The following is a 111,126-nucleotide window of genomic DNA, read 5'->3' on the forward strand; positions in this document are numbered from 1 at the left end:
GACAGATTCTGCACCGGTCGGGTGGGTCGGGAGCCTCGGGGGAGGAGAGCCCGGCCCCCCATCTCAGGAGGGGGAACGGGGCCGCCGATCTGGGGAACGGCGGCCCCCCATCCTCCGCATGTGAACGACCGGAGTGCGCAGAGCTGCGCGTCGCGCGCTGCCCGCTCGGCTAGAGGACGAGCCGTGGGCCCGTCCACACGCGCGTGACGCGCAGTTCCGCATCCAGCAGCACCGCATCGCCGAGCATGCCGACGCGCAGACCGCCGAGTGCGGCGTCGCGCGCGATCGCCCGCGCCGGCGTCTCCGTCAGCGCTCGAACCGCCTCCGGGAGCATCACCCCGGCCTGGATCGCCCGCTGCAGCGCCACGTCCTGCGTGAGCGTGGAGCCGGCGATCGATCCGGTGTCATCGGCCCGTGCCACGCCGTTCTCGACGGTGACGCTCACCGCACCGAGGTCGTAATGGCCGTCGGCGCTGCCCGCCGCCGCCATCGCGTCGGTGATCAGTGCCACGCGGCCGGGAGCGGAGTCGAAGACGAGCTTGATGACGTGCGGGTCGAGATGCACGTTGTCGGCGATGGCCTCCAGCACCACGCGGTGATCGGCCGCGGCAGCGAGCACCGGTCCGGGAGCGCGGTGATGGATGCCGGGCATGGCGTTGAAGGCATGCGTGAGGATCGACGCCCCTGCCTCGAAGGCGGCGACGGCCATGGTCGCATCCGCGTCGGTGTGGCCCACGGCCGCGGCGGAGCCCGCCGCCACGATCTGCCTGATCGCGTCGAGGCCGCCGGGAAGCTCCGGCGCGATCGTGATCTGGCGCACCGTGCCGCGCCCGGCGTCCAGCAGACCGGCGACGTCGTCGGCCGTCGGATGCCGCAGCAGGGACGGCTCGTGGGCGCCGTGGTGACCGGGATCGAGGAAGGGGCCCTCGAGATGCGAGCCGAGGATGTCGGCATCCGTCTCGGTCAGATCCGCGATGATCGCGACGCTGCGGGCGAGCGAGTCCAGCGATGCGGTGACGAGCGAGATCACGGCGCGAGTGGTGCCGTGCGCGCGGTGCAGATCGCGCCCGGTGCGGATCGCCGCCACGCCGTCGTCGAAGGCGGCTCCCGCCCCACCGTGCCCGTGGATGTCGATGAAGCCGGGGGTGAGCACGGCGCCGGTGCCGGCGACAGCCGCGGCATCGACGACCTCATCGGCGGGCGTCCATTCGGCGCCCGTCCCGCGGGCGGTGACCACGCCGTTCTCGACGCGGATCCAGCCGTTCTCGACGACCTCACCGCGGTCGACGATGCGGGCGGAGTGGATGACCAGCGAACCGGTCGCGGAGGAGTGGGTGCTCAACGGGCGCTCCAGGGGATCTCGTCTGCGGGGTGGAAGTCGACCCCTTCAGCCTTCCACAGCGGCGCGAGAGACCCGAGTCGCACGCGGAAGGACTCCCAGACGCGCTCCGGAGCCTCCCGCGGCGACCAGGCCACCTCGGCCTGGGCCGCGGCCCGCGGGAACACCAGTTGCTCGACGTCGTCGAGGGTGCGGGTGGTCTCCGACCACAGCGGGGCCTCGACGCCGAGGATGGCGGTGTCCGGCACGTCGAGGATCGTGGTCGGCTCCCATTCATAGGCACTGCGGACGTCGATGATCGCGGCCCAGGTGAGACCGAGGGGGAAGTCCTCCGTGTACTTCATGTCCAGATAGGTGACGTTCGCCGCCGACATGATCAGGGCGCCCCCACGCTCGACGAAGTGGGCCGCCTCCTCGGCGTGGGTGCCCTCCGGCGTGGTCATGCCCCAGTACTGCCCGACGGTCCCTTCGGCGATGTCCGCGGCCGAACCCATCTCGTGCCAGGCGACCGGAGTCTTGCCCGCTTCGACGACGATCGCCGTCGCGCGCTCGGCGAACAGATCGAAGTCGGCCTGAGGAGTGCCGAGGGATTCGTCACCGCCGATGTGGATGTAGGGCCCGGGGGTCATCTCGGCGAGTTCACGCACGACGTCTCGCACGAAGTCGTAGGTGCGCTCCTCGTGGATACGGACGCTGGAGTGCCCGACGCCCCACCCCAGGTAGATCTCCCCGGCGACGGGCAGCGGCTGGCCCAGTCGTCTCGAATCCGCGATGAGGTTGTCGTTCATCACGGGCGCCTCGACGAGCTCGGGGTACGCCACGCCGATCGCGTGGGTGTGCCCGGGCAGGTCGATCTCCGGGATCACGATCATGTGCCGCGCCGCGGCGTAGTCGACGATCTTCCGGTAGTCGTCCTTCGTGTAGAACCCGCCGGGGTCGCCGTTCGCGGACGTCGAGGCGGACAGCTCCGTGAGCCGCGGCCAGGAGTCGATGTGCACGCGCCATCCCTGGTCGTCGCTGAGGTGCAGGTGCAGGTGGTTGAACTTGAGCGCGCTCGTGCTGTCGATGAACTTCTTCACGTCGTCGACGCCGAAGAAGTGCCGCGCGACGTCGAGCATCACACCGCGTCGGGGGAAGCGCGGGGAGTCCGCGACATCGGCGCGGAGCAGTCCCCAGCCGAAGTCGTCCTGCCGAAGCAGCTGCAGCAGCGTCTGCACGCCGTAGAAGAGCCCGGCCTCATCGGCGCCGACGGCGATCGCGCGATCGCCGATCTCGAGCGTGTAGCCCTCCGGCGCGGACGAGTTCGGATCGACGAACAGCTCGATCTCGGCCGGAGCCGTCTCGACGGAGGCGAGACGGATGCCGGTGCGGCGCTCGACCGCCTCGATCAGCTGGGCGGCAGCGGGGGAGGAGCCGAGCACCCGCGTCGTCGCGGTGATCGGCATCCGTCCTTCTCGTGCAGTGGCGGACACGGGCGCGGGCACGAGCGGAAGAGGATGAGGAAGGACCATGAACAAAACCTACCCGTCGACGCCCCTCAGCGGAACGGCGGAATCGAATCGATTCTGCGGTCCGGGGTCGAGACGTCCGCGTTCTCGGCTTGCGGCATCCGCTATGCTCGTAAGCGTCGCGACTGGCGTCTGGGTGGACTACCACCGGGGAGCGACTGACCACGGAATTCGACCGCGCGCCTGGGCCGATTGGAACACCCCTTTCGAATCCGTCGTCAAAGGAGCAAGTCACCATGACCGACCGTTACTTCAATGCCCCGCTCGCCGAGGTCGACCCCGAGATCGCCGAGGTGCTCGACCGTGAGCTGAAGCGTCAGCAGACGTTCCTCGAGATGATCGCGTCGGAGAACTTCGTCCCCGTCTCCGTGCTGCAGTCGCAGGGGTCCGTTCTCACGAACAAGTACGCCGAGGGCTACCCCGGACGTCGCTACTACGGCGGCTGCGAAGAGGTCGACGTCGCGGAGTCCCTGGCGATCGAGCGGGCCAAGAGCCTGTTCGGCGCCGAGTTCGCGAACGTGCAGCCGCATTCCGGCGCCTCGGCGAACGCCGCCGTCCTGCATGCCATCGCCCGCCCCGGCGACACGCTGCTCGGTCTGTCGCTCGACCAGGGTGGTCACCTCACCCACGGCATGAAGATCAACTTCTCGGGCCGTCTCTACGACATCGTCGCCTACGGGGTCGACCCCGAGACCTCGACCATCGACATGGCAGAGGTCCGTCGCCTCGCGATCGAGCACAAGCCGAAGGTCATCATCGCCGGCTGGTCGGCCTACCCGCGCACGATGGACTTCGCGGCCTTCCGCGAGATCGCCGACGAGGTCGGAGCGCTGCTCTGGGTCGACATGGCGCACTTCGCCGGTCTGGTCGCCGCGGGCCTGCACCCGAACCCGGTTCCTCACGCGCACGTCGTCTCCTCGACCGTGCACAAGACGATCGGCGGCCCGCGCTCGGGCTTCATCCTCACGAACGACGCGGAGCTCGCGAAGAAGATCAACACCGCGGTGTTCCCCGGGCAGCAGGGTGGCCCCCTCATGCACGTGATCGCCGCGAAGGCGACCGCGTTCAAGCTCGCCGGCACCCCCGAGTTCAAGGAGCGCCAGGAGCGCGTGCTGCGCGGCGCGAAGCTCATCGCGGAGCGCCTGTCGCAGCAGGACGTGAAGGATGCCGGAATCGCAGTGCGCTCGGGCGGCACCGACGTGCACCTGGTGCTGGTCGACCTGCGCGACGCCGAGATCGACGGCAAGCAGGCCGAAGACCTCCTGCACGACATCCACATCACGGTGAACCGCAACGCGGTCCCGAACGACCCGCGTCCGCCGATGGTGACCTCGGGACTGCGCATCGGCACGCCCGCGCTCGCCACCCGCGGCTTCGGCGAAGCCGAGTTCACCGAGGTCGCCGACATCATCGCGCTCGCGCTGCTGCCGGGCGCTGACGTCGAGGCCCTGCGTGCCCGCGTCGACGCGCTGGCCGCCGCGTTCCCGCTCTACGCGGACCTGCAGCAGTGACCGCGAAGATCCTCGATGGGAAGGCGGCCTCGGCCGCGATCCGCGCCGAGCTGACGGAGCGCGTCGCCGCGCTCAAGGCGAAGGGGGTCACCCCGGGCATCGCCACGGTGCTCGTGGGCTCCGATCCGGCGTCGCAGCTGTATGTGGGCATGAAGCACCGGCAGTCGGAGGGGATCGGGATGAACTCGATCCAGCGTGAACTGCCGGCCGATGCCACCCAGGCCGAGGTCGAAGCGCTGATCGACGAGCTCAACGCCGACCCCGCGTGCCACGGGTACATCGTGCAGCTGCCGCTGCCGAAGCACATCGACACCGACGCGATCCTGGAGCGGATCGACCCGGCGAAGGATGCGGACGGCCTGCACCCGACCAACCTCGGCCGGCTCGTGCTCAACGTCAACGGCCCGATCCACACCCCGCTGCCGTGCACTCCGCGCGGTGTCATCGAGCTGCTGCTGCGCAACGACTACGACCTCAAGGGGAAGCATGTCGTCGTGGTCGGCCGCGGGGTGACGATCGGCCGCTCGATCGGGCTGCTGCTCACGCGACGCGACCTGAACGCCACGGTCACGCTCACGCACACCGGAACCGTCGACATGCCGCGCTACCTGCGGGAGGCCGATGTGATCGTCGCCGCGGCCGGGGTGAAGCATCTGATCCGCGCCGAAGACGTCAAGCCCGGTGCCGCCGTGCTCGATGTCGGTGTCACGCGCGAGACCGACGCCGAGACGGGCAAGAGCCTGGTGTTCGGCGATGTCGCTCCGGACGTCGCCGACGTGGCGGGGTACATCTCCCCGAACCCCGGCGGTGTCGGCCCGATGACGGTCGCGTTGCTCATGACGAACGTGGTGGAGGCCGCCGAGCGGTCGCTCTGACGACGACCGGCACTCCGCACAGGAAAGGCGCCCACCCGCAACGGGACGGGCGCCTTTCTCGTTCGGCGCGCCCGGATCAGCCCAGTTCGTCGAGCATCCGCCGCTGTTCCGGTGTCAGCCCGTCGCTGAGTTCGTCGCGTGCGGCCCTGGTCTCCGGCGGCTCCGGCGGGGCGGCTGCGGAGGAGGGGGTCTTCGCGCCGCCTCTCCTCACCCGCGCCTGCACGGAGTCGTAGATCTCGCCCGCCTTGGCGCGCATCCTGTCGTCGATCTGGTCGTAGATCATCCAGCCGAACAGCAGGGCGAGCGGTGGCAGCACGAAGCCCCAGAAGCCGGAGGCGCGAACCCCGCTCAACCACACCGTGAGCACCCAGATGATGAGCTCGACGAGGTAGACGAGCACGTACTGGACGATCTTCTCACCGGTCTTCGTGCGCTCGGCCGCCGACTTCGCCGCGGACCTGCGGATGGCTCCGGCGAGCAGCGGCTTCACGAACAGGGCGGCGAGAGTCAGGATGACGGACGCCCACAGAGCGTTCAGCCCGACGGAGACGCCCGGCAGCAGGAGGCCGATCAGGAGCAGCACCGCGACGTTGAACACGTAGAGTGCGGCGAACCGGACGATTCCGTTCTTCATGCGACCAGAATCCCACAGGAGCGTCGCGGAGCACACCCTCCGTCCCCGGGCGGTCCGAAACGTCCGCCGCCCCGGTCGTACACTGATTCGGCGGTGCGCTGCGCCCGCCTCCGTCGCCCACCCGGGAGCCCGCCATGACGATCGACCTCGATCCCCTCCTGGACTCGATCGACATTCTGACCACGGCCGACGGTGCGCACTGGCCGGCGCACGCGCACGACGATCACGAGCTGCTGTCGGCGATCAGCCGTTCCGTCACGGTCGTCACCCCCGAGGCCGTGTACATCGCCCCGCGGGGGACGAGCGTCTGGATCCCGGCCGGGGTGGTGCACGAGGTGACCGCGGCTCCGGGGAACACCATGCGGTGCACGTGGTTCGAGCCGGATGCAGGAGCGCGGCTCACCGGCCGCGTCGTCGTGACCTCGGTGCCGCCGCTGCTCGATCATGTGCTCGCCGAGCTCGGCCGCTACACCGACCCCGCCCGCCGCGCACGCGCGGAGGCGTTCGCCCTCGACCTACTCGCCGATTCGCGCGAGACGGAGGTCGGACTCCCCACGCCGGGGAGCGGATGGCTGCGCGAGGTGACGGACGCGCTCATCGCCGACCCGGCGGATCGGAGGACCGTCGATGTCTGGGCGGCGCAGTCGGCCGTCAGCGTGCGCACGTTCAGCCGACAGTTCGCCGCGGAGACCGGGATGACGTTCTCGCACTGGCGCGCGGAGCTGCGCCTTCAGCTCGCGATGTCGATGCTCGCGAACGGGACCGAGGTGGGGCGCACGGCGAGGGCGGTCGGGTTCGAATCCCTTGCGGCCTTCTCGGCCGCTTTCCGGCGGCGCAGCGGGGTCTCACCGCGCGTGTTCGCCCGCACGCATGGTTCGATGACCGATTCGCGCGCATAGTCGACCGATCGACGCAACTCTCCATATCGAATCGGGCAGGAGAGGGCGACATAATTAGGTAACCCTTGCCTTAATTGGAGAACCCGTGCGCCCATCACCGCGCCTGCGAGTCGCGCTCGCAGCAACCATCATCGTCCCCCTCCTCGCCGCGACCGCGTGCGCCTCACCCGTCGGAGAGTCCTCCGCCGATGGAGGCTCCGACGGCGGCACCACTGTCGTCGACACCGTCTACGGCGAAGTGACCGTGCCCGCGGAACCCGAGCGCGTGGCCGCTGTCTCGTACGACACGCCCTGGCAGGTGATGTCGCTCGACATCCCGGTCGTCGCCACGATCGACTACAGCCAGTGGATCGATGGATACACCGAGGAACAGCAGGCGTACATCGCCGATGCCCAGAAGGTCGGCACCTACGGCGAGATCAACTTCGAGGCGCTCGCCGGCGCCGCCCCCGACATCATCGTGGGCGACGCCTACGAGGTCGATGAGGCGACGTTCACGCGACTCAGCGAGATCGCGCCCACCGTCATCATCGGCGGCGACGAGCGCGGCGACTGGCAGTCGCTCACCGAGGACCTGTCGACGGCGCTGAGCGCCCACGACACCTGGGAGGAGTCGAAGGCCTCCTACGAGGCCCGTCGCGACGAGGTGAAGGAGCAGTACGCCGACGTCATCGCCGCGAACACCTGGGCGAACTTCTCTCTCGGCGACGAGGCGGGGCAGTTCTCGATCCAGCTGCCCACCGGCTCGACCGGCAACCTGATCGTCAACGAGATGGGCCTCACGTACGGTGCGGGCATCCCGCTGGAGGACGAGGGCGGCTTCGGATACGCCTCGTTCTCGCTGGAGCAGATCGGCACGATCCTCGACGGCGTCACGGTCGGCCTCACGTTCGAGAACCCTGACGGCAGCATGATGCCCGCGATCAAGGACGTCATCGACAGCAGCCTGTTCCAGCAGCTGGACATCGCGAAGTCGGGACAGGTCTACGGCCTGGTGACGAGCGTGACCGACTACCGCAGCGCGCAAGGGTGGATCGACGAGCTCACCGCCAAGGTTCTCGAGCCGCTGTCGCAGTGACCGGGATCGCCACGGACGGACGGCGGCGCACCCGTCGTCCGTCCGACGCGATCGTCCTGCCGATCGTGCTGCTGCTGCTCGTCGCCGCGGTCGGTATCAGCATCGCGGTCGGACCGCACACCCTGTCGTTCGACGAGCTCGTCGCCGCGCTCACCGCACCGACGGGAACCGAGGCGGACCTCATCGTCAGGGACGTCCGGCTGCCGCGCACGTTCATCGGGATCGCGGCCGGCAGCGCCCTCGCGGTCGCCGGGGTGATCATGCAGACCCTGACCCGCAACCCGCTCGCCGAGCCGGGGCTTCTCGGTGTCAACGCCGGCGCCTCGCTCGCGGTCGCGATCGCCATCGTCGTTCTGGGCGTGGGCGACTTCGGCTCCACGATGTGGTTCGCATTCGCCGGTGCAGCGCTCGCCAGCGCCGTCGTCGCGCTCATCGGCGGGGTCGGTCGCGGCGCCTCGATCGGACGTCTCGCGCTCACCGGCGTCGCAGTCGCCGCCGTGCTCTCCGCCGCCACCTCGGCGCTCAGCCTGATCGACCCCGCCTCGTATCAGGCGATGCGGCTGTGGGGGGCCGGTGCCCTCGGCGGACGCTCCCTCGAAGCCGCGACGCTCACTCTCGCGGTGGTCGCGTTCGGTCTGCTCGTCGTGGTCGTGATCGCCCCGGGAATCGGGCTGCTCGCACTGGGCGAGGACACCGCACGCGCCCTCGGTGGCCGGGTCGGGGCCGTGCGCCTGGGCGGATTCATCGCGATCGCCGTCCTCTGCGGAGCGGCGACGGCGGCCGCGGGACCGATCGCGTTCGTCGGGCTGCTCGTGCCGCACGCCCTGCGAGCGATCTTCGGGCCCGACACCCGTCGGCTCCTGATCTACAGCACCCTCGTCGGCCCCATCCTGCTGCTGGCCGCCGACGTGCTCGGCGGCCTCCTGATCGCCCCGCGTTCGATCCCCGTCGGCGTGATGACGGCGTTCCTCGGCGCGCCCGTGCTGGTCGCTCTCGTGCTCTCGCGGCGCGTGCAGGCCGACGGAGCGCCCTCATGAGCGCGGGGTCCGTCGTCGCCGCGCCGACCGCGACCCGACGCCGCCGCACGCTGATCTGGGTCTGCTCCGTGGGCATCCTGCTGGTGCTGGGGGGCGCGGGTCTCACGCTCGGGGAGGCAGCCGTCTCGGTGCCGGATGTGTTCACGGCGCTGCTCGGCGGAGGGGAGAGCGGCACACGGCTGGTCGTCGTCGGCTGGCGCCTGCCGCGAGTCGTGCTGGGAGCCGCGATCGGGGCGATGCTCGCCCTCTCCGGAGCCCTCTTCCAGGTGATCACTCGCAACCCGCTCGGGAGCCCTGACATCCTCGGATTCTCCGCCGGCGCCTACACGGGCGCCCTGATCGTCATCGTCGGAGGGACGGTGAGCACGGTCGCGCTCACCGTCGGCGCGATCGGCGGTGGCATCCTGTCCGCGGCACTCGTGTTCGCGCTCGTCGCCTGGCGCGGCGCGAGCGGAACCCGGCTCATCATCGTGGGCATCGCGCTCACCGCGATGCTGGGCGCCATGAACACGATGATCGAGCTCGCCGCCGACGACGTGGTCTCGCGCAGCGCCGCGATCTGGGGTGCCGGGTCGCTGAACGGCATCGACGGTCGATGGATCCCGGTGATCCTGGTGACCCTGGTGCTGGGAGCGCTCGCGATCACCGGGCTGCGGCCCGCACTCGCGCTCTACGAGCTGGGTGAGGATCGTGCGGCGTCACTCGGCGTCCGGCCGACGCGACTGCGACTGTCCGCGATGATCGTCGGTGTGGTGCTGCTCGCCGTCACGATCGCGGCAGCAGGACCGATCGCCTTCATCGCGCTCGCGGCCCCTCAGATCGCCAAGCGCCTGTGGCGCAGCGGTCCCATCCCGTTCGCGGCATCGGCGGTGACCGGCGCTGTCCTCCTCGTCTTCAGCGACCTGCTCGCCCTGCGGCTGTTCGCACCCACCATGCTCCCCACCGGACTCGTCACGATCGGGATCGGCGGACTGTACCTCGCCTGGATGCTCTCCGGCGCGAATCGAAGGAGGCGCTGATGCGCACCGACACCCCCGTCTACTCCGCCGAGGTGGCTGCCCGCACCGCGGTCACACCGAACATGCTGCGGATCACTCTCCGCGGTGCCCGCACGGACGACGGCGGACCGTTCGTGTCGAGCGGACGCCCGGACGAGTTCTTCGGTCTCTGGCTCTCGACGGTCGACGGGGAGGAGGCCAAGCGCTACTACTCGGTGCGAGCCTGGCGACCCGAGTCCGATGAGCTCGACATCGACTTCGTCGTCCACGCGCACGGACCGGCGACGCGCTGGGCTCGAGAGGCGCGCGAGGGGGATCGCGTGGCCTTCGATACCCCGCGCGGACACTTCCACCCTCCGGAGGGGACGGATCGCGTGCTTCTCGTCGGCGATGCCACGGCCCTCCCTGCGATCGGACGCATCCTCGAGGAGCGCACCGCGACGGATCCTCCTGTCTGCGTGATCGTGTCGGTCGACGACGCGCGAGACCGTCAGGATCTGCCGATCCGGAAAGATGACACGCTGCGCTGGGTCCGCAGCGACGAGATGCTCCCGCACGTCGTCGCCGAGACCGCGGTCGTCCCGGACGCGAGTTACCTCTGGTTCTCCGGCGAGGCGACGATCATGCGCGAGGTGCGCCGTCTCGTGCGCCACGCGCTCGGCTGGCCGACGTCGCGGTATATGACCATGGGGTACTGGCGGCGCGACGAGGAACGCTGGGTCGCCGAGTTCACCCGCCACCCGGAGCTCGAGGACCGGATCGCCGCGATCTGGGAGAACGGGGAAGACGACGAGATCCAGCGAGACCTGGTGGACGAGCTGCTGACGAGGAACGGACTGTGACAGAGGCGACATTCGAGATCCGCGGTCTCTCCGCCGGATACCCGCACGGGCGGCCGATCTCGGTCGACCTGGACCTGACGATCGAGCGGGGCTCCTTCGTCGCGATCATCGGGCCGAACGCCTGCGGGAAGTCGACCCTGCTGCGCACGATCGCCCGGTTGCTCCCGGCACTGGCCGGGTCGGTGCTCCTCGACGGCCGCGACATCCGCACGCGGGGCGCGAAGGAGCTGGCGCGGGAGCTCGGTCTGCTCAGCCAGTCAGCCGAGGCTCCGGACGGCATGCGGGTCGCCGACCTCATCGCGCGCGGCCGCTACCCGCACCGCCGTGCCTTCTCGGGCTGGAGCGAGACCGATGAGCAGGCGGTGCGCCGGGCCATGGAGCGCACCGCGGTGCAGGAGCTGGCGGATCGGCCGGTCGATGAGCTCTCCGGAGGGCAGCGTCAGCGTGTGTGGCTGGCCATGGCCCTCGCCCAGGAGACCGACGTGCTGCTGCTGGATGAGCCGACGACGTTCCTCGACATCACGCATCAGTTGGACATGCTCGACCTGTTCCGGGCGATCAACCGCGAGCAGCGGACGACCGTCGTCGCCGTGCTGCACGACCTCAACCAGGCTGCTCGGTACGCGGACCGCATCGTCGCCATGCGGGATGGCGAGATCCTCAGCGCAGCGGCTCCGGAGGAGGTGCTCACGCCCGAGGTGATGGCGCGCGTGTTCGACCTCGACTGCACGGTGATCTCCGACCCCGAGACGGCGACGCCGATGGTGGTGCCCCGGCGCCGCTGAGCACCCGGAGCGGTACGGCCTCGCTCAGAGCGCGCGGTACAGATCCCATGCGCGCTGACACGCTTCGGCCACCTCGCGCACGTGGGCCGGGTCTTCACGGATCCAGTCCGTTCCCGGTCGGTGCAGCTCGGCGACCGCGTCCGGCCCGAGCAGGTATTCGCGAAGGAACTCCGCCTGCACCGCATCGAGCTCGAGCGCGGCTTCCGCTGCCCGGTCGGCGAGCTCGCGGAATCGGGCTCCCGCCGCACGGATCTCCTGGCTGCCGAGGTACGGGGTGTTCAGCGCGACCGCGTCGGGCTGCTCGACGCGGAACCCCGCACGATGAGCATCGGCGAGGGCGCGAAGACGTTCCGGATCCATCGTCGGCGGATCGGCGGGGTCGCGCTCATCGCCACGGGTGTCGCCGCGATCGGACAGCGCCACGACGGCGGGGAGCCGATCCTCCGGCATGCGCGGCACGTCCACCGCACCCTCGCGCGTCGTCGTGGTGTTCATGGTGTCGTGGAACGACAGCCGCGTGAAACGTCCGCCGGTGCGGAGCTTCTCGGTCACGAAGCGCTCGGTCAGATCGTCTCTGGTGCGTTCGTAGACGCCGAGTCCGCGCTCTCCGACCTCGATGAAGGTGCGCACGAGACGTTCGAGCTCGGCCGCGTCCTGCGGAACCTCGAGGATCGGGAAGAACGAGAAGGTCACCGGGCGGATCGCATCCACGCCGGAGAGGTCGACCTTCTGCCAGGCTCCGGCGGCGCGCGTGCGCTCGATGGCTGTGGTCAGATCGGCGGCGATGTCGGCGGGGCGCGGCCGGTTGGGATCGCGGACCAGGCGCGGATGCGGGTTGATGACGGCGACGATCCGGCGGTCGTGCCGTGCCCACTCGCGCACGATCGCCTCGGTGGCGACGTCGGTGAAGTCGTACTGCAGCCGCCGGGTCAGCGCGGGGGAGAGGAACGGTAGGAGCTCTTCGGGGATGCGGGCGCCGGCATGAGGACAACTGACCAGCACGTCGGCCTCGGCGATCGCCTCGTCCAGCGTGCGCCGGTCGCTGTCGGCGAAGACCGTGATCTCCCGCGCGGTGAAGGTGTGCCCTGCGGGAATGAGGTCGAGGTCGCTCATGCGCTCATGGTAACCGCGCCCCTCGGTGGGATCACCCCTGGGCGTGCAGCGAGCTCTCGATGCCGCTGATGCGTGCCTGCTCGTCGAAGCGGAACGTCGCCGTGCCCGTCGCATCCGTGACGCTCGCGCCGGAGAATGCCTCGTCGGTCCAGGTCAGGGTCCATCCGGCGAGCCGGGCGAGGTCCCACACCGCGGTGCGCGCGTCGGGGAGCGAGGTGCCGGAGAGCACGCGGGGAAGGGCGATGACCGCGTCGGCCACCGTGAGCGGTGCGAGCGGCGCGTCGAGCATGAACACCGCGCGCGTGCCGTTGCCGACCGGGGCGGAGTAGTACGGGGAGCGTCCGGTCAGCTCGACGGCGACGCCGCCGACGGTGTGCGCGGCCTGCGCGATCCACTCGTCGTCGCTCGCGACGTCGGCCGGGAACGGCACTTCGGGCGCCGTCAGCTCGGCGATGCCGTGCTCGGTGCCGTAGGCGCGCAGCTGCGCCGCGACGCCCTGCGGGTCACCGCTGGGGTGCGCCCACGCCCAGAGCAGCGAACGGGGTCCGGGCGCGATCGTCGCGATCAGGTGCGCACGGGCGACGAGCTGCCGCGTCGGGTCGGCGTTCGCCGTGAAGGTGAGGGTGCCCGCCGCCATGTCCGCGTCCCAGCGGTGCTCGCCGAGCGCGTCGGCGGCGGCGGCGAGGGCATCCTGGCGGAGTGCGACGAAGAGGGCGGCACGGTCGGCGAGGGGCTGGAGCGCGGCGAAGGTCATGCCGACAGTCTCGCGGGGAATGCTATGAATCCGCTAGTTCAGACCATCGCCGAGACGACCGCTTCCGGGCGGCCCATGCGCCACACGCTCGGTACGAGCAGTGTGACCAGAGCGATGACCGCATAGACCACGCCCGAGGCGATCAGGACGGTCGCGGCATCCGCATGCGTGATGAGCCAGCCGTAGATCAGGGTGCCGATCGGCATCACGACGAAGCTGCCGAGCATGTCGTAGCTGGCGACCCGAGACAGCTTCTCACCGGGGATGTTCTCCATCATCGCGAGGTTCCATCCGGTGCTGAACACCTCGGCGCCCGCACCGGCGATGAATGCGGCCATGGCGAGCAGCACGACTGCGGGATGCACGCCCAGCACCGTCAACGGGATCGCGAACGCGGCCATGCCCAGCATGCCGTAGCGCAGCGGACGCCGGAGGGGGAACCACATCAGCAGCAGGGTCATCAGCAGGACGCCGGCGCCCTCGGCGCTCACCACCCACCCCCAGCCCGTGATCCCGAGCAGGTCGTCGTTCTTCGCGATGTAGGGGCCCACGACGCCCCAGGCGCCGACGTGGATGGCGTTCATGACCATGAAGGCCAGCACGATCGTCCACAGCCACGAGCGGCTCCAGAACTCCCGCCACCCGATGCGGAGGTCGTGGAACATCGTCGTGCCGCCCGCGTGCGCCGGCGGAGGGAGCTTCACGAGCGCCAGCACCGGGATCGCGACCACCCAGCCCGCCGCCTGCACGACCATCGCCCACGCCGGGCCGGAGGTCGCCACCAGGATGCCCGCGATGATCGGGCCTCCGATCGTCACGGCCGAGCGCACGAAGGAGAGCATCGCGTTCGCCTGCTGCAGGTGCTCCGGTGTGGTCAGCTGCGGGATGATGCCCTGCATCGCGGGCAGCACGAACGCGGTGGAGGCGCCGTTGACGATCGAGAGCAGGACGAGCAGCGGGATCGTGGCGCTGCCGGTGAACAGCAGCGCCGCGATCGTGCCGATCGACAGGATGTCGATGACGTAGCAGGCCTGGATGATCAGCGCCCGCGGCAGATGGTCGGCCACCACACCGCCGAACAGCACGAAGACGATGTTGCTGACGGTGAAGGCGGCGAGAACGACCGACAGCGACCGCGCGTCGTTGTCGATCTCCAGCACCGCGAAGGCGAGGGCGATCGACGACATGGAGCCGGCGATCATCGTGATCGCGCGGGCGAGGAAGAACCAGCGGAAGTTGCGGTCCTGCATCGCGGCGAGTCCGCGGATCACTTCACAGCCTCGCTTCTGCGCATCCGGCCATCCTGCCACGGGGCGGGGAACGCGGTTCGAACGGGTCAGTAGCTGGCGCGCGCGCTTCCGTCTGCGGAGATGAAGCGCGCTGCGAGGGCTTCGGATGCGCGGGCGAGCAGAGCGACATCCGCACCCACGGCCACGAAGTCGGCGCCGGCCGCGAGGTAGGCGTCGGCGGCTGCGGGGTCGAACGCGTTGACGCCCACGGCCTTGCCGGCGGCCTTGACCGCGGTGAACACCTTCTCGACCGCGGCGGTGACCTCGGGATGAGTCTGCTGACCGAGCAGACCCATCGAGGCGGACAGGTCGGACGGCCCGACGAACACCGCATCGACGCCGTCGACCGCGGCGATGTCGGCAGCAGCCTCGACGCCCGCGGCCGTCTCGATCTGCACCGTGAGAGAGGTGTGCTGAGCGGATTCCTGCAGGTACCGATCGACGCGGTTCCAGCGAGCGCTGCGGGCCAGGGCGCTGCCCACCCCACGCACGCCCTCCGGAGGGTAGCGGGTGGCGGCCACGGCGGCACGCGCCTCGTCGGCGGACGACACCATCGGCACGATCAGGTTCTGCGCGCCGAGATCGAGGATCTGCTTGATCGCGACGGCGTCGTTCGACGGCACGCGCACGAGCGGGGCGACCGGATACGCGGCGACGGCCTGGAGCTGCAGCAGCACCGAGTCGAGCGTGTTCGCCGAGTGCTCCATGTCGATCAGCAGCCAGTCGACTCCCGACCCGGCCGCGACCTCGGCGAGCAGCGGGCTGCCGGAGCACACCCACATTCCCACGAACGGTCGGTCGGATTCCGCGAGCTGCTCGCGGAACGAGGGGTCTAGACGAAGCGGCATGCAATTGTTCCCATCGGTCCGTAATCGCACAGCACTTCGTCGCCACGCGACACCCACATCGGGCGTGTGAACGATCCTGCCAGGATGATCTCCCCGGCCTCGAGACGCGCGCCGTGCTGGTGGAACTTGTTCGCGAGCCACGCGACGCCGGTCGCGGGGTGCCCGAGGACACCCGCGGCGACGCCGGTCTCCTCGATCTCGCCGTTGCGGGACAGGACGCCCGGCACCCAGCGCAGGTCGATCTCATCGGGGCGCTTGTGCACCGTCCCGAGCACCATCGCGCCGTATGCGGCGTTGTCGCTGATCGTGTCGACGATCGTCCGGCCCTCGAGCTCGATGTGCGAGTTGAGCACCTCGAGAGCGGGAACGGCATAGTCGATCGCAGCGAGGGCATCCTCGAGGGTGCAGTCGGGACCCTCCAGCGCACGCTTCAGCACGAAGGCCAGCTCGACCTCGATGCGCACGTTCGAGAAGTGGTCGACGGGGATCTCGGCGCCGGACTCGTAGACCGTGTCGTCGAACATCACGCCGTAGTCCGGCTCGGTGATGCCCGTCGCCTGCTGCATCGCCTTGGATGTCAGGCCGATCTTGCGCCCGACGAGCCGGCGACCCGCGGCGAGGTTCTGGTCGCGCCAGACCCCCTGGATCGCGTAGGAGTCCTCGACGGTCGCCTCCGGGTACCGGGCCGTGATGCGCGGGATCACGCTGTGGGTGCGGTCGGCTTCGGCGAGCTCCGCCGCGATCTGCGTGATGGTCTCGTCTGACAGCATCCGTGCCTCCTAGAGTTGGTGGCCGAGCTTGTACTCGCCCTGCTTGTACTCGGGCATGTCCTTGTCGTCCTCGGCGCGGGTGTACGAGAAGCCGTCGGCGCCGATGGTGACGGCCATCTCGCTGGAGTCGGTGCGGGCGACGACCGGCTGCGGGTTGCCGTCGAGGTCGAGCACGAGAGACGCGTCGGTGTACCAGGAGGGGACGACGGGGTTCCCCCACCAGTCGCGGCGCTGGTTGTCGTGCACGTCCCAGGTGACGACCGGGTTGTCGGGGTCGCCGGTGTAGTAGTCCTGCGTGTACACCTCGACGCGGTGGCCGTCGGGATCGCGCAGGTACAGGTAGAAGGCGTTGGAGACGCCGTGCCGACCGGGGCCCCGCTCGATCGAGTCGGAGCGGCGGAGCGCGCCGAGCTTGTCGCAGATCGCGAGGATGTTGTGCTTCTCGTGCGTGGCGAAGCACACGTGGTGCATGCGGGGCCCGTCGCCGCCGGTCATCGCCGTGTCGTGCACGGTGGGCTTGCGGCGCATCCAGGCTGCGTAGACGGTGCCCTCCTCGTCCTGGATGTCCTCCGTGACGCGGAAGCCGAGGTCCTGCATGAAACCCACGGCGCGCGGCACGTCGGGGGTGACCTGGTTGAAGTGGTCGAGACGCACCAGCTCGCCGGGGATGTGCAGGTCGTAGCGCCACGACATCCGCTCGACGTGCTCGGTGGCGTGGAAGTACTCGTAGGGGAAGCCGAGCGGATCGATCACGCGCACCGAGTCGCCGATGCCCTTCACGAAGCCCTCCGGGTTGCGGCGCACGTCGCAGCCGAGTTCGGTGTAGAACTCGACGGCGCGGTCGAGGTCCTCCGGGGTGCGGACCCGATAGGAGAAGGCGGCGACGGCGGCGATCGGGCCCTTGCGCAGCACCAGGTTGTGGTGGATGAACTCCTCCGTGGAGCGCAGGTAGATCGCCTCGTCGTCCTCCTCGGTCACGTACAGGCCGAGGACGTCGACGTAGAACTGGCGGGAGGCCGCCAGGTCGGTGACCACGAGCTCCATGTAGGCGCAGCGGAGGATGTCCGGAGGCGTGCTCTTCGGCGTCGTGACGGGGTTCTCGGAGCGGATCGGCGCCTCCTGGGAGACGTAGAAGCCGGAGGAGGTCAGGGTCATGTCTTCGCGGTGTGTCATGTCAGCGTCCTTGCGTGATCAGGCTCAGGGATTTCAGTTCTTGCCGAAGGTCGGGTTGTGGGCACCGCCGAGCGTGATGTGCACGCTCTGCTGGTCGGTGTAGAAGTCGATCGAGCGGTAGCCGCCCTCATGACCGAGGCCCGAGGCCTTCACGCCGCCGAACGGCGTGCGCAGGTCGCGCACGTTGTTGCTGTTCAGCCACACCATGCCGGCCTCGACCGACTGCGCGAAGTTGTGCGCGCGCTTCAGGTCGTTCGTCCAGATGTAGGCGGCGAGGCCGTACTTGGTGTTGTTCGCGAGCGACAGCGCCTCCTCGTCGGAGTCGAACGGCGTGATCGCGACGACCGGGCCGAAGATCTCCTCCTGGAAGATCCGGGCATCGGGGGAGACATCGGCGAACACGGTCGGGGCGACGAAGTTGCCCTCCTCGAAGCCTTCGGGGCGACCGCCACCGGCGACCAGGCGTCCCTCGGTCTTGCCGATCTCGACGTAGCTCATCACCTTGTCGTAGTGCTCCGGGTGCACGAGCGCGCCGACCTCGGTGGCCGGGTCGTGCGGGTAGCCGACCGTGACCCGCTTCGCCTGTGCGGCGTAGCGCTCCACGAACTCCTCGTAGATCGAACGCTCGACGAGGATGCGGGAGCCGGCGGTGCAGCGCTCGCCGTTGAGGGAGAAGACGCCGAAGATCGTGGCGTCGACCGCGGCCTCGAGGTCGGCGTCGGCGAAGACCACGGCGGGCGACTTGCCGCCGAGCTCCATCGACAGGCCCTTCAGGAAGGGCGCGGCGTTGCCGAAGATGATCTGCCCGGTGCGGCTCTCTCCGGTGAACGAGATGAGTGGCACGTCGGGGTGCTTCACGAGCGCGTCGCCGGCGTCTTCGCCGAGGCCGTTCACGAGGTTGAAGACGCCCGCCGGCAGGCCTGCCTCCTCGAAGATGCCGGCCCACAGCGAGGCGGAGAGCGGCGTGAACTCGGCCGGCTTCAGCACGACCGTGTTGCCGGTCGCGAGAGCGGGCCCGAGCTTCCACGACTCGAGCATGAACGGCGTGTTCCACGGGGTGATGAGGCCCGCGACGCCGATCGGCTTGCGGTTGACGTAGTTCATCTGGCGGCCGGGCACCTTGAAGGCGTCGTCGGACTGGGCCACGATCAGGTCGGCGAAGAAGCGGAAGTTCTCGGCGGCCCGACGCGCCTGACCCAGGGCCTGTGTGATCGGGAGGCCGGAGTCGTACGACTCGAGTTCGGCGAGGCGCGCGTCACGGGACTCGACGATGTCGGCGATCCTGTGCAGCACACGAGAGCGCTCGCGGGGGAGCATCCGCGGCCAGGGGCCCTCGTCGAAAGCGCGCTTGGCAGCGGCGACGGCGAGCTCGATGTCGGCCTTCTTGCCGGCGGCCGCGGTCGTGTACGTCTGGTTCGTCACCGGGTCGAGCACGTCGAACGTGTCGCCGTCGACCGAGTCGACGAACGCGCCGTCGATGTAGTGCTGGATGTGGTCGGGCAGGTCGGCGGGGATGCGCGAGTCGGTCATGAGAGGTCTCCGGTCGTCTGGGCGGTACGGGCGTGCAGCGCATCGAGGAACGCGTCCCTCGTGCGCCAGCGGTGGTTGCGGGCGGCGAGCTCGATCTCCAGCGGGTCGGCGCCGTCGCGGATGAGCTCGAGGATCTGGGTGTGCTCGTCGACCGAGTGATGCGCGCGGCCGGGGACGTACGCGAACGTGGTGTCGCGGATGCCCGAGAGCCGGGCCCACCCACGATGCACGAGGTCGAGCAGGTGCGGGTTCGGGCACGGGGCGAACAGCACCGAGTGGAACTGGCGGTTCAGCTCGGTGAAGGTGTGCGCGTCGAAGTGCTCCAGCAGGCGGGTCATGCGTTCGTTGACTTCTGCGGCCTCGGCCAGGGCGTCGGCGTCGAGGAGCGGCGCGGACAGCGCGGTGGCCGCGCCCTCGACGAGTCCGAGGGTCTGCATGGTGTGCGCGTACTCGCCCTCGTCGACGAGGGTGACCCTGGCGCCGACGTTGCGTTCGAACGTGACCAGGCCCTCAGCTTCGAGCCGGCGGATCGCTTCGCGGACGGGGACGACGCTCATGTCGAGCTCGTCGGCGATGGGGCCCAGGACCAGGCGGTAGCCGGGGCCGAAGGTGTGCGCCGAGATGCGCGAGCGGATCCAGGCATAGGCCTGCTCCGACTTGCTGGCGCTGGCGACCGTGGTCATCGCGCGCTCCGGTCGGTCGTCGCCGCCTCGTAGCGGGCGCGCCATTCGGCGTTCAGCGGGAACAGCCCGTCCACGGGGTGGCCGGCGGCGACCTGCTCGGCGATCCAGGCGTCTTCGATCTCCTGTGCGACGGCGTCGGCGGCGACCTCTGCCGCGAGAGCAGGCGGGATGACGATGACGCCGTCGCCGTCGCCCACGATGATGTCGCCGGGCTGCACGGTCGCGCCGCCGCAGGAGATCGTGACATCGACGTCCCACGGAACGTGCTTGCGGCCGAGGACCGACGGGTGCGCCCCCTGCGAGAAGACCGGCAGGCCGATCTCGGCGACGGCGTCGAAGTCGCGGACGCCGCCGTCGGTGACGACCCCGGCGGCGCCACGCGCCTTCGCCCGCAGCGCGAGGATGTCGCCGAGCGTGCCGGTGGTGGCATCGCCTCGAGCTTCGATCACGATGACCTCGCCCTCTTCCACGGCGTCGAACGCCCGCTTCTGGGCGTTGTACCCGCCGCCGTGGGCCTTGAACAGGTCTTCCCGGAACGGCACGAAGCGCAGCGTCTTGGCGGTGCCCACGATCTTGCGGCCGCGGATGTTGACGGAGACGCCGTCGACGAAGCAGGAGTGGTGCCCGCGCTTGCGGAGTTGGGCCGAGAGCCCGGCCGTCGGAGCTTCGAGCAGCTGGGCCCGCAGCTCCGGGGAGAGGCGTGAGGGGTCAGGAATCGCCGCGTCGGCAGGGGTTCGCGCGGCATTCGGCGACCCCTCACCGGTGGTGGGCGCGAGTCCGGCGGCCTCGGCCGAGCCCCAGGCCTCGGTGCGCTGCAGATCGTCGACGGCGGGGAGGGAACCGAGGTCGGCGTCGAAGGGAGCCTCGCCCTGGACGACGGTCGTGACCAGGCGGCCCGACGAGGGAGAGCCCGCGGCATCCGGAGCATCCACCTCGACCTCGACGACGTCACCGGGGACGATGACCGAGGAGCCTGCGGGCGTGCCGGTGAGGATGACGTCGCCGGGTTCGAGCGTGAAGTGCTGGGAGAGGTCGGCCACGAGCTGCGCGAGCGGGAAGATGAGTCCGGCCGTGGTGTCGTCCTGGCGGAGCTCGCCGTTGACCCAGGCGCGTACGCGGAGGGCGGTGGGGTCGACCGTGCGGGCATCGATGAGGTCGGGGCCGAGGGGGGTGTAGCCGTCGCCGCCCTTGGAGCGGACGTTCGAGCCCTTGTCGTTCGCGCGCAGGTCGTAGAGGCCGAGGTCGTTCGAGGCGGTGACCCAGCCGACGTGGGCCCAGGCCTCGTCGATCGGGACGCGGCGTGCGGCGGTGCCGATGACGAGCGCGATCTCGCCTTCGAACGCGAGCAGTTCGGTGCCGGCGGGGCGCTCGACCGTGCCGCCGGAGACTCCGACGGAACTGGCGGGCTTGAAGAAATACGAGGGGGCGGCGGGGCGCCTGCCGCGCTGGTCGGCCCGGGAGGCGTAGCTCAGGTGGATCGCGATGATCTTGCCGGGGCGGTGGATGGTATCCGTCACGGGGCGCCTCCTCGCGCTCGTCTGCGTTGTCGTGCAGGACGCCTTGTGCGTCGTATTCGAAATCATATATCATCGGTTCACCCCTCGGCAAGCACTCCGGATCCGCATCCGCTGCACGCCGTGACAATGCGGTCACAACCAAAGGAGACACCCCATGAGCGGGCAGTCACAGGATGGGTTCACGCCCACCGGAACCATCGCGACACCGGCCGATCGGCGCCGTGTCGTCTTCGCAACCGTCGTCGGCACCACCGTCGAGTGGTACGACTTCTTCATCTACGCCACGGCGGTCGGCCTGGTGTTCGGACAGCTGTTCTTCGAGCCGCTCGGCGCGGACAGCGCGCTCATCGCCTTCGCGACGGTCGGCGTGAGCTTCCTGTTCCGGCCGCTCGGCGCATTCCTCGCCGGCCACTACGGCGACAAGCTCGGCCGCAAGACCGTGCTCATGTGGACGCTGATCCTGATGGGCGCGGCGACCGCCCTCATCGGCCTGCTCCCGACGTACGAGACGATCGGCATCACGGCGCCGATCCTGCTGGTGCTGCTGCGTATCATCCAGGGCATCTCGGCCGGTGGCGAGTGGGGCGGCGCGGTGCTGATGGCCGTCGAGCACGCTCCCCGCAAGAAGCGCGGCATCTTCGGCGCCTCCCCGCAGATCGGCGTGCCCCTCGGCCTGCTGCTCGCTTCCGGCGTCATGGCGCTGATGACCGTCATCGCCCCGGGCGACCAGTTCGCGACCTGGGGCTGGCGTGTGCCGTTCCTGCTCAGCGTGGTGCTGATCCTCGTCGGCTACTACGTGCGACGCAAGGTCGAGGAGAGTCCGGTCTTCACCGAGCTCGCCGAGCGCAAGGAGAAGGCGCGGATGCCGATCGCGCAGCTCTTCCGCAGGCACCTGCTGCTCGTGATCATCGCCGCGTTCGTGTTCGCCGGCAACAACGCGGTCGGCTACATGACCACCGGCGGGTACATCCAGGGCTACGCCACGAACCCCGAGGGCCCCATCGGCCTCGAGCGCGGTCCGGTCCTCTGGGCCGTCGCCGGCTCGGCAGTCACCTGGCTGCTCACGACGCTCCTCGCCGGGTGGCTGTCCGACCGCATCGGTCGTCGGACGACGTATCTCATCGGCTGGGGGCTGCAGCTGGTCGGCGTGTTCACGCTGTTCCCCCTCGTCAACACCGGTGAGATCGGACTCCTGTTCGCCGGTCTCGCGATCCTCACGATCGGCCTCGGCTTCACGTACGGGCCGCAGGCGGCGCTGTACGCCGAGCTGTTCCCCGCCAGCATCCGGTTCTCGGGCGTCTCGATCTCGTACGCGATCGGTGCGATCGCGGGTGGCGCGTTCGCGCCCACCATCGCCACGGCGATCGTGAGCGCGACGGGGTCGACGCAGGCCGTCACCTGGTATCTCGCAGGCATGACCGTCCTGGGCCTGATCGCGACGCTGCTGCTGCGCGATCGCTCCGGGATCCCGCTCGGTCCGGATCACGAGGAGGAACAGTCCGTCAGCCCGATCTACGGACTCGCGAAGGCCTGATCCCTTCCGCGCTCCGACCCCGCTCCCGTCGCACTTCCTGTCGCCTGCGTCCGCACCGCGCGACAGGAAGTGCGACGGGAGCTCGCATGTGCAGGAGGTGGGGCGTCAGCCGTCCAGGGCCTCGCGGATGACGGATGCCGATCGCTGCAGTCGCGCGGCGATCTCGGCGTCGTCGAGGTCGGTCGCCACGTGGACCACGGCGATCGCCGACGGGCGCTGACCGCGGAGCACGAGCGGAACCGCCACCGACTGCACCGTCGGGATGACCTCGTCATGGCTCGTCGCATAGCCCCGGTCCTTCGTGAGCTCGACCGAGTCGCGCAGCTCCGGTGACGCGTCGTCGGGCCAGTCGCCCGGGGAGAGCTGGGCGAGAATCGCCTTGCCCGGGGCGCCGACGGTGACGGGATGCCGTGCGCCGGGGCGCTGGGCGACGCTCGCGACCGCGTGGCGGGGTTCGACGCTCGCCAGGGTGATGCACTCGGCGCCGTCGAGCACCGCCAGGAAGCAGGTCATCCCGAGCTCGTTCGCGATCGCGGTGAGTTCGGGGAGAGCCTCGGCCTGAAGGTCGTGGGCGACCCCGGCCGCGAGTGCGGCCATCCGGGCGCCGAGGCTCACGGCTCCGGCCGCATCCCGCGCGACGAGACCGTGGTCTTCGAGCGTACGCAGCAGTCGATAGGCGATCGATCGATGCACGCCGAGGCGGGTCGCGATCTCGTCGATCGTGAGAGGGCCGCGCGCATCTGCCAGCACCTCGAGGATGCGGATGCCTCGGCTGAGGGTCTGCGAGGCGGGGGAGGCGCCGGTGCTCTCGGGCATGCGGGTGCTCCCTTGCGATCGCGGGCAGGGCGGATTAGGCTGTGTTCAATAGTAGAACGCTGTGTTCGAATATAGAACAAGCTCGCGGGGGATGCAAGGCCCGACGCGCAGGACCCGACGAAGAAGTCCGGAAGGAATCGACGACGATGCAGTTCCACCACCACGGCTACGTCTCCGCTGACCCGCGCGTGCAGGACGCCGCCGGAATCGGAGCCGCCCGCCCCGACGATCTTCCCGACGAGATCGATGTGCTCATCGTCGGCTCCGGGCCCGCGGGCATGCTGCTCGCCGCCCAGATGGCGCAGTACCCCGGCATCGCCACCCGCATCATCGAGAAGCGCGACGGGCGCCTCCCGCTGGGTCAGGCCGACGGCATCCAGCCGCGCAGCGTCGAGACCTTCCAGGCGTTCGGATTCGCCGAGCGGATCATCGCCGAGGCCTACAACATCGGCTGGATGAACTTCTGGGGACCGAACCCCGACAAGCGAGACGAGATCATCCGCACCTCGCGCACCGCCGACTACGCCTATGACATCTGCGAGTTCCCGCACCTGATCGTGAACCAGGCGCGCGTCCTCGACTACTTCGCCGAGGCGGCGGCGAACGGACCCGGACGGATCGTCCCCGACTACGGGGTCGAGTTCACCGGCCTCACGGTCCACGAACAGGGGGAGTACCCCGTCGAGGTGGGCATCCGCTACGTCGCAGGCGAGCGTGCGGGAGAGGAGCGGACCGTCCGGGCGAAGTTCGTCGCGGGATGCGACGGCGCTCGCAGCGGCGTGCGACAGGCCATCGGTCGCACGCACGTCGGCGCCTCCGCCGCACACGCGTGGGGCGTGATGGACGTGCTCGTCAACACCGACTTCCCGGACTGGCGCACCAAGTGCGCGATCAACTCCGAGGCGGGCAACATCCTGCACATCCCGCGCGAGGGCGGCTACCTCTCGCGCATGTACATCGACCTCGGCGAGGTCGCGGACGACGATGATCACCGGGTGCGTCAGACGCCGATCGAAGAGATCATCCGCCGGGCGAACGAGATCCTGCATCCGTACACGCTCGACGTGCGCGAGGTCGCCTGGCACAGCGTGTACGAGGTCGGACACCGCGTCACCGACGGCTTCGACGACGTGATCGACGAGTCGGGGCGCACGCCGCGGGTGTTCCTCACCGGCGACGCCTGCCACACGCACAGCGCCAAGGCCGGGCAGGGTATGAACGTCTCGATGCAGGACGGTTTCAACCTCGGCTGGAAGCTGGGCTCCGTGCTCACGGGCCGTGCGCCCGAGGCGCTGCTCGCGACCTACGGCGCCGAGCGCCGACCCGTGGCGCAGCAGCTGATCGACTTCGACCGCGAGTGGTCGAGCCTGATGGCCCGCAAGCCGGAGGAGATCTCCGACCCCAACGATCTCGCGACCTACTACCTCGCCACCGCCGAGTTCCCGTCGGGATTCATGACGCAGTACACGTCGTCGATGATCACCGGGACCGACGCGCACCAGGCGCTCGCCGCGGGGTACCCGCTGGGGAAGAGGTTCAAGTCGGCCGAGGTCGTGCGCGTCGGCGACGGCAACGTCACCCACCTCGGACACCATGCGAAGGCGGACGGCCGCTGGCGCGTCTATGCCTTCGGCGACCGCACCGGGGAAGCGCTCGCGGCATGGGCCGCCGACGCCGAACCGCTGTTCGCGCGCTTCACCCCGGCGGATGCGGACGTCGACGCGGTCTTCGATGTGAAGGCCGTGTATCAGCAGCCGTTCGAGGAGGTGGAGGTCACGTCCGCCCCGGCGCTGTTCCAGCCGAAGACGGGCCCGCTCGGTCTCACCGACTGGGAGAAGGTGTACGCGGCCGGTCCCAGCAAGTGGACCGAGACCGACATCTTCGCGGCGCGCGAGCTGTCGCGTGACGGCGTGGTGGTCGTGGTGCGCCCCGACCAGTACGTGGCGGCGGTCCTGCCGCTGGATGCGGTGGGCGAGCTGTCCGAGTTCTTCGACGGGGCTCTGCTCCCGGCGCGCTGATACTCCTCGACATGACACGTGTCATGTCGAGATGATGACACCGCCCTCCGGCCCTGGTCGCGTCGCCCGGCCAGGCTGGAGGCATGAACAACACCTCTGTGGATGGGCCGGCGACGCGGGCCGCTGCGCGACCGGCATCCGAAGCCTCGAATGCCGCACCGGTGGTGCTCGAGCTGATCGGCGTCCGGCGCCACTTCGGCTCGGGCGACCGCCGCGTCCAGGCCGTCGACGGGGTGGACCTGTCGATCCGCCGCGGCGAGGTCGTCGCACTGCTCGGACCGAACGGCGCGGGCAAGACGACCACACTCGACATGCTGCTCGGACTCACCGAGCCCAGCAGCGGCAGCGTGCAGGTGCTCGGCGTCACGCCCGATCAGGCGACCTCGAGCGGGGCGATCGGCGCGGTGCTGCAGACCGGCGGCCTCCTGGGCGACCTGACCGTGGGTGAGACCGTGCGTCTCATCGCCTCGCTGTACGGAGCCGGGGCAGCCGCGCGGGTGCCGGAGGTCCTGGCCCGCGCCGACCTGGAGCACCTCGCCCGCCGCCGGGTGTCCAAGTGCTCGGGTGGAGAGCAGCAGCGGGTGAAGTTCGCCCTCGCCATGGTGTCCGACCCCGACATCCTCGTGCTCGACGAGCCGACGGCCGGCATGGACGTCACAGCACGGCGGCACTTCTGGGACGTGATGCGGGCGGACGCGGATGCCGGGCGCACGATCATCTTCGCGACCCACTACCTCGAGGAGGCCGAGCAGTTCGCCCGCCGGACCGTGGTGATGCATCGCGGGACGATCGTCGCGGACGCTCCGACCGCCCTGCTGCGGGCGAGCCTCGGGGAGCGCACCGTGTCGGCGACGGTCGGCACGACCTCTGCGGCACTCGTCACCACCCTGAACGCGACCGACGGCGTCACCGCGGTGCGGCTGGACGGGGATCGCCTCAGCCTGCGCGCGACCGATTCCGACGCGGCCGCCCGCATCCTGCTCGACAACGGCGCACACGATCTCGAGATCGCCGCCCCCACCCTCGAAACCGCCTTCACGGCGCTCACGGAGAACTGACATGCTCGTCTCACCCACCATGCTGCGGATCGAAGGCGTCCGCCAGCTGCGCAACCCGTACACGCTCGCGTTCACCCTCGCGATGCCGGTCGCGATGTACCTGCTGTTCGGCGCCGGGATGGGCTACGGCTCGCTGTCGGCAGGCAACGGCAATGTGTCGTTCTACGTGATGACGTCGATGGCCGCCTACGGCACGGCGGTCGCGATGAGCTCTCTGACGTCGCTCGCCGCGACCGAGGCGAAGCAGGGGTGGGGGCGTCAGCTCGCGATGACCCCGCTGACCACGGCCGGCTACGCACTGACCAAGCTGCTCACCTCTGTCGCCTTCGCGGCGCTGGCGCTGCTGGCGGTGTTCGCCGCGGGCATGATGACCGGAGCGCACGTCGACGACACCTGGCGCTGGGCGGCGACAGCCGGCATCATCCTCGGGATCGGACTGATCTACGGTCTCTTCGGTCTCGGCGTCGGACTGTTCTTCAGCTCCGACTCGGCGGCCGCTCTCGCCTCGATCTCGATGACCTTCTTCGCCTTCTTCGGCAACGTGTTCATGCCGCTCGACGGCGTCATGCTCGACATCGCCCGCTTCACGCCCCTCTACGGCTTCGTGGCTCTGAGCCGGTGGCCGCTGACCGAGGGGGTGCTCACCACGGGTCAGACCGACGAGCTGTGGATGCTGTTCCTCAACGTCGCCGTATGGCTCGCGCTGTTCGTGCTGCTGGTCACGATGGGCATGAAGCGCTCCCGGGCGCGGCAGTGACGGCATCCGGCGACAGTAGGTTGGACGGATGACGCAGTACTCGAAGCGAGAGGCACCGGAGGAAGCCGGCGCCTCTCGCGACGCCGCGCGGGCCGCTGCTCTCGGAGCGCCCCCGGCAGCCTGGTCGGCTCCCGGGGCGCGGGCCCCGCGCGGACCGGTGGGGAAGGACCCCTGGGCGCGATTCGGGTGGTTGATGGCCGTGATCTGGCTGGTCTTCCTCGTCTACCCGGTGATCGCGCTGCTGCGGTCCGAGGCGTCGCCGGCCTGGGTCATCGTGGGCTGGGTCGCCCTGGTCACCTTCGTCCTGCTCTACGTCACCGGCTTCATGCACGGCATGCGCGGCGGCGGGGGGTTGGGGCGGCCGCCGTCGATGCGGCAGTGGATCACGTTCGTGGCCCTCATCGCGTGCGTGCTGGTCTCGGTGCCGGCCGAGGGCGGGTCGGCGCTCAGCTTCCTGCCGTTCATCATGTCTTTCGCCTCCTACGGTCTCACACGCGTGTGGCACTGGATCACGACCGTCGCCGCTGTCGCCGTCACGGCGCTCTGCGTCTTCCTGCTCCCCGGTGGCCTCAACTACCTGTCGGTCCTGGCGATCGTGGGGCTGCTCGGCGTGGTCAACACGGTGTCGACGTGGCTCATCATCCGCTCGGCCGAGGCGGAGCAGCTCGGCCTCGAGCTGGCGACGAGCGAGGGACGCGAAGCGGTGGCCCGCGACGTGCACGACCTGATCGGCCACTCGCTGACGGTCGTCGGACTCAAGGCGCAACTGGTGCGGCGGCTCATGGACTCCGACCCGGAGCGGGCGAAGGCCGAGCTCGCCGACATCGAGCGGCTCACCGCGGAGGCGATCGCCGGCGTCCGTTCGACGGTCGCGGGAACGCGCGCGACGACGCTGGTCGAGCAGCTCGCATCGTCGCGGGACTCGCTTCGCGCGGCGGACATCGAGTTGACGGTCGAAGGCGAGCCGGGCGCGCTGTCCCCGGTGCAGGCGATCACCGCGAGCTGGATCCTGCGTGAGGCGACGACGAATGTGCTCCGGCACTCGCAGGCCCGCAGCGTCCGCGTCGCGTTGGCTCCGGGGCGGATGATCGTAGAGGACGACGGCGGAGGCGTCCGCGCGCCCGAGGGCAACGGCATCCGGGGGATGCGGGAGCGGGCGGCGGTGGCAGGGGCGGGTTTCGCGATCGGAACGGCGGATGCGGGCGACGCGGGCACCCGTGTGGAGCTGACCTGGTGAGCGCTTCCAGCGATGGTGCAGTGATCCGTCTGCTGATCGCCGACGACCAGGCGCTGGTTCGCGGGGCACTGGGCGCGCTGCTCGACCTGGAGCCCGATCTCGCCGTGGTCGGCATGGCGGCCGACGGAGCCGAGGCCGTGCGCCTCGCGGAAGACCTCCGTCCCGACGTCTGCCTGATGGACATCCAGATGCCCGGGATGGACGGCGTGGAGGCCACGCGTCGCATCCGCGAGGCGAGTCCGGCGACGCGGGTGCTGGTCGTGACGACCTTCGCGCGGCCGGGGTACCTGCGGTCGGCGCTGGACTCCGGAGCCAGCGGCTTCATCGTGAAGGACACACCCGCCGAGCAGCTGGCCGAAGCGGTGCGTCGAGTGCATTCCGGACTGCGGGTGCTGGATCCGGCACTCGCCGCCGAGGGGCTCTTCGATGGCGCGAACCCGCTGAGTGAGCGGGAGCGACAGGTGCTGCGCCTGGCGGCCGACGGGCGCTCGGCCGCGGCCATCGCGGCGGAGGTGTTCCTGTCCGCCGGAACCGTGCGGAACCATCTCTCCGCGGCGATCGGGAAGACGGGTGCGGCGAACCGGGCGCAGGCCGTGCGGATCGCACTCGACAAGGGCTGGATCTGACGCTCAGTCGTCTCCAGCGGATGGCGACAGTGCACGCTGTGCCGCGGCCTGCTTCTGCCGTGCGAGCCAGGTGTGGCCGGCGATCGCGGCCCGGACCTCGGCGGAGTAGTCCCTCCCTCCGTCCGGGTGACGAAGGAGGTTCCTCCGGTGGAAGGGAGACTCCTCCCGGTGAGGGCCGCTGCGGTCGATCCGCCGGGCGAGTTCGCTGAGGCTGTCGCGGCCGGCTTCGTGGTACTCCTGGCGCTCCGCTTGGTACAGGCGGATCAGGCACGAGTCGTCGGCCATCGAGGTGATCGTGTACCGGGAGTCGAGGTACAGGTCGCCGTGCTGTTCGACCAGGAACCACGAGCCCGGCTCATGATCGACGTAGCGCATCGCATCGCGCACCTCGGCGATGCGGGCGGCGTCGCCCCACTCCTCGACGGGAGGGATCGCTTCGAGGGGTCGTCGCAGGGCGGCATCGAGCGGGAGGTACCCGAATGTCGGAGGGGCGTCGCGATACAGGGTGAGGCAGGCGACCCGGCCGCACTCAGTGCATGTGACCTGGCTCTCGACCCGCTCCATCAGGGCGGAGGCGTGCAGCAGTCGGAGGTCGGCGAGGCGGACGGCTCCGCCGGGTGCTTTGAGCACTCCTGCGTCGACCCCAGCCACGAGAGCGGTGACCGTGCCGTCGACGTCGAAGGAGCCGTCGCCGGCGCGCACGATCAGATCGCGGCACACCGGGCAGTCCTCGTCCGCCGGACGGCACGTGTCCTTCGGATCGTCCGCGGTGACGGCCACACGCTGCAGGTCTCCGGCTCGACGGCCCCCATGCTTCACGAACTCCGGGCGCAGATAGGCGGCCTCGAGGACGAAGTAGCGGTCCCCGTCTGCGAACCTCCACGGGACGTCGAAGATGGCCTTGAAGTCGGCGAAGGTCGCATCGTCGTCGATACCCAGGATCCACTCCGCGGCGTCGAGGCCCCGCGGAGCGAACCGTGTCGGCGTGAGATGCAGGATCACGGCGACGACCGCGTCGTCGTGCATCACGATCTCTCCGCCCGACTCGAAGAGCAGGTGCTGCGAGAGCACGGCCGGTTCGCCGATGCGGCGCTCGGAGATCTCCACCGGTTCGGGGCCGAGCACATCGATCAGACGCACCACGGGCGTATCCTCTCGTGCCAGGCAGAGGGCGTCGAGGATCAGGGGCATCCGGTCATGCTCTCGACGTCGCGTCACCCGACCAGTATCCGTCACCGAGGAGGGCGGCTCCACCGACCTTCACCCGGTCACGATGCGCCGACCGCTCTGGTGCGACGTCGGTGGCCGCGCGTACCGTGGACGCCGATGGGCGACGGCGCCCGACAGGAGGAGTGCGTGATGGATTGGAAGATCGAACTCATCTTCGTCCCGGTCTCGGATGTCGACCGGTCGAAGGCCTTCTACGAGAAGATCGGCTTCCACGCCGACCACGACCAGACGCCCGTCGAGGGGCTGCGGTTCGTGCAGATGACTCCACCGGGCTCGGCCTGCTCGATCGCCTTCGGCACGGGCCTCGGGAACGACCTGGAGCCGGGGCAGCAGAACACGATCCAGGTCGTGGTGCCCGATGCGGATGAGGCGCTGGCGCATCTGCAGGGACTCGGCGTCGAAGCCCGCGGCGTGGAGGACATGGACTGGGGCCGGTTCGTGTCCTTCGACGACCCCGACGGCAACACCTGGACGCTGCAGGAGCTGCCCGACTACGGAGCTCGGGGCTAGACGACGGTGGTCGCCGACATCGACGCGGTGTCGGCGACCACCTCGACCTTGAAGCCTGCGGTGTTCTCGAGCCACCCCGCGTAGTGCTGTTCGCCGCCGGCGTGCGGGTAGCGCTCGGCGTAGAGCGGGTGCCAGCCGTGCGCCGGGGCCTCGGTCATGAGCGCATCCACGGCACGGGCGTCGCCACCGCGGAACGCCAGATGGTTGAGCCCGGCGCGACGACGGTCGTGGGCGGCATCCGACAGATTCGGAGAGGTCGTGAAGGTGAGGTAGGTCCCGCCCGCGGCCCAGGATTGCCCGCCACCCCATTCGCTGTCGAGCGTGAAGCCCAGACGATCGAGGATCCAGCGCCATTCCGTGCGCACGGCATCGAGGTCGGCGACCCACAGTTCGACGTGATGGAGACCCGGCATCCTCCGAGTCTGCCAGTCGAGTCAGGAGTTCACGCGGATGATCTCCTGCTGGTACGGCGCGATCACATCCCCGGAGATGCGCAGGTCGAGGAGCAGGAAGCGGCGGGTGGAGGCGTCCTCGGCGGTCCAGCTCTCGAGACGGGCGAGGTCGGCGAGCGAGCGAACGACCACGCCTTCGGCTCCGACGGCGGCGCCGAACGCGGCGAAGTCCACCTCGGGGATGCGCATCGGTCCCTCGGCCAGGCCCTTGAGGCCGTACAGGTTCACCTCCGCGCCGTACGCCGCGTCGTTCCAGACGACGGCCATGCCCCGGCCGCCGGCCGCGCGGACGGCGGATTCGAGGTCGGCGATCGCCATCAGCCCTCCGCCGTCGCCCGAGGTGAGCACCACGGTCGATTCGCGTCGCGCCAGAGCGGCCCCGACGACGCTCGGCCAGCCCTGGCCGATGGACTGGAACGCGGTGCCGATCATCATCATGCGATCGGGGGCGGCAACCGGCCAGTACATGTTCGCCCAGCCGATGAAGTGGCCCCCGTCGGACACGACGACGCGGTCCTCCGGAAGCAGCTCGGCGATGCGGCGAGCCGCGGAGCGCGGGTCGAGGCGGCCATCGGCGGCGAGGTCGTCACCGGCCTCGTACGCCCGGGCTGCTGCGACATCGACGATCTCCCGCCACGGGCTCGACGGCACGGAGTCACCGAGCCGGGACACGAGGGCCTCGGCGGCCAGACGGGCATCGGCGCGCACGAACCCGCCGACGTGGGCATGGGTGGCAGCGGGGGCGATGTCGATCTGGAAGACCCGTGTGCCGGGGGCGAACAGCTCGCCGAACCGCATCGTGAACTGGTTCAGTGAGGCGCCGAAGACGACGGCGACGTCAGCCGTGCGGATGAGCTCCATCGCGCCGTCGGCACCGAATCCGCCGGTGACGCCGAGGTCGTACTGCGACTCGGGGAACACGCCACGGCCGAGCGCCGACGACGCCGTCAGCGCTCCGGTCGCGGCGGCGAGTTCACCCAGCGCCGCGCTCGCACCGGACAGCCAGGCACCGCGGCCCGCGAGCAGGAACGGCCGCTCGGCGCCGGCCAAGGCGGCGGCGATCTCGTCGAGCATCCCGTCGGCGAACTCGCCGCGCGGTGCGAGCGGTGCCGGGATGCGCGGTGACGGGGCCTCCGGCACATCGCCCGCTTCGAGCGCCGCGACGTCGTAGGGGATCGCGAGCACGACCGGGACGCGGTAGGTCAGGGCGTGCTCGATCGCGATGACCGTGGTCGCCGCGGCATCCGCGCGGCCCACCGTATAGGTGCGGGCTCCGACGGCCGAGGCGAGCGCGATCTGGTCGACGTCCCACGGACGCGGTCCGGAGGTCGGCTCGTCGCCGACCACGAGCACGAGCGGCACATGAGCCTGCACGGCCTCCGCCAGCGCGGTGAGGGTGTTGGTGAACCCGGCGCCGTAGGTGGAGGTTCCGGCAGCGATGCGCCCGGACGCGCGGAAGTGGGCGTCGGCGGCGACGACGGCGCCCTGCTCGTGACGGACGGCGGTGAACACGGCATCCGTCTGCGTCTCGATGGCATCGAGGAAGTAGGCGTTGCCGTTGCCCATCACGCCGAAGACGGCATCGATGTGCTGGGCGAGCGTGAGAGCGACGTGCGCGGAGACGGTGGGCATGCGAGAGCCTTTCGAGACAGGGACGGAGGAACTGCGGTTTCCGTATGTGTCTCGCCTCCGCGTCTTCGCGAAGTGCTTCGTGCCTCTTTTTCAGGCACCGGTCGGGCCGGACCCGCCCAGTCTATCGGCGCAGCGCACAGGCGGGCGGGTGGATGCGGGAGAATGCACGAATGACTGATGCGGCTATCGAGCGCGAGACGCTCACCTGGGACGGCTTCGGCGCGGCGACGCGCGATCTGGCACGAAACATCCTCGACAGTGGATTCATGCCGGAGGTCGTCGTGGCGATCGCGCGTGGAGGGCTGCTTCCGGCGGGGGCGATCGCGTACGGTCTCGGAGCCAAGAACTGCGGGGCGATCAATGTCGAGTTCTACACCGGCATCGGTACGGTGCTCGATGCCCCCGAGGTGCTTCCTCCCGAACTCGACATGGCCTATCTCGACGGGCGCCGGGTGCTCCTCGTCGACGACGTCGCCGACTCCGGCCGCACACTCGCCCTCGCCGTCCAGCTGTTGAAGGACAAGGGCGCCGACGTGCGGTCGGTCACGATCTACACCAAGCCGTCGACCATCATCCAGCCCGACTTCGCCTGGAAGGACACCGACCTCTGGATCAACTTCCCGTGGTCGTACCGGGGAACCGTTCGCGAAGAGGACCAGGGGCTCGCGCCGTCCGCGTGAGCGCCCGCACGCGGTTCACGCGTGCAGCAGCGACCGCAGGGTCTGGATCGTGTCGGCTTCGGCGGCGGTCTTGTCCGGACGGTAGCCCTTCACGCGGGCGAAGCGCAGCGCGATGCCACCCGGGTAGCGCGGGGAGCGCTGCACACCGTCGATCGCGATCTCCACGACGATGTCCGGCCGCAGGAACACGGTGGATGCCGTGCGGCGCGTCTCGTGCTCGGGGAACTCGGCGGTCTGCCAGCGCAGCAGCTCGTCGGTGAGGCCCTTGAAGGTCTTGCCGACCATGACGAAGCCGCCGGGGTCGCCGAACTCGCCGTCGGGATCGCGCGCCCCGAGGTGCAGATTCGACAGCCAGCCGCGTCGGCGGCCGGAGCCCCACTCCGCGCCCAGGACCACCAGATCGAAGGTCAGCACGGGCTTGACCTTGATCCAGGACTTGCCTCGGCGTCCGGCCGTGTAGGGCGCGTCGACGGACTTGACCACGACGCCTTCGTGTCCTGCGGCGAGAGCTTCGCGCGACAGCTGCTCGGCGGCCTCGGCATCGTCGGTGACGATGCCGGGCATCCGCCACTCGCCGGCCACGCGCTCGAGTTCGGCCAGCCGGACGGTGAGCGGCTCGTCGAGCAGGTCGCGCCCGTCCACGTGCAGCACGTCGAAGAACCACGGGCGCAGCACGAGCTCGCGGGACACGTCGGCGCCGAACCTCGACATCGTCTCCTGGAACGGACGTGGTCCGCCGTCTTCGTCGAGCGACAGCGTCTCACCGTCGAGGATGACGTCGTGCACCGGCAGCGACCGCACGATCTCGACGATCTCCGGCACGCGGTGGGTGATGTCGGCGAGGCTCCGCGTGTAGACGCCGACCTCGTCGCCGTGACGATGCACCTGGATGCGGGCGCCGTCGAGCTTGTATTCGACGGATGCCCGACCGGTGATCTCCAGTGCGGCGGTCGCCGTCGCCGCGGTGGCTGCCAGCATCGGCAGGACCGGGCGCCCGACCTGCAGCCCGACCGCCTCCAGATCGCCCTCCGCTCCGGTGAGCGCGATGAGTGCGGTCTCGCCGAGGTCGCCCGACAGCATCGCCGCTCTGCGGACGACGGCCGGTGCGCGGTCGGCCGCGCGGGCGATCGCGTCGGTGAGCACCCCGGAAAGCGCGCCGGTGCGCAGCTCGCCGAGCATCGCCCTGGCGAGGAAGTCCCACTCGACGGCGGTGGCGCCTGACGCGAGCTCGCCGAGGATGCGGGTGCGTGCCGCCGCCGACCCGGAACCGGAGGTCGCGGCGAGGGCATCCAAGGAGCGGTCGACGTCGCCGACGGTCAGGGTGGGACCGTCGGCGTGTGCGATGTCGAGCGCCGCGATGCCGCGCCAACCCACGCCCAGCCGTCCTTGACGCGGCGAGGCGAGCAGGAGCCCCATGACGGCGGGGATCTCGGACACGTCGGCGCGCGCGAGCAGATCGGCGAGGGCCTCGATCTTGGCGAGGCGGGACGACGTCGCCCCGACGCGGTCGGCTGTGGTGACGAGCTCTTCGAGCTTCATCCCCGCATTCTCGCACCGGCCCCCGACACTCGGTCGGCGTCGCGTCTCAGCGCCCGCGGAACTCCGGCTTCCGCTTCTCCTGGAACGCGGCGAACCCCTCGCGGTAGTCATCGGTGTCGCACAGCGCGGCCTGTGCGGCGTTCTCGATGCCGACCGCATCCCAGAGCGCGAGCCTCTCGTCGCGGATCCTCGCGATCAGCTCCTTGCTCGCGAGGAACGCGGCCGTGGCACCGCGGGCGGCAGCAGCCGCGGCATCCGTCGTCGCCTGCACCACCTCGTCATCGGGGAACACGCGCGAGAACAGGCCGGACGCGACGGCCTCCGCACCGCTCATCAGGCGCCCCGTGTAGATCAGGTCGAGGGTCTTGTGGGCCCCGAGCCGGTCGAGGAAGAGGGCGTGGCCACCGGAGTCGAGCGTCGCGCCGAGCGCGGCGAACGGGGACCCGATCTTCGCGGACTCGGCGACGTACACGACATCGGTCGCGATCAAGAGGCCGAGTCCGACGCCGAGACAGGCGCCGTGCGCGACCGCGAACGTCGGCGCGGGGAAGCGTGCCATGCGCTGCAGCAGCGGGGTGACGAGGCCGCCGAGATAGCCGAGCACGTCGTCGTCTCTCGGGTCGACGCCGGAGATGTCGCGCCCGGCGCAGAACGCCCGTCCCTCGCCACGGAGCACGAGCGCCCGCACCCCTGCGTTCTCCGCCGCATCGTACGCGGCATCCAGCTCGTCCAGCGCCTGCTCGTCGAGGGCGTTCCGCTTCGCCGGTGCGTTCAGCACGATGGTGGCGACGTCGTCGGCGATGGTGAGGTCGATCATGGGGGCCTCCGGGTCAGACGTCGTAGTCGACGACCACACGGTCGCTGGTCGGGTGGGACTGGCAGGTGAGCACGAATCCGCGCTCGAGCTCGTCGGGCTCCAGTGCGTAGTTCTCGGTCATGGTCACGCTGCCCTCGATGACTCGCGCCCGGCAGGTGCCGCATACACCGCCCGCGCACGCGAACGGGGCGTCGGGCCGCACGCGCAACGCCGCATTGAGCACCGACTCGTGCGCGTCGACCGGGCTCTCCACGGTGGAGGAGACGCCGTCGAGCGTGACCTCGATGCGCACGGTCTTCTGGCCGGAGCGGACCTGCACGGGACGGGCGGCACGAGCGGGTTCGTCGCCGGTCGTGAACAGCTCGAAGCGGATGTGCGAGCGGTCGACGCCGACATCGGTCAGCACGTCGCGACACAGATCCACCAGGGCGAGCGGGCCGCACAGGAACCACTCGTCGACCGTCGCGGGCGGGATCAGCGTGCCGAGGATCGTCCGGAGCTTCTCCTCGTCGATCCGGCCCGACAGCACCGGCGCCGCCCGCTGCTCCCGCGAGAGCACGTGGTGCAGCACGAGCCGGGTCGGATACCGGTCCTTCAGATCGGCGAGATCTTCCAGGAACATCACGTCGAGCGTGGCGCGGTTCGTGTAGAGCAGCGTGAACCGCGAGGTGTCGGAGCGGGTCAGCACCGTGTGCGCGAGCGCCATCAGGGGCGTGATGCCGGAGCCTGCGGCGATCCCGACGACGTGACGGTGGTCGAGGTCGTCGAGGGCGGACGTGAACGTTCCCTGCGGGCTCATCACGTCGATCTCGAACCCGGGCTGGAGGCCGGTCTGCGCCCATGTCGAGAACAGTCCGCCCTCGTCGCGCTTCACGGCGACGCTCAGGCGGGTGTCACGGCCGTCGTCGCGGTGCTCCGGCGCGCGACAGAGCGAATACGAGCGTCGCACCTCGACGCCGTCGAGCGTGGTGCGCAGGGCGACGTACTGGCCGGGCAGGTGGTCGTACTCGTCGGCGAGGGCTGCGGGCACGGTGAACGTCACCTCGACCGCGTCGTCGGTGAGCGGACGCACGTCTTCGACCGTGAGGGTGTGGAAACGGGCGCGCTTTCGAGGAGCAGCGGTCTCGCGCGGAGCCGTCGATCGCGGGACGGATGCCGGGGCGGACGTGAAGAGCGACATGTCAGTGCACCTTGAAGTGGTCGAAGGGCTCGAGGCACGCGCGGCACTCGAACAGCGCCTTGCACGAGGTGGAGCCGAAGTGGGAGACCTCACGGGTGTCGAGGGAGCCGCAGCGCGGACAGCGCACGCTCAGGGAGAGTCGGATGGGACCGGTCGAAACCGCGGCCCGGCCGGAGGGCGGCGCGATGCCGTACTCCTCGAGCTTGGACTTGCCGGCATCCGTCATCCAGTCCGTGGTCCACGCGGGGGAGAGGACGAGGCGCACTTCGACCTCGTCGTATCCGGCCGCGGTGAGCGCGAGGATCACATCGTCGCGGATCGTGTCCATCGCGGGGCAGCCGCTGTAGGTCGGCGTGATGTCGACGTGCACGCGGGAGCCCTCGACCAGCACCGCTCGGAGCACGCCGAGGTCCTCGATCGTGAGGACGGGTACTTCGGGGTCGGGGACGGCAGCGGCGATCCGCCAGGCGTCCTGAGTGGCGGTCCGCGTCACCATGATGCCCCCGGATGCCGGCGGGCGAGCACCTGCATCTCGGCGAGGATGTGGCCGAGCGGCGTCGCATGGGCGCCGTGCCGTCCGCCGGCCGAGGATGCGGCGACCGGCGGGACCGTCAGCTCCGCTTCGGCGAAGACCGTGTCGACCACTCCATCGAATCCTGCGCGCAGGCTCGACGGGCGCACCGCCGCATCGCCGAGGCGACCGATCAGGTCGTCGTCGCGGAACAGCTCTTCGACATACGGCCAGACGTCACCGGTCGCGCGGATGATCCGGGCGCGGGACTCCTCGGTGCCTCCGGCGAGGCGCAGCATCCACTGCACCGCGTGATCGCGGTGGTAGTCGACCTCCTTGAGGGACTTCGCGGCGATGGCTGCGAAGGTCTCGTCGCTGCTGGAGCGGAGGGCGGAGTACAGCTCGAACATGTACGTGGCGACGACGAACTGCCGGGCGATCGTCTGAGCGAAGTCGCCGTTGGGCTGCTGCACGATCCAGGCGCACCGGAACTCCGGCTCGTCGCGGAAGAAGGCGAGGTCGTCTTCGCTGCGGCCGTCGTATGAGCCCGCGTAGTGCAGGAAGGAGCGCGCGTGTCCGAGGAGGTCGAGGGCGATGTTCCCGAGTGCGACGTCTTCCTCGAGCTCGGGGGCGCGGGAGATCCATTCGCCCAGCTGCTGGGAGAGGATCAGTGCGTCGTCGCCGAGGCGGAGCGCATATTCGGCGATGTCGGCGGAGGCGGCGACCGCGCCGGTGCCGGAGAGCTCCTGGGACAGTCGGAGCTCGTCGACCGAGACGTCGCCGTGGACGTCGATGTCGTCGTGTGCCGTGCTCACAGGTGCGGCACCCCCTCGGACGCCGTGTAGTACACCGCGTGGCGGTAGTTCTTGCCTGCAGGGCTCTCGAAATACGCGCCCTTGGCGTCGGGGTCGCTCGTCGTGATCGCGTCGGCGGGGGCGACCCAGATCGAGACGCCCTCGCCGCGCCGCGTGTAGAGGTCGCGGGCGTTGCGGATCGCCATCTCGGCATCCGGGGCGTGCAGGGAACCGACGTGCACGTGGCTCAATCCGCGGTTGGCACGGACGAAGACCTCCCACAGCGGCCAGGGTTCGCGCTCGTCCGCACCCGGGGTCGCCATCATGCCACCGCCTTCGTCTTCAGAGACTGCTTACGGGCGTACTCCGCGGCTGCCTCGCGTACCCAGGCGCCTTCTTCGTGGGCGGTCCGTCGGCGTTCCAGCCGCTCCGCATTGCACGGACCGTTGCCGCGCAGCACCTCGAAGAACTCGTCCCAGTCGATCTCGCCGATGATGTACCGGCCGGTCTCCTCGTCGAAGCGCAGCTCGGGGTCGGGCAGCGTGACGCCCAGGATCTCGGCCTGCGGCACGAGCATCCCGACGAAGCGCTGACGGAGCTCATCGTTCGAGAACCGCTTGATCTTCCACTTCATCGACTGCGCCGAGTTCGGGGACTGGTCATCGGGGGGACCGAACATCGCCAGGCTCGGCCAGTACCAGCGGTTCACCGCGTCCTGCGCCATCTGCCGCTGTTCCTCGGTGCCCTGCATGAGCGAGAGCAGGATCTCGAAACCCTGCCGCTGGTGGAAGGACTCCTCCTTGCACACGCGGACCATCGCCCGGCCGTAGGGCCCGTAGGATGCCCGGCACAGCGGTACCTGGTTGCAGATCGCGGCACCGTCGACGAGCCAGCCGATCGCGCCCATGTCGGCCCAGGTCGGGGTCGGGTAGTTGAAGATCGAGGAGTACTTGGCCTTGCCGCTGATGAGCTGATCCATCATCTCGTCGCGGGTGGTGCCGAGGGTCTGCGCGGCGGAGTAGAGGTAGAGGCCGTGGCCCGCCTCGTCCTGCACCTTCGCCATCAGGATCGCCTTGCGCTTGAGGCTCGGCGCGCGGGTGATCCAGTTGCCTTCCGGCTGCATGCCGATGATCTCGGAGTGCGCGTGCTGGGAGATCTGCCGCACGAGCGTCTTGCGGTACGCGTCCGGCATCCAGTCGCGCGGCTCGATGCGCTGCTCGTTCGCGATGAGCTCGTCGAACAGGCGTTCCTCATCGGAGATCTCGCCCACCAGGGACAGGTCTGCGGGACTGGTCATCGTCGACTCCTCAGCATCCGGTCATCTTTACTGACCGATCGTTAGGTAATTCTGACACAGCAAACTGCGCGATTCAAGCCGCAGTGCTCGGGCTCGCTCACTGCGAGCGGGAGATCAGCTCCAGGAGTGCGCGGCCGTAGGCCTCGGCGGGGTCCGGATGCTCGAAGGCGAGCGAGACGCCGGCGATCTCGATCTCGACCCGGAAGGCGTCGTCGAGACGCACCAGCGAACGGAAGGTGCCGCGCAGCAGTTCACGCAGCTGATCCTCGCCCGGGAGCCAGACCGCGTCGGCGAGGGTCACGGCGTCGAGCGCCCACTCCGTCGTGCCGTTGAAGGCCAGATCCGTGCCGCTCGGCGTCTGCCGCGCTTCGATCGTCATCTCGCTGACCGTGTACACCTCGGCCTCCGCTTCGAGTTCCACCTCGTTCGGCAGGTCGAGCTGGAACCGATCTCCTTCGGCGGGATGCCACACGAGTCCGGAATCCCGCAGGGCGACGGCCAGCTCGCGTGTGATCATCCCTTCACGCTAGACGACGGGATCCCCGGCAGAGGCCGGAGAAGCTGTGGACGCGCGGGTCGACGTGTCGGCGGGGTGAGGCAGAGTGGGGACATGACCTCCGCAGCCCCCGTCGACACCCGTGAGGCCGCGCTCGCCGCGCTGCGTGATCTCGTCGGCCGACCAGACGCCGATTTCCATGACGGGCAGTACGAGGCGATCGAGGCTCTGGTCGAAGGGCGCCGCCGTGCCCTCGTGGTGCAGCGCACCGGATGGGGCAAGTCGGCGGTGTACTTCGTGGCCACGCTGCTGCTGCGACGTCAGGGCGCCGGTCCGACCGTGCTCGTCTCGCCGCTGCTGGCGCTCATGCGCGACCAGATCGCGGCCGCCGAGCGCGCGGGAGTGCGTGCGGTCGCGATCAACTCCACCAACGCGCACGAATGGTCGGACGTGCTCGCGCAGCTCGATCGCGACGAGGTCGACGTGCTGCTGGTCTCGCCCGAGCGACTCAACAATCCCGCGTTCCGCGAGCAGCAGCTGCCGGCGCTCGTGCGCCGCATCGGGATGCTGGTGGTCGACGAGGCCCATTGCATCAGCGACTGGGGACACGACTTCCGTCCCGACTACCGGCGCCTGCGCGACCTGATCGCGCAGATGCCGGCCGATGTGCCGGTGCTCGCCACCACCGCGACCGCGAACAGCCGCGTCGTGGCCGACGTCGCCGAGCAGCTCGGCAGTCTCCAGCCCGACGGTGAGGCCGGAGCCGAGCCGGTGCTCACGATCCGCGGCCCGCTCGCGCGCACCTCGCTGCGGCTGGGTGTGCTGCGCCTGCGGGACTCGGCGAGCCGCCTGGCGTGGCTGCTGAGCCACCTCGACGACCTGCCCGGCTCCGGCATCATCTACACGCTGACCGTCGCGGCGGCCGTCGACACCGCCCGGCTGCTGCGCGATCACGGTCACGACGTCCGGGCGTACACCGGGCAGACCGACACCGACGAGCGCGCGGAATCCGAGGGGATGCTCAAGCGCAACGAGGTCAAGGCGCTCGTCGCCACGAGCGCGCTGGGCATGGGGTTCGACAAGCCCGATCTGGGCTTCGTACTGCACCTCGGGGCGCCGTCGTCACCCGTGGCGTACTACCAGCAGGTCGGCCGTGCCGGGCGTGCGAGTGAGAGCGCCGACGTGCTGCTGCTGCCCGGGGTCGAGGACCGCGACATCTGGCACTACTTCGCGACGGCATCGATGCCCGACCGGGAGCGGGCGGAGCGGGTGATCGACGCGCTCGGCGACGCTCCGATCTCGACGCCTGCGCTCGAGGCCATGGTCGACATCCGCCGCACGCCGCTCGAGCTGCTGCTCAAGGTGCTCGACGTCGACGGTGCGGTGCGACGCGTGCAGGGCGGCTGGGTCGCGACCGGCGAGCCCTGGACGTACGACGCCGAGCGCTACGAGCGCATCGCCGCCGATCGTGTCGCCGAGCAGCAGCACATGATCGACTACGAGCAGACCGACGGGTGCCGCATGGAGTTCCTGCAGCGCTCGCTCGACGACGACACGGCCGTGCCCTGCGGGAGGTGCGACAACTGCGCGGGCGGATGGTTCCCCCGCGAGATCGGGGAGTCCGCGAGCACGCAGGCCGCCGAGTCGCTCGATCGGGTCGGCGTCCCCATCGAACCGCGGCGGGCGTGGCCGACCGGAGCGGATCGGCTGGAGGTGCCGGTCAAGGGGCGGATCGCCGCTGACGAGCAGGCGGGAGAGGGGCGAGCGCTGGCTCGTCTGACCGACCTGGGCTGGGGTGGCGCGCTGCGCGACCTGTTCGCGGCGGGCGCGCCGGATGCCGCCGTGACGCCGCAGCTGCTCCAGGCCTGTGTCCGTGTCCTGGCCGGATGGGGCTGGGACGAGCGGCCGGTCGCCGTGGTGGCCTTGCCGTCACGATCGCACCCCCTGCTGGTCGACTCCCTCGCCCGCGGCCTCGCCGACATCGGGCGGCTGCCCTACCTCGGCGCGCTCGAACCGGTCGCCGGGGGCCCGAGTGGACAGCCGGGCGGGAACAGCGTCTTCCGTCTCGCCGGCGTCTGGGATCGCTTCAGCGCGCAGCACCTCGATGTTCCCGCAGGGCCCGTGCTGCTGGTCGACGATCTGGTCGACAGTCGCTGGACGATGACGGTCGCCGCGCGCACGATGCGCCAGGCGGGGGCGACCGAGGTCCTGCCCTTCGCGCTGGCGTTGCGCGGCTGAGGACGTGCCGCGTTCCCTCAGTCGTCGGCCGGAGCGACGCGCGGCGGCCAGGTGGTGGCCCCGAGTTCTCGCGAGATGTTCCGTGCGGTCTCGCGCAGGGCATTGAGGATCGCGTCGGAGGCGGGCGTCTGCGAAGTCGGCAGCACGACCGCGACGGCCGCGACGATGTCGTTCGAGGCGTCGGCGACGGGCGCAGCCAATGAGGATTCGCCCAACACCGCCTCGTCGAACTCGCCCGCGGTGCCGCGCTCGGCGATCGCCGGCAGCTCCAGGGTCAGGCGCGCGATGTCGGTGATCGTGTCACCGGTGAGGCTGCGCAGCGGCTGCTCGAAGACGCTCTGCTGGAACCCCAGGTCGTAGGCGAGCAGCACCTTGCCCATCGCCGAGGCGTGGGCCGGGATCGCGACCCCGGTCTCGAGCATCTGCTGGCTGTCGTCCGGGCGGAGGTTGTGGTGGATCACGAGGACGTCCGTGAAATGCGGCGCTCCCAGACGCACCGAGAGATTCGTGCGGCGCGCGAGCTCCTGCGTCCAGCGCATCGCCCGGGCGCGCACGTCGAGGGTGTCGAGGTACACGTTGCTCAGTCGCAGCAGGGTGGGGCCGAGCATGTACCGCTGACCACCGCGTTCCTTGGCCACGAGTCCGTGCGAGCGCAGCGATTTCACGATCCCGTGCACGGTCGACGGCGGCAGGCTGAGGGCTGCGGCGAGGTCGGTGATGCCGAGGTGGCGTGCTCCCTGGAGCAGTTCGAGGATCTTCGCCGCGCGGTCGATCGCCTGGATCACGGGGGAGCCTCCTTCCGGTGCGTCGTCGAGCCGGTGCGTGTGCCGTGCCGGTCTTCAGGATGATCTTGACAACCCGGCAGGCTCCGAGCATATTCGACATTAACGAATTGCTTTCGGATTCTGCGCAAGAAATCCCGAGGATCAAAGGAGATCGAACGATGAAGAAGCTCATCAACGCCCCCGAGGACGTTCTCGTCGAATCCCTGAAGGGGGTCGCGCTCGCTCATCCCGAGCTCTCCGTCGACCTGGAGAACCACGTCATCACGCGGGCGACGCCCAAGGCGCAGGGCAAGGTCGCGATCGTCTCCGGGGGCGGGTCCGGCCATGAGCCGCTGCACGGCGGCTTCGTCGGCACCGGCATGCTGGATGCCGCCGTCGCCGGCGAGGTCTTCACCTCGCCGACTCCCGACCGTGTCCAGGTCGCCACCAAGGCCGTCGATCGCGGAGCCGGCGTGCTCCACATCGTGAAGAACTACACCGGCGACGTGCTGAACTTCGAGATGGCCGCCGAGCTCGCTTCCATGGAAGGCATCGAGGTGGGCAGCATCACCGTGGACGACGACGTCGCCGTGCAGGACTCCCTGTACACCGCGGGCCGTCGCGGAGTCGGCCTGACCGTGCTGCTCGAGAAGATCGTCGGCGCCGCCGCGGAGGAGGGGCGCGACCTCGCCGCCGTCGTCGAACTGGCGAAGAAGGTCAACGGTCAGGGCCGGTCGATGGGCATGGCGCTCACCAGCTGCACGGTTCCCGCCGCGGGCAAACCCACCTTCGATCTGCCGGACGACCAGATGGAGATCGGCATCGGCATCCATGGGGAGCCCGGGCGGCATCGCGAACCGCTCGCCCCGGCATCCGACATCGCCCGACAGCTCGTCGAGCCGATCCTCGCCGACATCGATGCGGCGGGACCGGCGATCGTGATGCTGAACGGCATGGGGGCTACACCGCTCATCGAGCTCTACCTCATGTACGGCGAGGTCGCAGCGATCCTGGAGAAGTCCGGCGTGCAGATCGCACGGAACCTCGTGGGGAACTACATCACCTCTCTGGACATGGCCGGATGCTCGGTCACCGTGCTCAAGGCCGACGACGAGCTGCTGCGTCTCTGGGATGCTCCGGTGAACACCCCCGGTCTGCGGTGGGGCGCGTGATGGCGGCGATCGACACCGCGGTGCTGGGGGACTGGGTCTCCCGCTTCGGCACGGCCGTCACCGAGAAGCGCGACTGGCTCACCGAACTCGACTCCGCCATCGGCGATGCCGACCACGGCGCCAACATGGCCCGCGGCATGAGCGCCGTCGCCGAGAAGCTGAGCGCGGGGACTCCCGCGACCGTCGACGACCTGCTGAAGACCGTCGGCATGACGCTGGTGAGCTCGGTGGGCGGTGCCAGCGGTCCGCTGTACGGCACCTTCTTCCTGCGGATGGGGATGGCGGCGGGACCGGTGACCGAGCTCGACGGGCCGGGTCTCGCCGCAGCCCTGCGCGCCGGGCTCGACGGGATCGTGGCACGGGGCAAAGCCGAAGCCGGCGACAAGACCATGTTCGACGCGATGGCTCCGGGCGTGGACGCTCTCGACGCCGCGCTCGGGGACGGGGCTTCCCTCGCCGACGCGGTGCGGGCGGCTGCGGAGGCGGCGGCGACCGGTCGTGACGCCACGATGCCGCTCGTCGCCCGCAAGGGCAGGGCGAGCTACCTCGGTGAGCGCAGCGCAGGGCACCTCGATCCGGGTGCCGCATCGACGGCCATCCTGTTCGACACGCTCGCCGCGGCGGTCGCAGGCAGCGCCGGATGATCGGCATCGTCGCCGTCTCCCACAGCGCACGGCTCGGGGAGGCGGCGCTGGAGCTCGCCCTGCAGATGGTGCCCGGCGGGGGAGCGCGGGTGCAGGTCGCTGCCGGAGCGGGCGTGGATGCCGACGGCACGCCGATCCTCGGCACGGATGCCGTCGCGGTGGCATCTGCGATCGATGAGCTCGCCGCGGACTGCGACGGGATCCTGGTCCTGATGGACCTCGGCTCGGCCGTGCTCAGTGCGGAGCTCGCGCTCGAGCTGCGCGGGAGCGACGTGCCGGTGCGACTCGCCCCGGCCCCGTTCGTGGAGGGGCTCCTCGCCGCGGTGGTGTCCGCCGCGGCCGGCGGGTCACTGGATGCGGTGGCCGCGGAGGCGACCGCAGCGCTCGGGGCGAAGACCGGCCAGCTCGACGTCCCGGACGGTGATATCCCCACGACCGAGGCCGGCTCGACGGACGAGGCTCCGGGAGCGGGAGCCTCGGCGGTGGGCGAGGAGATCGTCCGTCGTGTGCGGGTGCGCAACCCCCAGGGGATCCACGCGCGCCCCGCTGCTCTGATCGCGGAAGCCTCGGCCGGCGCCGACGTGCACCTGCGGCGGCTGCCCGACGGTCCCGAGGCTCCGGCCGCGAGCCTGACCCGGCTGCTGGTGCTCGGCGCGCGGCAGGGCGATGAACTCGAGCTCACCGCGCGCGGGGCGGACTCCGCCGCGGCGCTGGATCGATTGGCCGCTCTGTTCGACGACGGCTTCGGCGAGGGGACGAACGAGGTCGCGGAGCACGCTCGACCGGCCAGTGCGGCCGCGCCGACGCTCGAGGCTCCGGATTCCCCTCCCGGACCGATCCCGACGATCGTCTCCGGTGCGGTGCTTCGTGGGCGAGGTGTGAGCCCGGGGCGGGTCGCCGCACCCGTCGTGCACCTCGCCCCGCCGCTCCCGGAGCCGGAGGCGGGGACGATCGTCGCCGCGTCCGACCGCGATGCGGAGGTCTCCGCCATCGAATGGGCCGCCGTGGCGGTGGCCGATCAGCTGCGCACGCGCACCGCGCAGGCGACGGGCGAGGCGAGGGCGATCCTCGACGCATCGCGACTGCTGGCCTCCGATCCCGAGCTGGTCTCCGAGGCGACCGCGCTCGTCCGCGCGAAAGGACGCAACGCCGCGCGCGCCGTCTGGGAGACGGCGGCGGTCCACGAGAAGGGGCTTGCCGCCCTGGGGGGACGCATGGCCGAGAGGGTCGCGGACATCCGTGACGTGCGCGACCGGATCATCGCGGAGATCCTCGAGGTGGACATGCCCGGAGTGCCCGAGCGCGATGAGCCGTTCGTGCTCGTCGCGACCGACCTCGCTCCCGCCGACACCGCGTCGCTCGCCGGTGGGCGCTGCGTCGCCCTCGTCACCGAGCAGGGCGGACCCACCTCGCATACCGCGATCATCGCGCGATCACTGGGGCTGCCCGCGGTCGTCGGGGTGTCCGGAGCGGGCGGCATCCCTGCCGGAGCGACCCTGCTCGTCGACGGCGACCGAGGAACGGTCGAGGTCGATCCGCCGGAGTCGCGCGTCTCCGAGGCGAGGGCGGCTGCCAGGATCGTGGAGTTCGACGGCACCGGAAGGCTCGCGGACGGGCACCGCGTCTCCCTGCTCGCGAACGTGGGCGGGGCATCGGATGCGGTGAACGCGGCTGCCGCGCAGGCCGAGGGTGTCGGACTCTTCCGCACCGAGTTCTGCTTCCTGGGCAGGGCGGATGCGCCGTCCGTGGAGGAGCAGACGGCGGCCTATCGCGGGGTCCTGGCCGCCTTCCCCGATCGGAAGGTCGTGGTCCGCACGCTGGATGCGGGAAGCGACAAACCGCTCCCGTTCGCGAACGCCGACGACGAGGACAACCCGGCCCTCGGCGTGCGCGGGTTGCGGATCGCGCGCCGCCGCCCGCAGCTACTGGACGATCAGCTCCGCGCGCTCGCCCTGGCGGCCGCCGAGGAGTCGGCAGTGGTCGAGGTGATGGCGCCCATGGTCGCGACCGTCGAGGAGGCACGGGAGTTCGCCGAACGCGCGCGGGCGGCGGGGATCGCACGCGTCGGCATCATGATCGAGACGCCCGCGGCCGCATTGCTGGCCGCGGAGCTGTTCGAGGTCGTCGACTTCGTGAGCCTGGGCACCAACGATCTCGCCCAGTACACGCTCGCCGCGGATCGCCTGCTGAGTGACCTCGGCGACCTCAACGATCCCTGGCAGCCTGCCGTGCTGCGTCTCATCGGCACCGTCGGCCGGGCAGGGCGCGCGGCGGGCAAACCGGTGGGCGTCTGCGGGGAAGCGGGAGGGGATCCGTCCCTCGCCCCGGTGCTGGTCGGACTCGGCGCGACGTCTCTGTCGATGACGCCGCGGTCGCTCGGTCGGGTCGCGGAAGCGCTCGCCGGCGTGAGTGAGGCGGAATGCCGTCGGGCGGCGGAAGCCGTCCTGGCTGCAGGCACCGTCGCGGACGCCAGGGCGGCCGCATCCTCGGTCCTCGGCGCCACGGAAGTCCGCTGATCCCGGTTCATATGCGTTGAGCGGCATGTTCCGCGTCTCGTTCTGATATCGACCGTCGTCCGGTCCTCCGTCGAGTCCGCGCCGCACCGTAGGCTCGACGGAGGGGGAGCGCTGTCACTCAGCGCCACGGCGAACCGGAGGAAACATGTCGCAGTCGAGTTCGTGGATGAAGCGCCTGATCGGCATCGCGGCCATCGGCGCCGTGGTGACCCTGTCGGCGTGCGCGCCGGAGCCGCAGCCCAGTCCCACGCCGACGGGCGCCCCGGAGACCCCCGGGACGTATACCGGACCCGTGGCGTTCATCGGAGACGAGTTGGACTGGTTCCTGCTCACACCCGAAGAGATCGCGAGTACGCTGCCCGACGTCGGCGACGTGAGCGCGCCGAGCTCATCGCTCGTGCAGATCTCCGACGGCGGCGGCTACGACGCGGTCCCCTCGATCTGCTTCGCGCTCACGTCCGAGCCGTCGCTGGGGTCGATCGGGTCACGCACGGTCAGCTGGACCGGTTCCGCCGCGGAGGAGCAGGACGGGGGACTCAACGTGCTCCAGTTCGCGGACGAGGACACCGCGAAGGCGCGGATGGACCAGTACATCCGCGCAGCCGAGGAGTGCGGCGAGTTCACCTACGGGGGGCCGTCGTCCTTCGAGTCCACGGTTGTGGAGGGCGACGACGGAGTCCGGGTGATCGCCGGCTCCCTGGTCCTCACCTACCCCGGGGGCGGTCACAGCCTCTACAAGAGCTTCTCCTCGGTCGGCAACGTCATCGTCGAGATGTGGCAGCCGTTCGCGGGGGATCCTGCTTTCGACTCCGAGGCGACAGCCGCCCTGCTGCGCGACCGCGCGAGCGAGGCGAAGGGGAAGCTGATCGAGGAGCTGACCGCGAACCCGCCCGCGCCCGCCGAGACTCCAGCGCCGGCGGATCCGGCCGCGGCCTGGAGCACGTGGGAGATCACGGACTCCGGCATCGGACCTGTGCTGCTCGGCGTCGAGTCGACGGAGGCGATCGCTTCCGTTCCCGGCGCGGAGATCGAGGAACCCGCATGGGAGGGCGGACCGACCCGGTTGGTCGCCCCCGACGGTTCGGCATCGGTCCTGATCTGGCCGCAGGAGGAGGGAACGGTCGTCGCGGCCGTGTCCGTCGGAACCGCGAACGTCGTCGGCGATCGGAACGAGGACGGTGCCGCGCTTCCCTCCGCAGCCGGCGTGAAGGTCGGCGACCCGGTCGCGGCCGCCGTCGCCGCGTTCCCCGAGGGGACGTCGATCCAGATCGTGTCGTCGGGCGAGGACTTCTACCGATGGTCCACGCGCGAGGGCGTCTCGCTGAGCTTCCGGACCGACCGCGATGCGACCGAGGAAGGGGCCGTGATCATCGGGATCAAGGTCGACGATGCGACTCTCGCGAAGCGGTTCTCCTACGAGTGATCAGGGTGCGGTGCGGGTGGTCGCGACCGAGCGTCCGCGGAACTCCGCGACCGTGTCACCCGCTTCGTCGGTGACGGTCACGTCGTAGAGGCCGGTGCGTCCACGGACGATGCGCCGCGTCGCTGTGGCCGTCAGCGTCTGTCCGGCCGTGGTCGACTTCAGGAAGGTGATGTCGGCTCCCGCTGCGACGGTCACGCGGTCGTCCTCGTTGCAGGCGAGCGCGAACGCCGTGTCGGCGAGCGCGAAGACGAGACCGCCGTGCGTGATCGCGAAGCCGTTCAGCATGTCGTCCCGCACGCGCATCGTCACGACGGCGTGGCCGGGTTCGTCCTGCTCCACCACCATGCCCAGCGCGGCGGAAGCACGGTCCCGCCGCATCATCTCCCTCACGTTGCTGCCGGTCATGCCGGCACCGGTGCGGCGAGCGGCTCCTTCGTCACCAGCGTGAGGACGTCGTAGGTGGCGACGGTCTCGTCGTCCTGGTTGCGGATGACGGCATCCCACCGCACCTCGCCGTACTCGTCCGTCTCCCGCGGCGTGATCTGCTTCGCGGTGAGCTCGACGCGGATGCGGTCGCCGGGAGAGACCGGCGTGACGAACCGCAGGTTCTCGAGGCCGTAGTTCGCGAGGACCGGCCCGGGCTCCGGGTCGACGAAGAGGCCGGCAGCCCACGACACCAGCAGGTATCCGTGCGCCACACGCCCGGGGAAGAACGGGTTCGCCGCGGCGGCCTCCTCGTTCATGTGCGCATAGAAGGTGTCACCCGTGAAGTGCGCGAACGTCTCGATGTCGTCGAGCGTCACCTCCCGCGAGGCCGACGCGATCTGGTCGCCGATGCGCAGCTCCGCCAGGGACTTGCGGAACGGATGCCGCCCCTCGCTGTGCGCCGCCGCCCCCGCGTGCCAGATGCCGGTGAGTGCCGTGAGCATCTGCGGCGATCCCTGCACGGCCGTGCGCTGCATGTGGTGCAGTACGGCCCGGATGCCGCCGAGCTCTTCGCCGCCGCCCGCGCGTCCCGGTCCGCCGTGGACGAGGTTCGGCAGCGGAGAGCCGTGACCGGTCGAGGAGCGGGCGTCGTCGCGGTCGAGCAGCAGCATCCGTCCGTTGAACGGAGCGATGCGGGTCGCGAGGTCGACCGCCTGCACCGGGTCGTGCGTCGCGATGCTGGTCACGAGCGAGCCGCCGCCGCGCCCGACGAGGGCCGCCGCATCCGCGGTCGTGTCATAGGTGAGGAGCGAGGCGACGGGGCCGAAGGCCTCGACCGCGTGCACCGCGTCGGTCTGCGGATCGTCGAAGCGCAGCAGCACGGGGGCGACGAACGCGCCCTTCTCCGAGGTGCCGGTGCCGCCGTCGGCGAGGCGGACCTCCGGGGCGTCCGTCGAGCCGACGACGAGTCGTCCGCCGGCATCCTGCAGCACGCGCACCTGGCGCAGCACCTCGTCGCGCTGCGCGGTCGAGGCGAGCGGACCCATGGTCACGCCCTCCGCACGGGGGTCGCCCAGCACGGTCTTCTCCGCGATGCGCGCGCGGACGGCGTCGACCACGGCATCCGCGGACGCGGTGGGGACGATCGCCCGTCGGATGGCGGTGCATTTCTGCCCGGCCTTGGTCGTCATCTCGGAGACCAGCTGACGCACGTACGCGTCGAACTCCGGGGTCCCGGCGACGGCGTCGGTGCCGAGCACGGAGGCGTTGATCGAGTCGGTCTCGGCGGTGAAGCGCACGCCGCCGGTCTGCACCGCCGGATGAGCTTTCAGGCTCTCCGCGGTCGATGCGCTGCCGGTGAAGCCGACGATGTCGCCCAACCGCAGGTGCTCGAACAGCGTCGGGACGCTGCCGCTGACCAGTTGGAGCGACCCCTCCGGCAGCAGGCCGGACTCGACGAGGATCCGCACCATCGCCTCGGCGAGGTAGCCGGTGGGGGTCGCGGGCTTCACGAGCGTGGGCATGCCGGCGAGGAACGCCGGGGCGAGCTTCTCGAGGGAGCCCCACACCGGGAAGTTGAACGCGTTGATCTGCACTGCGGCGCCCGGGAGAGTCGTGTACACGTGGCGACCCAGGAACGTGCCGTCCTTCGACAGCGGCTCGACCGGTCCGTCGACGTGCACGGTGCTGTTGGGGAGCTCGCGGCGGCCCTTGCCGGAGTAGGAGAACAGCACGCCGATGCCGCCGTCGATGTCGACCCAGGAGTCGGCCTTCGTGGCGCCGGTGCGGGCGGAGAGCGCGTACAGCTCGTCTTTGCGCTCGGTCAGTGCGAGCGCGAACTGCTTGAGCAGCACGGCCCGCTGGTGGAAGGTGAGTGCGCGGAGGCTCGTCTGTCCGACGGTGCGTGCATATTCCAAGGCGGAGCCGAGGTCGAGGCCGTCGGTGCTGACCCGCGTCACGATCTCGCCGGTCGAGGCATCGCGCACCTCCGTGGCGGCAGCGGTCGTGGCCGGCGTCCACCAGGCGCCCTCGACGTAGCTCGGCAGGTAGTCGGTCATCGTGTCTCCTCGTTCCATCGGTAGAAGCCTTCGCCGCTCTTGCGGCCGAGTTTCCCGTCGGCGACCATCGCGCGCAGGAGCGCTGGCGGCTCGAACCGCGCTCCCAGCGTCGCGGCGAGTTCTTCGGCGATCCCGAGGCGCACATCCAGGCCGACGATGTCGGTGGTGCGCAGCGGACCGACCGGATGCCGGTAGCCGAGAGTCATCGCGGTGTCGATGTCGGCCGCGCTCGCCACGCCTTCCTCGAGCATCCGGATCGCCTCGAGACCGAGCATCACCCCGAGGCGCGAAGACGCGAAACCGGGGGAGTCGCGCACCACGATCGCAGCTTTGTCGAGCGCCTGAACCCATGATCGCGCCTGTGCCACGACGGTGTCGTCGGTGCGGGCCCCGCGGACGATCTCGACGAGCGCCGATGCGGGCACCGGGTTGAAGAAGTGGAGTCCGAGGAAGCACTCGGGCCGCGTGCGGTCGGTGGCCAGGTCGTCGATCGAGATCGAGGAGGTGTTCGAGGCGAGCACGGCACCGGCGTGCATCGCGGCCTCGGCGCGGCCGAGGGCGTGTTCCTTGAGGGCGCGGTCCTCCGGGACCGCTTCGACGACCAGGTCGCAGTCCTCGAAGGCGGCGATGTCGATACCGCAGTCGAAGCCGTCGCGCAGCGGCACCGCCTCGAGCGACGGGTCGCGTTCGAGGGAGCGGCGGATGCTGTCGCCGAGCCGTTCCGCGGCATCCCGCGCGGCCGTGTGGTCGCGCTCCACGACGCTGACGCGAGAGCCGGCGAGGAGGAAGGCGTGCGCGATTCCCGCTCCCATGCGCCCGCCGCCGAGCACGCCGACGCGAGCGGGCGGAGCGGAGGCCGGGGTGGTCGAGGGGGTCTCGTTCATCGGCGCGCCTTCTTCTCCAGGAACTCGGTCATGCGGCGGTGCTTCTCGGGCGACTCGAACAGTTCCGCCTGCAGCTCGAGCTCGATGGCGGGATGCTCGGATCCGGGCGCGCGCAGCGCGCGCTTGGTGTGCCGAGTGGCGAGGTCGTCGTTCGCCGCGATGCGATCGGCGAGTGCGTGTGCGGCATCGAGCAGGTCGTCCGGCGGATAGAGCGCGGACACCAGTCCCCAGCTCAGTGCTTCCTCCGCGGCGAGGATGCGTCCGGTGAGCAGCAGCTCGCTCGCCCTGGCGGCTCCGACGATCTCGGGCAGTCGCCAGGTCGCGCCGGCCGCAGCCATGATGCCCAGGCCCGTCTCGGGGTTCCCGATCCTCAGCGCGGGCGTGCCGATGCGGATGTCGGCCGCGTAGGCGAGTTCCGCGCCGCCGCCGAGGGCCCAGCCGTCGAGAGCCGCGATCACGGGCATCGGCAGTTCGTTGATGCGGACGAAAGCCATCGCGTTGATGCCGCGCCGGGCGTCCTCGGCCGTACGGTCGCGGAGCTGCGCGATATCCGCGCCGGCGGCGAAGACTCCGTCCGTGCCCGTGAGGATGAGGACGCGGGGGTGCTGTTCCAGAGACGCGCACAGCTCGTGCAGTGCGTCGATGGTCTCCTGATCGATGGCGTTGCGCTTCTCAGGGCGGTCCAGGGCGGCCACGACCCGGTCGTCGCGCTCCTCGATGTGGAGCGTCATCGCACGCGCTCCACGATCAAGGCGGTGCCCTGTCCGACGCCCACGCACATGGTCGCGAGCCCCAGCTCCGCGTCCTCGCGCTCCATGCGGCCGAGGAGGGTCACGACGAGGCGGCTTCCGCTCGAACCCAGCGGGTGACCGAGAGCGATCGCGCCGCCGTCACGGTTGACGATCTCGGGGTCGAGACCGAGCCGACGGATCGAGGCGAGCGACTGGGTCGCGAACGCCTCGTTCAGCTCGACGGCTCCGATCGCGGAGAGCGGGAGACCCGCGCGACGGAGTGCCTTCTCGGTCGCGGGCACGGGGCCCAGGCCCATGATCTCGGGCGCGAGCGCAGCGGAGGAGGCGGAGAGGATCCGGGCCCGAGGCGCCAGGCCGTGCGCGCGGACAGCTTCTGCACTCGCCACGACGATCGCGGAAGAGCCGTCGTTGAGTGAGCTGGAGTTCCCGGCGGTGACGACCGTGCCGCCCGCGACGACGGGGCGCAGCGCGGCGAGGGCGGCGAGGCTGGTGTCGCGGCGCGGACCTTCGTCGACGCTCACCGATCCGGTCCGGGTCGCAACGGCGACGATCTCGGCCGCGAAACGGCCCGCGTCGATCGCCGCGACGGCGCGGTGCTGGCTGCGGAGGGCGAAGGCGTCGGCATCTTCGCGGCTGATGCCGTCGCGTCGGGCGACCTCCTCCGCGGTCTCCGGCATCGAGAACGTGGCGTTCTCCCGCGCGGCGAGCCTCGGGTTCGTGAAGCGCCATCCGATGGAGGTATCGAAGGTCTCGCCCGGCTTTCCCCATGGGCGGTCGGGCTTGGCCTGCACCCAGGGAGCGCGGGTCATGGATTCCACGCCACCCGCGACGATGACGTCCGCGTCGCCCGCGCGGATCGCCTGGGCGGCCATCGCGATCGCCGACATCCCCGACGCGCAGAGGCGGTTGACGGTGATGCCGGGGATGCTGTCGGGCAGACCCGCGAGCAGCACGGCCATCCGCGCCACGTTGCGGTTGTCCTCGCCCGCCTGATTCGCCGCTCCGAGGATGACTTCATCGATGGCCGTGTCCGGGACGCCGGCGCGAGCCACCGCCTCCCGGACCGCCAGGGCTGCCAGATCATCCGGGCGCACGCCCGCGAGCGCGCCGCCGTAGCGACCGACCGGGGTGCGGACGCCCCCGACGAGGTATGCCTCGGCCATCAGACCCTCCCGAACGCGCGCAGCGGATGCTCGATGAGCTCGGTGACGCGGCGCAGGAAGCCCGCGGCGTACCCGCCGTCGCACACGCGGTGGTCGAACGCGAGCGACAGCTGCACGATGCGCCGTGCGACGATGGCGCCGTCGACGACCCACGGCCGCTCGAGGATGCGGCCGATGCCGAGGATCGCGACATCGGGATGGTTGATGATGGCGGCCGAGCCGTCGACGCCCAGTCCGCCGTAGTTGTTCAGGGTGAAGGTCGATCCGCGCAGGCGCTCCGGCGGCATCGCGCCGGAGCGGGCCGTGGCGGCGAGTTCGCGCAGCGCGGTGTCGAGCTGCTCGACGGTCAGCGCGTCCGCGCGCGGCACGACGGGGACCAGGAGGCCTCGCTCGGTGTCGGCCGCGATCCCGAGGTTCACGCCCTCGAACGAGATCAGCTCGTCTCCGCTCTCGCTCAGGCGGGCGGCGAGCACGGGGTAGTCCTCCAGAGCCAACAGCACGAAGCGGGCGAGGAGCGCGGTCACCGACGGGGCCTTTCCTCCTTCGGGGGCCATCTGGGCGCGCAGTTCCCACAGCGCGGTGGCGTCGACATCGACCCAGACGGTCGCCTCGGGGATCTCGGAGCGACTGCGGGAGAGCTTTGCGCTCACCGCACGGCGCAGAGGGGACAACCGTTCGCGGGAGACGACGCCGAGGCCGTCGACGGTCTCTCCCGTCGCCGACCCGCTCCGGTGGTGCGCGGTGGCGCCGTCCACGGCGTTCTCGACCGCGGCCTGCAGCACGTCAGCGCGCGTGACGGCGCCATCCGGGCCGGTCGCGGTGATGGCGTGCACGTCGAGTCCCAGATCCCGTGCGAGGCGTCGCACGAGCGGGGACCGGACGGCGACGGGGCGCCGCTGCTCGGGACCGGACTGCGAGGGGCCGACAGGAGCGGAGTCCCTCGCGGTCGCGTGTGATCCGGTCGCGGTCGCCGTCGATGGGGTCGCCGTCTGCGCTGCCGCCGGGGCGGGTGCGGGTGGCGGGTTCGTCGCGCGACTCCTGGCGGATGCAGCCGGTCGGCGACGGCCCTTGGTCGTGTGCGCGGAGGTGCCGTAGCCGATGAGCACGTTGCCGGAGCCCGCACGCTCCTCCTCGCGGTACGCCTCGTGCTCGGGCTGCGTGGACGTGCTCGTGTCCTGTCGTGCCGCATCCGTTGCCGCCGCTGTGGAGGATTCCGGCGCGCCGTCCGCTCCGGACGATGCGCCGGGGTCGGCCACCTCGAGCACGGGCGCGCCGACGTCGATCGTGTCCCCGGCGTCGCCGTGCAGAGCGGTGACGATACCGGCGAACGGCGACGGCAGCTCGACGACGCTCTTCGCGGTCTCGACCTCGGCGATCGGCTGGTCGGTGGCGATGGTGTCGCCGACGGCCACGAGCCACTGCACGAGCCCTGCCTCGGTCAGCCCTTCACCGAGATCCGGCAGGCGGAAGACGTGGGTCGAGTGCGGTTTCAGCGGGGCGCTCATACGTCCTCATCCCAGTGCAGCGTGTCGATCGCGTCCAGCACGCGGTCGACGTCGGGCAGATACCAGTGCTCGAGCTTCGGCGGCGCGAACGGGGTGTCGAAGCCGGTGACACGTCGCACGGGCGCTGCGAGGTACTCGAAGCAGCGCTCGAACACACGCGCCTGGATCTCGGAGGCCACGCTCACGTAGCCCGGCGCCTCGGCGATGACGACCGCGCGCCCGGTCGACTTCACGGCGGCGGTCACCGTCGCGTCGTCGAACGGAGAGAGCGAGCGCACATCGACGACCTGGACGCTGCGTCCCTCCGCGGCGGCGACATCTGCCACCTCGAGTGCGAGCGGCACCGAGGCGCCGTAGGCGAGGAGCGTGACATCGGAGCCCTCCCGTGCGATGCGCGCCGTGCCGAGCTCAGCCGTGAGAGAGGTGTCGACCTCGCCCTTCGTCCAATACAGCTTCTTGGGCTCGAGGAAGATCACCGGATCGGGGGAGGAGATGGCCGCGCGCAGCAACGAGTACGCATCCTGCGGCGTCGACGGGCTGACGACGGTGAGGCCGGGGGTATGCGCGTAGTACGCCTCCGAGGAGTCGCAGTGGTGCTCGACGCCGCCGATGCCGCCGCCGAACGGGATGCGGATCACCAGCGGCATCCGCATGCCTCCGCGGGTGCGGTTGCCGAGCTTCGCCACGTGACTCACGACCTGTTCGAACGCGGGGAGCGCGAATGCGTCGAACTGCATCTCCACCACCGGGCGCAGGCCGTTCATCGCCATGCCGACCGCGGTGCCGACGATCCCGGATTCCGCGAGCGGGGTGTCGAAGCAGCGCTCCTCGCCGTAGCGTGCGGTGAGTCCGTCGGTGATGCGGAAGACGCCTCCCAGTGCCCCGACGTCCTCGCCGAACACCACCACGTCCGGATCGGACTCGATGGCATCGGCGAGAGCCCGGTTCAGTGCGGCGGCCATGGTCATCGTCGTCACCGTGTCCGCTTCGCTCTCCGTGCGGGTGTCGTCCTGAGCGATCGTCATCGCCGGCCTCCGTTCGTCGCGGTCCCGGCATCGGCGAGGCGGGACCGCTCGATCTCGTCACGCAGCAGGTGCCACTGCTCGTCGAGTTGCGGGGAGCGGGTCTCCGTCACGAACCGGAACAGGTCTTCCGGGTCGAGGTCGGCGTCGGTGTTGAGTGCGGCCCGCATGGCTGCCGCGATCTCCTCGGCCCCCGCAGCGAAGCGCTCCTCGGTGTCGGCGTCGAGGACGCCCGTCGCCGTGAGATGCGTGCGCAGGCGGAGCAGCGGGTCGCGGGCGATCCAGGCCTGGACCTCCTCACGCTCGCGGTAGCGCGTGTCGTCGTCGGCGTTGGTGTGTGCCTGCATCCGGTACGTGTGAGCCTCGATGAGCGAAGGCCCACCGCCTGCGCGTGCCCGGGACACGGCCTCACCGAGCACCGCCAGGACAGCGGCGACGTCGTTCCCGTCGACGCGCTGCCCCGGCATCCCGTAGCCGATGGCCTTGTGCGCCAGGGAGGGCGCCGCGGTCTGTCGAGAGAGCGGAACCGAGATCGCGAACCCGTTGTTCTGCACGAAGAACACGACGGGGACATGGAACACGGCGGCGAAGTTCATCGCCTCGTGGAAGTCGCCTTCGCTGGTCGCGCCGTCGCCGCAGAGTGCGAGCACCACGGTGTCCTCACCGCGGTGCTTCGCAGCCTGCGCGAAGCCGACCGCGTGCAGAAGCTGAGTGGCGAGCGGAGTCGCCTGCGGGGCGACGCGGTGTGCGCGTACGTCGTAGCCCGAGTGCCAGTCGCCCTTGAGGAGCACCATCGCGTCGGCCGGTTCGACACCGCGCGCGATCACGGCGACCGAGTCGCGATAGGTCGGGAACAGCCAGTCGGCGTCTCCGAGCACGGTCGCCGCGCCGACCTGGCACGCCTCCTGTCCGTGTGAAGACGGGTAGACCGCGAGACGGCCCTGGCGCACGAGGGCACCGGCCTGGTCGTTGATGCGCCGTCCTTCCACGAGGCCGCGATAGGCGGTGAGCAGCGTCTCGGCATCGGGGAGCGGGTACTGCTCGTCCGAGACCGGCTCTCCGTTCTCGTCGATCAGTTGCACCGCGGTGTCTCGCGGGAGCATGTCGGTGTGCAGCATGCGTTCGCCCTCCTTGCCGAACTCGATGAGGAAAGCATGCCTCCGACGCGACATTCATCCAAGATCTTTTGTCGAATCGTGGATGAAATCGTCGGAACTGGTGCATTGTTGATCGAAGTGTCAGAAATGCTGCACGGATGGAAGGGGTCGCATGCTCGCGCTGGATGAGACGGATCGGGCGATCCTGGAAGAGCTGCGCCGCGATGCGCGGGCCTCGATGACCGCGATCGCGGAGGCCGTCCACATCTCTCGCGCCGGCGCGCACGCGAGGATCAAGCGCCTCACCGATTCCGGCGTCATCACCGGGTACTCGGTGCGCACCGACCCGGTGCTCCTCGGCCACCACGCCAGCGCCTACGTGACCCTCGCCATCGAGCAGGCGACGTGGCAGACGGTGAGTGAACGGCTGCGGGCGATCCCCGAGATCGAGCACATGGCACTCGTCGGCGGGGACTTCGACGTCATCCTCCTGGTGCGCGCGAACGATGCCAGGGATCTGCGGCGCATCGTGCTGGAGGATATCCAGGCGATCCCGTCGATCCGCTCGACCAGGACGACTCTCATCTTCGAGGACTACACCCGGAGCTGAGTCCGGACCTGTGCGTGGCACACTGGGGCTGTGAGTCAGACGGTGAGCGGCGCGACGGAGCCGGCGAAGCGCGGACGCCCCGGCTACGACCGGCGAGGGCTGCTCGATGCTGCGATCGCCGTCTTCAACGAGTCCGGCTACGACGCCACGTCCGTCGCTGCCCTCGCCGCACGTCTCGGCCTGTCGAAGGCTGCCCTGTACCATCACTTCTCCTCGAAGGAGGAGATCCTCGAGACCGCTCTGGGTGAAGCTCTCGACGAGCTCGAGGGTGTGCTCGCCGATACCCGGAGCATCGGGGCGGGCGACCGGCTGGCAGCCGTGCTGCAGGGCGCCGTCCAGGTGCTCGCCGCTCATCTCCCGGCGGTCACACTGCTGCTGCGGGTGCGGGGGAACAGCGAGATCGAACGGCGCGCGCTCGAGCGGCGGCGGGCCTTCGACCAGGAGGTCACCCGCATCGTCCGCGCGGCGCAGGAGGAGGGCACCGTCCGCTCCGATGTCGACGCCTCCGTCGCCACGCGACTGCTGTTCGGCATGGTCAACTCGCTCGTCGAGTGGTATCGGCCGGGCGGTTCGGAAGACGCCGACGCGCTCGCGCGCGACGTCCTCACCGTTGCCCTCGACGGCCTGCGCACCCGCTGAGCCCGCCACGGCAAACCCCCGCAAAGGTCGCTTTCAGCTCCCTCCCGGAAGGAGGGCGGCGATCGCGACGATGGCGATGGACAGCACACCGAACCCCGTCGCGAGCGTCGTGAGGGCGAGCATCAACCCGCCGCCCGGAGCCGCCACGGCCCCCGACCCGTCCTGGGCCGCACGCAACGCGGCGGTCACCCGCAATTGCCTGCGCCGCGCGGCGAACCAGAGCGCGCATGCGGCGATGAGACCGATGCCTCCCGGGACGAAGCCCCACGCGACAGCAACGGGAGGCAGCACGAGCGGGAAGATCCGCAGCGAGACCAGTGAGCCGACGGCGATGGCGAGTGCCGTGCGCCGCCAGGCCAGCTCGGTGCGCTCCGGCTGCAATCCCGGATCGAACGGCCCGGGAGCGGAAGATCCCTGCCCCTGGAAGGTCACCGCCAGAGCACCCCGGCCAGGACCAGCAGCCCGACGACGGTCACCACGGCCGCGAGCACGACCGCCGAGAACGCGCCGGGCAAGGGGCGCGACAGGCGCATGGCGCGCTCCGCTCGCATCCACTCCCACCAGGCGAGAGGCGCGACAGCGGTGCCCGTGATCATCAGCACGAGAGAAGCGGCGAGGCGGAACCCGGCGTGCAGGTCGAGCCCGAGCACTTCGAGGGCCACGCCACCGGCGATCAGGGCGAGGCCGGTGCGCGTCCAGGCGAGGAACGTCCGCTCGTTCGCCAGGGAGAACCGCGGATCCGGTTCCTCTCCGATGCCGTACACCGAGGCGGGGAAACGTCGCATCGCCTCATCGTAGCCGCGCCTCTCTCAGGGAGGAGTCGGCGGTGGCGGCCGTTCCGCGTCAGTCGATCGTGAGCTCGAAGCCGTCGTCGGTGGCGGTGACGGCGACCTGAGAGAGGTCTGTGACCAGCACGGTCGGGTGATGCGCCGCCGCGTGCGTGCCGACGCCGACCACGCGCATGCCGGCTGCGAGGCCCGCCTGGATACCGGCGCCGGAGTCCTCGAACACGACGCAGTCGGCCGGGTCGACGCCCAGCAGCTCCGCGGCACGGAGGAAGCCCTCGGGATCGGGCTTCGAGGCCGACACATCCTCGGCCGTCACGTGACGCTCGGGAAGAGTGAGCCCCGCGGCTCGCATCCGCGCCGTCATGAGGGGGACGTTCGCCGAAGTGACGATCGCATGAGGGAACGGGCGCAGCGCATCGAGCAGGATGCGCGCTCCAGGGATCTCGATCACGCCGTCGACGTCGTCCGCCTCCGTCGCGAGCATGTCGTCGTTCTCGCGGAGGTTGATCGCGTGATCGCGCTCCGGCAGCATGATCGCCATGCTCTGATGCCCTTGGCGGCCGTGCACCACGCGGAGCACGGTGGCGGGATCGATGCCGTGGGGCTCGGCCCACGCGAGCCACAGCCGCTCCACGACCGCTGTCGAGTCGACGAGGGTGCCGTCCATGTCGAGGAGGACGGCGCGGGCGGCGAGAGTCTGGGTCACCCCTCCAGGCTACTGCGGGCGGTGCCCGGCTCTCGCGGGCGACTGAGCGTCGCGCGGATGCCGCGCACTCCGCGGACGGTGCGAGAGGACGGCGCGGCCGTCGAGCGCTTCGCTTCTAGGATGTGGACCGGGAAGGAAGAGATGAACGCGCTCGCGAGCAGAGTCATGCAGGTGCTGCGCCAGGTGCGGGGTCCGGAGACGGCGGAGGCCGTCTTCGAGGCGACCGCCCTGATCGTCGGCGCAGGCTTCTTCATCGCAGGATTCCTGATCGGGCTCCCGGTCTTCTGGGGCCACGACCTGGCGATCAGCGGCAGCGGTTCGATCGGCGTCTTCGCCGCGTACGGCGGTGCGATCACCGCCGTGATCGCCTTCACGCTCGGCCGGCGCGCTGTGCGGCCGGAGCAGCCCGATCCGGAATCCGTGCGCGACGGGTTCAGCGTGCCCGGCGACAGGCTCCGCTGGTACGACCTCACCGCCATCGCCTTCGCCCACGCGGCGATCGCCTGTCTCGGCTGGCTCGGCATCGCCGAACTCCTCGAGCGGAGCTTCACCGACGCTCCGGTGTTCCCGTTCCCCGGCGCCGTCCTCGTGGCTGTGGCCTTCGCACTGACCGGATACGTGTCGTTCCTCAGCGCCGTGGCACTCACCCCGATGGTGCTGTCGCTGGTGCTCGCGGTCTTCCTCGTGGTCGGTGCGTTCGCGAGCATGCTCGCCTCCAGCGACGTGCACTGGTGGCGCGACAACCTGTCCGCGCTCGGGATGAGCACCAACAGCGCATCGGTCGCCTTCAACGTGACCCTGGTCATCGCCGGAGTGATGATCACGACGATCTCGCGCTACGCGACCGCGGGCCTCCCGGCCGAAACCCCCGAAGACCGTCGAGGGCGCTTCATCGTGCGGGGCGGTCTGATCCTGATGGGGATCTTCCTCGCGTGCGTCGGCATCTTCCCCGTGGACGAGTTCTTCCTCCTCCACAACACCGTCGCGACGGGCATGACGGTGGTGTTCGGGATCGTCGTCGTCGGCCTGCCGTGGTTCCTGCCGACCATCCCTCGCGTGTTCGTGGCCTTCGGCTGGATCTACGTGCTGGTGATCATCCTGCTCGCGGCCTTCTTCGCGGTCGGCTACTACAACCTCACCGCAGTCGAGCTGATCGCCGCCGTGCTGATCTTCAGCTGGATCATCGTGTTCCTCCGCACGGCGGGCTCGGTCGCTGCGCCGGCAGTCACGGCCAGTGCTTCCGCGGAGGCGAGCTGAGGAATCCGGAGATGCTCCCTCGAGGGGTGCACCGGCGTCAGCCATCCGCCGAGGGAATCGCGCTCGCGCTAGTCCCAGATCGGGTCGTCGGGGTCGGGGGAGTCTGTGCCGTCGGCATCGGTCATGATGCGCGCTTCGGCGATCCACGACGTCAGGGAACCGTCATGGAGCATGTGGGGTCGCGGTGAGCCGAGAAGGTCGGGGTCCGTCACGATGCCCAGCGGCTCATCGCTCGCGAAGATGACGACGTTGCCGAGCGGCCCTTCATCGTCTTCCGGTTCTGCGTCGAGAACGACGGCGACGTGGTCGAACACGGTGCGCAGAGTGGCCGCCTGTCGCCGTGAGTAGTCGAACGGGTGCCCGTCGAGCAGGTTCACGGCCACGACACCCCCTGCGGCGGAGCGCGCGGCGACGCGGCGGTAGAACTCCTGGCTGGCCACTCGATGTCGGATGACCGCGGCATCCCACAGATCGACGACGGTGAAGCGCGCATCCACCCAATCGGTGTCGACCGCGGTGCCACCGGACGCTGCGGCGCCGAGAGCGGGAGAAGGCGATGACGACACCGACGGCCCATTCTCGCCCGGAAGATCCGCGTCTGCGACCGCCCGCGCATCGCCGAAGATGACTCGCAGATCAGCGCCGGGGGGCAGGGGCAGCGCGGCGATCACTGCTGCATAGAGAGCGGGCTCGAACTCGACCACGAGTTGAGGTGATCCGGCACGCGTGGCCTCGACGTAGCGCGCCAGCGTGAGTGCTCCGGCTCCCAGATGCACGGTGAACAGCGGTGCACCGGGCTCAGCCGCGGCATCCATCGCTCTGGCGATGTGCTGGGTGTAGGCGTATTCGAGTTCGGTGGGGTCGGGCATCGAGACGACGGACTGCGCAATCCCATCGACACTGAGCTCGTAGCGACCGGGTCGCCTTCTCGATTGCACCAGCTTTGCCTTGCGATTGTCGAGCAAGAGCGAGAACACCCGGCGATTCCTTGACACCCGTCGATCCTAGATCGGGCGACGCCGGTCGGAGGGCACCTGCCGGGCAACGGCAGGCCGGATCCCCGCACGCGGCTACCCTGGAGGGAACATGGCACATCTTCTCGGGGCTGAAGCCCTCCACCTCGAATACCCGACCAGGGTCGTCTTCGACTCCGTGACCCTCGGCATCGAGGAGGGCGACCGCATCGGCATCGTCGGACGCAACGGCGACGGCAAGTCCAGCCTCCTCGGCATGCTCGCGGGCATCAAGGAGCCGAACTCCGGACGCGTCACCGTGCGCGGGGGAACGACCATCGGAGTGCTCGACCAGGCCGACAACCTCCCGGACGACCTCACGATCAGCGCTGCGGTCGTCGGCGACACCCCCGAGTACGAGTGGGCGGGTGACGCGCGCATCCGCGACGTGATCGACGGTCTGCTCACCGACCTGCCGTGGGATGCCGAGATCGGCTCGCTCAGCGGTGGGCAGCGGCGACGGGTCTCGCTCGCGAAGCTCCTGACCGGCGACTGGGACGTCATCGCCCTCGACGAGCCGACCAACCATCTCGACGTCGAGGCCATCACCTGGCTCGCGGGGCACCTCAAGAAGCGCTGGTCGCCGAACTCGGGTGCGCTCATGGTCGTGACCCACGACCGGTGGTTCCTCGACGAGATCTGCACCGAGACCTGGGAGGTGCACGACCGCATCGTCGAGCCCTTCGAGGGCGGGTACGCGGCTTACATCCTGCAGCGCGTCGAGCGCGACCGCATGGCGGCCGCGACCGAGGCGAAGCGTCAGAACCTCGCCAAGAAGGAGCTCGCGTGGCTGCGCCGCGGCGCCCCTGCCCGCACGGCGAAGCCGAAGTTCCGCATCGACGCGGCCAACGAGCTCATCGCCGACGTCCCCGAGATCCGCGACAAGGTCTCGCTGCAGTCGCTGGCCGTCTCTCGCCTCGGCAAGGACGTGGTCGACCTGCTCGACGTCGGCGTGACGTACCCGACGGCCGACGGCGGCGAGAAGGTCGTGCTCCGCGACATCGAGTGGCGCATCGCGCCGGGGGAGCGCACCGGCATCCTCGGTGTGAACGGCGCCGGCAAGTCCACACTCCTCGGGCTCATCTCGGGCACGGTGGAACCCACGGTCGGTCGGGTCAAGCGCGGCACGACCGTGAAGGTGCAGACTCTCACCCAGCGGCTCGACGAGCTCACCCAGCACTGGAAGGACCCGGTGCGCGTGATCATCTCGGGTCTGCGCACCTCCTACACGATGGGAGCCGGCTCGAAGGCGCAGGACCTCACCCCGGGACAGCTGCTCGAGCGTCTCGGGTTCGACTCCGCGCAGCTGTCCACCCCGGTCAAGGACCTCTCCGGCGGTCAACAGCGCCGGCTGCAGCTGCTGCTCGTGCTGCTCGACCAGCCGAACGTGCTGATCCTCGACGAGCCGACCAACGACCTCGACACCGACATGCTCGCCGCGATCGAAGACCTCCTCGACTCGTGGTCGGGCACACTCCTGGTGGTCAGCCATGACCGGTACTTCCTCGAGCGGGTCACCGACCAGCAGTACGCGATCCTCGACGGCCACCTGCGTCACCTCCCCGGTGGCGTCGACGAGTACCTGCGACTTCGCCACCTGCAGGCGGCGGCCGGAACCAAGCAGACGGCGACGGCCGCGGCGACGGCGACCGCGACGCCGTCCGGACTCGACGGCGCAGCCCTGCGCACCGCGCAGAAGGAGATCTCCGCCCTCGAGCGGCGCATCCAGAAGCTGACCCAGCAGATGAACGCCGCCAAGAGCTCACTCGCCGATCACGACCAGTCCGACTACGAGGGACTCGGCGATCGCATGAAGAAGATCGGCGAGCAGCAGGCCGAGATCGAGGAGTTGGAGCTGCGCTGGTTCGAACTCACGGAGGCGATCGGCTGACCGAGGAATATCCTTCTCTCAACGCTGTTGGGAGGTAGGGATGGAAGGCCTCGAAGTAACAGTCCTGCTCGGACTCACGATTCTCGTCGGAACCCTGATCGCCCCGCGCGTGCGTCTCGCGCTCCCACTCGTCCTCGTCATCTTCGGACTGCTGCTCGGCTTCGTCCCCCCGCTGCGCGAGGTGCAGCTGCCTCCGGAGACGGTGCTGCTGCTGTTCCTCCCGGTGATGCTCTTCTGGGAGAGCCTCACGACGTCGCTGCGGTCGATCCGTCGCGACTTCCGATACATCCTCCCGATGAGCACGGTCCTCGTGGTCGCCTCCGCCTTCGCGGTCGCCGGCATCGGGGTCCTGTTCGGCATGCCCTGGGAGATCGCGCTCATCCTGGGCGCGGCCGTCGCGCCCCCGGACGCCACGGCCGTCGCGGCGCTCGGCCGCCTGCTGCCGCGCCGCATGTTCATGAAGCTCAAGGCGGAGAGTCTCACCAACGACGGCACGGCCCTGGTGCTCTACGCCATCGCGGTGTCGCTCGCGCTCGGCGGTCAGATCACCCCGCTCTCGGTCACGCTCGATGTGCTGATCTCGTACGTCGGAGGCATCGCCGCCGGAGTCGTGGTCGCGGGACTCGGCTACCTGCTGCTGCGCCGCACGTCCTCGACGATCGTGATCAACGTCGCTCTCCTGCTCATCCCCTTCACCGCGTTCCTCGCGGCCGAGATGGTGCACGCCTCCGGAGTGCTCGCGGTCGTGGTCGCGGGGCTCATCGTCGCCTACGTCTCCCCGCGGGTCACCACGGCATCCTCCCGCCGACAGGCCGATGCGGCCTGGCCGTTCGGCGTGTTCCTGCTCAACGGCGCCCTGTTCGTGCTGATCGGGCTCGAGGTGCAGTACGTCGCGCACGAGATCTCGGCGGCGGCGATCGGCCGCCTCGTGCTGATCACGCTCGCGGTGTGGGCGACGCTGCTGGCCGTGCGGTACGTGTTCCAGCTGTTGAATGTGCTCTTCCAGCGGCAGCGCGGCCCGCGTCCGGCTCCGGGAGCGCGGTCGCGAGCCCGCGTGGTGTCCACCATGGCGGGCATGCGCGGCGCCGTCTCGCTCGCGATCGCGCTGTCCGTACCCGCCACGATCACCGACGGCGGACTCGTCTCCGGACGCGACGAGATCGTGTTCGTCACCGCGGGAGTCATCCTGCTGAGTCTGCTCGTGCAGGCGCCCCTGCTGCCGGCGCTCGTGCGGTGGGCGCGGTTCCCCGTCGATCATGTCGAGGACGAGGAGTACGAGCTCGCCGAGCGCGCGATCTCCGGCGCGGCGCTCGCCGCCCTCGACGACCTCGCCGCCGAGCACGGCATCGGCCAGGAAGTGCGTGACCGCGTGCGCACCGAGGGCTATGCGATGCTCGAGTTCGCGAACGCGCGGACCCTGGCACGCGAGCAGGCCATCGTCGACGCGGAGGCCGAGGCACTGGACGAGATGCTCGACGAGCCCGATCCGCTGAGTGCCGGGACCGCTGATCCGGCCGGAGGGGATCCTGCGCCGGGCGGGGGAGTGGATCAGGTCACGGAGACGGATGCCACCGACGGCACGGTCCTCCAGATGATCGCGACCTCTGCCGACGTCGACATCGCGCAGCGCTCGCCGCTGATCCGGCACGAGGAGCACACCCGGCTCAAGCTCGCGCTGATCGACCGCAAGCGCGAGGTTCTGCTCGGGCTGCGCGGCGCGGGCACCGTCGATGATCTCGTCGTGCGCCGCATCTCGGCACGACTCGACCTCGAGCAGGTGCGACTGCAGGGGATCGAGGAGTTCGACTGACGTCGGTCCCCGCATCACCCGATCGCTGTGCGGAGCAGCGTGGCGAGCTGGTCCTGCTCCGCGGGAGACAGTCGAGCGGCGGCATGACGCGCGAACACGAAGGCGTCCTCGAAGCGTGCGGTGACCTCGTCGCCTTTCTCGGTCCGGGCGAGCAGGCGCGCTCGACCGTCCTCGGGGTCCGGCTCGCGGGTCACGTAGTCGAGGCGCTGCAGTCGGTCGACGATGTGTGTGATGTTGGAGGCGTCGCAGCCGAGATCGCGCGCGAGCGCCGTCATCCCCCGTCGCTCGGTCAGCCTTCCCAGCACGCAGGCCTGCGCGGCGCTGAGCGACACTTCCGCCGCCGCTGACTCATAGGCGCGGTCGTAGAGGTCGACGAACTCGAACATGGCCTTCTCCGCATCGGTCGGAGCGGAGACGGGTGCGTTGGGCAATGCCATCCGTCGACTCTACCAATCTGCTTGAAGCATTCAACTAGTTCCGATACCGTGTCCTTGATCCAGTCAAGTAAAACGAGGAGTGAGATGTCCGGGATGATGAAGGCGATCGTTCTCGATCGGTTCGGGGACGAGTTCGAACTGCACGAGCAGTCGGTGCCCCTGCCCCCTGTGGGCGAGACGGACGTGCTGATCCGGGTCGACGTCGCCGGCATCGGATCCTGGGATCGGGTCGAGCGCGAAGGGCACTACGACGGAGCCTTCGGCGTCCCCTCGCCGTTCCCCTACATCCTCGGGTGGGACGGAGCCGGAATCGTGGCGGATGTCGGTGCCGAGGTCACTCGTTTCGCGCGCGGGGACCGCGTCTACGCGGCGTCGATGCCGGTGCCTCGAGGCGGGTTCTACGCCGAGTACGCGGTCGTCGATGAGGAGTTCGTCGCGTCGGTCCCGGAACGCCTGACGAACGAGCAGGCCGGCGTCCTCGCCTGGGACGCGCTGACCGCCGCCAGCGGACTCGATGTGATCGATGCGCGGCCGGGCGACGCGGTGATGGTCTTCGGTGCGAGCGGCGGTATCGGGCATCTGGCCGTGCAGCTGGCGAAGCATCGTGGTCTCAGAGTCTTCGCGGTGGCGTCCGGGCAGGACGGCGTCGCGCTGGTGCGCGGTCTCGGGGCCGACCTGGTCGTCGACGGACGCCAGGAAGATGTGCGGGCGGCGGCCGAGAGCTTTGCCCCGGGGGGACTCGACGGAGCACTCGTCACCGCAGGCGGCGCGGCGGCGGAACAGGTGCTGCGCGGCGTGAAGCCCACCGGGCGCATCGCCTGGCCGCACGGCGTGAACCCCCAGCCGACGGGCGACCTCGTCGAGCGGGTGTCCTTCTACGACGGCGACCGGAGCCGAGCGGCCCTGCAGAGTCTGAACGAGGTCATCGCCGCGACTCTCCTCACGCCGCACGTCTCGCAGGTCTTCGACGCCGGGCAGATCGTGCAGGCGCACCGCGCGCTCCGGAGCCACTACGTGGGAAAGATGGCGCTGCGCGCTCCCGGCCCTCGCGAGCTGTGACGCCGTATGACACACGATTCCGTCCGCGCGCCGCCGCCTGCTTAACGTATTCGAGTCCCCCAAGAGAGGAACTCCTACCCATGTCACGCCGCACCACCTCCATTCTCGCCGCGCTCGTCGCGGTCCCGCTCTTCGTCGCGCTCTCCGGTTGCGCCACGGCATCCTCCGACGCCGGCTCCGGCAGCGAGGGCTCGTCCGAGAACGAGGTCGTCAAGATCGGCGTCGTCGGCAAGGGCGATGCCCAGTGGCCTGCCTTCGTCGACGCGGCGGCCGAAGAGGGGATCACGGTCGAGCTCGTCGACTTCGGCTCCTACGAGCAGCCGAATCCGGCGCTCACCGAGGGCGAGATCGACCTCAACCAGTTCCAGCACATCGTGTACCTCGCCGAGTACAACAACGCCTCCGGCTCCGACCTCACCCCGATCGGATCGACCGCGATCTACCCGCTCGGCCTGTACTCGAAGAAGTACGACGACGTCGACAGCATCCCCGAAGGCGAGACCGTCGCCGTCCCCGACGACGCCTCCAACCAGGCCCGCGCGCTGAACGTGCTGCAGCAGGCCGGCCTCGTCGAGCTCAAGAGCGGTGGCACCCCGTACTCCGACCTCGCCGATGTCGACGCCGAGAAGTCGAAGGTCAAGGTCACCGCGCTCGAGGCCTCGATCATCCCGACCTCGCTGCCCGACGTCGCCGCCGCGATCATCAACAACGACTTCGTTCAGGATGCCGGCCTCACGTTCGAGGACGCGATCGCACAGGACGACCCCGAGGATGCCGGCGCCCTGCCGTACGTCAACATCTTCGCGGCTCGCGCCGATGACGCCGACAACGAGACGTACCTCAAGCTCGTCGAGATCTTCCAGACGAACGAGGACGTCCAGAAGGGCCTGCTCGACTCGTCCGGCGGTACCGCCGTAGCGCTGCAGACGCCTGCGAAGGACCTCGTCGCCTCGCTGAAGAAGGTCCAGGAGGACGCCGAGGCGAAGAAGTAGGGCGCAGGGAACACCACCCCGTCCGATGAGGGAGAATCGGGTGGCGCGAAACGCGTCACCCGATTCTTCGTTCCCGAAGCAGACCGGAGCAGCACATGCCGATCGTCACCCTGACGAACGTCTCCAAGACCTATCCGTCCCGCACCCGTGAGGGGTCCGAGGTCGTCGCGGTCGATGACGTCACCCTCGAGATCGAGAAGGGCGACGTCTTCGGCATCATCGGCTACTCGGGCGCCGGCAAGTCCACTCTCGTGCGGCTGATCAATGCGCTCGAGCCGGCGACGAGCGGCACCATCACCGTGGACGGCGTCGACATCACCGCGCTCAAGGAGAGCGAGCTGCGCCGGGTGCGCGGCGGCATCGGCATGATCTTCCAGCAGTTCAATCTGTTCTCGTCGCGCAGCGTCAAGGCCAACATCGCCTATCCGCTCAAGCTCGCCGGCTGGTCCAAGGAAGACATCGAGAAGCGGGTCGCGGAGCTGCTCTCCTTCGTAGGCCTCGCCGACAAGGCCAAGGCCTACCCGGAACAGCTCTCGGGCGGCCAGAAGCAGCGCGTCGGCATCGCCCGCGCGCTCGCGACCGGCCCCGCGATCCTGCTCGCCGACGAGGCCACCAGCGCCCTCGACCCGCAGACCACGCACGAGGTGCTCGATCTGCTCAAGCGGGTCAACCAGGAGCAGGGCGTCACGATCGTGATCATCACGCACGAGATGGACGTGATCCAGACCATCGCCACCCGGGTCGCGGTCATGGAGAACGGCCGCGTGATCGAGCACGGCGACGTGTTCGACGTCTTCTCCGCCCCGCAGAACCCGGCATCCCAGCGATTCGTCGGCACGGTCGTGAAGGGTGTGCCGTCGCCGGCCGAGCTGGCGGTGCTGCGCGAGCGTCACCGCGGACGCCTGGTGACGTTCTCGTTCCGCGACGGCGACTCGTCGCAGGCGCAGGTGTTCCTCGACCTCGCCGGGGCGGCCCTCGACTTCGAGCTGGTGTTCGGCGGGATCAACGACATCCGCGGGCGGGCCTTCGGGCACCTGACGCTCGCGATCCGCGGCGATGCGGCGGCGATCGACGGTGCCCTGGCTCGCATCGCCGAGCGCGTCGACGTGACCGAGATCGCCGCAGAGGAGGCCCGCTGATGGATCGTCTGAACGAACTGTGGCCCGAGTTCTGGACGGCCGCGCTCGAGACCCTCTACATGACGTCGTTCGCACTCGTGCTCGGCGGCGTCCTCGGGCTCGCGATCGGCATCATCCTGTATGTCACGCGCCCCGGCGGGCTCGCGCAGAACCGGGTGATCTCGGTGCTGATGAACCTCGTGGTGAACTTCTTCCGTCCGATCCCGTTCATCATCTTCCTCGTGGTCGCGCAGCCGCTGGCGCGCGCGGTCGTGGGTGTGGGGATCGGCACGACCGCCGGGGCCTTCATCATCGGACTCGCGGCCGCGTTCGCGATCGGGCGCATCGTGGAGCAGCACCTCGTCTCGGTCTCTCCCGGAGTCATCGAGGCGGCGCGGGCGATGGGCGCGGGGCCCTGGCGCATCCTCTTCACGGTGGCCATCCCCGAGTCGCTCGGTCCGCTCATCCTCGGCTACACGTTCATCCTCGTGGCGCTGATCGACATGACGGCGATGGCGGGACTCGTGGGCGGCGGCGGCCTCGGTGCCTTCGCGCAGATCTACGGCTTCCGGCAGTTCGAGCCGCTGGTGATGTGGGCGGCCATCGTCCTGATCGTGGTCTTCGTGCACTTCGTGCAGATGCTCGGCACTCGCCTCGCGCGCAAGGTCATGCGTCGCTGACGGGCGCTTCCTGCAGGGTGCGTCGGGTGGTGAACACCCGGTCTTCCCCGCTGATCGGATCGACGAAGCGCAGCTCGCGCGCCAGCAGCTGCAGCGGGCGGTCGTAGTCGTCCGGCAGGTCTTCCTGCAGCTCGGGGTAGAAGCGGTCGTTGAGGATGCCGATACCGAGGGCGGCGAGATGCACCCGCAGCTGGTGCATCTTGCCGCTGTGCGGGCGCAGCAGCGTGTGCACCACACGGTCGTCGGCGCGGATCAGCTCGACGGCCGTCTCGGAGTTCGGCTCCTTGGCATCGTCGACCTGCACGCGCACCTGGCCCCGGAGCTTCTCGATGTTGTTGCGGTACACGACGGGGAACGAGGGGAGCGGTCGGTCCTCGGGAAGCGCTGAGACCGCCTCGTAGACCTTCTGCACCTGCCTCTTCTCGAAGAGCAGCTGGTAGGCGCCGCGGGTCGCGGGCCGCGTCGAGAACATCAACAGCCCCGCCGTGGCGCGGTCCAGGCGATGGATCGGCGCGAGGTCGGAGTTGTCGAGGAGGTTGCGCAGCCGCACCAGTGCGGAGTTCTGCAGGAACTTGCCCCCCGGTGTGGTCGGCAGGAAGTGCGGCTTGTCGACGACCACCAGGTGGTCGTCCTGGTGCAGGATCTCGATCTCGAACGGGATCCGCGTCTCGACAGCCGGCTCGCGGTAGTACCAGACGAACTCGACGCTGCCCAGCGGCGCATCGCGGGGGACGGGCGTGCCGTCGGCCCGCACGATGTCGCCGCGGTCGAACCGCTCGAGCAGCCGCTCGGGGTCGAGGTGGAAGAAGCGCTCGACCATGTAGGCGGCGACGGTGGGCCACGGTCCGGTGAGCGGCGCATGCAATCGTGTCGCCCCCACGCCGTCGCGGACGGGGAGGGGAGAGGGCATGCCCATCAGTCGCCGCCGCTCACGTGTCGAAGCTCAGGCTGAGCTTGCGCAGCAGTCCTGCGAGGCGATCCCTGTCGTTACGGGAGAGCGCTCGCAGCAGCTCGGCCTCGACGTCGACCAGCCGGGTGATGGCCGCGTCCACGCGCATGCGGCCGTCATCGGTCAGCGTCACCAGCACGCTGCGCCCGTCGCCGGGGTCCGCCTCGCGGCGCACGAACCGACGACCCACGAGACGGTCGATCCGGTTGGTCATCGTGCCGCTGGAGACGAGTGTCTGCTGCAGCAGCTGCTTGGGGGAGAGCTGGAACGGCGCACCCGCCCGGCGCAGGGCCGAGAGCACGTCCCACTCCCAGTGCTCCAGGTCGCTGCGGCGGAACACGTCACGGCGGGCGCGATCGAGGTGACGCGACAGGCGATCCATCCGCGAGAGCACCTCGAGAGGCGAGAAGTCGAGGTCGGGACGCTGGGTGTTCCACGCGCCGACGATCCGGTCGACCTCATCCACCTCGCTCATCCGCCCATTATCGCGTGCGCGGAGCCGGAATGACGGACGCCGCGGGCAGGGTGAGCGTCATGAAGGTGCTGTAGGGGTCGGGGAGGTAGCGACCGAACGGTCCGCACTCCTGGAAACCCGCCGCCGCGTACATCGCGCGGGCCGGGACGAAGAACTCGGCGCTCCCGGTCTCGAGCGAGAGCCGACGGATGCCGCGGGCCTCCGCATCCGCGAGGAGGAAGGTCAGCATCGACCGCCCCAGTCCCTGGCCGCGGAGGGCGGGGTCGGTGCGCATCGACTTGAGCTCCTCGTGCCCGTCCTCGACCGCCGCCAACGCGCCGGTCGCGACGGGACGACCGTCGACCGAACCCGCGAACAGACGCACGCCCGGGGCGAGCAGTCGCTCGAAGACCAGCGCGTGACGGCTCTCCGCCGGAGCGGTGTGCTCCAACTCGGCATGGTGTGCGACCAGGAACTCGGCGAGGGCGGGGGTGGCGGTCTCGACGCGTTCGATCACGATGCTCATGTCGTCAGCATCGCAGAGCCGTGTTTCGGAGGTGTGACCGGCGCGGGTGTCAGCGGAAGCGGGGCCGGAGCATGGCAGACTTGTCCCCGCGGCGTCCTCGGGACGCTGCGGTCCGCCGTGGTGTAATGGCAGCACGACAGCCTTTGGAGCTGTTAGGTCTAGGTTCGAGTCCTGGCGGCGGAGCATGACTGGGAACAATCTCGCCATCATCGTCCTCGCCGCAGGTCAGGGCACGCGCATGAAGTCGCGCCTGCCCAAGGTGCTGCATCCGATCAGCGGCCGCCCGCTGGTCGGGCACGTGCTGACCACCGCCGCGCGGCTGCAGGCCGCGCACGTCGAGGTGGTCGTGCGGCATGAGCGCGACCAGGTGGTCGCAGCCCTCGCGAAGGACTACCCCGACGCGGTGTTCGTCGATCAGGACGACGTCCCCGGCACCGGTCGCGCCGTGCAGGTGGCCGTCGATGCCCTCCCGGACGACTTCGACGGCGATGTCCTCGTCCTCTCCGGCGACTGCCCGCTGGCCGACGTCGACACCCTCTCCGCTTTCGTGGCCGAGCACCGCGCTTCCGGTGCACCCGCGACGCTGATGACGGCGCTGGTGGAGGACCCGACCGGATACGGGCGGGTCGTCCGCGACGCCGACGGCGGGGTCGACCGCATCGTCGAGCAGAAGGACGCCGACCCCGACGAGGCAGCCGTCCGCGAGATCAACGCCGGGATGTACGTGTTCCGCGCCGCGACCCTTCGCACCTACCTGCCGCAGCTGAGCCTCGACAACGCCCAGCGCGAGATGTATCTGACCGACGTCCCCGGCCTGCTGCGCCGCGACGGCGACCGGGTGGCGGCATCCGTCGTCTCCGACGTCACGGTGACCTACGGCGTGAACGATCGTGCCCAGCTGGCCCTGGTCGGCCGCCTGCTCAACCAGCGCATCGTGCGTCGCTGGCAGCTCGAGGGCGTCACCGTGATCGACCCGGCGACGACGTGGATCGACGACGACGCGAAGCTCTCGCCCGACGTCACGATCCTCCCGAACACGCAGATCCTGCGCGCCACGGTCATCGCCCCCGGTGCCATCGTCGGCCCGGACACCACACTGGTCGACTGCGAGGTCGGCGAAGACGCGATCGTCCGCCGCACCGATGCCACCCTCGCCGTGATCGGCGCCGAGGCCACCGTCGGCCCGTTCTCCTTCCTGCGTCCCGGAACCGTCCTGGGTGCGAGGGGCAAGATCGGCGCGTACGTCGAGACCAAGAACGCCGAGATCGGCGAAGGCAGCAAGGTCCCGCACCTCTCGTACGTCGGCGATGCGACGATCGGCCGCGGCGTGAACCTCGGCGCGAGCACCATCACCGCCAACTACGACGACGTGCACAAGCACCGCACCGAGATCGGCGACGAGGTGCACACCGGGTCGCACACGGTGCTCGTCGCGCCCGTTAGGCTGGGTGCGGGCGCGAAGACCGGCGCCGGCGCGGTCGTCCGCAAGGACGTTCCGGCCGGAGCACTGGCCATGACCGTTGCACCCCAGCGCAATGTCGAGGGCTGGGTCGAGAAGAACAGAGCAGGCACGGGTGCGGCGGACGCTGCGTCCCGGGAGAAATCGGCGGAGTAGGCGGAGCATGGCGCGCAAGAAGAAGACGGTCGATCTGGATCGCGACAACGGCGTGGCACCCGGGATCATCGCCAAGACCAAGAAGCGCCTGGTCGTCGCGGGCGGGCGTTCCCACCCCGCTCTGACAGCGGACGTCGCCGAGGCCCTCGGCACCGAGAACGCACCGGTCGAGCACCGCACGTTCGCGTCGGGCGAGATCTACGCCCGATTCGAGGTCTCGATCCGCGGCGTCGATCTCTTCCTGATCCAGACGTTCGGCGAGCCGGTCAACGAGTGGCTCATGGAGACGCTCATCATGATCGACGCCGCCAAGCGCGCATCGGCCAAGCGCATCACCGTCGTCGCCCCGTACTATCCGTATTCGCGTCAGGACAAGAAGGGCAGGGGCCGCGAGCCCATCAGCGCCCGTCTGGTGGCCGACCTGCTGAAGACCGCCGGTGCCGACCGCGTCATGAGCGTCGACCTGCACGCGGCTCAGATCCAGGGCTTCTTCGACGGACCCGTCGATCACCTGTTCGCCAAGCCGGTCCTGCTCGACTACTTCCAGCGCACCCTGTCCCCGGAGGACCGCGAGATCCTCACCGTGGTCTCGCCGGACATGGGCCGCGTGCGCGTCGCCGACACCTGGTCGGACAGCCTCGGCGCCCCGCTGGCGATCATCCACAAGCGTCGCGACCCGAAGGTCGCCAACCAGGTCTCGGTGCACGAGATCGTCGGTGCCGTCGAGGGTCGCACCTGTCTTCTCGTCGACGACATGATCGACACCGGCGGAACCATCGTCAAGGCCGCCCAGGCGCTCAAGGCCGCCGGCGCCCACCGTGTCATCGTCGCGGCCACGCACGCGATCTTCAGCGACCCGGCGTCCGACCGGCTGCAGGACGCATCGATCGATGAGGTCGTGATCACCGACACGATCCCGCTCACGGAGTCGCGTCGCTGGGACAAGCTCACGATCCTGCCGATCGCGCCCCTGCTCGCCCGAGCCATCCACGAGGTGTTCGAGGACGGCTCCGTGACGAGCATGTTCGGCGGCGACGCGTAACGCATCGTCACGGCACAGCCCGCGCATAGCCGTGGTGCTTACGGTCGAATGGTCGACGATCGAGTCGACCGACACCGAGCCGGGAGGACCACCATGATCCGCACGACCGTACCGACCTCTGTCCGCAAGGGATCCGCCCTCCTCGGCATCGCGGGGCTGTTCGTCCTCGCGGGGTGCTCCGGCGCCACCGATGCCGCTGACACCTCGTCCGACGGCGGCAGCACGCCGGACGCCGGCTCGTCTTCGGAGTCGTCCGGCGGCGACGCCACTGCGACCTACGCCGACGGCTCCTACACCGCCGACGGTTCCTACCAGACCCCGGAGACGGTCGAGAAGATCTCCGTCACCCTGACCCTCGCCGACGGTGTCGTGACCGACGTGGAGGTCACAGGAGACCCGCAGGCTCCCGAGACGGAGCAGTACCAGGGCCAGTTCATCGCCGGGATCGCCGACGAGGTCGAGGGCAAGTCGATCGACGAGCTGAACGTCAGCCGGGTCGCCGGCTCCTCGCTCACCAGCGGCGGCTTCAACGCGGCGGTCGAGTCGATCAAGGAACAGGCCGCCGCCTAGGCGCCGGAAGCCGTATGGCGATCTGGCGCTTCGAGGCGATCGGAACGCACTGGGAGGTCGAGACGACCGACCCGCTCGGCGATGCCGTCCGCGCCGAAGTGGCCGCCGAGGTCGAGCGGTTCGACCGCGAGTGGTCGCGGTTCCGCCAGGATTCCGACGTCACCCGGCTCGGCAGGGAGGGCGGTGACCTCGTTTCGACCGATGCCGGCGTGATGCTCGATGCGTATCGCGCGCTCTCCGCGGCGACGGCCGGCGCGGTGAACCCTCTGGTGGCCGACAGCCTCAGCGCGCTCGGCTACGACGCCGACTACACGCTCGTCGCCGGAGACCCGGTTCGCGCCCCGGCGGCCTGGGAGGAGCAGCTGTCCTGGACCGCGACGCAGGTGGCGGCATCCGAGCCTGCGCTCCTCGACGTCGGCGCGGTCGGCAAAGGGCGTCTGGTCGACCTCGTGTCCGACGTGCTGGCTTCGATCCCCGGAGACGTCGTGATCGATGCGGGCGGTGACATGCGGGTGCGGGGCGAGGCCGTGCGCGTCGGTCTCGAGCATCCGTACGACCCGCAGAAGGCCATCGGTGTGGTCGAGCTCCAGGACCGGGCGCTGTGCGCCTCGGCGGTCAACCGTCGATCGTGGGGGAGCGGTCTGCATCATGTGCTCGACGCCCGCACCGGGCTCCCCGTGCGCACGTGGGCGGCGACCTGGGCGCTCGCTCCGGACGCGATGACGGCGGATGCCCTCGCGTCGGCGCTCTTCTTCGACGGCGGGCCCGCGCTGGCAGAGACCTGGGGTGCGGAGTGGGTCCGCATGAGCACCGACGGACGGGTGCAGCGTTCGCCCGGGTGTCCCGCAGAGCTCTTCCTGGGCGGGAGAGCAGCACCCCCGGGATCCGGGAATTAGGGAAGAGTGGAGAACGTGATCACCTCATTCGCCGCCGCACGTCAGCGGGTCCTCGCGGTGCTGGGCTCCCTGTCGATGTACCGCCTCGTGCTCTTCGCGCTCATCGCCCTCGCCGTCATCGCGTTCGTGTTGTCGCTCGCCGGAGTGATCGTCTCGCCGACACCGGTGGAACTCGTGGCATCCTTCCTCGTGCTGGCCGCCGTCATCTCGGTCGTCGACGCCGTCGCGCAGCGCATCCTGAGGCTGCCGTGGCGCATCGAGTCGTCTCTGGTCACGGCCCTGATCCTGCTGTTCGTGCTTCGCCCCGGCCTCGAGCCGTCCGCCCTGTTCGGCCTCGCGATCGCGGGGGCCGTCGCCAGCGTGTCGAAGTATCTGATCGCATGGCGCGGACGCCATATCTTCAACCCGGCCGCCTTCGGCGCGGCCGTCGTGTCGATCCTCGGCGCGTTCGGGGCGTTCGACTGGTTGGGCACCTCGTCCTCGTGGTGGGTCGGCACACCGGTTCTGACGATCCCCGTCGCGGTCCTCGGTCTCGCGGTGCTGTGGCGCACCGAGAAGGTGCGCGTGGTGCTGGTGTTCCTGCTCGTCGCCGTCGTCACCTCGGTGGTACGACAGGCGGTGCAGGCCGCGCAGTTCGACATCGGCTTCGATGCGCTCACGGCCCTGCAGTTCGCGCTGCTGCAGTCGCCGTTCCTGTTCCTCGGAGCGTTCATGCTCTCCGAACCCCTCACACTCCCGCCGCGTCGTCGGCAGCAGTTCGCCGTGGCCGCCGTGGTCGGAATCCTCGCCGGGTGGCCGATCTCCGTGGCCGGACTGTTCACGCTCGGCCAGGAGCGCGCTCTGCTGATCGGCAACCTGGTGGCGTTCGCCTTCGCCCTCCGCGGATCGGTGCGACTCGTGCTCGAGCGGCGCGAGTTCGTCACGCCGACCGCTCAAGAACTCACCTTCCGGGCCAGGGGGCGGGTCCGCTTCCTTCCGGGGCAGTATCTGGAGCTCGACGTCCCGCACCACCGGCCGGATGCACGCGGAACGCGCCGCGAGTTCAGCATCGTGTCGGCGCCGGCCGATCTGCCGACGCTGCGCATCGCCTACAAGAACGGCGACCAGAAGCACCCCTCGAGCTACAAGCGCGCATTGGCCGCGGCCGAGCCCGGCGCGACGTTCGCCGTGACCGGCACCTGGGGGGACTTCATCCTGCCGCGGGGCGACCACCCGGTGCTGATGGTGGCCGCGGGTATCGGCGTCACCCCGTTCGTGTCCCAGCTGCGTCAGCTGCAGGCCACGGGGCAGCACCGTGACGTGGTGCTCGTGTACGTGGCCGCCGAGGCTGCTGAGCTGGCATTCCGCGAGGAGCTCGCCGCGACCGGCGTGCGCACCGTCGTGTTCACCCGGGACGAGCCCGTCGACCTGCCCGCGCACTGGACCTGGGCCCGGGGCGCGCGGCTGGATGCGGAGAGCCTCGAGCGGGCCGTCGCCGACCTCGGCACGCGGCACGCCTTCATCTCGGGGCCGCCGCGGCTGATCGCCGACCTCGCTCCCGCGCTGCAGAAGGCGCGCAGCCTCACCACCGACGCCTTCGCGGGGTACTGACGCCGATCACGCCGCGGATGCGACGGCTCCGCCGGGCTGCGGGGTGATCGGGAGGCGCACGGTGAAGGTCGTGTCGCCGGGCTCGCTGTCGACGCTGAGCACGCCGTGGTGCCCCTCGACGATGGCTTTCGCGATCGCGAGACCCAGACCCGTTCCGCCGGTCTGGCGGGCTCGCGAGCTGTCGCCGCGGGCGAACCGGGCGAAGAGCTCCTCGCGGACGGCGGGGTCGATGCCGGGGCCGTCGTCGTGCACGCGCAGCACCGCGTCGTCAGCCTCGCGCGCGACGCTGAGCGTGATGGTCGTCCCCGCGGGCGTGTGGGTGCGGGCGTTCGCGAGCAGGTTCGCGACGACCTGGTGCATCCGACCGGCGTCTCCGACGATGGTCACGGGTTCATCGGGGACCTCGATGTTCCAGTGATGGTCGGCTGCTGTCGGGCGCGCATCCGAGAGGCCCTCGAGCGCCAGCTGCGCGAGGTCGACCGTGCCGTAGACGAGCTCCTGACCCTCATCGAGCCGGGCGAGCAGCAGCAGATCCTCGACGAGCCGGGTCATCCGCAGGGACTGCGCCTGGATGCGCTCGAGCGACGTCGTGGTGCTCTCGACGACCTCTGGGCCCTGCACGCCGGACGGCGCCTGCCGCAGCGCGCGCAGCGACAGCTCCGAGTACCCGCGGATCGAGGCCAGCGGAGTGCGCAGCTCGTGGCTCGCATCGGCGACGAAGCGGCGCATGCGCTCCTCGTTCTTCTGACGCGATGCGAGGGCGGTGTTCACGTGGTCCAGCAGCTTGTTCAGGGAAGCGCCCACGAGACCGGTCTCGGTGCGGGGGTCGGCTTCGGATGCCGGTACGCGCTCGGTGATGCTCACCTCGCCGCGGTCGAGCTGTTGGTTCGCGACCCTGGTCGCGGTGGTGGCGACCGCACGCAGCGGGCGCAGGCTCACCCGGATGGTGATCGCCGTCGTCAGGGCGAGCAGGATGAGTCCGCCGATCGTCGCGAGGGCGATCACGGTGAGCAGCTGCGTGAGCTGGTTCTGGATCTCGTCACGGGGAAGACCGGTGACCACGACGACGCCGTCGTTCGTCGGCAGGGCCATGACCCGATACGAACCGAGGTCGGTGATGGAGACCGTGGCGACCGACGTGCCGTTCAGCGCTCCGGCGATCTCGGCCAGCTGCGCGCCGCTGAGCGTCTCGAGCGATCCGGTGAGCTCGTCTCCGGAAGTGCTCTTCGCGACGACCCCGCTGAAGCCGGTCACCGGGCTGGAGACGACGAAGAGCACTCCCACCGGAGGTGCAGGACTGCTCGCGAGCACGTTCTGCGCGGTGGCGGACGACGGGGGGAAGGCTTCGGTCAGCCGGACGAGCTGGTGGGCGTTGTTGGCCAGCTTCTGGTCGAGCTGGTCCTCCATCGTCTTGCCCAGCGTCGCACTGGTGATGACGGCGACGATGATGAGGATCAGGGACACGAACCCGATCACGGCGGTCATCAGCCGTGTCTGCAGGCTCATCGGCCGTCTCATCATCGTCGCAGAGCTCACTGCGGGGCCTTGATCATGTAGCCGACGCCGCGGACGGTGTGCAGCAGAGGCGTGCGGCCCGCGTCGATCTTCTTGCGCAGGTACGAGATGTAGAGCTCGACCACCGACGACTTGCCGCCGAAGTCATAGCTCCAGACGCGGTCGAGGATCTGGGCCTTCGACAGCACCCGACGCTCGTTGCGCATGAGGTAGCGCAGCAGCTCGAACTCCGTCGCGGTGAGCTCGATCTCGGTGCCGTCGCGGACCACCTCGTGGCTGTCCTCGTTGAGCGTGAGGTCGGCGACGCGCAGGATCGACTGCCCGTCGTCGGCGGTCGCGTGGCCGGTGCGGCGGATGATCGCGCGCAGCCGTGCGATCACCTCCTCCAGGCTGAACGGCTTCGTGACGTAGTCGTCACCGCCGGCGGTCAGGCCCGCCACCCGGTCGCCCACGGCGTCCTTGGCGGTGAGGAAGAGCACCGGCACCAGGTTGCCGGACTCCCGGAGCCGCTTGAGCACCGACATCCCGTCGAGATCGGGCATCATGATGTCGAGCACCAGGGCGTCCGGCTCGAACTCGCGGGCGACCTGGAGGGCCTCCATTCCGGAGGACGCGGTGCGCACCTCCCAGCCTTCCATCCGCAGGGCCATGGCGAGCAGGTCGGTGAGCATCTGCTCGTCGTCGACGGCGAGGATGCGCAGGGGGGAGCCGTCGGGGCGGCGCAGTTCGGGCAGGTCGCTGGTCATGTCCCTATTCTGCGGAATCTCCTATGTGATTTCTATGGAGAGCGCTATGCGTTGCCTGGGAGCGTTCAGACGAGTCGTTCGTCGGGCATGGCCAGGAAGTCGATGCCCTCCTGCAGTGCGAGCCGGTCGGACAGTTCGCCGATGGGTCCTGCGAGATGGCCGGCGGCCCGGATGCTGAGCCGGCGCGGGCCCGTCAGCGCGTGATAGACCGCGAACTGCCCGCGCGGATCGACGGCGGGGTCGAGCACCGCGGCGCTGACGTGCACCGGAAGGCGCAGGCGCCGTGCGGAGGTCGCCGCGTCGAAGTAGTCGAGCACCGAACGCGCCTCGGGATGCTGCCGCAGGTGCTCGCGGACCGCCTCGCCGCTGCCGGTGCAACGCCGGGTGAGACGCACCGTATGGTCTCCGAAACTCGGCACGTCCAGGGACGCGCGGCGGAAGCGACCGTCCCAGGGGAGTGCCATCGCCCCGATCCCACCGCCGAAACTGCCCCCGCTGAAGTCGAGCGCGCCGGCCGCCGCGGGCACCATGTCGAGGAGGACTGTGGCGGCACGCCAGATGTCCGCGGCGCTGAAGCGATGCGAGTAGGTGTCGCGACGTGCGATGCCGGCGAGCACGTGCGCCTCCGGAAGCGCGGGGAAGCGGCTGACGGTGCCGGCATGGGTGCCCGGTGCGACCGGGAAGATCGCGGCGGTGTCGGCCGGCACGCGGTCGAGGTCGGGACCCGTGCGGCCGCCGTAGCCGTGCCCGATGACGAGGCCGCGACGGACATCCGTGATCGCGTGCGGCACCATCGCGTACGCGGCCGCCTGCTCCTCGGCGGAGGAGTGGAAGCGGATCTCGGCCAGACGGTGCGTCTCGGTCGGGGGGAGGTCCTGCGTGAACTCCCAGGCGACAGGGCCGGTGCCGAACTCCTCGAAGGTCGCTCGCCAGAAGTCGTCGAAGTCGACGGGCTCCTCGGGCGGTGGGAGCGGCGTCAGCAGCGCGCTCAGGGAGTACTCGGTCAGCTCCTCGGAAGGAACCGGGGTCACCGCACGAACTCCCGGATCGCGTCCTCGTCCACGGTCACACCCAGGCCGGGGCCGGTCGGCACGACGAATCCGCCGTCGGCGCGGACCTCGAGCGGGCTCGTGAGGAGGCGGTTGGCGACGGGCAGCGTGAACGGCTGGTACTCGAAGGCGAGGAGTGACGCGGAGCTCGCGGCGACGTGCACACCGGCAGCCATCGCGATGCCGAAGGCGGCGGAGTGGTGCGGGGCGACCTGCACGTGGAACGCGTCCGCGACCGCCGCGATCGCGAGGCCCTCGGTGATGCCGGTGCGGCCGATGTCGGGCTGGGTGAGGCCCACCGCGCGGCGGGTGAGCCAGTCCGTGAACTCGAAGCGGCTGCGCATGGCCTCGCCGATCGCGATCGGGGTGGCGAGGGCGGCGGCGAGGTCGCGGTGGCCCTCGACGTCTTCCGGGGCCAGGGGCGCCTCGAAGAACCACGCCTTGCGGTCGTCCAGCTCCCGCCCGAGCGCCCGGGCCTCGCCGAGGCGGTAGGTCCAGTGCGCATCGAGCGCCACGTCGAGGTCGGGGTGCACACCGCGGACGGCATCGTAGGTCGCGAGGTCGGTCCGGATGTCGACGCCGAGATGCAGCTTGATGCGGCGCACACCGCCCTCGACGAGTTCTGCGGCCTTCTCCGCACGCTCGACGTCGTCGATGCCGCGGATGCCGGAGACATAGGTGGGCAGCACCTCGTGGAAGCGGCCGCCGGCGAGCTCGGAGACCGAGAGCCCGGTGGCGTGGCCCCAGAGGTCCCAGAGCGCGATGTCGACGGCGGCCATCGCGTCGGCCTGGTGGCCGGTGAGGTGCCCGCGCTCGCGCATCGACTCGGTCATCCGATGCCACAGGGTGCGCACGGAGCGCGGATCCTCGCCCACGATGAGCGGCGTGAGCAGGTTGTCGACGATCGCCGCGGCGACGACGGGGGCGACCGGGGCCAGCGCCTCGCCCCAGCCGACGAGTCCTTCGTCGGTCTCGACCTTCACGAGCAGGGTCTCGTAGCCGGGGGAGTACAGGCTCCGCCACGGCGGACGGATCACGTAGCCGCGGTGGTCGACGGCCGTGTCGCCCGCGTAGGAGTTGTTCGCATCCTCCTTCGAGAGGTAGAGCGGGAAGGTCTGGACGCGCGTGATCTTCACAGGGGTCTCCAAAGACATCGATGGTCGAGCGGCCGGCGGCGTGTGCCGCGGTCGGGATCAGGAGGCCGCGTCGCTTCGCGGCCGGGGTCAGAGTGCGGCGAATGCCGATGCGGTGCGGGAGGGGCTGTAACCGAGGGCGACGGAGATCTCGTCGGCAGCCTCGATCAGCTGCAGTGCGAGCTCCTGGTGGGGTTCGTGCAGATCCAGCACCGACAGCGGGCCGCTGGCCGAGAGGCCGGCGATGATCTCACCCGCGCGGTTGCGGATCGGGGCGGCGATGCAGGCGCGACCGAACGCGAGCTCCTCGATCTCGGTGGCGTAGCCGCGGCTCCGCGTCTCGTCGAGCGCGACCTGCATGGCGTCGCGGTCGACGATGGTGTGCGGGGTGAAGCGCTGAGGCGTCTGCGCGAAATACTCGTCGACCTGCTCGTCGGACATGCCGGACAGCAGAGCCTTGCCGAGGCCGGTGGCGTGCAGCGGGCCGGTGCGCCCCGCCATCGCGAACGACTTCGGAGCCAGCGCACCCTCGAAGTTGCAGAGGTAGGTGAAGGTGAAGCCGCTGAGCTCGGCGACGTTCACCCCGATCTCGATCTTGCGGGCGAGGTTCTGCGCGATCTGGCGGGAGGCGCGGAAGATCGGGGAGCCGTTGATGGCGATCGTGCCGAGCGACACCGCCGCCGGGCCGAGGCGATAGAGCCCGGTGCGTGCGTCCTGCACGACGAACTTCATCCGATCGAGAGCCGACATCATGCGCGAGACCGTGGACTGGCCGAGGCCGGTCAAGGTGCAGAGCTCAGAGACCCTCAGCTCACCGGATTCCTCGGTGAAGCAGGCGAGCAACGACATCGCCCGTTCGACGGTCTGCGTGCCGCCCACCGATTCCGATGCCATGGGGACTCCTCCTCAGTACTGTCGCCGCTTCCGCGACGTCCGCAGCTGGTCGCTGCTGCCAGTCATCCTATTGAGAGAAATGGCTTCAAGCAACACAAATGTGGGTGTCTTATGCATTTTGTGGATTTCGCATCCGCATTGTGGTTAACTGGCCGCACGTCGACGTCGACGACTGTGACGACGACGCGCAGGGCCCCACCGGGGTCGTCTCTACTGGAAAGTGACTGCAATGCAACAAGCCATACTCGAGCGGCCCCCGACGAGTGAGAAGCAGGCCGTCGAGCCACGCTCCGGGCGACGCTCCACGTTGGGCGCGAAGGATCGCACCTTCGGTTTCATGATCGCACTTCCCGCGGTCCTCCTGTTCCTCGTGATCGCGATCTTCCCCCTCGTGTCGAGCATCTTCACGAGCCTTTTCGACCAATCGCTCCTACGCCCCGATCGCACGTTCGTCGGTCTGGACAACTATGCGGCCGTCTGGGAGGAGTTCTTCGCCCGGCTCGGCACGACCCTCGTGTTCGCGTCGCTCTCCACGGTCTTCCCCCTCGTGCTGGGCGTGGCACTCGCCCTGCTGCTGAACGCCCGCATGCGCGGACGCAACATCCTGCGCGGGGCCCTCATGCTGCCGTGGCTGCTCCCCGGAGTTGTCGTCTCCTTCCTCTGGGCGTGGATCTTCAACGACAGCTACGGCGTCGTCAACCACGTGCTCTCGGTCTTCGGCCTGCCTGAGGTCAGCATGCTCGGCACTCCGACCGGCGCGATGGCCGCGGTGGTCATCGCCAAGACCTGGCACTCCTTCCCGTGGATCATGGTCGTCGCGCTCGCGGTGCTCCAGACCCTCCCGAGCGAGCAGATCGAGGCGGCCACGATCGACGGTGCGACGCGCTCACAGCGGTTCCGCCACATCTCCCTGCCCCACATCGCCGGCCCCGTCACCCTCGTCGCGGTGCTGGAGTTCATCTACAACTTCGGCAACTTCGACACGATCTTCGTCATGACCGGTGGTGGACCCGGCAACTCGACCACGACGCTCGCGGTCAGCCTCTACGACCTCGCCTTCGGCAGCTACGAGCTCGGCAAGGCCTCCGCCATGGGCACGCTCTGGCTCGTCCTGCTCGCGATCATCACGACCGGATACCTGTTCCTCAACCGACGGCTGGAGAAGTGATGCGCCGTAGTCGCGATGTGGGGGAGTCGATCATCCGCCCCCACCTGTCCATCCCGGGGCGCGTCCTTCTCCTGCTGCTGGCGCTGTTCGGCCTGCTGCCGGTCTACTGGCTCACAGCGACCGCGTTCACGAAGAAGGAGGACGTGTTCTCCCTGGACCGTCCGTTCTTCCCGGTCGATCCGACGTTCGAGAACTTCATCGGCTTCTTCCAGAACGACCTTCTGCTGAAGAACCTCATGAACAGCATCATCGTCTCCACCGGCACTGCGCTGCTCGCGGTCCTGGTCGGCGGGCTGATGGCGTACTCGCTGTCGAAGTTCCGCTACCGCGGGCGCAACGCCGTCATGTTCATGTTCCTCATCGGCCAGCTGATCCCCGGCGCTCTGCTGCTCATCTCGCTGTACCTGATGCTGAGCTCGGCCGGGTTGCTGTACACCTACACGGCGCTGATCATCTCGTTCACGACGTTCACGCTGCCGCTCGCGGTCTTCCTGTTGAAGGGCATCATCGACGCGCTTCCGGATGACATCCTCGAGGCGGCGAAGGTCGACGGTCTCTCGCGGACGGGGACGATGTTCCGCATCGTGTTCCCGCTCGTCGTCCCCGGTCTCATCACCGCGGGGATGTTCGCCTTCATGCGCGGCTGGAGCGACCTGCTCTTCGCCCTCACGCTCGCCGGCCCCGACAAGCAGACGCTGCCGGCAGGTCTGACCCAGGCGTTCATCCGCGAAGGCACGGCGGACTGGCCGGCGCTCATGGCGGCGTCCCTCATCACCTCGCTGCCGCTCGTCATCATCTTCATCCTCCTGCAGCGCTACTTCGTCTCCGGCCTCGCCGCCGGAGCGGTCAAGGGGTAGCCATGCGTCACCGAACAGCTGGACCCCATCACCTCGAAGGAGCAGTCTCATGACCATCTCGAACTCGCAGCTGAGCCGCAGAGCCTTCCTCGGAGGCGGAACCATCCTGGCCGCGTTCGGCGCGCTCACGCTCGCCGGCTGCGCGACACCTGCCGCTCCCGGCACCGGCGCCGGCGCCACGGCCGCCGCCGGCACGAAGGCCGAGACCATCAACTTCTACGGCAACTCGCTCGGCGAGGAGGCCCTGAAGTCGGCGTGGCAGGGCATCCTCGACGGCTTCTCGAAGAAGGAAGGGGTCAAGGTCGCCCCGGTGATCTACCCCTACGATCAGGCGGCGACGCAGCTCGCGCTGACCGGTCGCTCCGGCAACCTCATGGGCGTCGGGCAGTCGGGCGGCTGGCAGGTGCTCACGCCGATGAACGTGCTGGCCGACCTCAGCGATCTGGCGAAGGGCCTGGGCATCCCGCAGGGCGTGCTCGATTCGTACACCATGGACGGCAAGCTGCTGGTGCTGCCGCTGACGGCCGCCGGCATCGGCATCATCACCAACGGCGAGATCGCGAAGAGCGTCGGGATCAAGTCGGGCATGACGGTGGAGCAGTTCGCCACGGCGCTCGAGAAGATCAAGAAGCAGGACTCGTCGCTGATCCCGTACGCCGCGGTCACCAAGAACCCGGACCTCAAGGACGCCGTGCCGTGGATGTGGGGCTTCGGCAGCGATGTCGTCACCGACGACCTGAAGTGCACCCTGGGCGACGCGGAGAGCGTCAAGGCCGTCACCTGGTACAAGTCCCTGCAGGACCAGGGCCTGACGCAGACGAACGTCGCCCGCAGCGACGCCCGCATCCTGTTCGCGAGTGGCCGGGCGGCCCTCTACGACGACGCCCCGCTCGCCTCGACCTTCGTCAAGACGAACGGCGCCGCGCAGGACATCATCGACAACATCGGAGCCATCTCGCGACCGACGGCCGGGGGCAAGGACTCCTTCAACCGGGCCTGGGGCAGCGGCGTGTTCGCGACCGCGGGCGAGGGCGAGCTCACGAGCCGCGACTTCATCCTCTACGCGGCGACGAATGTCGAAGCGGCGACGGCGCTCTACGAGAACTCCGCGGTGGCTCCTGCCGCCAAGAGCGTCGCCGACAAGATCCCGGCCCTCGCGGCCGACAAGTTCCAGGGTGCGTTCCGTACCGAGGTCTCGGAGCATGCTCGCGGGGCCGCCTGGGATCGCGTCGCCGTGACGGCCCAGATCGACGCCGCCATCGGCGCCGGGGTCGCGACGATCCTCGCCGGTCAGGTCGAGGTGCAGGCCGGCCTCAACGCGCTGAAGAAGGAAGTCCAGGGCCTGCTCGACGCCAACTCCTGAGCTCCCGCACGAAGAAGGCCGCGTCCCGAAAAGGGACGCGGCCTTCGTCGTCGTCGGGGCGGCGGGCTCAGAGCCAGCGATCCCGAAGGGCCGGCTTCAGCCAGGCCGCGGGGGAGGAGATCGACAGACCCCCGTCGACGGCGATCGAGGTGCCGGTCACGAAGGACGCGGCGTCGGAGGCGAGGAATGCCACGACGGACGCCACTTCCTCCGGGCGACCGATGCGGCCGAGGGGGTAGCCCTCGCTCTCGCCGGTCTCGTGCGCGGCGATGCTGCCCGGCTGCACGGCGTTGACCCGGATGCCCTGGGGACCGTAGTCGAGCGCCAGCTGCCGGACCAGACCGTCCACGCCGGCCTTGGCGGCCGCGTAGGCGGGCAGCGCCGGTGCCGCGAGCGAGGAGTTCACCGAGGTCACCGCGACGATGGATGCGCCGCGTGCCAGGCGGCGGAGAGCGGCGCGGGCCACGAAGAACGCCGAGTCGAGCGTGGCGCCCAGCGCACCTCTCCAGTCCTCGTCGCTCGTGGCGTCGGCGCGGCCGATCGGCATCCGCCCCGCCGCGAGCACGACGACGTCGAGCCGGCCGAGAGCCTGCTCGGCGTCGGCGACCGCGCGATCTGCGGCATCCGGTCGACTGCAGTCGGCGACGAGGTACTGCCTGAACACCGGATCGGACGGGTCTTCGAGCCCGACCCCGACGACGGCGTCTCCGCCGTCGACGAAGGCGCGGGCGATCGCGAGTCCGATGTCCGAGCTGCCGCCGATCAGCAGCACGCCGCGGCGGGTCACACGCGCACCACGGTGGGGATCGGAGGGAGAGCCAGCTCGTCGATCACGAGCTTCACGGACGTGCGGCTGCCGGCGTCCAGGCGCGAGGCCGGATAGCGGACCGTCGCGTGGTCGATGATGCCGCGCGCGACGAGGATCTCCTTGTGCACCGCCCACGCGATGCCGCCCTGCAGACCGATCAGCACGAGAGGGAGCATACGACGGAACTCGGCGCGGGCCTCGTCGACGCGCCCCTCGAGGAACTGGGCCAGCACCGGACCGAGGAGGTCGGGGAACTCGCAGGCCGGCATCGTGCCGACCGCGCCCCTGGCGTACTCCTCGAGGCAGAACTGCGCGTTCTGCCCGCCGAGCACCGCGAATGCCGGATCGTCGATCGCCGAGACCACGGCGCCGACCTTGGGGGCGGTGGGCGGTGCCTCGACCTTCACCGAGTCGACGCCGTCGAGGCGGGCGAGCTCGGCGATGAGCGACGGTGCCATCGCCACGCCGGTCACCCCGGGTGCATCCTGCACCATGACGGAGAGGGAGGTGGCGTCGGCGACGTCCCCGTAGAAGTCCACGAGGGTTCCGGCGGGAGGCTTCACCATGAAGGGCGGGAGCACCATGAGCGCATCCGCGCCGCCTTCTTCGGCGAGCAGGGCCTGCTCGATGGAGGTGGCCGTGGACGTGCCGTTGACGCCGGCGATCACGGGGATCCGGCCGTCGACCACGCGGACGACATCGTCCAGGATCGTGCGCCGCTCCTCGGTGGTGAGTGCGAAGCCCTCGCTCGCCATGCCGAAGACCGCGACGCCGTCGACGCCGGATGCGAGCTGGAACTCGACCAGTCGGCGCAGGCTCTCGCGGTCGAGGGCCCCCGATTCGTCGAAAGGAGTGGCCAGAATGGGCATCAGGCCGTGGAGTGTCGGAGCCATCAGCTGTTTCCCCGCTTCGTCATCGTGTACTCACATTTCTCGCAAGTGTTATGCATATTGTGAGATAGTCTGCCACATAACGGTTACGAGCTACCAGCGAAGGATGACCCGGATGCCGCACACCCCGCCCTCCCGAACCGTCGAGATCCTCTCCGACGCCCGTTACGTCCAGGCCGAGTCGCCGCGATGGGATGGCCGCGACGGGAGCCTCGCCTGGATCGACATGGCGACCGGGGCCCTGCACCGCGGTCGGATCGAGCAGGGGCGGGTCGTTCCCGAGACGGCCGTCGTCGTCGGTGCGCAGATCGGTGCCCCGATCCCTCTCGCGCAGCGGGGGGCCGGATGGGCGGTCGGCGTCGATCGCCGTGTGGTGCATGTGAGCGATGACGGCGTCGTCACTCCGCTCACGGACGACATCGCCGGGCCCGGCGACTACATGAACGACGGAGGAGGGGACCCCTTCGGCCGCTTCTGGGTGGGCAGCCAGTCGATGCCGCGCGACCCGCACTGCACGCTCTGGAGCCTCGGCCCCGACGGGGTGCCGATCGCCCGGCTCGGCGGGGTGACCGTGTCGAACGGCCTCGCCTTCGACCGCACCGGCTCCACGCTGTACTACATCGACACACTTCCGCACCGCAGCATCGAGGCCTTCGATGTGGCACCCGATGGGGATCTCTCGAACCGCCGCACCGTGTGCCGGGTCTCGGGCGGCAACCCCGACGGCATGGCGATCGACCGCGACGGCATGCTCTGGGTCGCGGTCTGGGATGCCGCGGAGGTGCGCCGCTACTCGCCCGAGGGCGAGCTCGTCGAGACGATCGCGCTTCCGGCGAAGCGGCCGACCGCCGTGGCACTCGTCGATACGCTGCTCGTGATCACCACGGCCAGCATCGGACTCGCGGAACCCGGTGACGCGGACGGCGCGCTGCTCGGGGTGCGGGTCGAGGTCGGCGGCTCTCCCGCTTTCCCCTGGGGCGGCCCGAGTCCCCTCTCCGACGCCGGTCGCGCCGCCGAGGAGGCGATCCTGTGAGCACCGTCGACAACGAGCAGCTCCGGCAGCGGCTGGCGGACACGCGGCTCGTCGCCATCCTCCGGGGGACCGAAGTCGATGCCACGGTCGCCGCAGCGCGGACGCTGCTCGACGCCGGCATCCGGACCCTCGAGATCGCATTGACCCTCGAGGGCGCCGAGGAGGCGATCGCCCAGGTGGTGCGGGATGCTCCGGCCGACGCGCTCGTGGGCGCGGGCACCGTGCTCGACGGGGCCGACGTCGAGCGCGCGGCTTCCGCCGGCGCACAGTTCATGGTGACGCCCACCCTCAGCGCATCCGTCGAGTATGCGGTCCGGCAGGGGATCGGCGTGCTCGCCGGTGTCTACACGCCCACCGAGATCCAGCACGGTCTCGACCTCGGCTGTGCCGCGGTCAAGCTCTTCCCGGCGTCGGCACTCGGGCCGGGTTTCATCCGCGCCGTCCGCGACCCCTTCCCCGAAGCGAGGATCATCCCGGTCGGGGGAGTCACGGTCGACACCGTGGCCGCGTACCTCTCGGCGGGGGCGTTCGGCGTCGGCGTCGGTGGACCCCTCGTCGGCGACGCCGCGAGCCCCGGTGGCGACCTCGCGGCACTGACGGTCCGCGCCGTGTCTTTCGCGGAAGCTGTACGAGCGTCCTGACGTCGTCGTCCCGCCGCCTCCGTCGTTCTCGCCCGAGATCGGGTCCCGAACGTCCTCGCCCCTGACTACAGTGTCGGCATGGCCGACAGCGATGTTGCTTCCGTTCCCTCCGTCCACCGCCCCCGCACCGCCGATGAGGTCGCCGAGATCGTGCGGCTGGCATCGCGTGAGGCGGTGCCGTTGACCGTCGTCGCCGGCGGACACGGTCCCTGGTCGCATGCCCCGGCCGCGGGGATCCGCCTCGAACTCGGGGAGCTGACCGACATCGAGGTCGACGGCACGACCGTCCGCATCGGTGGCGGCGCCGTCTGGGGCGATGTCGCGACGGCGCTCGCCGCCCACGGACTCGCGCTCAGCTCCGGCGACACCGCGTCGGTCGGAGTCGGCGGTCTCACCCTCGGCGGCGGCATCGGATGGATGGTGCGGGCCTGGGGCCTCGCGGTCGATCAGTTGATCGGTGCGCAGGTCGTCACCGCAGCGGGTGAGGTCGTGGAGGCTTCGGCCGCAGAGCATCCGGAGTTGTTCTGGGCTCTCCGCGGCGGCGGGGGCAACTTCGGTGTCGTCACCCGCTTCGATTTCGTCGCGCACCCGCTGTCCGGCATCGCCTTCTCCGAGAGCGTGGTCGACGGCGACGCGACCGCTGTGCTGCGCGTCGCGCGGGAGCTGCTCCGTGACGCGCCCCGGGAACTCACCGTCACTTACATGGACGTGCCGCCGATGGATCCGAGCGCCCCCGCGGGTGCGCGGCTGAGCGCCGTGTGGGCGGCGCCGGAGCCCGACCGGCTGCGCGCCGTGCTGGAGTCGGTGTCCGCACTCGACGGGGTGCGGACCGAGGTCACGACACCGGCATACCGTGACGTGTTGATGGAGATGCCCGAGCCCGAGCCGAAGGAAGGGGAGGAACCGCCCGCCCCTCCCGGGTTCATCGGCGGCAACGGACTCTATGCCGAACTCGACGACGCTCTCATCGAGAGGCTGGTCGCGTTCCGCCGGTCGTATCCGGCGTCCGTGGTGTTCCTGCGCTCTCTGGGCGGAGCCGTCCGCGACGTGGGGCAGGAGGACACGGCGTTCCCTGCCCGCACGGCGGCCTGGTTCGTCCTCGCGGGCGCCTTCGATGTCCCCGGCATGGTCGACGACGACTCCCGTGCTGCCATCGAGTCCGACTGGCGGGAGATCGAAGCGGGCCGCCTCGCGGAGTACGGCAACTTCGCCGACACCGAGCGACCGGATGCGGTGACCGGCATGTTCTCGGAGGCCGGGTTCGCCCGGTTGCGTGCGACGAAAGCCGTGTGGGATCCGCAGAACCTGTTCCGTCGCAACCACAACATCCTGGTGTGATGCACGAAGGGCCGGGCACCTCGCGGTGGCCGGCCCTTCGATGCGGAGACGTCAGTGCGTGTCTTCGGCTTCGATCTCGGTGCGGTCGCCCGACCACAGCGTGTGGAACGTGCCTTCCTTGTCGATGCGCTTGTAGGTGTGCGCACCGAAGAAGTCACGCTGGCCCTGCACGAGGGCGGCGGGGAGCCGGTCGGCGCGGATGCCGTCGTAGTACGACAGCGACGACGAGAACGCCGGAGCGGGGATGCCGGCTTCGGCTGCCGCGATGACGACTCGGCGCCAGGCCGCCTGGGCGCGGGTGATCGCCTCGGTGAAGTACGGGGCGGTGAGCAGAACCGGCAGCTCCGGCGTCTCGGCGTAGGCGTCGGCGATGCGGTTGAGGAACTGCGCGCGGATGATGCAGCCGCCGCGCCAGATCTTGCTGATGGCGCCGAGGTCGATGTTCCAGCCGTACTCGGCGGCGCCGGCGCGGATCTCGTCGAAGCCCTGCGAGTACGCGACGATCTTCGAGGCGTAGAGCGCCAGGCGGACATCTTCGATGAACGCGTCGGTGTCCTCGACCGAGAACTCCTCCTCCGGACCCGGCAGGTCGCGGGAGACCGCACGCTGCTCGGGGTGCGAGGAGAGGGAACGGGCGAAGGTGGCCTCGGCGATGCCGGACACGGGGACGCCGAGCGAGAGCGCCGTCTGCACCGTCCACGCTCCCGTGCCCTTGGCGCCGGCCTGGTCGAGGATCACGTCGACGAGAGGCTTGCCGGTCTCGGCATCCACCTGGCGCAGCACCTCGGCGGTGATCTCGATCAGGTACGACTCGAGCTCGCCCCGGTTCCACTCGGCGAAGATGTCCGCGATCTCAGCGGGGGTCTTTCCGGTGCCGCGGCGGATGAGGTCATAGGCCTCGGCGATGAGCTGCATGTCGGCGTACTCGATGCCGTTGTGCACCATCTTGACGAAGTGGCCGGCGCCGTCGTGGCCGACGTGCGTGACGCACGGCTCGCCCTCGGCGATCGCGGCGATCGACTTGAGGATCGGGCCGAGCGTGACCCAGGACTCGTCCGAGCCGCCGGGCATGATCGAGGGGCCGTTGAGCGCGCCCTCCTCGCCTCCGGAGATGCCGGCGCCGACGAAGTTGATGCCCGTCTCGCGGACCGCCTTCTCGCGGCGGATCGTGTCGGGGAAGTAGGCGTTGCCGCCGTCGACGATGATGTCGCCGGGCTCGAAGACCTCGACCAGCGAGTCGATCACGGCGTCGGTCGGGCCGCCGGCCTTGACCATGATGATCGCGGTGCGCGGCTTCTGCAGCGAGTCGGCGAACTCCTGGTAGGTGCGGGCGGGAACGAACCCGGCCTCGGGGTGCTCGTCGAGGAGCGTCTGGGTCTTCTCGTAGCTGCGGTTGAAGATCGCCACCGTGTTCCCCTCGCGGCTGGCGAGGTTGCGGGCGAGGTTCGACCCCATGACGGCGAGTCCGACGACTCCGATGTTCGCTGATGCTTCGGGCACAGAAGGCTCCTCGATCGTGAAGAAGGGTTGCTTTCAGAGTATCGCTGTACGGGAGGTCAGTGCTCACCTGTGTCACGGGAGGCGATGAAGCGCCGGGACACCGCGATGTCGCGATCTCCGAGGCCGGCGGCGACCAGCTCGTCGAACGCTGCGCGCAGGGTGGGCAGCAGGACAGGCGAGGTGCCGGTGGCCTCGGCGATGTCGGCGGCGAAGCCGAGATCCTTCACCATGTACTGCGCGACGCCGCTGGGGGAGTCGTCGCCTGTGACGAGCTTCTCCCGGCGGCTGTCGAGCAGGCGCGAGCCGGCGTATCCGCCGGAGAGCAGCTCCCACAGGGCGTCGAGGTCCAGTCCCGAGCGTTCGGCGAGCACCGTGGCCTCCCCGAGCGCGAGGATCGTCGCGGAGACCACGAGCTGATTGCAGGCCTTCGCGACCTCGCCGGCGCCGAGCGGACCGAGCAGGACCGGAGTGCCGCACGGGGCGAGCACCTCGGCCGCGAGGGAGGCGTCGTCGGGGTCGCCGCCGAGCATGATCGAGAGGGTGCCGGCGATCGCGCCGTCCTCACCGCCGGACACCGGGCAGTCCACGACCCGCACCCGTCCGTCGGTCTGTGCGCCCAGCCGCTCCGCGAGCGCACGGACGGCGGGGGCCGACGAGGTGGAGCCGATGAGGATGAGGAGATCTCCGGCGTCGGCGAGCAGGCCGTCCGGGCCGTCGAGCATCGCCTCGAACGGAGGCAGGTCAGGCAGCATCATGAGCAGGACGTCTACTCTGGAGGCGAGCTCGCGTGGCGTCTCCGCCCAGGAGGCTCCGGCAGCCAGCAGCTCCGGCTGCGGGCGGCGGGCGTGGATGACGAGCCGACCGTGGGCGGCGAGAAGGTGGTCGGCCATAGGGCGGCCCATCGCGCCGAGACCCACGGCGCCGACGGTGACGGATGAGATGCTCATGCGCACACGGTAGCAAGAATCCAACGGATAGAACAGTGTTCAACAGAGTGGATCTGAGCTAAGGTGAAGGTCCGAAGACTTCCCGAGGAAGGGATCAGCATGACGGGGACCGAGAAGAAGCTGCGCGCCGTCGTGGCAGTGCCGCTGCGGGAAGACCTGTGTCAGCTGATCGAAGAGCTCGAGCCTCGCGTCGAGGTGATCCGCGATCACTCTCTCATGCCGCCGATGCGCGGACCGGCGGACTGGTCGGGCGACCCGGACCACGTCCGCACGGCGAGCGAACAGCAGGCCTTCGACGAGCTCGTCGATTCGGCCGATGCGCTCTTCGGCATCCCCGATGTGGATGCGGAGGCACTGGCCAGGACCGTGGCGGCGAACCCGCGTCTGCGATGGGTCATGACGACCGCGGCGGGCGGCGGGGCCTCGGTGAAGGCCGCGGGCCTCAGCAGGGAAGACCTCGACCGGGTCGTCTTCACCACCAGTGCCGGCGTGCACGGCGGTCCTCTCGCAGAGTTCGCGGTCTTCGGAGTGATGGCGGGCGCCAAGAATCTTCCGCGACTCCTCGCGGATCAGCGCAGCCGGACCTGGCCCGACCGCTGGGAGATGCGACAGATCGATGAGCTCACGGTGCTGGTCGTCGGTCTCGGCGGCATCGGCTCGGAGTGCGCACGGCGCTTCCACGCGCTCGGCGCGCGGGTCTGGGGTACGACGCGCTCGGGGGAGCCGGTCGCGGGGGTCGATCGACTGGTGCCGCTCGACGAGCTGGTCCAGGCGGTCGCGCACGTCGATGCGATCGTCGTGACGCTGCCGGGGACCGCGCAGACCCACCATCTCATCGGCGCCGAAGTGCTCGAAGCCGTCAAGCCGGGAGCGATCATCACCAACGTCGGCCGCGGCACCGTGATCGACGAGGGCGCTCTGGTGGAGGCGCTCGACGAGGGGCGCATCGCGTTCGCCGCCCTCGACGTCTTCGAGCAGGAGCCCCTCGATGACGCATCGCCGCTCTGGACGCATCCGAACGTGCTCGTGAGCCCGCACACCGCGGCCCTCAGCTCGAAGGAAGAGGAGCGGATCGCCCGCCGCTTCGCGGAGAACGCGGCGCGCCTGCTCGATGGCGAGCCGCTGACCGCCGTCGTCGATACGGTCGAGTTCTACTGATCAGCCCGTCGGCAGTCGACTGCCGACGGCACCCCTGATGGCGGAAGGCGCGGCCATGGATGACGAGACCCGCGAAGGGCGCGACCCCGCACCCGCGGTCACCCGCAGCATCCGCCTGCTCGGCATCCTCGCCGAGGCGGGAGGGCCCCGCACGCTCACGGAGCTGGCGGGCGACCTCGGACTGGCGAAGTCGTCGACAGCGAATCTGTGCCTCGCGCTCGAAGCGGGGGGCATGATCGACCGCACGGGGCAGGGTTATCGACTGGGTGTGCGCACCGCCGAGCTGGGCGGCGCGTTCGCTGCCCAGTTCAACCAGGTGCGCGAGTTCTACAGCGTCTGCGAGGCCTCGCCGCAGCTGGCGTCCGAACTGGTCCAGGTCGCCATGCTCGATGGCTCGGATGCGCTGTACCTCGCCCGACACGAGGGTTCCCGCTCGCTCCGTCTCGGCACACCGCTGGGGTCCCGTCTCCCGGCGCCGCTGTCGGCCACGGGCCGCGCTCTGCTCGCCGCGATGAGCGACGCCGAGGTGATCGCCCTTCTGGGCGAGGATGCCGTCTTCCCGCAGCTCACGGAGCGCAGCACCACCACCATGGCCGGCCTCCTCGACGCCCTGGCCACGGCTCGTCGACGGGGCTGGGCGCTCGATGCCGAGGAGTCGTTCCGGGGCATCGTGGGTGTCGCCGTTCCGTTGGAAGGGTGGGCCCCGACCGATCCGCCGCTCGCCCTCGGGGTCGCGATCCGTGCGGCCGAAGCCGATTACGAGCGCATCGAGCGCGTGGGCGAGGCTCTGCGCGAGGCTGCCGCTGCGCTGACGAATCCGTTCAGCTCCGCCGTCCGCCGCTGACGCCTTCGTGCCGTCGCGCCGGGAGGGTGGTCTCTCTGCGTCGAAAGCGCGTCCAAAGGGTTGAACCCAATTCAACGGGCTGGTACAGTCGGGGTCACGCCGCAGGCGAAGCCGATCGAAGGAGATGGCCGTGACCGACCCCCGCACCTCAGCCCGAGCAGTGCCCGATGACCCGGAATACGCGGCGAATCTGCGCCGTGCCACGCTCGCATCGAGCATCGGCAGCGCGCTGGAGTACTTCGACTTCGCGCTCTACGGCCTCTCGACCGCGCTGATCTTCAACGTCCTGTTCTTCCCGCAGGACGATCCGGCCATGGCGACGGTCGCCGCGTTCGCGACCTTCGGCGTCGGCTTCCTGGCCCGGCCGTTCGGCGGCCTGTTCTTCGGCGTCCTCGGCGACAAGCTCGGGCGCAAATGGGTGCTGGTCGCGACCATCGTGCTGATGGGCGGGGCCTCCACCGCGATCGGCCTCCTGCCGACCTACGCCGCGATCGGCGTCTGGGCGCCGATCCTGCTGGTGCTGATGCGCCTCCTGCAGGGCTTCGGCGCCGGTGCCGAGCAGGCCGGTGCGACGGTCCTGATGGCCGAGTACGCGCCGGTCAAGCGCCGGGGCTTCTTCTCCGCCCTGCCGTTCGTCGGCATCCAGGCGGGCACGCTGCTCGCCGCGGTCGTGTTCGGTCTCATCACCCTTCTCCCCGAGGACCAGCTGCTGAGCTGGGGCTGGCGCGTTCCGTTCCTCGCCTCGTTCGCCCTGATCCTGCTCGCCCTCTTCATCCGCATGCGGCTGCGCGAGACGCCGACCTTCATCGAGCTCGAGAAGCACGAGCAGGTGGCCGACCGCCCGATCAAGGAGATCTTCACGCACGGGCTGCCCGGCGTCATCGTCGGCATCGGCCTGCGGATGGCCGAGAACGGCGGCTCCTACATGTTCCAGACCCTCGGTCTCGCCTTCTTCGTCACCGTCGTCGGTGAGGGAGCCGACAAGAGCCTGCTCACCTGGGGCGTCACGCTCGGCTCGCTGATCGGCGTCTTCTCCGTCCCGTTCACCGGTCACCTCTCCGATCGGTTCGGGCGCCGCACGGTGTACCGCTTCGGAGCCGTCTTCATGCTGGTGTACACCTTCCCTGCCTGGTGGCTGCTCTCGCTCGGCAACTACGCCGTCGCGATCGGCGTGATCGCCATCGGCATCGGCGTCGCCGTGAACAGCATGCTCGGCCCGCAGTGCGCCATGCTCCCCGAACTCTTCGGCAACCGTCACCGCTACCTGGGCGTCGCGATGGCCCGTGAGATCTCGGCCGTGCTCGCGGGAGGTCTCGCCGGTGTCCTCGGCGCGTACCTGATCGCGGTGAGCGACGGCAACTGGGTGCTCCTCGCCATCTACATGGCCGTGCTCGCCCTCATCACGACAGCGTCGACGTTCCTCGCCCCCGAGACCCTTCGCCGCGACCTCACCCGTATCGACGATGCGATCAAGGTCTCGCGTCAGGAGGGTGGCGACGATGTCTTCGCCACCACCGTCTCGATCAAGGCCGTCGGACGGTGACCGCGCTGCCGGCGGGCCTCGCCGCGTTCGATCTGACCGGGCGCACGGCGCTCGTGACGGGGTCGAGCCAGGGGATCGGCAGGACTCTCGCAGAAGGACTCGCCGGTGCGGGTGCGACGGTGGTCGTGCACGGGCGGGACGCCGCGAAGGCGCAGGAGGCGGCAGCGGAGATCGCGCTGAGCACGGGAGCCATCGTGCACAGCGTGGTCTTCGATGTGACGGATGCGGGGGAGGTTGATGCCGGAATGAGCGAGGTCGAGCGTCTGGTCGGCACCCCGCACATCCTCGTGAACAACGCGGGCATCCAACGCCGGGCTCCGATCGCGGAGTTCGCCGACGAGGACTGGGATGCGCTCGTGCAGACCAACCTCTCCAGCGTCTTCCACCTGTCCCGACGGGCAGCTGCGGGCATGATCGCCCGAGGCTCGGGCAAGATCATCCAGATCGGCAGCGTGCAATCGCAGCTCGCGCGGCCGTCGATCGCGGCGTATGCGGCGACCAAGGGTGCGATCGTGATGTTCACGAAGGGGCTGTGCGCCGACCTCGCCCCGCACGGCATCCAGGCCAATGCGATCGCCCCCGGCTACTTCGCCACCGCGCTCACGCAGCCGCTCGTGGCCGATGAGCAGTTCTCGGCATGGGTGCGGGGCCGCACGCCGGCCGGCCGCTGGGGGGACACCGGCGACCTCGTCGGCGCACTGCTGTTCCTCGCGAGCAGCGCGAGCGACTTCGTCAACGGACAGACCCTGTTCGTCGACGGCGGCATGACGGCGGTCGTCTGATGCGTATCGGTCGTATCGCCTCCGCCGACGGCCCTCGGTGGGTCCGGGAGTTCGAAGGCGGGCTGATCCCGATCTCCGACCCGTTCCTCGCCTTCGCCGAGGGTCGTGCGCCGCAGGATGAAGGCGAGGCCGTGACCGGAGCGGTCATCGCACCGGTCGACCCGCTCGTGATCGTCGGCATCGCCCAGAACGGACCGGAGCACGTCTCACCGGTGCAGGCCTGGCTCAAGAGTCCGCGGACCGTGATCGGCAGCGGCGCGGAGGTCGTGCTGCGCCGCGACGCCGGCGCTCAGGTCGCCGAGGGGGAGATCGCGATCGTGCTCGGTCGTCCGACCTCCGGGTTGACCGCGCAGAACGCACACGAATACGTGCTCGGCGTCACCGCGGTGAACGATCTCTCGAGCCCGGAGCGCGCTGCGTCCGACCCGCGCAACTTCGAGTCGAAATCGGGCGAGGGCTACACCCCGCTGGGCCCGTGGATCGACACCGGGGTCGGGATCGACGACGTGGGCCTCGAGGTGGAGATCGACGGACGGCTCGTCGCCGAGACCGGAAGCCGGCAGCTGCCCATGTCGATCAGGGAGTGTCTCGCCTACGTGGCCGCGTGGTCCCCGCTCGGCCCGGGAGACGTGGTCATGACCGGGGCCCCGCACTCGCAGGCGCCGGTGTGCCCGGGGCAGCGGGTGACGATCAGGGTGGCCGGAATCGAACTGGTCACCGCCTTCGCGTGACAGAGGAGGGAGCGCGGTGAACAACCTCGCCGTGGTGGCGCACGCCGCCGAGGATCTGCGGATCGAAGACATCGGCGCCCCGGCGCCCCGTTCCGACGAGGCCGTCGTGGGCATCGCCTACGGCGGTATCTGCGGGTCCGACCTCCACTACTGGCGGCACGGGGCGGCAGGCGCCTCGGTGCTGCGCGAGCCGATGGTCCTCGGGCACGAGGTGTCGGGGGTCGTCACCGCCGCCGCCGCGGACGGCTCCGGGCCCGCCGTCGGCACGCCCGTGGCCGTCCATCCGCTCACCGCCCACGACGATGGACGCACGCCGTGGCCCGCCGAGCATCCGAACCTCGCTCCCGCCTCGACGTATCTCGGCTCGGCGATGCACCTGCCGCACACCCAGGGCGCCTTCGCTCGTCGGGTGGCGTTGCCTGCCCGCATGCTGCACGCCCTGCCCGCGGAGCTCGATCTGCGGACGGCGGCGCTCGCCGAGCCCGCCGCGGTCGCCTGGCACGGGGTGCAGCGGGCGGGCGACGTGCGCGGTCGCCGCGTCGTCGTGATCGGCGCCGGACCCATCGGTCAGCTCGTCGCCGCGGTGGCACAGCGCGCAGGCGCGTCGTCCGTGACCGTCACCGATCTGCAGGAGAGGCCGCGCGGGATCGCCGAGGCGCGCGGCATCGATGCGATCGACGCGCGGGCGGAACGCGAGATCTCCGAGCTGCACGCCGACGTCGTCGTCGAATCGAGCGGGACCGTGCCCGGCCTGGCGGCGGCGGTCTCCGCGGCTGTTCGCGGCGGCACCGTGGTGATGCTGGGACTGCAGCGCGGAGGCGAGGTTCCCGCGCCCCTGGCGACGGCCATCACCCGGGAGCTCACCCTGCGCGGCTCCTTCCGGTTCGGCGCGGAGTTCGACGAGGTGATCGCCGCGCTGGCCGACGGCAGTCTCGATGTGCGCGGTATCATCAGCCAGGTGCTGCCCGTGGACGATGCGCTCGACGCCTTCGCGCTGGCCGCCGATCCTGCGAGCTCCTGCAAGGTGCTCATCGACTTTGGCTGGGAGGGATGAGTGTGCGCATCGTCGTGATGGGTCCGAGCGGCTCGGGGAAGTCGACGGTGGGGGCGTTCCTGGCCGATGCTCTCGGAGCCCGCTTCATCGACGGCGACGACCTGCATCCTGAGGCGAACGTCCGCAAGATGGCCGCCGGCATACCCCTGGACGACGCGGATCGACGGCCCTGGCTCGGTCTCGTCGGCGAGACCCTGCGCGGGGAGGAGCGGATCGTCATCGCCTGCTCTGCGCTCCGACGCGCCTACCGAGACCTGATCAGAGCGGAATCTCCGGACGCCTTCTTCGCGGAACTCGCGATCGGGCGTGCGGTGCTGGAGGAGCGGATGCGCCTGCGCGCAGACCACTTCATGCCGGCGGCGCTCCTGGATTCGCAGCTCGAGACCCTCGAGTCGCTGGAAGACGACGAGTACGGCATCCGCGTCGATGAGTCGGCGGACGTGAAGACGGCCTCTGCCGCGATCGCCGCGGCGGCACAGCGGCAGCGCTGAGCCCGCGGGCGGCTTTCAGTCCTTGCGGTAGCCCGAGCGGCCCATGGCGAAGAGGGCGCCGAGGCTGCCCACGACGGCGCACACGGTCATGGCACCGATCAGCCAGAGGAGTGCGTGCGAGAGGAAGGCGCCGTCGAGCATGGGGGTTCTCCGTGTTCTGCAGAAAAGGACCGGTGTCCTCAGCCTATCGGGTCATCCGGTACCATTGAGGCTGTACCTCGGCGAGGGATGCTTCTGCGCGTGCGCGAACATCCGTTATCGACGCGGCGAAGCAAGCCGGTGGCTTTCCTCACGCGTCCGCGCTCGAGTTCGATAATTCCAAGACCACCGCGCGGCGCCTTCGCTGCGTGCCCCGAAGGAGAACCCCATGTCTGAAGACACCAAGGTCCACGCCGAGCTCCGCGAGAGCTTCGGCAAGGGCTTCGCCCGCCGTCTGCGCGCCGCCGGCAAGATCCCCGCCGTCATCTACGGCCACGGCACCGAGCCGGTGCACGTCGCGCTGCCGGGCCACCAGGTCTCGCTCATCATCCGCCGTGCCAACGCGCTCCTCGAGCTCGACATCGAGGGCAAGTCTCAGCTCGCCCTCGTCAAGGACGTCCAGCGCGACCCGGTGCACCAGATCATCGAGCACATCGACCTCCTGGTCGTGAAGAAGGGCGAGAAGGTCGCTATCGACGTGCCGATCATCGTCACCGGCGAGTCGGCACCCGGCACCATCGCGAACCTCGACGCCACGACGCTGTCGATCGAGGCCGAGGCCACCCACATCCCGCAGAACCTCGAGATCTCCGTCGAGGGCCTCGAGGAGGGTGCGCACATCACCGCCGCCGACGTCGCACTGCCCAAGGGCTCGACGCTGCTCAGCGACCCCGAGGTCCTGGTCATCGCGATCTCCGTCCCGGCCGCACCGGTCGAGGACGACGCCGAGGCCCCGGCCGAGGCAGAGGCAACCGAGGAGCCCGCCGCGGAGTGATCTCCGCCCGCTTCATCACAGAGGGGACGCGATCCGATCGCGTCCCCTCTGTCGTATCCTGACCCGGGGTCCCGCACCCGCGCACTGAGAGGACGAGGACATGGCATCGACCTGGCTCGTGGTGGGGCTCGGCAACCCGGGCCCCCGGTATGAGGAGACTCGGCACAACATCGGACAGATGGTGGTCGATGAGCTCGCCGCGCGCAGGAGCGAGGCGTTCCGCGAGCACAAGAGCGGCGCCAGGGTCGTTGAGACGTGGTTGCGGCCCGGCGCGGACAAACTGGTCCTCGCGAAGCCGAACACCTTCATGAACGTCTCCGGCACGCCGGTGGCGGCGTTGGCGCGGTTCTATTCGGTGCCTGCCGATCAGGTCATCGTCGTGCACGATGAGCTCGACATCCCCTTCGACACGGTCAAGCTCAAGACCGGTGGCGGGCACGGCGGCCACAACGGCGTGCGCGATGTCGCGCGCGCGCTGGGCACGGCCGACTTCCCGCGAGTGCGGGTGGGCATCGGTCGTCCGGTCGGGCGTCAGGACCCTGCGGACTGGGTGCTCGCACCATTCGGCAAGGAGGAACGGCCGAACCTGCCGCTTCTCGTCGCGGATGCCGCCGATGCGGTCGAGCTCCTCGTCGGCGAGGGGCTGCTCGCCGCGCAGCAGAAGCACCACGCGCCGCGCTGAGACAGGCGCGCCGCTGCCCGGGTGAGCCGAGTCAGCTCGTGTAGGTGGCGAAGCCGGCGGCACCGCCCGTGGCGAACGCGATGCCCAGCACGACGAAGAAGATCACCGCAGCGAACACGGCGACGACGAGGGCGGCGATGCCGGTTCCGCGCCCCTGCTTCTTGCGGATGGCGATGATGCCGAGCACGATCGCGGCGATGCCCAGGATGGTCCCGCCCCAGAAGGACAGCTCCGCCCACAGCACCTGATCGCGTGCGGGCGAGAGCGCGCTGAGGTCGCCCCTGCTCGTCGAGATGCCCTGCGGGAGGAGTCGACCGATCTCGAACGCGTTGATCCCCGCGACGATCGGCGTGACGATCGCGGCCACGAGCGCGAGGCCCAGCGCGAGCATTCCGAGGAAGCCGGAGGGGCGTGCCGCCGTCTCGGGGACCGTGTAGGCGCCTGCGGGTGCGGCGTAGCCGCCGACCGGGACCTGATACGCCCCGGGAGGGGCGGCCGGATACGCAGGCGCCGGCGCAGCCTGGGGGGCCTGTGCGCTCGGGTACGTCGGCGGTGCCGGGTACGCGGGGTCTGTCGGAGACTGCGCGCCCGCGGATGCTGCCGCCTCGACCGTCGGAGCAGGGTACGCCGGGGGCGGTGGGAACGCGCCGGACGGTGCTGCCGGGGCAGTGGGCACCGGCGGAACCGCGGTCGCGGGTGGGACCGGAGGTTCGGGAGTCGAGGCGCCGGACGGGGGAGGCAGCTGCGGATCAGTCACGACCCCCATCCTAGGATGACGCTCAGACGCGGCGGAGCAGCCCCACGCGGTCGTAGACGTTCGACAGAGTGGCGTCGGCGACGGCGTCCGCGCGCCCGGCGTTCTCCGCCAGGATGCGGTCGAGCTCCGCAGGGTCGTCGAGCAGTTCGAGCGCACGTGCCCGCACCGGCCCGAACTCGTTCACCACGACCTCGGCGAGACCCTTCTTGAAGTCTCCGTAGCCGCGTCCTGCGTACTCATCCTCGATCGCCGCGACCTGGCGACCGCTGAGGGCGGCGTAGATGGTGAGGAGGTTCGAGACCCCCGGCTTGTTCTCGCGGTCGAACCGCACGGAGCCCTCGTTGTCGGTCACCGCGCGCATGATCTTCTTCGCGGACTTCGCGGGGTCGTCGAGCATCCACAGCACGCCGGCATCGCTCTCGGCCGACTTCGACATCTTCGCGGTGGGGTTCTGCAGGTCGTAGATGCGGGCGGTCTCCTTCTGGATGACCGGCATCGGTACCGTGAAGGTCTCCCCGAAGCGGGAGTTGAAGCGCTCGGCGAGATCACGGGTGAGCTCGACGTGCTGCTTCTGATCGTCGCCCACCGGCACCACGTCGGTCTGGTAGAGCAGGATGTCGGCGGCCATGAGCACCGGGTAGGTGAACAGTCCGACGCTGGTCGCGTCGGCCCCGTAGCGCGTCGACTTGTCCTTGAACTGCGTCATCCGGCCGGCTTCGCCGAAACCGGTGATCGTGCTGAGAATCCACGCGAGCTCGGCGTGGGCGCGCACGTGGGACTGCACGTACAGCGTCGACAGCGAGGGCTCTATGCCCGCGGCGATGTACTGCGCCGCGGTGCGCCGCGTCTTCTCGCGCAGTTCGGCGGGGTCCTGGGCGACGGTGAGGGCGTGGAGGTCGACGACGGAGAAGTAGGCGTCGTAGGAGCTCTGCAGATCCCGCCACTGGAGCAGCGCGCCGATGTAGTTGCCGATCTGGAGGGAGTCGGCGGAGGGCTGCATTCCGGAGTAAAGGCGAGGTTTCGTCACGCTGTCAATCCTATGGGGTGTGTGCGGGACCCCTACGATGGGCCCATGACCTCTGCTCCTCCTCGCGCGCGGTCGCGCGCGGACGGAGCCCTCTACGTCGAGATCCTCATCCGGGCGCCCCTGGACGAGGTGTGGCGGCTGACGCAGGATCCGGCCTCGCATGTGCGGTGGGACGCACGATTCAGCGACATCGTGCCGCAGCGCACCCGGGCGGATGGCGCGCGAGAGTTCCGGTACGAGCTCGATCTCGTCGTCCACACCATCCGGGGAACCGGTGTCTCCCTCGCCACGAAGCAGGCTCAGGCGGGGGAGCGGACTTCCGCGCTGCTCTTCGACACGGACGATGCGCTCTCACCGCTCGGCGCGGGCCGCGGGTACTGGCGCTACATCCCGACCGCGGAGGGCGTCCGGTTCCTCACCGGCTACGACTACGCCCCGGGATGGGGATGGCTCGGGCGGGTGGTCGACCCGTTGATCACCCGACGGTTCGTGTGGTGGCTCACCGCGCGCAGCTTCGACCGCCTGCGTCTGTGGGCGGAGGAAGGCATCATGCCGGAGCACACCAGCGGATGGCGCTCCCTGCGTCGCGGCTTCCGTCCCAGGGCACGCAACTGCCTCTCCCGTCCGCCGGGGCGCACGGGACGGACGATCATGGGAGACGCGCCGGGCACGCTCGAGGCGATCTCATGACGATGACGAACGGGATCTTCGAGCGCGCGCTCGGAGAGGACTACGCGCGGCTCCACCCGCAGCTGCAGCGGCGCTTCGGGGTCGGCGTCGATGCCGGGTACGGCTGTATCGGACGAGGGGTGATGACGGAGGTGCGTCGGGGCCCGTGGTGGACGCTGCCCTTCCTCCTGGTCGGGACGTTCCGCAACATCCTCTTCCCGGAGCGGGGTCGCGATGTCCCGTTCCGGATCGACAACCATGCGTACATCGACGACTTCGGCCGCGAGACCGTCACTTTCGTCCGGACGATGGATGTGCGCCCCGGGCGTCGTCGACGCTTCGACGCGACGATGATCTACAGCGACGCCCGCCGCCGTGTCGTCGACTACCTGGGCACACACCAGCACCTGGCGGTCGACCTGGATCTCGCCGTGACCGACGACGGCGGTCTGCGTCTCACGTCGGGAGAGCAGCGGTTCTACGAGGGGCCGCTCGCCTTCCGCTTCCCGATGCTGTTCTCCGGGCGCGCCCGGTTGGTCGAACGATACGACGATGAGCAGGAGCGCTTCCTGATCGATCTCGAGATCCACAACGACGTCTTCGGGTTCCTGTTCGGCTACCGTGGTGCCTTCACGTGCGAGTTCGTCGACGGGCCGGCGCCGACCACCGTCAAGCCGTATCGTGAGGAGCCCCGCGAATGACCGCGCGCGGAGAGGTCTTCCTCGCCGCTCTGGGCGACGACGCGGAACGGCTGCACCCGGAGATCCTCCGGCAGATGCGCGTCGAGGCGGAGCGCGACAGCGCGGAGGGCGTGTTCACGGTCGCCGGGAGCCGCTTCGGACGCCTCGCGGGGCTCGCGTCGCCCGTCGTCGGCCCCGGCCTGCTCGTCACCCGGTTCGCGCGGCATGTGCCGTTCCGGATCGACACCGTGTCCGGACGGTCACGGTCAGGGCGGGCGACGCTCGCCACCGTTCGGGAGTTCCGCTTCCCGGGTGCGACCCAGCACGTCGAGGATCGTCTCTTCGCGACCGGGCACCCCGGCATCGTCCAGAACGCGCTGGGGGCCCGTGGTCGGGTGGAGATGCTCGAAGAATGCTCCGTGACGCCAGAGGGCGCGTTGCGTATGCGCACCCGCGCCGTCGCACTGCGGGTGGGCCGACGTCGGATCGCGCTCCGCGGCATCCTGGGCGTCGCCGTCGAGCTCGTCGACGGCTGGGACGAGGCTCGTCGTCGGCGCACCATCGAGATGCGTGCGACGAGCCCGCTTGTCGGAACCGTGCTGGAGTATCGCGGGTGGTATCGCTACGCGGGGGAGCCCACGTCCGTCGCCGAGCGCGCTCTCGACTCCGATCAGTAGCGGTAGTCGACGACGACCGGAGCGTGATCGCTCCAGCGCTGGTCGTACGCCGCGGCCCTGGCCACGTGGTAGGTCTCGACCCGCTCGGCAAGTCCCGGCGTCGCGAGGTGGTAGTCGATGCGCCAGCCGGAGTCGTTGTCGAACGCCTGCCCGCGCATGGACCACCAGGTGTACGGGCCGTCGACCTCCCCGTGGAATCTCCGTCCCACGTCGACCCAGCCGAGGCCGGTGCCCAGAGTGCCGTCGACACCGGAGACCTCGGTTCCCGCCTCGCCGAGGAAGCGGTCGAAATACGCGCGCTCCCGGGGCAGGAAACCGGCCTTCTTGCGGTTGCCGCGCCAGTTCTTGATGTCGAGCTCGCGGTGCCCGACGTTGAGGTCGCCGGTCACGAGGGCGAGCGCGCCATCGGCGCCGAGCTCGCCGAGCCTGGTGCCGAACGCGTCGAGGAACTTCCACTTCTCGTCCTGCTTCGGAGTGTCGGCCTCGCCGGAGTGCACGTACGCGCTCACCACCGTCAAGGGGCGGTCGCCGAGGAGGTAGTCGGCCTCGATCCAGCGTCCCTTGGAGTCGAAGTCCTCAGGCCCGAACTCGGTGCGTGAGGCGAGTGCCGGTGTGCGGCTGGCGATGGCGACTCCGGCGCGTCCCTTGGCCGTGGCCTCATCGTGGACGAAGGACCATCCGGGCAGCGCGGCCTCGAGGTGCTCATCCTGCCCGCGAACCTCCTGCAGGGTGAGGATGTCGACGCCGGCCTCGTCGAGCCAGCCGCTCATCCCGTTGCGAGCCGCCGCTCGGATTCCGTTGACATTGACCGTGGCGATACGCAGATGAGGCATGGGTACAAGCCTAACGAGCGCCGCCGACATCCCGACCGGAGCGGTTCAGCTCGGACAGCAGCCGCTGTGCGAGAGGTGTGGTCGAATCGGCGGGCGGGGGAGGGGACGCCTCGAGATCATGGAGCTCCTCCTCCGCGTCGCGGACGGCCTTCGCCGCGACCCACGCCCGGTACCAGGGCGCGCTCGCGCGGGCAGCATGAGCCTCGCGCACACGGATGCGCGCCGCCGTCAGCAGCGCCTGGTACTCGGCCACACGACGCTCGGCCTCCGTCTGCTGGAGCAGCGGAAGATCACGGTCCTGCGCGGCGACCGCGATCCACGACGAGGCCACCAGCATCACGACCCCGTTCACGCGGAACCACAGCAGGAGTCCGATGAAGATGGCGAACGTGGCGAGCAGAGGATTCGAGGGCGTGTAGCTCAACAGGAAGCCTGCTCCGTACTGGAGGATGGTCATCGCGCCGCCGCCGAGGAGGGCTCCCGGCCAGATGGTGCGCCAGCGCAGTGACGTCCCGGTGAGGAAGCGGACCATCGCGGCCAGTGCGGCCGACATCAGGGCGAACGAGACCAGGACCGTCCCGATGCGGATGCTGATGTTGACTCCGTCGGAGCCGGAATCCCAGCCCAGCAGGCTGAGGAGCCAGCTCAGCACGGCGGCGCTGGCGGAGCTGAGGATCGAGCCGACGACGAGCGCGGCACCGAAGATCACAGCGGCCAGCAGGTCCCGGGCCTTCAGGATGACGTAGCTGCGGCGGTCGGGCGGGAGGCCGAAGATGTCTCTGGTCGCCCGGCGCGAGAAGGTGACCCAGCCGATCGCGGTCCAGATCACGGTGCCGAGCGCGATCAGACCTGTGACGCTCAGGACGCCGGTCGTGCTGGCGGCGATCTCCTTCACCTGGTCGGGCGTGACGACGCCGCCCTCGGGAAGGATCAGATTGGGGATGTAGCTGTTGATCATGGCGATCAGGCCGTCGACGGCCTCCTCGCTGCCACCGAGCCAGAGACCGGCGATGGCGAAGGCGAGGTAGATCGCCGCGAAGATCGCGAAGAGGGCCTGGTAGCTGACGCCCGCGGCGAGGAGGAACCCGTTGTGCTGCAGGAAGTGTCGCCAGACGCGGACGGGGAACAGGCCGAGCGTGCGCTGCGTCAGCGCTGTCGCACGCTCGACGGCCGCATCGAGACGACCGGGCTCGGCCGCGGAGCCATCGGGTTCAGACACGTCCCCACCCTATCCAAGCGGCGGGCGGGCGAGAGCGCGCGCAGAGACGAGAACAGGCGGCCCCGCAAGGGGACCGCCTGTTCGGGAGCGCATTCGTGCTGCGGCCGTCAGGGACGACCGCGGAGCACGGCCTGCTTGACCTCGGCGATGGCCTTGGTGACCTCGATGCCACGGGGGCAGGCCTCGGAGCAGTTGAAGGTCGTGCGGCAGCGCCACACGCCTTCCTTGTCGTTCAGGATGTCGAGGCGGACCGCCGCGTTGTCGTCGCGCGAGTCGAAGATGAAGCGGTGCGCGTTGACGATCGCGGCCGGGCCGAAGTACTGGCCGTCGGTCCAGAACACGGGGCACGACGAGGTGCAGGCGGCGCAGAGGATGCACTTGGTCGTGTCGTCGAAGATCTCGCGGTCCGCGATGGACTGCACGCGCTCCTTGCCCTTCTCCGGCACGGAGCTCGCGACGAGGAACGGCTGCACCTCGCGGTACGACGCGAAGAACGGCTCCATGTCGACGACGAGGTCCTTCTCGAGGGGGAGGCCCTTGATCGCCTCGACGTAGATCGGCTTCGAGATGTCGAGGTCCTTGATCAGCGTCTTGCAGGCGAGGCGGTTGCGGCCGTTGATGCGCATGGCATCGGAGCCGCAGATGCCGTGAGCGCAGGAGCGGCGGAAGGTCAGCGAGCCGTCGACCTCCCACTTGATCTTGTGCAGGGCGTCGAGGACGCGGTCCGTGGAGTAGAGCTCCACGTCGTAGTCCACCCAGTGCGGCTCCGCGTCGACCTCGGGGTCGAACCGGCGGATGTTGAAGGTGACGATGAAGGACTGGATCCCGGTCTCTTCGGCGGTGTCGGCGGGAGCTTCAGCGATGGCGTTCGACATGCTCAGTACTTCCTCTCCATCGGCGGGTAGTTGAACTCACCCTGCTCGTTCTTCGTGAACACGACCGGCTTCCAGTCGAGCTTGATGTGATCGCTCGGTGTGGAGGAGTGCGGGTCGCCGGTCAGGTAGGCCATGGTGTGCTGCATGTACTTCTCGTCGTCGCGCTTCGGGAAGTCGTCGCGCATGTGGCCGCCCCGGCTCTCCTCGCGGTTCTGGGCGGCGTAGACGACGACCTCGGCGATGTCGAGCAGGAAGCCCAGTTCGACGGCCTCGAGCAGGTCGGTGTTGAACCGCTGCCCCTTGTCGTCGACGTGCACGTTCTTGTAGCGCTCGCGCAGTTCGGCGATCACGCCGAGCACGTGCTGGAGCGAGTCGTGCGTGCGGAACACCTGCGCACCCTTGTCCATCTCGTCCTGCAGCGTCTTGCGCAGGACGGCGATGCGCTCGGTGCCCTGGTTGTTGCGCAGGTCCTCGAGCATGCCGGACACGAATGCCGCGGGGTTCTCGGGGAGCGGGACGAACTCGGCGGTCTTGACGTACTCCACCGCGTTGCGCCCTGCGCGCTTGCCGAAGACGTTGATGTCGAGCAGCGAGTTGGTGCCGAGACGGTTGGCGCCGTGCACCGAGACGCAGGCGCACTCACCCGCCGCATACAGGCCGGGGACGACGGTGGTGTTGTCTGCGAGGACCTCGCCGTCGTTGTTCGTGGGGATGCCGCCCATCGCGTAGTGCGCGGTCGGCATCACGGGCACGGGCTCGACGACGGGGTCGACGCCCAGGTACGTCCGGGCGAACTCCGTGATGTCGGGCAGCTTGGTCTCGAGCACCTCGGCGCCAAGGTGCGTGCAGTCCAGCAGCACGTAGTCCTTGTGAGGGCCTGCGCCGCGGCCGTCGAGGACTTCCTGCACCATGCAGCGCGCGACGATGTCACGGGGCGCGAGGTCCTTGATGGTGGGGGCGTAGCGCTCCATGAAGCGCTCGCCGGAAGCGTTGCGCAGGATCGCGCCCTCGCCTCGCGCGCCCTCGGTGAGGAGGATGCCCAGACCGGCGAGGCCGGTCGGGTGGAACTGGAAGAACTCCAGGTCCTCGAGGGGGAGGCCCTTGCGCCAGACGATGCCGACGCCGTCGCCGGTGAGGGTGTGCGCGTTCGAGGTCGTCTTGAAGATCTTGCCGAAGCCGCCGGTCGCGAAGATCACGGCCTTCGCCTGGAAGACGTGCAGCTCACCGGTCGACAGGTCGTAGGAGACGACGCCGGCGACCTGGGTCTTGCCGTCGGCATCCTTCACCGTCAGCAGATCCAGCACGTAGAACTCGTTGAAGAAGTTGATGCCGAGCTTGACGCAGTTCTGGAACAGCGTCTGCAGGATCATGTGACCGGTGCGGTCGGCGGCGTAGCACGCGCGTCGGACCGGGGTCTTGCCGTGCTCGGCCGTGTGGCCGCCGAAGCGCCGCTGGTCGATCTTGCCCTCGGGGGTGCGGTTGAAGGGGAGGCCCATGTTCTCGAGGTCGATGACCGCGTCGATGGCCTCCTTCGCGAGGATCTCGGCCGCGTCCTGGTCGACGAGGTAGTCGCCGCC

At 69.9% G+C, this 111,126-nt stretch carries 110 protein-coding genes, 1 tRNA gene and 1 riboswitch (1 of these 112 only partly in view); of the genes, 54 read left to right on the forward strand and 57 right to left on the reverse strand.

Features of this window, described 5'->3' with window-relative positions:
* Positions 1-169 precede the first annotated feature (169 nt).
* Together CQ045_RS14725 and CQ045_RS14730 are read right to left on the reverse strand one after the other, a co-directional pair.
* Positions 170-1,342: an N-acetylglucosamine-6-phosphate deacetylase gene (locus tag CQ045_RS14725; protein ID WP_105725033.1), complete on the reverse strand. Its 1,173-nt coding sequence runs from the start codon at positions 1,340-1,342 to the stop codon at positions 170-172.
* Positions 1,339-2,850: a family 20 glycosylhydrolase gene (locus CQ045_RS14730; RefSeq protein ID WP_105725035.1), complete on the reverse strand. Its 1,512-nt coding sequence runs from the start codon at positions 2,848-2,850 to the stop codon at positions 1,339-1,341. Before CQ045_RS14730 ends, CQ045_RS14725 begins: the two co-directional genes overlap by 4 nt.
* 108 nt (positions 2,851-2,958) lie before the next feature.
* Positions 2,959-3,043: riboswitch (ZMP/ZTP riboswitch) on the forward strand.
* A gap of 40 nt (positions 3,044-3,083) precedes the next feature.
* On the opposite strand from CQ045_RS14730, the gene glyA reads away from it, so the two are divergent.
* Complete coding sequence (gene glyA, locus CQ045_RS14735; protein WP_105725037.1) at positions 3,084-4,358, forward strand: serine hydroxymethyltransferase; 1,275 nt, start codon at positions 3,084-3,086, stop codon at positions 4,356-4,358.
* Positions 4,355-5,233: a bifunctional methylenetetrahydrofolate dehydrogenase/methenyltetrahydrofolate cyclohydrolase gene (locus CQ045_RS14740; RefSeq protein ID WP_105725039.1), complete on the forward strand. Its 879-nt coding sequence runs from the start codon at positions 4,355-4,357 to the stop codon at positions 5,231-5,233. Before glyA ends, CQ045_RS14740 begins: the two co-directional genes overlap by 4 nt.
* A gap of 76 nt (positions 5,234-5,309) precedes the next feature.
* Here CQ045_RS14740 and CQ045_RS14745 read toward each other — a convergent pair whose 3' ends face one another.
* Positions 5,310-5,867 (reverse strand): hypothetical protein, encoded by a 558-nt coding sequence (locus CQ045_RS14745; protein ID WP_105725041.1) that lies wholly within the window; start codon positions 5,865-5,867, stop codon positions 5,310-5,312.
* Between the two features lie 134 nt (positions 5,868-6,001).
* Here CQ045_RS14745 and CQ045_RS14750 point away from each other — a divergent pair, with 134 nt between their 5' ends.
* The 6 genes from CQ045_RS14750 (at position 6,002) to CQ045_RS14775 (ending at position 11,506) form a co-directional block, all read left to right on the forward strand.
* Positions 6,002-6,766 (forward strand): AraC family transcriptional regulator, encoded by a 765-nt coding sequence (locus CQ045_RS14750; protein ID WP_105725043.1) that lies wholly within the window; start codon positions 6,002-6,004, stop codon positions 6,764-6,766.
* Between the two features lie 85 nt (positions 6,767-6,851).
* Positions 6,852-7,844 (forward strand): ABC transporter substrate-binding protein, encoded by a 993-nt coding sequence (locus tag CQ045_RS14755; protein WP_105725045.1) that lies wholly within the window; start codon positions 6,852-6,854, stop codon positions 7,842-7,844.
* The gene (locus CQ045_RS14760) at positions 7,841-8,881 is read left to right on the forward strand and encodes an iron ABC transporter permease (protein ID WP_181156589.1); all 1,041 of its coding nucleotides are present in this window, start codon (positions 7,841-7,843) and stop codon (positions 8,879-8,881) included. Before CQ045_RS14755 ends, CQ045_RS14760 begins: the two co-directional genes overlap by 4 nt.
* On the forward strand, positions 8,878-9,900 hold the full coding sequence (locus CQ045_RS14765; RefSeq protein WP_105725049.1) for an iron chelate uptake ABC transporter family permease subunit: 1,023 nt from the start codon (positions 8,878-8,880) through the stop codon (positions 9,898-9,900). The genes CQ045_RS14760 and CQ045_RS14765 overlap by 4 nt, the downstream gene beginning before the upstream one ends.
* Positions 9,900-10,721 carry a siderophore-interacting protein gene (locus tag CQ045_RS14770; protein ID WP_105725051.1) on the forward strand — a complete coding sequence of 274 codons (822 nt, stop codon included), beginning with the start codon at positions 9,900-9,902 and terminating at the stop codon, positions 10,719-10,721. The genes CQ045_RS14765 and CQ045_RS14770 overlap by 1 nt, the downstream gene beginning before the upstream one ends.
* Positions 10,718-11,506 carry an ABC transporter ATP-binding protein gene (locus CQ045_RS14775; RefSeq protein WP_105725053.1) on the forward strand — a complete coding sequence of 263 codons (789 nt, stop codon included), beginning with the start codon at positions 10,718-10,720 and terminating at the stop codon, positions 11,504-11,506. The genes CQ045_RS14770 and CQ045_RS14775 overlap by 4 nt, the downstream gene beginning before the upstream one ends.
* Positions 11,507-11,530: 24 nt before the next feature.
* Here the strand turns inward: CQ045_RS14775 and CQ045_RS14780 are convergent, their stop codons facing one another.
* The 9 genes from CQ045_RS14780 to CQ045_RS14820 all read right to left on the reverse strand — a co-directional run bounded on the left by CQ045_RS14780 (position 11,531) and on the right by CQ045_RS14820 (position 21,249).
* Entirely contained in the window at positions 11,531-12,619 is a 1,089-nt protein-coding gene (locus CQ045_RS14780; protein ID WP_105725055.1) for an N-formylglutamate amidohydrolase, read from the reverse strand.
* A 31-nt stretch (positions 12,620-12,650) separates the two neighbouring features.
* Positions 12,651-13,373, reverse strand: coding sequence for a DUF6882 domain-containing protein (locus tag CQ045_RS14785; protein WP_105725056.1), 723 nt, complete (start codon positions 13,371-13,373; stop codon positions 12,651-12,653).
* Positions 13,374-13,411: 38 nt separating this feature from the next.
* On the reverse strand, positions 13,412-14,644 hold the full coding sequence (locus CQ045_RS14790) for an MFS transporter (RefSeq protein ID WP_105725057.1): 1,233 nt from the start codon (positions 14,642-14,644) through the stop codon (positions 13,412-13,414).
* A gap of 65 nt (positions 14,645-14,709) precedes the next feature.
* Entirely contained in the window at positions 14,710-15,510 is an 801-nt protein-coding gene (locus CQ045_RS14795; protein WP_105725058.1) for an HpcH/HpaI aldolase/citrate lyase family protein, read from the reverse strand.
* The gene (locus CQ045_RS14800) at positions 15,495-16,280 is read right to left on the reverse strand and encodes a fumarylacetoacetate hydrolase family protein (RefSeq protein ID WP_105725060.1); all 786 of its coding nucleotides are present in this window, start codon (positions 16,278-16,280) and stop codon (positions 15,495-15,497) included. The genes CQ045_RS14795 and CQ045_RS14800 overlap by 16 nt, the downstream gene beginning before the upstream one ends.
* 9 nt (positions 16,281-16,289) lie before the next feature.
* Entirely contained in the window at positions 16,290-17,453 is a 1,164-nt protein-coding gene (gene hpaD / locus CQ045_RS14805; RefSeq protein WP_105725062.1) for a 3,4-dihydroxyphenylacetate 2,3-dioxygenase, read from the reverse strand.
* Positions 17,454-17,486: 33 nt separating this feature from the next.
* Positions 17,487-18,983, reverse strand: coding sequence for a 5-carboxymethyl-2-hydroxymuconate semialdehyde dehydrogenase (gene hpaE, locus CQ045_RS14810; protein ID WP_105725064.1), 1,497 nt, complete (start codon positions 18,981-18,983; stop codon positions 17,487-17,489).
* Complete coding sequence (locus tag CQ045_RS14815; RefSeq protein ID WP_105725319.1) at positions 18,980-19,666, reverse strand: GntR family transcriptional regulator; 687 nt, start codon at positions 19,664-19,666, stop codon at positions 18,980-18,982. The genes hpaE and CQ045_RS14815 overlap by 4 nt, the downstream gene beginning before the upstream one ends.
* Entirely contained in the window at positions 19,663-21,249 is a 1,587-nt protein-coding gene (locus CQ045_RS14820) for a fumarylacetoacetate hydrolase family protein (RefSeq protein WP_258131084.1), read from the reverse strand. The genes CQ045_RS14815 and CQ045_RS14820 overlap by 4 nt, the downstream gene beginning before the upstream one ends.
* Before the next feature lie 88 nt (positions 21,250-21,337).
* Between CQ045_RS14820 and CQ045_RS14825 the strand changes: the two genes are divergently transcribed.
* Positions 21,338-22,717, forward strand: a complete 1,380-nt coding sequence (locus tag CQ045_RS14825) for an MFS transporter (RefSeq protein ID WP_105725068.1) — start codon at positions 21,338-21,340, stop codon at positions 22,715-22,717.
* A 105-nt stretch (positions 22,718-22,822) separates the two neighbouring features.
* Here CQ045_RS14825 and CQ045_RS14830 read toward each other — a convergent pair whose 3' ends face one another.
* Positions 22,823-23,533 carry an IclR family transcriptional regulator gene (locus CQ045_RS14830; RefSeq protein ID WP_105725070.1) on the reverse strand — a complete coding sequence of 237 codons (711 nt, stop codon included), beginning with the start codon at positions 23,531-23,533 and terminating at the stop codon, positions 22,823-22,825.
* Between the two features lie 146 nt (positions 23,534-23,679).
* Between CQ045_RS14830 and CQ045_RS14835 the strand changes: the two genes are divergently transcribed.
* From CQ045_RS14835 to CQ045_RS14855, 5 genes are all read left to right on the forward strand, one after another.
* Entirely contained in the window at positions 23,680-25,551 is a 1,872-nt protein-coding gene (locus CQ045_RS14835; protein ID WP_105725072.1) for an FAD-dependent monooxygenase, read from the forward strand.
* An 83-nt stretch (positions 25,552-25,634) separates the two neighbouring features.
* On the forward strand, positions 25,635-26,609 hold the full coding sequence (locus tag CQ045_RS14840) for an ABC transporter ATP-binding protein (RefSeq protein ID WP_105725074.1): 975 nt from the start codon (positions 25,635-25,637) through the stop codon (positions 26,607-26,609).
* Between the two features lies 1 nt (position 26,610).
* The gene (locus CQ045_RS14845; RefSeq protein ID WP_105725076.1) at positions 26,611-27,366 is read left to right on the forward strand and encodes an ABC transporter permease; all 756 of its coding nucleotides are present in this window, start codon (positions 26,611-26,613) and stop codon (positions 27,364-27,366) included.
* 28 nt (positions 27,367-27,394) lie between these two features.
* Complete coding sequence (locus CQ045_RS14850) at positions 27,395-28,603, forward strand: sensor histidine kinase (protein WP_105725078.1); 1,209 nt, start codon at positions 27,395-27,397, stop codon at positions 28,601-28,603.
* Positions 28,597-29,229, forward strand: coding sequence for a response regulator transcription factor (locus CQ045_RS14855; protein ID WP_219844440.1), 633 nt, complete (start codon positions 28,597-28,599; stop codon positions 29,227-29,229). The genes CQ045_RS14850 and CQ045_RS14855 overlap by 7 nt, the downstream gene beginning before the upstream one ends.
* A 3-nt stretch (positions 29,230-29,232) precedes the next feature.
* Here CQ045_RS14855 and CQ045_RS14860 read toward each other — a convergent pair whose 3' ends face one another.
* Positions 29,233-30,447: a hypothetical protein gene (locus CQ045_RS14860; RefSeq protein WP_146115255.1), complete on the reverse strand. Its 1,215-nt coding sequence runs from the start codon at positions 30,445-30,447 to the stop codon at positions 29,233-29,235.
* A gap of 141 nt (positions 30,448-30,588) precedes the next feature.
* Here CQ045_RS14860 and CQ045_RS14865 point away from each other — a divergent pair, with 141 nt between their 5' ends.
* Positions 30,589-30,969, forward strand: coding sequence for a VOC family protein (locus CQ045_RS14865; RefSeq protein ID WP_105725084.1), 381 nt, complete (start codon positions 30,589-30,591; stop codon positions 30,967-30,969).
* Here CQ045_RS14865 and CQ045_RS14870 read toward each other — a convergent pair.
* The gene (locus CQ045_RS14870) at positions 30,966-31,382 is read right to left on the reverse strand and encodes a VOC family protein (protein WP_105725086.1); all 417 of its coding nucleotides are present in this window, start codon (positions 31,380-31,382) and stop codon (positions 30,966-30,968) included. The two genes, CQ045_RS14865 and CQ045_RS14870, sit on opposite strands and share 4 nt — an antisense overlap.
* 21 nt (positions 31,383-31,403) lie before the next feature.
* The gene (locus CQ045_RS14875) at positions 31,404-33,053 is read right to left on the reverse strand and encodes a thiamine pyrophosphate-binding protein (protein WP_105725088.1); all 1,650 of its coding nucleotides are present in this window, start codon (positions 33,051-33,053) and stop codon (positions 31,404-31,406) included.
* Positions 33,054-33,223: 170 nt separating this feature from the next.
* On the opposite strand from CQ045_RS14875, the gene CQ045_RS14880 reads away from it, so the two are divergent.
* Entirely contained in the window at positions 33,224-33,733 is a 510-nt protein-coding gene (locus CQ045_RS14880) for a phosphoribosyltransferase (RefSeq protein ID WP_105725090.1), read from the forward strand.
* A 15-nt stretch (positions 33,734-33,748) separates the two neighbouring features.
* On the opposite strand, the gene CQ045_RS14885 is transcribed toward CQ045_RS14880, so the two are convergent.
* The 8 genes from CQ045_RS14885 to CQ045_RS14920 form a co-directional block, all read right to left on the reverse strand.
* Positions 33,749-35,272, reverse strand: a complete 1,524-nt coding sequence (locus tag CQ045_RS14885) for an ATP-dependent DNA ligase (RefSeq protein WP_105725092.1) — start codon at positions 35,270-35,272, stop codon at positions 33,749-33,751.
* A gap of 46 nt (positions 35,273-35,318) precedes the next feature.
* Positions 35,319-36,089: an enoyl-CoA hydratase/isomerase family protein gene (locus CQ045_RS14890; RefSeq protein WP_105725093.1), complete on the reverse strand. Its 771-nt coding sequence runs from the start codon at positions 36,087-36,089 to the stop codon at positions 35,319-35,321.
* A 13-nt stretch (positions 36,090-36,102) separates the two neighbouring features.
* Positions 36,103-37,269 (reverse strand): 1,2-phenylacetyl-CoA epoxidase subunit PaaE, encoded by a 1,167-nt coding sequence (gene paaE / locus CQ045_RS14895; RefSeq protein WP_105725095.1) that lies wholly within the window; start codon positions 37,267-37,269, stop codon positions 36,103-36,105.
* Position 37,270: 1 nt separating this feature from the next.
* A complete protein-coding gene (gene paaD / locus CQ045_RS14900) occupies positions 37,271-37,765 on the reverse strand; it encodes a 1,2-phenylacetyl-CoA epoxidase subunit PaaD (RefSeq protein WP_105725097.1) in 495 nt (164 codons plus the stop codon).
* Positions 37,759-38,595 (reverse strand): 1,2-phenylacetyl-CoA epoxidase subunit PaaC, encoded by an 837-nt coding sequence (gene paaC / locus CQ045_RS14905; protein ID WP_105725098.1) that lies wholly within the window; start codon positions 38,593-38,595, stop codon positions 37,759-37,761. The genes paaD and paaC overlap by 7 nt, the downstream gene beginning before the upstream one ends.
* Positions 38,592-38,897 carry a 1,2-phenylacetyl-CoA epoxidase subunit PaaB gene (gene paaB / locus CQ045_RS14910; protein ID WP_017828375.1) on the reverse strand — a complete coding sequence of 102 codons (306 nt, stop codon included), beginning with the start codon at positions 38,895-38,897 and terminating at the stop codon, positions 38,592-38,594. Before paaB ends, paaC begins: the two co-directional genes overlap by 4 nt.
* Positions 38,897-39,871, reverse strand: a complete 975-nt coding sequence (gene paaA / locus CQ045_RS14915) for a 1,2-phenylacetyl-CoA epoxidase subunit PaaA (RefSeq protein WP_105725101.1) — start codon at positions 39,869-39,871, stop codon at positions 38,897-38,899. The genes paaB and paaA overlap by 1 nt, the downstream gene beginning before the upstream one ends.
* A gap of 97 nt (positions 39,872-39,968) precedes the next feature.
* Positions 39,969-40,388: a pilus assembly protein CpaE gene (locus tag CQ045_RS14920; protein ID WP_105725103.1), complete on the reverse strand. Its 420-nt coding sequence runs from the start codon at positions 40,386-40,388 to the stop codon at positions 39,969-39,971.
* A 93-nt stretch (positions 40,389-40,481) separates the two neighbouring features.
* Between CQ045_RS14920 and CQ045_RS14925 the strand changes: the two genes are divergently transcribed.
* Positions 40,482-42,605: a RecQ family ATP-dependent DNA helicase gene (locus tag CQ045_RS14925; protein WP_105725105.1), complete on the forward strand. Its 2,124-nt coding sequence runs from the start codon at positions 40,482-40,484 to the stop codon at positions 42,603-42,605.
* 17 nt (positions 42,606-42,622) lie between these two features.
* Here CQ045_RS14925 and CQ045_RS14930 read toward each other — a convergent pair whose 3' ends face one another.
* Positions 42,623-43,390 (reverse strand): IclR family transcriptional regulator, encoded by a 768-nt coding sequence (locus CQ045_RS14930; protein WP_105725107.1) that lies wholly within the window; start codon positions 43,388-43,390, stop codon positions 42,623-42,625.
* 158 nt (positions 43,391-43,548) lie between these two features.
* Here CQ045_RS14930 and dhaK point away from each other — a divergent pair, with 158 nt between their 5' ends.
* The 4 genes from dhaK (at position 43,549) to CQ045_RS14950 (ending at position 49,124) form a co-directional block, all read left to right on the forward strand.
* Complete coding sequence (gene dhaK, locus CQ045_RS14935) at positions 43,549-44,541, forward strand: dihydroxyacetone kinase subunit DhaK (RefSeq protein WP_105725109.1); 993 nt, start codon at positions 43,549-43,551, stop codon at positions 44,539-44,541.
* Entirely contained in the window at positions 44,541-45,185 is a 645-nt protein-coding gene (dhaL, locus tag CQ045_RS14940) for a dihydroxyacetone kinase subunit DhaL (protein ID WP_105725321.1), read from the forward strand. Before dhaK ends, dhaL begins: the two co-directional genes overlap by 1 nt.
* On the forward strand, positions 45,182-47,701 hold the full coding sequence (gene ptsP / locus CQ045_RS14945) for a phosphoenolpyruvate--protein phosphotransferase (RefSeq protein WP_105725111.1): 2,520 nt from the start codon (positions 45,182-45,184) through the stop codon (positions 47,699-47,701). The genes dhaL and ptsP overlap by 4 nt, the downstream gene beginning before the upstream one ends.
* Before the next feature lie 166 nt (positions 47,702-47,867).
* Positions 47,868-49,124, forward strand: a complete 1,257-nt coding sequence (locus CQ045_RS14950; RefSeq protein WP_146115256.1) for a hypothetical protein — start codon at positions 47,868-47,870, stop codon at positions 49,122-49,124.
* Here CQ045_RS14950 and paaI read toward each other — a convergent pair whose 3' ends face one another.
* Genes paaI through pdhA form a run of 8 tightly spaced genes read right to left on the reverse strand, consistent with a single transcriptional unit; the run spans position 49,125 to position 58,051 of the window.
* Positions 49,125-49,529 carry a hydroxyphenylacetyl-CoA thioesterase PaaI gene (paaI, locus tag CQ045_RS14955; RefSeq protein WP_219844437.1) on the reverse strand — a complete coding sequence of 135 codons (405 nt, stop codon included), beginning with the start codon at positions 49,527-49,529 and terminating at the stop codon, positions 49,125-49,127.
* The gene (gene paaZ / locus CQ045_RS14960; protein WP_181156590.1) at positions 49,526-51,607 is read right to left on the reverse strand and encodes a phenylacetic acid degradation bifunctional protein PaaZ; all 2,082 of its coding nucleotides are present in this window, start codon (positions 51,605-51,607) and stop codon (positions 49,526-49,528) included. Before paaZ ends, paaI begins: the two co-directional genes overlap by 4 nt.
* Positions 51,604-52,491, reverse strand: coding sequence for a 3-hydroxyacyl-CoA dehydrogenase family protein (locus CQ045_RS14965; protein ID WP_105725117.1), 888 nt, complete (start codon positions 52,489-52,491; stop codon positions 51,604-51,606). Before CQ045_RS14965 ends, paaZ begins: the two co-directional genes overlap by 4 nt.
* A complete protein-coding gene (locus CQ045_RS14970) occupies positions 52,488-53,222 on the reverse strand; it encodes an enoyl-CoA hydratase/isomerase family protein (protein WP_105725120.1) in 735 nt (244 codons plus the stop codon). The genes CQ045_RS14965 and CQ045_RS14970 overlap by 4 nt, the downstream gene beginning before the upstream one ends.
* On the reverse strand, positions 53,219-54,406 hold the full coding sequence (locus CQ045_RS14975) for an acetyl-CoA C-acyltransferase (RefSeq protein ID WP_105725122.1): 1,188 nt from the start codon (positions 54,404-54,406) through the stop codon (positions 53,219-53,221). The genes CQ045_RS14970 and CQ045_RS14975 overlap by 4 nt, the downstream gene beginning before the upstream one ends.
* Entirely contained in the window at positions 54,406-55,911 is a 1,506-nt protein-coding gene (locus tag CQ045_RS14980; protein ID WP_105725125.1) for a dihydrolipoamide acetyltransferase family protein, read from the reverse strand. The genes CQ045_RS14975 and CQ045_RS14980 overlap by 1 nt, the downstream gene beginning before the upstream one ends.
* Complete coding sequence (locus CQ045_RS14985) at positions 55,908-56,936, reverse strand: alpha-ketoacid dehydrogenase subunit beta (protein ID WP_105725127.1); 1,029 nt, start codon at positions 56,934-56,936, stop codon at positions 55,908-55,910. Before CQ045_RS14985 ends, CQ045_RS14980 begins: the two co-directional genes overlap by 4 nt.
* Positions 56,933-58,051: a pyruvate dehydrogenase (acetyl-transferring) E1 component subunit alpha gene (gene pdhA / locus CQ045_RS14990; RefSeq protein WP_105725325.1), complete on the reverse strand. Its 1,119-nt coding sequence runs from the start codon at positions 58,049-58,051 to the stop codon at positions 56,933-56,935. Before pdhA ends, CQ045_RS14985 begins: the two co-directional genes overlap by 4 nt.
* Positions 58,052-58,202: 151 nt before the next feature.
* On the opposite strand from pdhA, the gene CQ045_RS14995 reads away from it, so the two are divergent.
* Positions 58,203-58,640: an Lrp/AsnC family transcriptional regulator gene (locus CQ045_RS14995; RefSeq protein WP_181156591.1), complete on the forward strand. Its 438-nt coding sequence runs from the start codon at positions 58,203-58,205 to the stop codon at positions 58,638-58,640.
* 30 nt (positions 58,641-58,670) lie between these two features.
* Entirely contained in the window at positions 58,671-59,279 is a 609-nt protein-coding gene (locus CQ045_RS15000; RefSeq protein WP_105725129.1) for a TetR/AcrR family transcriptional regulator, read from the forward strand.
* 33 nt (positions 59,280-59,312) lie between these two features.
* Here CQ045_RS15000 and CQ045_RS15005 read toward each other — a convergent pair whose 3' ends face one another.
* The 3 genes from CQ045_RS15005 to CQ045_RS15015 are packed head-to-tail and all read right to left on the reverse strand — an operon-like array spanning position 59,313 to position 60,773.
* Entirely contained in the window at positions 59,313-59,711 is a 399-nt protein-coding gene (locus CQ045_RS15005; RefSeq protein ID WP_105725131.1) for a DUF202 domain-containing protein, read from the reverse strand.
* Positions 59,708-60,064 (reverse strand): YidH family protein, encoded by a 357-nt coding sequence (locus CQ045_RS15010; protein ID WP_105725133.1) that lies wholly within the window; start codon positions 60,062-60,064, stop codon positions 59,708-59,710. The genes CQ045_RS15005 and CQ045_RS15010 overlap by 4 nt, the downstream gene beginning before the upstream one ends.
* A gap of 58 nt (positions 60,065-60,122) precedes the next feature.
* Positions 60,123-60,773: an HAD-IA family hydrolase gene (locus CQ045_RS15015; RefSeq protein ID WP_105725135.1), complete on the reverse strand. Its 651-nt coding sequence runs from the start codon at positions 60,771-60,773 to the stop codon at positions 60,123-60,125.
* A gap of 57 nt (positions 60,774-60,830) precedes the next feature.
* Here CQ045_RS15015 and CQ045_RS15020 point away from each other — a divergent pair, with 57 nt between their 5' ends.
* Positions 60,831-62,030, forward strand: coding sequence for a DUF998 domain-containing protein (locus CQ045_RS15020; RefSeq protein WP_258131085.1), 1,200 nt, complete (start codon positions 60,831-60,833; stop codon positions 62,028-62,030).
* A 68-nt stretch (positions 62,031-62,098) separates the two neighbouring features.
* Here the strand turns inward: CQ045_RS15020 and CQ045_RS15025 are convergent, their stop codons facing one another.
* Complete coding sequence (locus CQ045_RS15025; RefSeq protein WP_146115257.1) at positions 62,099-62,899, reverse strand: spermidine synthase; 801 nt, start codon at positions 62,897-62,899, stop codon at positions 62,099-62,101.
* Positions 62,900-63,116: 217 nt separating this feature from the next.
* Between CQ045_RS15025 and CQ045_RS15030 the strand changes: the two genes are divergently transcribed.
* Both CQ045_RS15030 and CQ045_RS15035 read left to right on the forward strand, forming a co-directional pair.
* Complete coding sequence (locus tag CQ045_RS15030; protein WP_105725141.1) at positions 63,117-64,934, forward strand: ABC-F family ATP-binding cassette domain-containing protein; 1,818 nt, start codon at positions 63,117-63,119, stop codon at positions 64,932-64,934.
* Between the two features lie 40 nt (positions 64,935-64,974).
* A complete protein-coding gene (locus tag CQ045_RS15035) occupies positions 64,975-66,744 on the forward strand; it encodes a Na+/H+ antiporter (protein ID WP_105725143.1) in 1,770 nt (589 codons plus the stop codon).
* Positions 66,745-66,758: 14 nt separating this feature from the next.
* Here the strand turns inward: CQ045_RS15035 and CQ045_RS15040 are convergent, their stop codons facing one another.
* Positions 66,759-67,181 (reverse strand): MarR family winged helix-turn-helix transcriptional regulator, encoded by a 423-nt coding sequence (locus CQ045_RS15040; protein WP_105725145.1) that lies wholly within the window; start codon positions 67,179-67,181, stop codon positions 66,759-66,761.
* 84 nt (positions 67,182-67,265) lie between these two features.
* Here CQ045_RS15040 and CQ045_RS15045 point away from each other — a divergent pair, with 84 nt between their 5' ends.
* The 4 genes from CQ045_RS15045 (at position 67,266) to CQ045_RS15060 (ending at position 71,030) form a co-directional block, all read left to right on the forward strand.
* Positions 67,266-68,240, forward strand: coding sequence for an NADP-dependent oxidoreductase (locus tag CQ045_RS15045; RefSeq protein ID WP_105725146.1), 975 nt, complete (start codon positions 67,266-67,268; stop codon positions 68,238-68,240).
* Between the two features lie 80 nt (positions 68,241-68,320).
* Complete coding sequence (locus CQ045_RS15050; RefSeq protein ID WP_105725148.1) at positions 68,321-69,232, forward strand: MetQ/NlpA family ABC transporter substrate-binding protein; 912 nt, start codon at positions 68,321-68,323, stop codon at positions 69,230-69,232.
* A 95-nt stretch (positions 69,233-69,327) separates the two neighbouring features.
* Complete coding sequence (locus CQ045_RS15055) at positions 69,328-70,371, forward strand: methionine ABC transporter ATP-binding protein (protein ID WP_105725150.1); 1,044 nt, start codon at positions 69,328-69,330, stop codon at positions 70,369-70,371.
* Positions 70,371-71,030 carry a methionine ABC transporter permease gene (locus CQ045_RS15060; RefSeq protein WP_105725152.1) on the forward strand — a complete coding sequence of 220 codons (660 nt, stop codon included), beginning with the start codon at positions 70,371-70,373 and terminating at the stop codon, positions 71,028-71,030. Before CQ045_RS15055 ends, CQ045_RS15060 begins: the two co-directional genes overlap by 1 nt.
* Here the strand turns inward: CQ045_RS15060 and CQ045_RS15065 are convergent.
* From CQ045_RS15065 to CQ045_RS15075, 3 genes are read right to left on the reverse strand one after another with little or no spacing between them, the layout of a single operon-like run.
* Positions 71,017-71,940, reverse strand: coding sequence for a pseudouridine synthase (locus tag CQ045_RS15065; RefSeq protein ID WP_219844438.1), 924 nt, complete (start codon positions 71,938-71,940; stop codon positions 71,017-71,019). The genes CQ045_RS15060 and CQ045_RS15065 overlap by 14 nt on opposite strands.
* Before the next feature lie 19 nt (positions 71,941-71,959).
* Complete coding sequence (locus CQ045_RS15070) at positions 71,960-72,454, reverse strand: MarR family winged helix-turn-helix transcriptional regulator (RefSeq protein ID WP_105725157.1); 495 nt, start codon at positions 72,452-72,454, stop codon at positions 71,960-71,962.
* 7 nt (positions 72,455-72,461) lie between these two features.
* A complete protein-coding gene (locus CQ045_RS15075) occupies positions 72,462-73,094 on the reverse strand; it encodes a GNAT family N-acetyltransferase (protein ID WP_258131086.1) in 633 nt (210 codons plus the stop codon).
* On the opposite strand from CQ045_RS15075, the gene CQ045_RS15080 reads away from it, so the two are divergent.
* The 6 genes from CQ045_RS15080 (at position 73,071) to CQ045_RS15105 (ending at position 78,672) form a co-directional block, all read left to right on the forward strand.
* Positions 73,071-73,142: transfer RNA gene (locus CQ045_RS15080), tRNA-Gln, on the forward strand. The genes CQ045_RS15075 and CQ045_RS15080 overlap by 24 nt on opposite strands.
* 1 nt (position 73,143) lies before the next feature.
* Entirely contained in the window at positions 73,144-74,574 is a 1,431-nt protein-coding gene (gene glmU / locus CQ045_RS15085; RefSeq protein ID WP_105725162.1) for a bifunctional UDP-N-acetylglucosamine diphosphorylase/glucosamine-1-phosphate N-acetyltransferase GlmU, read from the forward strand.
* A gap of 7 nt (positions 74,575-74,581) precedes the next feature.
* On the forward strand, positions 74,582-75,616 hold the full coding sequence (locus CQ045_RS15090; protein ID WP_105725164.1) for a ribose-phosphate diphosphokinase: 1,035 nt from the start codon (positions 74,582-74,584) through the stop codon (positions 75,614-75,616).
* 93 nt (positions 75,617-75,709) lie between these two features.
* Complete coding sequence (locus CQ045_RS15095) at positions 75,710-76,186, forward strand: FMN-binding protein (RefSeq protein ID WP_105725166.1); 477 nt, start codon at positions 75,710-75,712, stop codon at positions 76,184-76,186.
* Positions 76,187-76,200: 14 nt separating this feature from the next.
* Positions 76,201-77,082: an FAD:protein FMN transferase gene (locus CQ045_RS15100; protein WP_105725168.1), complete on the forward strand. Its 882-nt coding sequence runs from the start codon at positions 76,201-76,203 to the stop codon at positions 77,080-77,082.
* Between the two features lie 15 nt (positions 77,083-77,097).
* On the forward strand, positions 77,098-78,672 hold the full coding sequence (locus CQ045_RS15105; RefSeq protein ID WP_105725329.1) for an FAD-dependent oxidoreductase: 1,575 nt from the start codon (positions 77,098-77,100) through the stop codon (positions 78,670-78,672).
* Between the two features lie 6 nt (positions 78,673-78,678).
* Here CQ045_RS15105 and CQ045_RS15110 read toward each other — a convergent pair whose 3' ends face one another.
* The 5 genes from CQ045_RS15110 to CQ045_RS15130 form a co-directional block, all read right to left on the reverse strand.
* Complete coding sequence (locus CQ045_RS15110) at positions 78,679-80,178, reverse strand: cell wall metabolism sensor histidine kinase WalK (RefSeq protein WP_105725170.1); 1,500 nt, start codon at positions 80,176-80,178, stop codon at positions 78,679-78,681.
* 26 nt (positions 80,179-80,204) lie between these two features.
* Positions 80,205-80,933, reverse strand: coding sequence for a response regulator transcription factor (locus CQ045_RS15115; protein WP_017828429.1), 729 nt, complete (start codon positions 80,931-80,933; stop codon positions 80,205-80,207).
* Between the two features lie 65 nt (positions 80,934-80,998).
* The gene (locus tag CQ045_RS15120) at positions 80,999-81,964 is read right to left on the reverse strand and encodes an acetylxylan esterase (protein ID WP_181156592.1); all 966 of its coding nucleotides are present in this window, start codon (positions 81,962-81,964) and stop codon (positions 80,999-81,001) included.
* Positions 81,961-83,118: a mandelate racemase/muconate lactonizing enzyme family protein gene (locus CQ045_RS15125; RefSeq protein ID WP_105725174.1), complete on the reverse strand. Its 1,158-nt coding sequence runs from the start codon at positions 83,116-83,118 to the stop codon at positions 81,961-81,963. Before CQ045_RS15125 ends, CQ045_RS15120 begins: the two co-directional genes overlap by 4 nt.
* Before the next feature lie 87 nt (positions 83,119-83,205).
* The gene (locus CQ045_RS15130) at positions 83,206-84,009 is read right to left on the reverse strand and encodes an IclR family transcriptional regulator (RefSeq protein ID WP_105725176.1); all 804 of its coding nucleotides are present in this window, start codon (positions 84,007-84,009) and stop codon (positions 83,206-83,208) included.
* A 229-nt stretch (positions 84,010-84,238) separates the two neighbouring features.
* On the opposite strand from CQ045_RS15130, the gene CQ045_RS15135 reads away from it, so the two are divergent.
* Genes CQ045_RS15135 through CQ045_RS15145 form a run of 3 tightly spaced genes read left to right on the forward strand, consistent with a single transcriptional unit; the run spans position 84,239 to position 87,397 of the window.
* Positions 84,239-85,177: a carbohydrate ABC transporter permease gene (locus CQ045_RS15135; protein ID WP_105725178.1), complete on the forward strand. Its 939-nt coding sequence runs from the start codon at positions 84,239-84,241 to the stop codon at positions 85,175-85,177.
* On the forward strand, positions 85,177-86,034 hold the full coding sequence (locus tag CQ045_RS15140; protein ID WP_105725180.1) for a carbohydrate ABC transporter permease: 858 nt from the start codon (positions 85,177-85,179) through the stop codon (positions 86,032-86,034). The genes CQ045_RS15135 and CQ045_RS15140 overlap by 1 nt, the downstream gene beginning before the upstream one ends.
* Positions 86,035-86,083: 49 nt before the next feature.
* Entirely contained in the window at positions 86,084-87,397 is a 1,314-nt protein-coding gene (locus CQ045_RS15145; protein WP_105725182.1) for an ABC transporter substrate-binding protein, read from the forward strand.
* Between the two features lie 67 nt (positions 87,398-87,464).
* Here the strand turns inward: CQ045_RS15145 and CQ045_RS15150 are convergent, their stop codons facing one another.
* The gene (locus tag CQ045_RS15150) at positions 87,465-88,184 is read right to left on the reverse strand and encodes an SDR family oxidoreductase (protein ID WP_105725184.1); all 720 of its coding nucleotides are present in this window, start codon (positions 88,182-88,184) and stop codon (positions 87,465-87,467) included.
* Positions 88,181-89,098: a dihydrodipicolinate synthase family protein gene (locus CQ045_RS15155; protein ID WP_105725186.1), complete on the reverse strand. Its 918-nt coding sequence runs from the start codon at positions 89,096-89,098 to the stop codon at positions 88,181-88,183. The genes CQ045_RS15150 and CQ045_RS15155 overlap by 4 nt, the downstream gene beginning before the upstream one ends.
* A gap of 112 nt (positions 89,099-89,210) precedes the next feature.
* On the opposite strand from CQ045_RS15155, the gene CQ045_RS15160 reads away from it, so the two are divergent.
* From CQ045_RS15160 to CQ045_RS15170, 3 genes are all read left to right on the forward strand, one after another.
* Positions 89,211-90,128 (forward strand): SMP-30/gluconolactonase/LRE family protein, encoded by a 918-nt coding sequence (locus CQ045_RS15160; protein ID WP_181156593.1) that lies wholly within the window; start codon positions 89,211-89,213, stop codon positions 90,126-90,128.
* A complete protein-coding gene (locus tag CQ045_RS15165) occupies positions 90,125-90,769 on the forward strand; it encodes a bifunctional 4-hydroxy-2-oxoglutarate aldolase/2-dehydro-3-deoxy-phosphogluconate aldolase (RefSeq protein WP_105725190.1) in 645 nt (214 codons plus the stop codon). The genes CQ045_RS15160 and CQ045_RS15165 overlap by 4 nt, the downstream gene beginning before the upstream one ends.
* A 78-nt stretch (positions 90,770-90,847) precedes the next feature.
* Positions 90,848-92,107 carry an FAD-binding oxidoreductase gene (locus tag CQ045_RS15170; protein ID WP_105725192.1) on the forward strand — a complete coding sequence of 420 codons (1,260 nt, stop codon included), beginning with the start codon at positions 90,848-90,850 and terminating at the stop codon, positions 92,105-92,107.
* Between the two features lie 51 nt (positions 92,108-92,158).
* Here the strand turns inward: CQ045_RS15170 and gndA are convergent, their stop codons facing one another.
* Both gndA and CQ045_RS15180 read right to left on the reverse strand, forming a co-directional pair.
* Entirely contained in the window at positions 92,159-93,607 is a 1,449-nt protein-coding gene (gndA, locus tag CQ045_RS15175) for an NADP-dependent phosphogluconate dehydrogenase (protein WP_105725194.1), read from the reverse strand.
* A 56-nt stretch (positions 93,608-93,663) separates the two neighbouring features.
* Positions 93,664-94,554 carry an NAD(P)-dependent oxidoreductase gene (locus CQ045_RS15180; protein WP_105725196.1) on the reverse strand — a complete coding sequence of 297 codons (891 nt, stop codon included), beginning with the start codon at positions 94,552-94,554 and terminating at the stop codon, positions 93,664-93,666.
* A 99-nt stretch (positions 94,555-94,653) separates the two neighbouring features.
* On the opposite strand from CQ045_RS15180, the gene CQ045_RS15185 reads away from it, so the two are divergent.
* The 7 genes from CQ045_RS15185 to CQ045_RS15215 all read left to right on the forward strand — a co-directional run bounded on the left by CQ045_RS15185 (position 94,654) and on the right by CQ045_RS15215 (position 101,157).
* Entirely contained in the window at positions 94,654-95,712 is a 1,059-nt protein-coding gene (locus CQ045_RS15185; protein WP_105725198.1) for a D-2-hydroxyacid dehydrogenase, read from the forward strand.
* Between the two features lie 55 nt (positions 95,713-95,767).
* A complete protein-coding gene (locus CQ045_RS15190; protein ID WP_105725200.1) occupies positions 95,768-96,556 on the forward strand; it encodes an IclR family transcriptional regulator in 789 nt (262 codons plus the stop codon).
* Between the two features lie 124 nt (positions 96,557-96,680).
* On the forward strand, positions 96,681-98,099 hold the full coding sequence (locus CQ045_RS15195; RefSeq protein ID WP_105725202.1) for an MFS transporter: 1,419 nt from the start codon (positions 96,681-96,683) through the stop codon (positions 98,097-98,099).
* Positions 98,096-98,881 carry an SDR family oxidoreductase gene (locus CQ045_RS15200; protein WP_105725204.1) on the forward strand — a complete coding sequence of 262 codons (786 nt, stop codon included), beginning with the start codon at positions 98,096-98,098 and terminating at the stop codon, positions 98,879-98,881. The genes CQ045_RS15195 and CQ045_RS15200 overlap by 4 nt, the downstream gene beginning before the upstream one ends.
* Positions 98,881-99,612 (forward strand): fumarylacetoacetate hydrolase family protein, encoded by a 732-nt coding sequence (locus CQ045_RS15205; protein WP_105725206.1) that lies wholly within the window; start codon positions 98,881-98,883, stop codon positions 99,610-99,612. Before CQ045_RS15200 ends, CQ045_RS15205 begins: the two co-directional genes overlap by 1 nt.
* Positions 99,613-99,628: 16 nt before the next feature.
* Positions 99,629-100,666, forward strand: coding sequence for a zinc-binding dehydrogenase (locus tag CQ045_RS15210; RefSeq protein ID WP_105725208.1), 1,038 nt, complete (start codon positions 99,629-99,631; stop codon positions 100,664-100,666).
* Positions 100,663-101,157, forward strand: a complete 495-nt coding sequence (locus CQ045_RS15215) for a gluconokinase (RefSeq protein ID WP_105725210.1) — start codon at positions 100,663-100,665, stop codon at positions 101,155-101,157. The genes CQ045_RS15210 and CQ045_RS15215 overlap by 4 nt, the downstream gene beginning before the upstream one ends.
* 15 nt (positions 101,158-101,172) lie before the next feature.
* On the opposite strand, the gene CQ045_RS19080 is transcribed toward CQ045_RS15215, so the two are convergent.
* A complete protein-coding gene (locus CQ045_RS19080) occupies positions 101,173-101,298 on the reverse strand; it encodes a hypothetical protein (RefSeq protein ID WP_258131090.1) in 126 nt (41 codons plus the stop codon).
* 226 nt (positions 101,299-101,524) lie between these two features.
* Here CQ045_RS19080 and CQ045_RS15220 point away from each other — a divergent pair, with 226 nt between their 5' ends.
* A complete protein-coding gene (locus CQ045_RS15220) occupies positions 101,525-102,130 on the forward strand; it encodes a 50S ribosomal protein L25/general stress protein Ctc (protein WP_105725212.1) in 606 nt (201 codons plus the stop codon).
* Positions 102,131-102,230: 100 nt separating this feature from the next.
* Positions 102,231-102,812 carry an aminoacyl-tRNA hydrolase gene (gene pth / locus CQ045_RS15225; RefSeq protein ID WP_105725214.1) on the forward strand — a complete coding sequence of 194 codons (582 nt, stop codon included), beginning with the start codon at positions 102,231-102,233 and terminating at the stop codon, positions 102,810-102,812.
* A gap of 31 nt (positions 102,813-102,843) precedes the next feature.
* On the opposite strand, the gene CQ045_RS15230 is transcribed toward pth, so the two are convergent.
* Positions 102,844-103,569, reverse strand: coding sequence for a hypothetical protein (locus CQ045_RS15230; protein WP_258131091.1), 726 nt, complete (start codon positions 103,567-103,569; stop codon positions 102,844-102,846).
* A 22-nt stretch (positions 103,570-103,591) separates the two neighbouring features.
* Positions 103,592-104,596, reverse strand: a complete 1,005-nt coding sequence (gene trpS, locus CQ045_RS15235; protein WP_105725216.1) for a tryptophan--tRNA ligase — start codon at positions 104,594-104,596, stop codon at positions 103,592-103,594.
* Between the two features lie 45 nt (positions 104,597-104,641).
* Between trpS and CQ045_RS15240 the strand changes: the two genes are divergently transcribed.
* From CQ045_RS15240 to CQ045_RS15250, 3 genes are read left to right on the forward strand one after another with little or no spacing between them, the layout of a single operon-like run.
* The gene (locus tag CQ045_RS15240; protein WP_105725218.1) at positions 104,642-105,286 is read left to right on the forward strand and encodes a hypothetical protein; all 645 of its coding nucleotides are present in this window, start codon (positions 104,642-104,644) and stop codon (positions 105,284-105,286) included.
* Positions 105,283-105,966 carry a DUF4166 domain-containing protein gene (locus CQ045_RS15245; RefSeq protein WP_105725220.1) on the forward strand — a complete coding sequence of 228 codons (684 nt, stop codon included), beginning with the start codon at positions 105,283-105,285 and terminating at the stop codon, positions 105,964-105,966. The genes CQ045_RS15240 and CQ045_RS15245 overlap by 4 nt, the downstream gene beginning before the upstream one ends.
* Positions 105,963-106,622 carry a DUF4166 domain-containing protein gene (locus CQ045_RS15250; protein ID WP_105725223.1) on the forward strand — a complete coding sequence of 220 codons (660 nt, stop codon included), beginning with the start codon at positions 105,963-105,965 and terminating at the stop codon, positions 106,620-106,622. The genes CQ045_RS15245 and CQ045_RS15250 overlap by 4 nt, the downstream gene beginning before the upstream one ends.
* Here CQ045_RS15250 and CQ045_RS15255 read toward each other — a convergent pair.
* The 4 genes from CQ045_RS15255 to sdhA form a co-directional block, all read right to left on the reverse strand.
* Positions 106,616-107,455 (reverse strand): exodeoxyribonuclease III, encoded by an 840-nt coding sequence (locus tag CQ045_RS15255; RefSeq protein WP_181156594.1) that lies wholly within the window; start codon positions 107,453-107,455, stop codon positions 106,616-106,618. The two genes, CQ045_RS15250 and CQ045_RS15255, sit on opposite strands and share 7 nt — an antisense overlap.
* Positions 107,456-107,465: 10 nt before the next feature.
* Positions 107,466-108,674, reverse strand: coding sequence for a YihY/virulence factor BrkB family protein (locus tag CQ045_RS15260; RefSeq protein WP_105725227.1), 1,209 nt, complete (start codon positions 108,672-108,674; stop codon positions 107,466-107,468).
* Positions 108,675-108,781: 107 nt separating this feature from the next.
* A complete protein-coding gene (locus CQ045_RS15265) occupies positions 108,782-109,549 on the reverse strand; it encodes a succinate dehydrogenase iron-sulfur subunit (protein ID WP_105725229.1) in 768 nt (255 codons plus the stop codon).
* Positions 109,550-109,551: 2 nt separating this feature from the next.
* A protein-coding gene (gene sdhA, locus CQ045_RS15270; RefSeq protein ID WP_105725232.1) for a succinate dehydrogenase flavoprotein subunit crosses the window boundary here: on the reverse strand, positions 109,552-111,126 show its 3' portion. The gene runs 252 nt beyond the window's last position; 1,575 of the gene's 1,827 nt are visible here — the last part of the coding sequence; its start codon lies off the right edge, out of view; the stop codon is at positions 109,552-109,554.

This window comes from Microbacterium sp. MYb66, assembly GCF_002979435.1.
Classification (GTDB): Bacteria; Actinomycetota; Actinomycetes; order Actinomycetales; family Microbacteriaceae; genus Microbacterium.

What these genes read in the sequence shown, in the direction of transcription:
- CQ045_RS14765 (WP_105725049.1), top strand. Translation starts at nt 8,878, where the DNA reads ATGAGCGCGGGGTCCGTCGTCGCCGCGCCGACCGCGACCCGACGCCGC.
- CQ045_RS15170 (WP_105725192.1), top strand. Translation starts at nt 90,848, where the DNA reads ATGGCCGACAGCGATGTTGCTTCCGTTCCCTCCGTCCACCGCCCCCGC.
- CQ045_RS15130 (WP_105725176.1), bottom strand. Translation starts at nt 84,009, where the DNA reads ATGGCATCGGAATCGGTGGGCGGCACGCAGACCGTCGAACGGGCGATG.
- CQ045_RS15180 (WP_105725196.1), bottom strand. Translation starts at nt 94,554, where the DNA reads ATGAGCATCTCATCCGTCACCGTCGGCGCCGTGGGTCTCGGCGCGATG.
- CQ045_RS15220 (WP_105725212.1), top strand. Translation starts at nt 101,525, where the DNA reads ATGTCTGAAGACACCAAGGTCCACGCCGAGCTCCGCGAGAGCTTCGGC.
- CQ045_RS14785 (WP_105725056.1), bottom strand. Translation starts at nt 13,373, where the DNA reads ATGACCTTCGCCGCGCTCCAGCCCCTCGCCGACCGTGCCGCCCTCTTC.
- pdhA (WP_105725325.1), bottom strand. Translation starts at nt 58,051, where the DNA reads ATGCTGCACACCGACATGCTCCCGCGAGACACCGCGGTGCAACTGATC.
- CQ045_RS15050 (WP_105725148.1), top strand. Translation starts at nt 68,321, where the DNA reads ATGTCACGCCGCACCACCTCCATTCTCGCCGCGCTCGTCGCGGTCCCG.
- CQ045_RS15010 (WP_105725133.1), bottom strand. Translation starts at nt 60,064, where the DNA reads ATGCGACGTTTCCCCGCCTCGGTGTACGGCATCGGAGAGGAACCGGAT.
- CQ045_RS15250 (WP_105725223.1), top strand. Translation starts at nt 105,963, where the DNA reads ATGACCGCGCGCGGAGAGGTCTTCCTCGCCGCTCTGGGCGACGACGCG.
- CQ045_RS14920 (WP_105725103.1), bottom strand. Translation starts at nt 40,388, where the DNA reads ATGATCACACGCGAGCTGGCCGTCGCCCTGCGGGATTCCGGACTCGTG.
- CQ045_RS15020 (WP_258131085.1), top strand. Translation starts at nt 60,831, where the DNA reads ATGCCGCGCACTCCGCGGACGGTGCGAGAGGACGGCGCGGCCGTCGAG.
- CQ045_RS14985 (WP_105725127.1), bottom strand. Translation starts at nt 56,936, where the DNA reads ATGACGATCGCTCAGGACGACACCCGCACGGAGAGCGAAGCGGACACG.
- paaA (WP_105725101.1), bottom strand. Translation starts at nt 39,871, where the DNA reads ATGACCAGTCCCGCAGACCTGTCCCTGGTGGGCGAGATCTCCGATGAG.
- paaE (WP_105725095.1), bottom strand. Translation starts at nt 37,269, where the DNA reads ATGTCGCTCTTCACGTCCGCCCCGGCATCCGTCCCGCGATCGACGGCT.
- CQ045_RS14750 (WP_105725043.1), top strand. Translation starts at nt 6,002, where the DNA reads ATGACGATCGACCTCGATCCCCTCCTGGACTCGATCGACATTCTGACC.
- CQ045_RS15160 (WP_181156593.1), top strand. Translation starts at nt 89,211, where the DNA reads ATGCCGCACACCCCGCCCTCCCGAACCGTCGAGATCCTCTCCGACGCC.
- CQ045_RS14995 (WP_181156591.1), top strand. Translation starts at nt 58,203, where the DNA reads ATGCTCGCGCTGGATGAGACGGATCGGGCGATCCTGGAAGAGCTGCGC.
- CQ045_RS14870 (WP_105725086.1), bottom strand. Translation starts at nt 31,382, where the DNA reads ATGCCGGGTCTCCATCACGTCGAACTGTGGGTCGCCGACCTCGATGCC.
- ptsP (WP_105725111.1), top strand. Translation starts at nt 45,182, where the DNA reads ATGATCGGCATCGTCGCCGTCTCCCACAGCGCACGGCTCGGGGAGGCG.
- CQ045_RS15245 (WP_105725220.1), top strand. Translation starts at nt 105,283, where the DNA reads ATGACGATGACGAACGGGATCTTCGAGCGCGCGCTCGGAGAGGACTAC.
- CQ045_RS15240 (WP_105725218.1), top strand. Translation starts at nt 104,642, where the DNA reads ATGACCTCTGCTCCTCCTCGCGCGCGGTCGCGCGCGGACGGAGCCCTC.
- CQ045_RS14795 (WP_105725058.1), bottom strand. Translation starts at nt 15,510, where the DNA reads ATGCCGCTTCGTCTAGACCCCTCGTTCCGCGAGCAGCTCGCGGAATCC.
- CQ045_RS14830 (WP_105725070.1), bottom strand. Translation starts at nt 23,533, where the DNA reads ATGCCCGAGAGCACCGGCGCCTCCCCCGCCTCGCAGACCCTCAGCCGA.
- CQ045_RS15155 (WP_105725186.1), bottom strand. Translation starts at nt 89,098, where the DNA reads ATGGCTCCGACACTCCACGGCCTGATGCCCATTCTGGCCACTCCTTTC.
- CQ045_RS15030 (WP_105725141.1), top strand. Translation starts at nt 63,117, where the DNA reads ATGGCACATCTTCTCGGGGCTGAAGCCCTCCACCTCGAATACCCGACC.
- CQ045_RS14800 (WP_105725060.1), bottom strand. Translation starts at nt 16,280, where the DNA reads ATGCTGTCAGACGAGACCATCACGCAGATCGCGGCGGAGCTCGCCGAA.
- CQ045_RS14745 (WP_105725041.1), bottom strand. Translation starts at nt 5,867, where the DNA reads ATGAAGAACGGAATCGTCCGGTTCGCCGCACTCTACGTGTTCAACGTC.
- CQ045_RS14865 (WP_105725084.1), top strand. Translation starts at nt 30,589, where the DNA reads ATGGATTGGAAGATCGAACTCATCTTCGTCCCGGTCTCGGATGTCGAC.
- CQ045_RS15195 (WP_105725202.1), top strand. Translation starts at nt 96,681, where the DNA reads ATGGCCGTGACCGACCCCCGCACCTCAGCCCGAGCAGTGCCCGATGAC.
- CQ045_RS15100 (WP_105725168.1), top strand. Translation starts at nt 76,201, where the DNA reads ATGGCGATCTGGCGCTTCGAGGCGATCGGAACGCACTGGGAGGTCGAG.
- CQ045_RS15035 (WP_105725143.1), top strand. Translation starts at nt 64,975, where the DNA reads ATGGAAGGCCTCGAAGTAACAGTCCTGCTCGGACTCACGATTCTCGTC.
- CQ045_RS14880 (WP_105725090.1), top strand. Translation starts at nt 33,224, where the DNA reads ATGACTGATGCGGCTATCGAGCGCGAGACGCTCACCTGGGACGGCTTC.
- CQ045_RS14770 (WP_105725051.1), top strand. Translation starts at nt 9,900, where the DNA reads ATGCGCACCGACACCCCCGTCTACTCCGCCGAGGTGGCTGCCCGCACC.
- paaZ (WP_181156590.1), bottom strand. Translation starts at nt 51,607, where the DNA reads ATGACCGACTACCTGCCGAGCTACGTCGAGGGCGCCTGGTGGACGCCG.
- CQ045_RS15185 (WP_105725198.1), top strand. Translation starts at nt 94,654, where the DNA reads ATGACGGGGACCGAGAAGAAGCTGCGCGCCGTCGTGGCAGTGCCGCTG.
- CQ045_RS14980 (WP_105725125.1), bottom strand. Translation starts at nt 55,911, where the DNA reads ATGAGCGCCCCGCTGAAACCGCACTCGACCCACGTCTTCCGCCTGCCG.
- hpaE (WP_105725064.1), bottom strand. Translation starts at nt 18,983, where the DNA reads ATGACCGACTCGCGCATCCCCGCCGACCTGCCCGACCACATCCAGCAC.
- CQ045_RS15045 (WP_105725146.1), top strand. Translation starts at nt 67,266, where the DNA reads ATGTCCGGGATGATGAAGGCGATCGTTCTCGATCGGTTCGGGGACGAG.
- glyA (WP_105725037.1), top strand. Translation starts at nt 3,084, where the DNA reads ATGACCGACCGTTACTTCAATGCCCCGCTCGCCGAGGTCGACCCCGAG.
- CQ045_RS15115 (WP_017828429.1), bottom strand. Translation starts at nt 80,933, where the DNA reads ATGACCAGCGACCTGCCCGAACTGCGCCGCCCCGACGGCTCCCCCCTG.
- CQ045_RS15140 (WP_105725180.1), top strand. Translation starts at nt 85,177, where the DNA reads ATGCGCCGTAGTCGCGATGTGGGGGAGTCGATCATCCGCCCCCACCTG.
- CQ045_RS15215 (WP_105725210.1), top strand. Translation starts at nt 100,663, where the DNA reads ATGAGTGTGCGCATCGTCGTGATGGGTCCGAGCGGCTCGGGGAAGTCG.
- CQ045_RS14780 (WP_105725055.1), bottom strand. Translation starts at nt 12,619, where the DNA reads ATGAGCGACCTCGACCTCATTCCCGCAGGGCACACCTTCACCGCGCGG.
- dhaK (WP_105725109.1), top strand. Translation starts at nt 43,549, where the DNA reads ATGAAGAAGCTCATCAACGCCCCCGAGGACGTTCTCGTCGAATCCCTG.
- CQ045_RS14835 (WP_105725072.1), top strand. Translation starts at nt 23,680, where the DNA reads ATGCAGTTCCACCACCACGGCTACGTCTCCGCTGACCCGCGCGTGCAG.
- CQ045_RS14845 (WP_105725076.1), top strand. Translation starts at nt 26,611, where the DNA reads ATGCTCGTCTCACCCACCATGCTGCGGATCGAAGGCGTCCGCCAGCTG.
- CQ045_RS15025 (WP_146115257.1), bottom strand. Translation starts at nt 62,899, where the DNA reads ATGCCCGACCCCACCGAACTCGAATACGCCTACACCCAGCACATCGCC.
- dhaL (WP_105725321.1), top strand. Translation starts at nt 44,541, where the DNA reads ATGGCGGCGATCGACACCGCGGTGCTGGGGGACTGGGTCTCCCGCTTC.
- CQ045_RS14885 (WP_105725092.1), bottom strand. Translation starts at nt 35,272, where the DNA reads ATGAAGCTCGAAGAGCTCGTCACCACAGCCGACCGCGTCGGGGCGACG.
- CQ045_RS14890 (WP_105725093.1), bottom strand. Translation starts at nt 36,089, where the DNA reads ATGATCGACCTCACCATCGCCGACGACGTCGCCACCATCGTGCTGAAC.
- CQ045_RS15255 (WP_181156594.1), bottom strand. Translation starts at nt 107,455, where the DNA reads ATGCCTCATCTGCGTATCGCCACGGTCAATGTCAACGGAATCCGAGCG.
- CQ045_RS14825 (WP_105725068.1), top strand. Translation starts at nt 21,338, where the DNA reads ATGAGCGGGCAGTCACAGGATGGGTTCACGCCCACCGGAACCATCGCG.
- CQ045_RS19080 (WP_258131090.1), bottom strand. Translation starts at nt 101,298, where the DNA reads ATGCTCGACGGCGCCTTCCTCTCGCACGCACTCCTCTGGCTGATCGGT.
- CQ045_RS14875 (WP_105725088.1), bottom strand. Translation starts at nt 33,053, where the DNA reads ATGCCCACCGTCTCCGCGCACGTCGCTCTCACGCTCGCCCAGCACATC.
- glmU (WP_105725162.1), top strand. Translation starts at nt 73,144, where the DNA reads ATGACTGGGAACAATCTCGCCATCATCGTCCTCGCCGCAGGTCAGGGC.
- CQ045_RS14815 (WP_105725319.1), bottom strand. Translation starts at nt 19,666, where the DNA reads ATGACCACGGTCGCCAGCGCCAGCAAGTCGGAGCAGGCCTATGCCTGG.
- CQ045_RS15190 (WP_105725200.1), top strand. Translation starts at nt 95,768, where the DNA reads ATGGATGACGAGACCCGCGAAGGGCGCGACCCCGCACCCGCGGTCACC.
- hpaD (WP_105725062.1), bottom strand. Translation starts at nt 17,453, where the DNA reads ATGACACACCGCGAAGACATGACCCTGACCTCCTCCGGCTTCTACGTC.
- CQ045_RS14950 (WP_146115256.1), top strand. Translation starts at nt 47,868, where the DNA reads ATGAAGCGCCTGATCGGCATCGCGGCCATCGGCGCCGTGGTGACCCTG.
- CQ045_RS15095 (WP_105725166.1), top strand. Translation starts at nt 75,710, where the DNA reads ATGATCCGCACGACCGTACCGACCTCTGTCCGCAAGGGATCCGCCCTC.
- CQ045_RS15090 (WP_105725164.1), top strand. Translation starts at nt 74,582, where the DNA reads ATGGCGCGCAAGAAGAAGACGGTCGATCTGGATCGCGACAACGGCGTG.
- CQ045_RS14730 (WP_105725035.1), bottom strand. Translation starts at nt 2,850, where the DNA reads ATGGTCCTTCCTCATCCTCTTCCGCTCGTGCCCGCGCCCGTGTCCGCC.
- CQ045_RS15070 (WP_105725157.1), bottom strand. Translation starts at nt 72,454, where the DNA reads ATGAGCGAGGTGGATGAGGTCGACCGGATCGTCGGCGCGTGGAACACC.
- CQ045_RS15205 (WP_105725206.1), top strand. Translation starts at nt 98,881, where the DNA reads ATGCGTATCGGTCGTATCGCCTCCGCCGACGGCCCTCGGTGGGTCCGG.
- CQ045_RS15060 (WP_105725152.1), top strand. Translation starts at nt 70,371, where the DNA reads ATGGATCGTCTGAACGAACTGTGGCCCGAGTTCTGGACGGCCGCGCTC.
- CQ045_RS14850 (WP_105725078.1), top strand. Translation starts at nt 27,395, where the DNA reads ATGACGCAGTACTCGAAGCGAGAGGCACCGGAGGAAGCCGGCGCCTCT.
- CQ045_RS14975 (WP_105725122.1), bottom strand. Translation starts at nt 54,406, where the DNA reads ATGGCCGAGGCATACCTCGTCGGGGGCGTCCGCACCCCGGTCGGTCGC.
- CQ045_RS14925 (WP_105725105.1), top strand. Translation starts at nt 40,482, where the DNA reads ATGACCTCCGCAGCCCCCGTCGACACCCGTGAGGCCGCGCTCGCCGCG.
- paaB (WP_017828375.1), bottom strand. Translation starts at nt 38,897, where the DNA reads ATGGCGACCCCGGGTGCGGACGAGCGCGAACCCTGGCCGCTGTGGGAG.
- pth (WP_105725214.1), top strand. Translation starts at nt 102,231, where the DNA reads ATGGCATCGACCTGGCTCGTGGTGGGGCTCGGCAACCCGGGCCCCCGG.
- CQ045_RS14840 (WP_105725074.1), top strand. Translation starts at nt 25,635, where the DNA reads ATGAACAACACCTCTGTGGATGGGCCGGCGACGCGGGCCGCTGCGCGA.
- CQ045_RS15040 (WP_105725145.1), bottom strand. Translation starts at nt 67,181, where the DNA reads ATGGCATTGCCCAACGCACCCGTCTCCGCTCCGACCGATGCGGAGAAG.
- CQ045_RS15265 (WP_105725229.1), bottom strand. Translation starts at nt 109,549, where the DNA reads ATGTCGAACGCCATCGCTGAAGCTCCCGCCGACACCGCCGAAGAGACC.
- CQ045_RS14965 (WP_105725117.1), bottom strand. Translation starts at nt 52,491, where the DNA reads ATGAACGAGACCCCCTCGACCACCCCGGCCTCCGCTCCGCCCGCTCGC.
- CQ045_RS15110 (WP_105725170.1), bottom strand. Translation starts at nt 80,178, where the DNA reads ATGAGCCTGCAGACACGGCTGATGACCGCCGTGATCGGGTTCGTGTCC.
- CQ045_RS15135 (WP_105725178.1), top strand. Translation starts at nt 84,239, where the DNA reads ATGCAACAAGCCATACTCGAGCGGCCCCCGACGAGTGAGAAGCAGGCC.
- CQ045_RS14970 (WP_105725120.1), bottom strand. Translation starts at nt 53,222, where the DNA reads ATGACGCTCCACATCGAGGAGCGCGACGACCGGGTCGTGGCCGCCCTG.
- CQ045_RS15055 (WP_105725150.1), top strand. Translation starts at nt 69,328, where the DNA reads ATGCCGATCGTCACCCTGACGAACGTCTCCAAGACCTATCCGTCCCGC.
- CQ045_RS15145 (WP_105725182.1), top strand. Translation starts at nt 86,084, where the DNA reads ATGACCATCTCGAACTCGCAGCTGAGCCGCAGAGCCTTCCTCGGAGGC.
- CQ045_RS15065 (WP_219844438.1), bottom strand. Translation starts at nt 71,940, where the DNA reads ATGCCCTCTCCCCTCCCCGTCCGCGACGGCGTGGGGGCGACACGATTG.
- paaI (WP_219844437.1), bottom strand. Translation starts at nt 49,529, where the DNA reads ATGACCGGCAGCAACGTGAGGGAGATGATGCGGCGGGACCGTGCTTCC.
- CQ045_RS14820 (WP_258131084.1), bottom strand. Translation starts at nt 21,249, where the DNA reads ATGATTTCGAATACGACGCACAAGGCGTCCTGCACGACAACGCAGACG.
- paaD (WP_105725097.1), bottom strand. Translation starts at nt 37,765, where the DNA reads ATGGTGACGCGGACCGCCACTCAGGACGCCTGGCGGATCGCCGCTGCC.